Here is an 89,094-nt window from a genome sequence, read left to right as displayed (position 1 = left end):
CCGGGGTGCTGGCCGCCGCGGCCGCCGCGGCGCGGCGCCCGGGCCTCGCCGCCGTGGCCGGGGCCGCCTGGGCCGGGCTCACCGCCGACTTCGCCGCCCGGCGCATCGCGCCGGGGCCGGGTCCGGGCGAGGAGGGCTGGGGCCGGGAGTGGGCCACCATGGCGGCCACCTCCGCCGTCATCCCGTGGGCCGCCGTCGCCCACCACCTCCGGGGCACGGCTCACTATCGCGGCGCCCCGGCGTGGCCGCCGCCGGTGCGGGCGGTGCTGTTCGACCGGGACGGCACCCTGGTCCACGACGAGCCCTACAACGGCGACCCGGCCAAGGTGCGGCCGGTGGACGGCGCCGCCGCGGCGCTGCGCCGGCTGCGGGCGGCCGGGCTGGCCGTCGGGCTGGTCACCAACCAGTCCGGCGTCGCCCGGGGCCTGCTCACCCCGGCGCAGGTGTCGGCGGTCAACGACCGAGCGGCGGACCTGCTCGGCGGCTTCGACACCGTCCAGGCGTGCCCGCACGGGCCCGGGGACCGGTGCGGCTGCCGCAAGCCCGCGCCCGGGATGGTGCTGCGCGCCGCCGCGGCGCTGGGGGTGGCGCCGTGGGAGTGCGTGGTGGTCGGCGACATCGGCGCCGACGTCGGGGCCGCGCTGGCCGCCGGGGCGCGGGCGGTGCTCGTGCCCACGCCGGTGACCCGCCGCGAGGAGGTCGCCGCCGCCCCGGTGGTGGCCGCCGACCTGGCCGAGGCCGCCGAGCTCGTGCTGGCCCTGGCCGCCCCGGAGGGCGCGAGACGTCAAGAAGCGCGCAATGGCGCGAGACGTCAACACGGGCGCAATGGCGCGAGACGTCAAAAAGGGCGCGAGACGTCAAGAAGGGCGCGGGTGGGCAGCCCCGCTGCCGCTCCTGAAACCGCCGCGGGCGAGCCGGACCTGCGCCACCATGCGCCCACCCCCGCCGAGGAGGTGCCGGCATGACCCGCGTGCTCGCGGTGCGCCTGGACAGCGACGGCGACGTGCTGCTCACCGGCCCGGCGCTGCGCGCGCTGGCCGCCACCGCCGACCGGCTGGACCTGCTCGTCTCCCCCGCCGGCCGGGCCGCCGGCGAGCTGCTGCCCGGCGTGGCCGAGGTGGTCGTGTTCGACGCGCCCTGGAGCGGGTACGCCCCGCCGCCGGTCGACGCCGCGGCGGTCCGCGCGCTGGTGGCCGACCTGGCCGCCCGCCGCTACGACCGGGCGGTGGTCTTCACGTCCTTCCACCAGAGCCCGCTGCCGATGGCGCTGCTGGCCCGGCTCGCGGGCGTCCCGTTCGTCGCCGCCACCAGCGTCGACTACCCGGGCTCCCTGCTCGACGTGCGCCACCACCGGCCCGAAGGCCATGAGGCCGAGGCCGCCCTCGACCTGGCCCGCGCCGCTGGGGGCGTCCTGCCCGCCGGCGACGACGGGCGGCTGGCCGTGCGCGGCCCGCTGCCCGACGTGGCCCACCTCGTGCCGGCCGGCCCGTACGTGGTGCTCCACCCCGGCGCCTCCGTGCCGGCGCGGGCGCTCGCCCCGGACCACGCCGGACGCATCGCCGCCGCCCTGCGCGCCGCCGGCTGGCCGGTGGTGCTCACCGGCGGGCCCGGCGAGCGCGACCTCGCCGCGGCCGTCGCCCGCGCCGCCGACGACCCGGCGCCCGCGGTGGGCCCGGGCGCCTCCCGAGCGGACGCCGCGCTGCACGACCTCGCCGGGCGCACCAGCCTGGCCGAGCTCGCCGCCGTCCTGGTCGGCGCGGCGTGCGTCGTCGTCGGCAACACCGGCCCGGCCCACCTCGCCGCCGCGGTCGGCACCCCGGTAGTTTCCCTCTTCTCCCCCGTGGTCCCGGCCGAGCGGTGGGCCCCCTACGGCGTCGAGGTGGCGCTGCTGGGCGACCAGGCGGCGCCGTGCCGGGGCAGCCGCGCCCGCGAGTGCCCCGTGCCGGGCCACCCGTGCCTGACCGGGGTGGCGCCGTCCGCCGTCGTCGACGCCGTGGCCGCCCTGGCGCCGCACGCGATGGGGGTGCCGGCATGAGGATCCTCATCTGGCACGTGCACGGGTCGTGGGCGACGGCGTTCCTCCAGGGCGGCGAGGACTACCTCCTGCCCGTCGTCCCCGGCCGCGGCCCGGACGGGCGCGGGCGCGCGGACACGTGGACCTGGCCCGAGCGGGCCCGCGAGGTCACCCCCGCCCAGCTGCGCGAGGAGGGCTGCGACGTCGTCGTGCTCCAGCGCCCGCACGAGTTCGCGCTGCTGGAGGAGTGGACGGGGCTGCGCGCGGGGGTGGACGTGCCGGCGGTGTACGTCGAGCACAACGCCCCGCCCGAGAAGGCCGCCGCCACGGTGCACCCGCTGGCCGGGCGCGGCGACATCCCGGTCGTGCACGTCACCGCCTTCAACGCCCTCATGTGGGACTGCGGCGCGGCGCCCACCACCGTCATCGAGCACGGCGTGCCCGACCCGGGCTACCGCTACACCGGCGAGCGCGAGCGCCTCGGCGTCGTCGTCAACGAGCCGGTGCGCCGGTGGCGGGTGGCCGGCACCGACGTCCTGCTCCGCCTCGCCGAATCCGTGCCCGTGGAGGTGTACGGCATGGGCATGGCCGCGCTGGCGGAGCGGGCGCCGGCGCTGTCGGGCTTCCTGCACGACGACGTCCCCCAGGCGGCCATGCACGACGCGCTCGCGCGGCACCGCGCCTACTTCCACCCCTACCGATGGACCTCGCTGGGCCTGTCCCTCATCGAGGCGATGCTGCTCGGCCTGCCGGTGCTGACCCTGGCCACCACCGCCGCGCCGGAGTCGGTGCCCGCCGCGGCCGGGGTGGTCAGCTCCGACCCGGAGGCGCTGGCCGGCGCCGCCCGGCGGTGGCTGGCCGACCCGGACGAGGCCCGCGAACGGGGCCTGGCGGCCCGCACGCACGCGGCTGACCGGTTCGCCCTGGAGCGCTTCCTGTCCGACTGGCAGAGGTTGCTGAAGGAGGTGGTCTGATGAGGATCGCGATGGTCTCGGAGCACGCGAGCCCCCTCGCCGCGCTGGGCGGGGTGGACGCCGGCGGGCAGAACGTGCACGTGGCGGCGCTCGCCTCGGAGCTGGCGCGCGCCGGGCACGAGGTGGCCGTGTACACCCGGCGCGACGACCCGGCGCAGCCGGTGCGCGTGGAGATGCTGCCCGGGGTGCAGGTGGTGCACGTCCCGGCCGGCCCGCCCACGGCCCTGCCCAAGGACGAGCTGCTGCCCTTCATGCCCGCCTTCGGCCGGTGGATGGGGCGCGAGTGGGCCGCCGGGCGCGCCCCCGACGTCGTCCACTCCCACTTCTGGATGTCCGGGCTGGCGGCCGTGGAGGCGACCCGGGCGGTGCCCGTGCCGCTGGTGCACACCTACCACGCGCTCGGCTCGGTCAAGCGCCGCCACCAGGGCGCCGCGGACACCTCCCCGCCGGGCCGGGTGCGCCTGGAGTCCGACCTCGGCCGCCGCGTCGAGCTGGTCGTCGCCACCTGCTCGGACGAGGTGCGCGAGCTCGGCCGCCTCGGGGTGCCCGCGCGCCGGGTGCGCGTGGTGCCCTGCGGCGTCGACGTCCAGCACTTCTCCCCCGCCGACGGCGCCCCGGGCCGGTTCACCCCGGCCGGCGTCCCGCCGCGGCGCCTGCCGCACCGGCTGCTGTGCATCGGCCGGCTGGTCGAGCGCAAGGGCGTGGCCACCGTCGTCGAGGCCCTCGCGGCGCTGCCGACGGCGGAGCTGGTCGTGGCCGGCGGGCCGGCCGCCGAGCGCCTCGGCGACGACCCCGAGGCCCGGCGCCTGCGGGCGCTGGCCGAGCGGCTCGGCGTGGCCGACCGGGTCCGGCTGCTCGGCGCCGTCGCCCACTCCGCCATGCCGGCCCTGATCCGGTCCGCCGACGTCGTCGTCGCCACCCCCTGGTACGAGCCGTTCGGGATCGTCCCGCTCGAGGCCGCCGCCTGCGGGCGGCCGCTGGTGGGCAGCGCGGTGGGCGGCCTGCTCGACACCGTGCGCGACGGCGTCACGGGCCTGCTCGTCCCGCCGCGCGACCCCGCCGCGCTCGCCGCCGCCCTGGGCCCGCTGCTCGCCGACCCGGTGCGGCGCCAGCAGTACGGCGCCGCGGCCCGCCGCCGGGCGGTGGAGCTGTACGGGTGGGACCAGGTGGCCGCGCGCACGGAGGCCGCCTACGAGACCGTGGCACTGCCCGCCGTGAAGGAGGCGACCGCATGACCGCCGAGGTGTGGATCGACGAGCACGAGCGCGAGCTGCGCCAGGCCCTGGCGAGCCTGCGGGCCGACGCGGCCACCGTGGAGGCCTGGGGCCGGCACCTCGCGCACCGGCTGCGCGACGGCGCCCGGCTGCTCGCCGCGGGCAACGGGGGCAGCGCCGCCGAGGCGCAGCACCTGACCTCCGAGCTGGTCGGCCGGTTCCTCGCCGAGCGCCGCCCGTTCTCGGCGATCTCGCTGTGCGCGGAGAGCTCGAGCGTCACCGCCCTGGTCAACGACTACGGGGTGGAGGAGATGTTCGCCCGGCAGGTCGAGGGGCACGGCCGCGCGGGCGACGTGCTCGTGCTGCTGTCCACCTCCGGGCGCAGCCCCAACGTGCTCCGGGCCGCCGAGCGCGGCCGCGAGCTGGGGCTGCACGTGTGGGGGCTGACCGGCCCGGCGCCCAACCCCCTCGCCACGCTGTGCGACGAGGCGCTGTGCGTGGACGCGCCCTCGACGGCGGCCATCCAGGCCGCCCACCTGGTGGCCATCCACGCCCTGTGCGCCGCGGTGGACGAGCACCTGGCCGTCGCCCCGGCGCGGCCCGTGCGGCGCGAGGGGCCGCGGCGGGCCGTGCGCCCGCCGCTGCGCGAGGCGATCGCGTGAGCCGCATCCCCGCCCGCGCGCACGTGGTGGTGGTCGGCGACGTCGTCCTCGACGCCGACGTCGACGGCCGGGTCGAGCGGCTCAGCCCCGACGCGCCGGTGCCGGTGGTCGACGTCACCGGACGGCGCGAGAGCCCCGGCGGGGCCGGGCTGGCGGCGCTGCTGTGCGCCGCGGGCGCCCAGGTCACGCTGGTCGCGCCGGTGGCCGACGACGCCGCCGGCGCCCGGCTGGCCGCCCAGCTCGAGCGGCACCTGACCCTGGTGCGCCTGCCGCACCAGGGCGGCACCCGGACGAAGACCCGGATCCGCAGCGGCGGGCAGTCCCTCGTGCGGGTGGACGACGGCGGCCCCGGCGCGCCGGGCGACCTGGACGCCGAGGCCCGCGAGGCGGTGCGGGAGGTGCTGGCGGCGGCCGACGCCGTGCTCGTCTCCGACTACGGCGCCGGCGTCACCCGCGACCCGGCGCTGCGCGACCTGCTCGCCACCGCGGCATGCCGGCGGCCGGTGGTGTGGGACCCGCACCCGCGGGGTGGGGAGCCGGTCGTCGGCGCCACGCTGGCCACCCCGAACCTCGCCGAGGCGCGGGGGGCGTGCGGGGAGGACGCCCCGCCCGACGTCCTCGCCGCCCGGCTCGCGGCGGGGTGGGGCGTGCGCGCGGTGTGCGTCACCGCCGGCGCGACGGGGGCGTTCCTGGCCGCCGCCGGCACCGAGGCGGTGTTCGTGCCCGCCGTGAGCGCCGCGGGCGGGGACCCGTGCGGGGCCGGGGACCAGTTCGCCGCCACGGTGACCGTGGCGCTCGCCGGCGGGGCGCTGCCCTCGGAGGCGGTGGAGCGGGCCGTGGTCGACGCCTCGGCGTGGGTGGCCGCCGGCGGGGCCGAGGGCTACCGCGCCCGCCTCGCCGCGGCCGCCCCCGCGCCGAACCGCGCCGTGGCCGGCCGCACCGAGGCGCAGCCAGAATGGCATTCTGGTCGCTCGGAAGCGCAGCCAGAACGGCAGGTTGGTCGCGCGGGAGGGCGGCCCGGCCGCACGCTGGAGGAGCTCGCCGCCCGGCTGCGCGCCGCCGGCGGCACCCTCGTGGCCACCGGCGGGTGCTTCGACATCGTCCACGCCGGCCACGTCGCCACCCTCCAGGCCGCCCGGCGCCTGGGCGACCACCTCGTCGTGCTCATGAACTCCGACGCCTCGGTCGCCCGGCTCAAGGGCCCGGGCCGGCCGGTGGTCGGCGCCGCGGACCGGGCCCGCGTGCTCGAGGCCCTCGACTGCGTCGACGCCGTCGTCGTCTTCGACGAGGACGACCCCCGCGAGGCCCTGCGCCGCCTGCGCCCCGACGTGTGGGCCAAGGGCGGGGACTACGGCGGCGCCCAGCTGCCCGAGGCGGACGTCGTCCGCGCGGGCGGCGGCCGCGTCGTGCTCCTGCCCTACCTGGGCGGGCTGTCCACCACCACGATCATCGAGCGCTCGGCCGCCTCGGTCGGGCGCGCGTCCTGACGAAGGAGAACCGCGTGACCCAGCAGAGCACCCGTCCGGCCGCCGACCTCACCCCGCGGGAGATCGGCACCGTCTACGTCACCGGCGGCTCCAGCGGCCTCGGGGCCGCCGTCGTCGAGGCGGTGCGGCGGGCGGGCGGCACCCCGGCGGTGCTGGACCGGGTGCCGCCGGCGGACGGCGTCGCCTTCGCCGAGGTGGACCTGTCCGACTCGGCCGCGGCCGCCGCGGCGGTGGCGGACCTCGCCGAGCGGGTGGGGCCGCCGTCGGCGGTGGTGACCGCCGCGGGCACCGACGCGTGCGGGCCGCTGGCCGAGATCGACCCGGAGGCGTGGGAGCGGGTGGTGCGGGTCAACCTCTTCGGCACGGTCGCCGTCGTGCGCGCGTGCCTGCCCTACCTGGAGCAGAGCCGCGGGACGGTCGTGACGGTCTCCTCCACGCTGGGCCTCCGCGGGGCCGACGCCGCCACCGCCTACTCGGCGTCGAAGTTCGCCGTCCGGGGCTTCTCCCAGGCGCTGGCCGCGGAGTACGCCGGCCGCGTGGGCGTGACCTGCCTCGTGCCCGGCGGGATGCGCACGGCGTTCTTCGACGGCCGCGAGGAGCGGTTCCGCCCGGCGCCGGACCAGGACCTCAACGACCCGGCGCACACGGCCGCCACCGTCATCACCGCGCTGCGCCAGCCCGTGGGCAGCGAGATCCGCGAGATGCTCGTCATGGCGTCCGGGGAGACCTCCTGGCCGTGACGGCGGCGCCCGGCAGCGTCGGGCCCGACGACGCCGCCCGCTTCCCCGACGGGGACGTCCTCGTCCTGCGCGCCCTGGGGCTGGGCGACGCCCTCACCGGGATCGCGCCGCTGCGCGGGGTGCGGCGGGCCTGGCCGCGCCGCCGGATCGTGCTGGCCGCCCCGGCCGGCGTGGGCGGCTGGCTGCGCTCCCTCGGCGTGGTCGACGCCGTGCTGCCGACCGCTGCCGTCGACAGCCTGGACGGCGTCCGGCTCGACCCCGCGGGCCTGCGCCCCGGGCACGTCGCGGTGAACCTGCACGGCCGCGGACCGCAGAGCCACCGGGTCCTGGCCGAAACCGGTCCGGCGCGCCTGGTCGCCTTCGCCAACGCCGACGCCGGGCACGACGGACCGCCCTGGCGGGCCGGGGAGCACGAGGTGGCGCGCTGGTGCCGCCTGGTCAGCTGGGCCGGCGGGCCCTGCGACGCCGCGGACCTGCGCCTGCCCACCCCGGGCGGCCCACGCACCGCGGTGGTGCTCCACCCCGGGGCGGCGTCGCCGGCGCGGCGCTGGCCGGTCCGGCGGTGGTCCGCCCTCGCCCGGCGGCTCGTCGAGGCGGGGCACCGGGTGCTCCTCACCGGATCGGCCGCCGAGGCCGGCCTGTGCACGCAGGTCATCGCCGGCGCGGCGAGCGCGGGCGCCACGAGCGGCGCCTCCATGGACCCGCCCGGCGCCGACGCCCCGGCCGTCAGCTCCCTCGCGGGCAGGCTCGACCTGCCGGGCCTGGCCGACGTCGTCGGCCGCGCCCGCCTCCTGGTCTGCGGGGACACCGGCGTGGCCCACCTCGCCACCGCGCTCGGCACGCCGTCGGTCCTGCTGTTCGGGCCGGTCTCGCCCGCGGCCTGGGGCCCGGCCGTGGACCCGCACCTGCACACCGTCCTGTGGCACGGCGACGGCGCCGGCGACCCGCACGCCCATGCCGTGGACCCGGCCCTCGAGGCGATCGGCACCGACGAGGCGTGGGACGCCGTCGAGCGGGCCCTGGCCGCCGTGGCGGCCTGACGACGTCAGCTCTTCGTGCCCGGCTCGTTCCGACGGGTCTCGAACTCGCTGTGCCCGTTGGGGCACTTGGGGATCGGGCGCCCGGCCGGCCTCTCAGGCGGTCTCGCTCAGCGCCCGGGCGAACCACTCCACGGTCCGGCCCAGGCCCTGCTCCCACGGCACCCGCGGACGCCACCCGAGGACCTCCTGGGCCCGGGTGGTGTCCGGCCGACGCACCTCCGGGTCGTCCACCGGGCGCGGGACGAAGTCGATCCGGGACGCCGAGCCGGTGGCGGCGATGACGTCCTCGGCGATCTCGCGCACCGACCGCTCGTGCGGGTTGCCGATGTTGATCGGGCCCGGGTGGTCGCTCGCGGCCATCGCGAGCACCCCCGCGACCAGGTCGTCGACGTAGCACACCGACCGGGTCTGGCTGCCGTCGCCGGCCACCGTCAGCGGCTCCCCGGCGAGCGCCTGGCGGATGAAGGTCGGGATCGCCCGGCCGTCGTGGGGACGCATCCGCGGGCCGTAGGTGTTGAAGATCCGCACGATGCCGGTGTCGACGCCGTGGGTGGACCGGTAGGCCGTCACCAGCGCCTCGCCGTAGCGCTTGGCCTCGTCGTACACCCCGCGCGGGCCGATCGGGTTGACGTGGCCCCAGTAGTCCTCGGCCTGCGGGTGCACCTGCGGGTCGCCGTACACCTCCGACGTCGAGGCCAGCACGAACCGCGCGCCCTTGTCCCAGGCCAGCCGCAGCGCCCGCTCGGTGCCGACGGACCCCACGCGCAGCGTCTCGATGGGCAGCTCGAGGTAGTCCACCGGGGAGGCCGGCGAGGCGAAGTGCAGCACCAGGTCGACGTCGCCGCGCACGTGGGTGTTCTCGGTGACGTCGCAGTGCACCAGCTCGAAGCCCGGGTGGCCCATCAGGCCCGCGACGTTCTGCGGGGTCCCGGTGAGGAAGTTGTCCAGGCAGACCACCTCCCACCCCCGCGCCAGGAGCGTCTCGCACAGGTGGCTGCCGAGGAACCCGGCGCCCCCGGTCACCACCGCGCGGCCCGGCGCCGCGGCCGGTCTGTGTACCACCTGCAGCACTCTCATCGTCGTCCTCCTTCGGACATCGGTTCGGGCACCGGCCCGGCCGGCGCGGCCCGCTCCAGCAGGTCCAGCTGTTCGAGCACGTGGGCGGGGGTGCGGTGGCGGGCGCGCCGGGCGGCGGGCAGCTCACGCAGCGCGTCGCGGAGCCCCGCGCGCGCGGGCGCTCCCGCCCGCGCCGCCCGCCAGCCGCGGGCGACGGCGCGCCGCCACGGCAGCCGCATGGCGCCGGTAAGCACCGAGGCGCGGGTGATCGCGCGCACCCGCTCGTCCGGGGCGTGCCGCCGCGGGGAGGGGTGATGGTGGACGACGACGTCGTCCAGGTACGTCATGGCCCAGCCCAGGCGGGCGAGGTCCAGCGCGACCCGCTCCTCCTCGCCCGGGAACCGCACCACGGGGTCGAAGCCGCCGGCGGTGAGGAAGGCGTCGGTGCGCACCATGGCGGCGCAGGCGACGAAGCCGAGCAGGGGCGCGCCCGGCACCCCGTCGGGACGCGGCAGCGGCGAGGCCGCCATCTCGGCGCACACCGGGTCCAGCCGCTCCTCCGGCCCGACGAGGATGCGGGCGTTGACCACGGCGAGGCGGGGGTGGGCCGCCAGCACCGATGCCGCCGCAGCGAGAGCCCCGGGGGCCCACCAGGAGTCGTCGTCGGCGAACGCGACGAAGTCGGTGCCGGCACGGGCGGCGCCGAGGGTGCGGGCGAAGGCGCCCATGTTGCGCCGCAGCCGGACCACCGTGACGTCCGGATAGGCCACGCGCACCGCCTCGGCGCTGCCGTCGGTGGAGGCGTTGTCGACGAAGACCACCGGGGCCCGGTGCCGGGCGAGGCTGGCAAGCAGCTCCTCGCGGCGGTTGCGGCTGGCCACGACGACCGTCACCCGGGGGTCCTCGACCGGGCGGCTCTCGGCACCGTGCGCGGCGGTCGTCACGCCGGCCCCGCCGCGCGGGCGTGGGCCACGGCCGCCTCGACGCCGTCCGTCCACGGCTCCCCGTGCCCTGGCAGCACCACCTGCGCGCCGGTGGCGGCCAGCGCGTCCAGGGAGCGCAACGCCATGGCGGAGTCCGCCGTCGCGGCGCCGGCGATGATCCGCGGGCCGGTGCGGGCGGTGTAGGGGTCGAGGGTGACCAGCGCGTCACCGCTCACGAGCACCCCGCGCGGCAGGCTCAGGGCGCAGTGGCCGAAGGTGTGCCCGGGCGTGAAGATCACCTGCGGGCGGCCCGGGACGTCCAGCGTCGTGCCGGGCTCGAGCGGCCGGGTATCGCGCACGCCGCGCACCCACAGGGCGCCGGCACGGGCCATGGCCGCGAGCAGCTTGATGTCGTGGGGGTAGCGCAGCGGGTATATCGCCCGGACGTTCTCGTGCGCGTACCGGTAGGGGTGGGCCGCGAGGTAGTGCTCGCGCTCGTGCGCCCACACCGGCACCCCGAGCCGCCGTTGCAGGCGGCGGGCCACGCCGACGTGGTCGAAGTGGGCGTGGGTGAGCACCAGGGCCCGCACGTCCCGGGGGCGGTGCCCCAGCTCGCGCAGCGCGCGGCCGAGCAGCGGCCAGAAGGCCGGCAGGCCCGCGTCGACGACGGTGACGCCGTCGTCGTCCTCGATCAGGTAGCAGTTCACGTAGGCGTGCTCGAGGCGGTGAACCCCCTCGGCCACGTTGCGGTGCAGCATCGCCCTCCCTCGCAGACGGCGGCGACCGGCCCGGGCGTCGGCCCGGTCTGGAGTAGGCGCCACCGTGGCACGGGCCCCACACGCCCGCATCCCGAGCCCGGCGGCGCCCACCGGCCCTGATCGAGGGCACGCCGCCGGGGCAGATCGGGGGGGACTCCGGCCCGGGAACCCCGCACCCGAATGCGCCGGTCATTCCCTGGTTTCCGCAGGTCGGTGGTGCCACACTGGGGATGTCGCGACGGGTGGTGCCTGCATGGCGCGCGCTTTGCCGCGACCGGTTTTCTCATCGGGGGAAAGGGAACCGGGATGCCCGACGGGGTCGAGTTCGACGTGCTCTCGCGGGCCGAGTGCCTGCGGCTGCTGCCGGTCGCCGGCCTGGGCTGGGTGAGCTACGCCCGGTCGGACGCCCCGCGGATGGTGCCGGTGCGCTTCCTCGTCCACGAGCACGAGGTGGTCTTTCGCACCGGGTACGGCGAACGGCTGGCGGCGGCGGTGCACGAGCCCGTGATGACGCTCGGCGTCCAGGCGCTCGACCCGGCGACGGGCACCGGCTGGTACGTCACCGTGACGGGCCGGGCGCGCCTCGTCGGCGACCCCCTCGTCAACGAGGGCCTGGCGGCGCCGTGGGCCGGCGGGCAGCTCCTCGTGGGCATCCCCGTCCAGGAGGTCGCCGGACGGCGGATCCTCCCCGAGGCCGCGGCGTCCCCGTCGGTGCGTCCGCTGCACCGGGTGCGCAGCGACGCCCGGCTGCAGATCGCCTGACGCCGGCGCCGGTCGGGCACCGGCGCAGCGCCGGGGTGCCCGGCGCGAGCGATCCCGGTACGCCCTGCGCCGCGCGCCCGTCGAGTTGCCGACCGGTCCGGCCCGGCAGACCCTTGGGGCCGAGCCACCCCGGCCCCCCTCGGCCCTCGCGGCCCCCGCGCCGTGGCCTCAGGAGGACCGGGCACCGACGCCGGCGCCGCCCGGCACTTCCCCGAGGAGACGCCATGGCCACGACCCGTCAGGCCCCGCACGAGGAGCACCCGGCGAAGCCGGACTCCCCCACGGAGATCCGCAAGCCGTCGTGGAAGTACGTCACCAAGCGGAGCTTCCGCGAGTTCATGGACGACAACTGCACCGACCTCGCGGCGGGCCTGACGTACTACGCGGTGCTGTCGCTGTTCCCCGCGATCATCGCGCTCGTCTCCATCCTCAGCCTCGTCGGCCAGGCGGAGTCCACGACCACCACCCTCAAGGGCATGCTCTCCGATGTCGTACCCGACACGACGATGCAAACCCTCGGCCCAGTGATCGACGCCCTCACCAACGTCCCGGCGCCCGGCGCCGGACTCGTCATCGGTCTCCTCGTCGCCCTGTGGAGCGCGTCGAACTACGTCAACGCCTTCGGGCGGGCCATGAACCGCATGTACGAGGTGCCCGAGGGCCGGCCGATCTGGAAGCTGCGGCCCTTCATGTACGCCCTCACCGCCGTGCTGCTCGTCCTCGTGGCGATCGCCGCGGTGCTGCTCGTGGTCAGCGGCCCCATCGCCCGCGCCATCGGCGACGTCATCGGGCTCGGCGACGTCGCGCTGACCGTGTGGAACATCGCGAAGTGGCCCGCGTTGCTGCTGGTGACCGTCGTCGTCGTCGCCCTGCTCTACCACTTCACACCCAACGTCAAGCAGCCGAAGTTCCGCTGGATCAGCCTGGGCGCCGTCATCGCCATCGTCACGGCGGCCCTGGCCGTGCTCGCCTTCGGCTTCTACGCCTCGCAGTTCGGCAGCTACAGCAAGACCTACGGCGCCCTCGCCGGCGTCATCATCTTCCTGCTGCTGCTGTGGATCACCAACCTCGCCCTGCTGTTCGGGGCGGAGTTCGACGCCGAGCTCGAGCGCGGCCGCGAGCTTCAGGGCGGCATCGAGGCGGAGGAGACGCTCCAGCTGCCCCCAAAGGACACCCGCGCCAGCGACAAGAAGGCCAAGAAGGCCGAGGAGGACGTCGAGCGCGGGCGCGAGCTGCGCGAGCGGTTCGAGCAGGAGGACGAGCCCGCGTCCCAGCGCGACGGGCGCCCCTGAGGCGCGGCTCGGCCACCGGATGCGGCCACCCGGGGCCGGTGCCACGGTGGATCCATGAGCGAGAACACCGGCATGAAGCCGTCCGAGGAGCCCTACGACCCGGACCAGGACCCCGACGCCGACCCGGAGTCCCTAACCTCCCACGAGGCGGCCCACCAGCCCTCCCAGGCCGAGGGCGAGGACGACGAGGAGGAGTCCGAGGGCCACGCCTGACGGACCCATCCAGCACCACGCCGCCCGCAGTCCCGCGACCGTGGGCGGCTCCACCGACGACGGGAGACCATGTGCGCGCACTGACCTGGCAGGGCAAGGAGGACGTCCGCGTCGAGGACGTCCCGGACCCCGAGATCAGCGAACCGACCGACGCCATCGTCAAGATCACCTCGACCGCCATCTGCGGCTCGGACCTCCACCTCTACAGCGTGCTCGGGGCGTTCATCGACCCCGGCGACGTCCTCGGCCACGAGCCGATGGGCGTCGTCCAGGAGGTCGGCCCCGAGGTCACGCACATCAAGCCCGGCGACCGGGTCGTCATCCCCTTCAACGTCTCCTGCGGCAGCTGCTGGATGTGCGCCCACGGGCTGCAGAGCCAGTGCGAGACCACCCAGGTGCGCGACCAGGACAAGGGCGCGGCGCTGTTCGGCTACACCAAGCTCTACGGCCAGGTCCCCGGCGGCCAGGCGGAGTACCTCCGCGTGCCCCAGGCCCACTACGGCCCGATCCCCGTGCCCGACGACGGCGAGCCGGACGAGCGCTACCTCTACCTCTCCGACGTCCTGCCCACCGCGTGGCAGGCGGTGGAGTACGCCAACATCCCCGACGGCGGCTCCGTCGTCGTCCTCGGGCTCGGCCCCATCGGGCAGATGTCCGCCCGCATCGCCCGCCACCGCGGCGCCGCCCAGGTCATCGGCGTCGACCTCGTACCCGAGCGGCTCGCCATGGCCCGCCGCCACGGCATCGACACCCTCGACCTGCGCGACGTCGACGACCTGCCCGACACGGTCCGCGGCCTGACGGCCGGACGCGGCCCGGACAGCGTCATCGACGCGGTCGGGATGGAGGCCCACGGCTCGCTCGGCTCGAGCGTCGCCGAGGTGATGCAGAAGGGCGCCGGCCTGCTGCCCGACGCGCTCGCCCGCCCGATGATCAAGAACCTCGGCGTGGACCGCCTCGGCGCCCTGCACCTGGCCATCTCCACCGTGCGGCGCGGCGGGACGATCTCCCTCTCCGGCGTCTACGGCGGCGCGGTGGACCCCATGCCGATGATGGAGCTGTTCGACAAGCAGCTGAACGTCCGGATGGGGCAGGCCAACGTGCGCCGCTGGATCGACGACCTCATGCCGCTGGTGAGCGACTCGGCGGACCCGCTCGGCGTGCTGGACCTGCGCACCCACCGGCTCTCCCTGGAGGACGCCCCGGGGGCGTACGAGACGTTCCAGAAGAAGCAGGACGGCGCGATCAAGATCGTCCTCGACCCCACCATCCCGGCCTCCCGCGCGCTGCACACGCCGGCCACGGACGCCGAGATCGCCGCGAACACGGCCGCCGACGTGGCGCCCGGGGCCCCCGAGGGGGCCGGCCCGGCGGTGGACCGGCCATGAGGGTCGCCGTCGTCGGGGCCAGCGGCAACGTCGGTACGGCGGTGCTGCGGGCCCTGGCGGCCGAGCCGGCGGTGACGTCGGTGGTGGGGATCGCCCGCCGGCCCCCGGACCGGCGGGCGGCCCCGTACGACGCCGCGGAGTGGGTCAGCGTCGACGTCGGCGCCCTGGCGATGAACGACGCCGCCGAGGAGGCGGTGGTCGCCCGCCTCGCGCGGGCCTTCACCGGGGCCGACGCCGTCATCCACCTGGCCTGGGTGCTGCAGCCGAACCACGACCGCGACGAGCTGCGGCGGATCAACGTCGACGGCACCCGCCGGGTCGCCGCGGCGTGCGCCCGGGCCGGCGTCGGCCAGCTCGTCGCCGCCTGCTCGGTGGCGTCCTACTCCCCGGTGGACGACGACGTGCCGCGGGAGGAGTCCTGGCCCGCCGGCGGCATCCGCTCCTCGCACTACAGCGTGGACAAGGCCGCCGAGGAACGGATCTTCGACGCGTTCGAGGCCGAGCACCCCGAGATCGTCGTCACCCGCCTGCGCACCGCCCTGGTCTTCCAGGCGGCGGCCGGCGCCCAGATCGCCCGCTACTTCCTCGGCCCGTGGGTGCCGGCGGGGCTGCTGCGCCCGGGCGCGCTGCCGGTGCTGCCGCTGCCGGCCGGCCTGCGCCTGCAGGTGGTCCACGCCGACGATGCCGCGCAGGCCTACCTGCAGGCGGTGCTGCGCCGGGCTCGTGGGGCGTTCAACGTGGCGACCGACCCGGTGCTGCGCGCCGCGGACCTCGCCCGCGTCCTCGACCACGGCCGACTGGTGGAGGTGCCCCCGCGGCTCATCCGCCCCGTCGTCGACCTGGCGTGGCGCTCCCGGCTGCTGGCCTCCGACGCCGGCTGGCTCGACATGGCCATGGGGGTGCCGGTCATGGACACCGCCCGGGCCCGGGCCGAGCTCGGCTGGGCGCCGCGGCGCGACGCCGAGGCGACCCTGCGCGAGATGCTCGAGGGCATCGCCGACCGCGCCGGCACGCCCAGCCCCACCATGCGCCCGCACGACCGGCAGTTCCGCGACGCCGGAGAGACCGGCGGGCGCCACCGCGAGAGCCCGACCCCTGGAGACGTCATGGCCGCCCACGTGCCCCCGCACATCGACGCCCACCTGCTGGGCCTGTACCTGTCGGACCACCTCACCGGGGCCACCGGCGGGAGCGACCGGATCCAGCGGATGGCCCGGGCGTACGCGGACACCGCCATGGGGCCCGAGCTGGCCGCTCTGGCCGACGAGATCACCGCCGCCCGGGAGGCGCTGCACGCGATCATCGATGCGCTCGACCTGCGCCAGCGGCCCTACCGCCAGGCGGCGGCATGGGTGGCCGAGCGCGCCGGCCGGCTCAAGCTCAACGGCCGGGTCCTGACCCGCTCCCCGCTCAGCCCGTTGCTCGAGCTCGAGATCATGCGCGGGGCCGTCAACGGCCAGGCCGGGCTGTGGGAGACGCTCGCCGAGCTCGCCCCCGACCTGGGGCTGCCGCGGGAACGCTTCGACGAGCTCGTCGAACGGTCTCACGCCTTCTCCCCACGCCTCGAGCGGCTGCACCAGATGGTCCGCGGGGAGGCGTTGCGCACCGGCGCCGAGGTGGGCGCACAGCAGCTGGCGTAGCAACGCCGGCTGGCTCGCCCTGACGCCGGCTGTCCGGCCTCAGCCCGGGTTCTCGCCGGGCTCGGACCGCAGCAGGTCCGCCGCCTCCTCCTCCGGCCGCGGCGGCACCGTCTCGTCCTCCTCGAGCAGCACCGGCTCGTCGAAGTGCTCATCGTGGCCGGGCTGCGCGTCGTCGCCCTTCGGGACGCGCGGGGGCTCCGGTTCGGCACCCATGGCGACCTCCTCGCCGTCGCGATCTCGTCCCTCCCAGCGTAGGTCAGGGCGATCGACGGTCTAGGCCGCTCGCCCGGCCCCCGGCATAACGAGCCCCAGGGCCCGGCACAGTTCCACCTCCCTAGGTGGCTCACATGACATAAGGGCCATCTGCGCCTACTCACGTTGAAGCCGAGCTGGCGCCGTGAGCTTGGTGCGACCCTGCCGTCGCACCTGTCCAGCCTGTCCGGCGTGCGGGGTCCCGGCCGACGGCGCAAGCCGCTGATCCGCCCATGCCGTCCGGAGTCACCTCGACCGCCAACCGTAGGACTAAGGCCACGAGGCGAGACCGGTACTACACAAAGCCCAGGGGTCGGATATTGCCACGTCTCTGTCCGTAAAGCGGGTCGCTACCGCTACCGTTTGAACCATCGCCACAGAGAAGGGGCATTGTCATCCCGTACGTCAACGAGTCGCGCAATGACAACTTCTCTGCAAGCACTTCAATCCGTGCGTCCTGGACCGACGAAAAGTGCCAACCGAGCAGGCGGGAAGCCGCCGACCTGGTGATGCGGCAAGCGGAACACCTGGCTGTAGAAGTTGCTACACCACTAACGACTGAGGACGAATGACTGTGCACACGCCAACCGATGACCTGGCGCTCACGCCCACTGACAATTCGGCACCCAGGCCTACCCATGACCCCGTGGCCGTCGCCGCCGATCTTGCAGCGAAACTGGCCACCCGGTCCCGGCATGTGTGTCTTCTACTGGGGGCTGGCACCTCGTGCGCCGCTGGCCTGCCCGACGTCAACGTTCTGCTTTCCCGAGTGCTCGAGAGCCTCGATGGTGCAGGCCGTCAGCTTGCGGAGGACCTCTACAGAGATAGGAATCTCGAAGAAGGCCTTACCAGGCTGCGACGCATCCGTGCGCTCCTCAGCCCCGGCGAGGAGTTCGCAGGATTTACTCCAGAGACCGCACTAGATCTGGAGATGAAGATTACGGCCAGCATCATCGACAACCTGCAGGCGCCCGCCCCGGACCTAGCAGCCGTGACCGCCTTCGCCTCTTGGGCAGCGGGCGAGTTCTATCTCAAGCCCATTGAGGTGTTCACGGTCAACTATGACTTGCTGATCGAGACTGGCCTCGAGTTGGTCGGCGCCTCTTACTTCGATGGATTCGTCGGATCCCTCCGTGCACACTTTCGCCCGGATCTCGTGGAGCCCCGCGACACCGCAGTCGATCAACTACCTAACTCCTTCGTTCGGCTGTGGAAGTTGCACGGGTCGTTGAACTGGCTCGCAGCCGAGAACGGCACCGTTGTACGCACCGGCAGCGCTGTGGCTCAGCAAGATATGGCGGCGATCTACCCGTCAGACGAGAAGTACGACCAGTCCCGACGGGTCCCATTCGTGGTGCTTCATGATCGGCTGCGCCGTGCCCTTGCAGAGCCAGAGACGTTCACACTGGTCTCCGGCTATTCATTTGGCGACGCCCACCTCAATGAGGTGCTGTTCGACGCGGCTAGGCGTTACCCCCGATCTGAGATCGCTGTCTTCTGCTACAGCAGCATTCCCGACGAACTTGTAACTAATATCCAGCCCAACATCACAGTGGTCGCCGCTAGCGAGGCGATCATTTCCGGCGAGCGCCGGGACTGGGGGAAACCAGAAGCTTCCATGACCCCTGAGGTGTGGAACGGCAGCAGTTGCCAACTTGGCGATTTCACCTCGTTGAGCCGATTCTTGGCGAAGGCACGGCGCATACCAGGCAACGGGCTGGAATCGGTGCCGGTTGAAGGGACAATCGGTGACGCAAACTGACCCGACCTGCATCGGACGTGTCAGCCACGTCGTGGGCGCAACCGTCACCGTTCGCTTGGATCCGGAACTGGCAGGGGTCGCTCCGCTGTGGCGCGGCCGACTCCAGCCGATCGGGCAGGTCGGATCGCTGGTAACCCTGCCGCAGGGTCCGGTGCGGCTACTGGCTTCCGTAACGCTCGTTGGCATCTCGGAACTTGCAGGCGCGCTGCCGCCGGTAGATGTCGTGCAGACAGGAGACCGGTGGCTTCGACTGCAACTGTTGGGCGAAGTGGATGCCGTCGGTCGGTTCCAACGAGGAGTGACATCGTATCCCGGCCTGGACGATCCAGTTCATTTTGCTGAGCCGGAGCTTTTCGCACGGGTCTACCCACCCCACTCAACCTCCCACGTTCGAATTGGTCGACTGGCGGCAAACCCTGACGTACCGCTCGCGTTGGAAGCTCGACGGCTGGTCACTCGGCACAGCGTTGTCGTGGGCTCGACGGGTGCGGGCAAGACCAGCACTGTGGCGAGCCTGTTACAGAAGTTTGTGCGGGAGGGGTGGGAGTCAGCAAACATCGTCGTCATCGACCCTCACGGCGAGTACATATCAGCCGTTCGCGACCTCGCGTCTGTTCGCTCAGTCACAGGCGACGGAGCCAACGCCCTGCGGGTCCCATACTGGGCGCTTCCCGCCACGGACATTCTCACGGCACTTACCGGGGGCGCCTCGACGAACGCGACTCTGGTTAACCGTTTCATCGAACTCGTCGCGGAGCAGCGAAGACAATACGCTGACGCTTGCGGGTGGCTCTCGGACTCGAGCACGGTCACCGCCGATACGCCCATCCCGTTCGACTTGCACGAGGTGTGGCACAAACTCGACTACGACAACAACGCCACGGTGACGAAGAAGTCGGGCGGAACAGATTGCGTCATCGATTCAGGGGATCCACGCAGCCTCAAACCAGCTAAGTTCACGCCGCACGGTCCCGGTGGTACCCCGCCGATGCAAGGGCCGTTGTACGGCAGGTTCGGCACTGTGCCGGGGCACATTCGATGGCGTATGCGCGACCCGAGATTCGCGTTCTTCCTCAAGCCTGATTCACAGACGCTAGACCACGATCCGTTCATCGAAGTTCTCGACGAGTGGCTCGGCGGCGAAAAGCCGCTATCGGTCCTGGATTTCTCGGGTGTCCCCAGCGAAGCCGCTGATCTCGCTATCGGCGTCGTGCTACGGCTCCTCTTCGAGCTGTGTCTCCGCTCCACCCCAGAAGTGGGAGTGGGCCGGCACCGGCCGGTGCTCGTGGTGATGGAGGAAGCACACAGATTCCTTGCGGAGGGTTCGACAGTTCGAGTCGCGCGCGACTCGGTCAACCGGATCGCGCGTGAAGGTAGGAAGTACGGGATCGGGATGATGCTGGTGAGCCAGCGCCCGTCGGAACTACCCGAGACTGCGTTCTCTCAAGCCGGGACCGTAATCGCGATGAGACTCACGAACAGCGCTGACCAGTCGCGCGTCCGCAGCGGGCTACCAGACACGCTGGTCGGTCTCGCCGAAGCGCTACCCTCCCTCAGAACGGGGGAAGCCCTGATTGCGGGAGAGGCTATTGCGCTCCCCTCGCGCGTGATGATCGACGCCCCCCACCCCGCTCCGCATGCGGCCGATCCAGGCCTAGAAGGGTGGAGAGGTGCGCCTTCCATAGAGGGACTGCAGAACGCACTCGCCAAGTGGCGGGGGCTGGAAACAGAGGAATGAACGGCATGGTCGAGTGGATTTCGGTAAGTGACTCAACGCGCGTGGTGGCTGTGGCTTACGACGCTGAGAATGAAACGATTTGCGTGCGGTTCCCCAACGATGTCGAGTGGTGTTACGAAGCATGCCCACCACACGTCTGGGAAGACTTCATGGCGCCCGGCGTAAGCAAGGGGAAGTTCATTCACGATGTGTTGAACCACCAGACGCATCACCGTTACGAGCAACCACCCGCTTCTTAAGTCCGTGCCGTAGAAGCGCGAATCCGGTTGACGACCTCGCGACACATTACGACAAACGAGCATTCCAAGAGTGGACCACCCAACGCCCGTAGTACGCATTCGACTGTAAATCCGCGCCGACATGGCCGCCGTGAGCGTGGGCTCTAGCGAAGCTCGGGGGTAACTCTCGCCTGCTCCGCCGAGAAAGATCTCCGTATTGAACGCCGAGGGACACATTGGGGCGCGGCCACACCGCGAAACATTAAATGACTGTACGAGGTGGCCCGAGCCGCCTGGCTAGGCCGCTTCGCACCTGCGAACGGAGCGGACATGATCGAGGTCGACCTGTCCGACGGGCCGGGCAGCGCGCTGGTGCGCGGCTTCGCCGCCTGCCTGTCCGCCGCCACCGAGGTGCCCCTGGCCGAGCTCCCGCCCATGGCCGGCGAGCCGCTGCCGCACGCGCTCGGGGCATGGAAGAGCTGGCTGGCGGGCCGTTGCGCCGGCCTGGTGCCCATCGCCGACCTTGATCGCCGCGGAGGTCGTCGAGGACCTGACCGCCCGGGACGCCGCGCTGGACTTCCTGAGCACCCGGCGCTACATCCTCGCCCGCGGCATCGACGTCAACGCCCTCGTCGGCCGCGACTTCCGCATTGGCGACGTCCGCTGCCGCGGGCTCCGGCTCGCCGAGCCGTGCACCCACCTCGAGCGGCTGGCCGGGCCGGGGCTTTTGCGCCCGCTCATCCACCGCCGCGGCTTGCGCGTCGACATCCTCACCGACGTCGAGATCCGGCCCGGCTCCCCGATCACGGCCTCGAGCGGGTTCGCCCCCGCCCGCGCCCGGATCCCCCGCCCGCTCTAGGCTCGGACCCGTGCGTGCGACGACGATCTACGGCCCCCAGGACGTCCGGCTCGAAGAGGTCCCCGACCCGCGGCTGGTCCGGCCCACCGACGCGATCGTCAAGGTGGTCGCCGCCTGTGTGTGCGGCTCGGACCTGTGGCGCTACCGCGGCGTGGTGCCCGTGAAGCCGGGCAGCCGGATCGGGCACGAGTTCGTCGGCGTCGTCCAGGAGGTCGGCGACGAGGTCCGCACGCTCGCCCCGGGCGACTTCGTCGTCGCCCCGTTCTCCTACAGCTGCGGCGTGTGCGTGAACTGCCGGAACGGCATCCAGACCTCCTGCGTGCGCGGCGGCTTCTGGGGCGGGCCGGACCGGGACGGGGACCTGGTCGACGGCGGGCAGGGCGAGTACGTGCGGGCCCCGCTGGCCGACGGCACCCTCGTCAAGGTGCCCGAGGCCCCGGCCGAGGACCTGCTCGCCTCCGTCCTCACCCTCACCGACGTCCTGGGCACCGGCCACCACGCCGCCGTCCGCGGGGGCGCGGGCCCGGGCAAGGTCGTCGCCGTCGTGGGCGACGGCGCCGTGGGGCTGTGCGCGACCCTCGCCGCCAAGCGGCTGGGCGCCGAGCGCGTCATCACCTTCTCGCGGCACGCCGACCGGCAGGCCGTCGCCCGCTCCTTCGGCGCGGACGACATCATCGCCGAGCGCGGCGAGGAGGGCGCCGCGGCGCTGCGCGACCTCACCTCCGGCCCCGGCGCCGACGTCGTCATCGAGGCGGTGGGCAACCAGGCCTCGATGGAGCAGGCCATCGCCAGCGCCCGGCCCGGCGGCAACGTCGGGTACGTCGGCGTGCCCAACGGCGTCTCGCAGCTGCCGATCAAGGTCCTGTTCGGCTCCAACGTCAACCTGCTCGGCGGGGTCGCGCCGGTGCGCGCCTACATCGAGGAGCTGCTGCCCGACGTCCTGGCCCGCCGCATCGAGCCCGGCCGGGTCTTCGACCGCACGGTGCCCCTCGACGACGTCGCCAAGGCCTACGCGGCCATGGACCGGCGCGAGGCCATCAAGGTCATGCTGCGGCCCTGAGGCCGGCCGGGTGCCGCCCGCGAGGTGAACCGGGCTCAGTCGAGCAGCGTCAGGAGGTGGTCGGCGAAGCGCCCGGCCGCGCCCGGGGCGTAGGCGAGGAACAGGTCCGGCTCGATGAGCTCGAGCTCCATGAGCGCCGGGGTCCCGTCGAGGTCCACGAGGTCCACCCGGGCGTAGGCGACCTCGCCGGGCCCCGCGGCGAGGGCCCGGGCCGCCACGGCGAGCTCGGCCGGCGTCGGCTCGACCGCCCGGGTCTGCCCGCCGTGGTAACCCTGGACCCGGTAGTCGCCCGCCGCGGGCAGCTTGCTCACGGCGTGGCTGTACGCCCCGCCGAAGAACACCAGCGAGGTCTCGCCGCGATCGAGGACGGCGGGCACGAACGGCTGGACCAGCGCGTCGCCCGCGGCGGTCAGCCCGGTCAGGTGCTCCACGGCACCGGGGGCGTCGGCGGAAGCCCGGAGCACGCCGACCGCGCCGGCGGAGACGGCCGGCTTGAGGACCACCTCGCCGTCGAACCGCCCCAGCACGGCGCCGAGCTCCGCGGTGCCGGCGGGGACGTGCATCGTCGGGACGACGGGCACGCCGGCGGCGGCGAGCCGGGCGAGGTAGCCCTTGTGGGCGTTCCACCCGAGCACCTCGACCGGGTTGACGAGCGTGGATACCTCGGCGGCCTCCCTCGCCCAGGCGAGGAACTCGGCGCAGCGGGAGATGTAGTCCCAGGGGCTGCGCACCACCGTCAGCGGCGCGGCCGCCCAGTCGGTGCCGGCGCCCCACGGCCGGACCTGCGCGCGCACCCCCCGGGCGGCGAGCTCGTCGACGAGCAGCGGGGCCTCCGGGTCGTGCTCGGCATGCCCGGTGACCAGGACGACGTCAGCCGGGCCGTCGTCGGTGGCGTCGGGCGGCGGCACGGTGAGGGGAAAACGGTCGGAGGCGTTCGGCATGGGAGGACCCCACCACACCGCCACCGTCGGGCGCCAGCCCCCGTCCCGGGCGGCGCGCGTGCCGGGGTAGACCCCGGGGCGGCGCTGCCGGCGGCCGGGCCTCGGGCGGTGTGGCGAGCCGGCGGCCGGGCCTCGGGCGGTGTGGCGAGCCGGCGGCCGGGCCTCGGGCGGTGTGGCGTGCCGCCGTCAGGCCTCGGGCGGCGTGGTGTGCCGGCGTCAGGCGGGGGGCCGGCTCCGCAGCCGCTTGCCCACGTCGCGGACCAGGACGACGGCGGCGGCCAGCGCGCTCTCCATGGGCTCGGCGGCGGTGTCGAGGCCGGCGAGGATGGCGTGCGCGCGGGCGGCGAACCCCTCGGGGGCCCCGGGCAGGCGGTCGGCGGCGGCGATGGCGCCGCGCTCGTCCACCAGCCAGCGCCCCGCCCGGCCGTGGATGGCGTGGGCGCACATGAGCAGGGCCCGGGCCAGGCAGGCCGCGACGTAGGTGGTGTCGTGGCGGGGCACGCCCCGGTGCGCCACCTCGACCAGGAGGTTCGCCTCCCACAGCGAGGCCACGAGCGCGTCGGCCAGCGCCTCGGGGTAGTCCTGGAACCGCTCGTGCCACACCGCCAGCTCGCCGGTGGGGTCGGCCAGCACGACGCCGAGCGCCAGCTCGCCGACGTAGGCGAAGTCCGGCACCCCCAGCGGATGGCCCACCGCGTGGTGGAAGCCGAAGGTGCCGTCCCGGGCGTCGTCCCAGGCGCGCAGCACCCGGGCGAGGTCGCGGTAGCTCCAGTCGACGACGACGCCGCCCACGTGCAGCCAGGCGCCGCCGTCGGCCCACCGCCCCCACTCCCCCGGCGCGGTGACGGTCGCGGTGGGCCGGTCGACCTCGCGGGCGATCGTGCCGAGCGCCGCGATGTCGAGCGGGGGCCGGTAGTACAGGGCCAGCTCGACGTCGGCACCGGGGTGGTGCTCGTCCCGGGCCCGGCTGCCGCCGAGGACCGCGCCGACGACCCCCTCGACCCCGGCAAGCCGCTGCGCGAGGCCCTCGAGCGCCTCGCGGCCGAAGGCGGGGCCGCTCGTCACGGCTCGATTGTGCGCGCGCCGCCACGGCGGGGCGAGCCGGTTCCGGCTCATCCGCCGAAACGGCGCCCGGCTCATCCGCCGTAGCCGAGTGCCGAGCGGGCCAGCCTGCCCCAGACTGTGCACGTGCGCACCGTGGGGGTCGAGGAGGAGCTCTTCCTCGTGGAGGTCGGCAGCGGGCGTGCGCTGGGGGCGGCCGGTCGGGTCCTCGCCCAGGCGGAGGCTTCGGGCACGGTCCGGCTGCCGGGCGACGGGCCCGGCGGCGAGCTCGTCCACGAGATGTCCGAGCAGCAGGTGGAGGCCGACACCCGGCCCCACACGAGCATGGCGGCGCTCGAGGCGGAGCTGCGCGCCTGGCGGGCGACGACGGCCGAGGCGGCGCGGGCCGTGGGCGTCGCGGTGGCCGCGCTGGGGACCTACCCCGCGGCGGTGGAGCCGCAGGTGGTCCGCTCGCCCCGCTACGTCGCCATGATCGAGCGGTTCGGGATGGTCGGTCGCCAGCACCTCAGCTCCGGCTGCCACGTGCACGTCTCGGTCACCGACGCCGAGGAGGCCGTGGCGGCGCTCGACCGGGTCCGGGTCTGGCTACCGGTCCTGCTCGCGCTCACCGGCAACTCCCCCTTCTGGCAGGGCGAGGACACCGGGTTCGCGAGCTACCGCAACCTCGTCATGCACCGGTGGCCCTCCACCGGGCCCATCGAGACGCAGGGCTCGGCCGCCGCCTACGAGTCGCTGGTCGCCCAGATGGTCGCCACCGGCGTGCTCCTCGACCGCGGGATGATCTACTTCGACGCCCGCGCCTCGCACCGCTTCCCGACCGTGGAGATCCGCATCGCCGACGTGTGCCTGCACGCCGCCGACGGCGCCATGGTGGCGGCGCTGTGCCGCGCGCTGGTGGAGACCGCGGCCCAGGAGTGGGCCGCCGGGGAGCCGCCGCCGCCGATGCCCGGCGTGGTGCTGCGCCTCGCCACCTGGCAGGCGGCGCGCGAGGGGCTCGACGGCGTGCTCCTCGACCCCCTCACCGCGTTGCCGCGGCCCGCCACCGAGGTGGTCACCGCCCTCCTCGAGCACGTCCGCCCCGCGCTGCGCGGCCTGGGCGACGAGGCCCTGGTCGAGGCGCGGATGGCCACGGTGCTGCGGCGGGGCACCGGCGCCCGGCGCCAGCGGGAGGTCCTGCGGCGCACCGGGAACCTCGCCGCCGTCATCGACGACGCCGTCCAGGTCACCGCGGGCGCCACGGACTGAGCGTGTCGCGGCTCAGGCCGCGCGGTCGGCGCCCTCCGCACGGCGCCACGTCAGCGCCGCACCGTCACGCTGCAGCCGCAGCTCGTCGCCCTCGATCGTGACCTGGTGCTCGGCGCCCAGGCGCTCCGTCAGCGCGGCGGCGGGCAGGTCGAAGGTGAGGGTGCCGGCGCCCTCGTCGAGGCGGACGGGGCCGGCGGACGCCAGCGGCGCGGCGGCGTCGGTGTCGGCCAGCTGGACGGCGGCGTACCCGTCCGGGGTGACGAGCAGCAGCCCCTCGGCGCCGTCGTCCGGCCCCACCAAGGTCCAGGTCCCGACGAGCTGGTCACCCAGGCTCAGCGGGAGCCGGTCGCTGCGATCGCGCACCGGGTTGCTCACTTCGGACATGTCCGTCCCCCTCCATGGACAAGCGGTGCGGCCGCACCCGGAGTTCGGGCGTGCCGCGCAAGAGCCCCGGCGGTAGCCGGGCCCTGCGCATCTTCGCACCTCACGGGCCCGGCCGCCGCGCCGTCCCGGAGCGCGGCGGGTCTCACACCACCCCCGTTGCGCGCTGGCCGTCCGATTCTTCGGGCGGTTCGCGGCTCATGAGGGGCGCGCCCCGGCAAGATGACCAGTACCGCCGACGACGGCGCGCGGCGCCCCACGCCGTCGCCAGCGGCGGCGCCAGCCGGAGGACCGGGACCGAGGGAGCCGCGATGGACGAGGAGTGGTTCGAGCGTCTGTTCCGCGCGCACGCCCCGCGCGTGCACCGCTACCTCCTGCGCCGTGCGCCGTCGGACGCTGAGGACCTGGCCGCCGAGGTCATGGCCATCGCCTGGCGACGTCGTGCGGACGTGCCGACCGGCGCGGAGCTGCCCTGGCTGTACCGCACGGCCGGACACGTGCTGGCCAACCACCGCCGCCGCCGGCACGCCACGCCCAGCGGCCAGCCCCCGCCGGAGGCCCACGACGTCGACCCCGCCGAGCTGGTCATCGCGGACCAGGCCGTGCGCGCCGTCCTCGCCGCGCTCTCCCCACGAGACCGCCAGGTCCTGCTGCTGCACGCCTGGGAGGGGCTGACCGCGGAGGACCTCGCGGCGGTGCTCGGCATCAGCCGTGGCGGCGCCGACGCCGCCCTGTCCCGGGCGCGGGCCCGGCTGGCGGCCGCTTGGGACGCCTGAGGAAGCCGGGCCGGCCCACATACGGAAGACGCCGGTGCAAGATTCGCGGGTCACGGCACATATGCGGGGTAGACGGTCCGGCGCCTGCCGGGCGCGACCCGCAGGAGGCCGACGTGACCCACCGCGAGAACACCGACGACCCGCTCGCCAGACTGCGCGCGGCCGACCCGGCCGCGAGCGCCCCGACGGACCTGGCGCGCCTCCGCGAGGCGGTCGACGCCCGCCTCGGCGGCGACCGCCAGGCCGGCGCCCCTCCCGGCGCCGTCGTGCCCCTGCCCGCCGCCCGCACGCGCCGTGCGGGATGGGTCCGGCTGGCCGCCGCGGTGGCCGGCGCGGCCGTCGTGGGAGCCGGCGGCTTCCTGCTCGGGCGGTCGGAGCCCGCGGCGCCGCCGATCGCGCTGCCGGCGATCGGCTCGTCCTCGGCAGGGCCCGCCCACGAGCGGGGCGCCGCCGCGGACGCCGCGACGATGCTGTGGCCGCCGGCGACCGGCCGCACGGTGTTCCGCGGCGAGGGCCTGCCGACCGCGGACGGGCGCGCGGCGGCCTGGGCCTTCGACGCCCCGGCGGTGCTCACCGCCGAGCGGGTGGGAGCGGTCGCGGCCGCGCTCGGCGTGACCGGCGACCCGCAGGTGCGCGACGGGGTGTGGCAGGTCGGGCCCACGGACGGCACGGGCGCCTCCCTCAGCGTCTTCCCCGACGGGCAGGCCGGACTGAGCTACCACGACCCGGCGGCGGACCCGTACCGGTGCCCGGGCGGGACGGAGCCCGCCATGCCCGTCCCCGGCGGGACGGAGCCCGCGCCGGCGGACGGCGGGGCGGGACCCGCGCCGGCCGACGGCGCGGGCACCTCCGGCTCGGTCGGCGGCTGCCGGACGGAGACGGAAGCCGGTCCGGACGCCGCGGCCGCCACCGCCCGGGCGCGCGACCTGCTCGCCGCGATGGACCTCGACCCCGACGGGTTCGAGTACGAGGTGCCGGGCGCCACCGAGCCGGTCACGACCGTGCTGGCGCACCAGGTGGTGGCCGGTCAGCGGACCGGCGTCCAGTGGCACCTGGGGCTCAGCGGCGCCGGGGTGGTGTCCGCCTCGGGGTCGCTCGCACCCCTCGTGGGCCTCGGCGACTACCCCGTGGTCGCCCCGGCGGCGGCGGTGGAGCGGCTCATGGACCCGCGCTTCGGTCCCCTCGGCGGCATCTCGATGCTGCCGGCCGGCGCGGCGGTGGAACCGCAACGCGCCCCGGACTCCCCCGTCGGCTCCGCGTCGGCCCCGGACACCCTCGTCGGCCCCTCGTCGGCCCCGCCCCCGGCGACCGCCCGGCCCGGCGCGCCGGTGGCCTGGCCGGTGCGCGAGGTGACCGTGACCGGAGCGCGCCTCGGGCTCACCGCGTACACCGACCCCGACGGCACCGCCCTGCTCGTGCCGGCCTACGAGCTGACGTCCGACGACGGGACCTGGTCCGTGCTGGCGGTGGCCGAGGAGGCGCTGGACCTGGCGCCCTGATCGTCGGCGGGCAGCAGCACGGTGGTGAGCAGCCGCCGGGTGCGCCCCGCGCCCGGACGGTTCTCCTGCAGCGGGCGGACCGCGTCGCGGACCGCGGTGAGCAGGGCGACGACCTCCTCGTCCGTGGCGTAGAAGCCCGCGTGGCGGTAGCCGACCTGGTCCCGTCCGAGGTCGACGTCCCCGCGGGCCAGGTAGCGGTCGAAGTCCCCCAGCAGCCCGGCGACGAAGGTCGTGAAGGCCGCCCGGTGCTCGTCCGGGCCGAGCCGAGCCGCCTCCTCCGGGCCCACCGCGGCCCGCTCCGGCCGCAGCCGGTAGGTCCGCTCGACGGCCCCGCGCACCCGGCGCTCCGCCGCCACCTCCAGCACCCCGCCCGCCGCGAGCGCCGCCACCTGGCGGTACAGCGTGGCCGGCGAGACGTCGGTGAGCCGGGCCCGCAGGTCCGCCGTGGTCAGCTCCCCCTCGCCGAGGAACGCCTGGACGATGCGCAGACGCACCGGGTGCAGCAACAGCTCAGCGCTTCCCATGTGGACTCCCTCCGCCCTCAACCCTCTCATGCTTGACACCATTCTCACTTCTGGGAATGATGGCGTCAACAGCCCGACCATGGAGGCCCCGATGCGCGAGACCACCCTGACCTTCCCCTCCGGCGACCTCACCCTCGCCGGGACCGTGGCAGTGCCCGAGGGCGCGGGCCCGTGGCCCGCCGCGCTCCTGGTCAGCGGCAGCGGCCCGATCGACCGGGACGGCAACCACAAGCGCCTGCGCCTGGACATCCAGCGCCAGCTCGCCGCCGCGCTGGCCGACGCCGGCGCCGCGACCCTGCGCTACGACAAGCGCGGCGCGGGCCAGAGCGGCGGGTCGTTCCTGGCCACCGGGTTCTGGGACAACGTCGACGACGCCGCAGCGGCCCTCGCGGCGCTGCGGAGCCAGGCCGGCGTCGACGCCGACCGGGTCCTCGTCGTCGGGCACAGCGAGGGCGCGCTCGTGGCCACGGCCCTCGCCGGCCGCGGCACACCGCTCGCCGGGCTCGTGCTGCTCTCCCCCGCCGCCCGGCCGGGCGAGGAGACCCTGCGCTGGCAGGCGCACGCCCTCGAACCGAGCCTGCCGGCCGTGCTGCGGGGCGTCTTCCGGCTCATGCGCACCGACTTCGTCGCCCAGGTGAGCAAGAACCACCGCAAGATCAAGGCCACCCGCACCGACGTGGCCTGGGTCGGTGGCCAGCGGCTCAACGCCCGCTGGTTCCGCGAGTTCCTCGCCTACGACCCGCGCGCCGACCTCGCCACGATCACCGCCCCGGTGCTGGCCGCCACCGGCGACCACGACGTCCAGGTCCCGCCCGAGGACCTCGAGACTCTCGCGGCCCTGGTCCCCGGCGACGTCGAGACCGTCCTCGTGCCGGACCTCAACCACATCCTGCGGCACCAGACCGGAACCCCCACCCTGAAGACCTACAAGACGGACGTGCGCCATCCGGTGGACCCGCGGGTGAACGAGCTGCTGACGTCCTGGGTCACTCGCCGGGTTGCCTCGCCCGCCTGAGTCGTGGTCGTGGCCCGGTGCCCGGTGCGCGGCCGCCGATCTGCGCCGCCCCCGCCGGGACATCGGCCCGCTCACGTCCCGATGCACGCATGCGGGCCGCTCCCTAGCCTGGGAGCGACCCGCATGCTCAAGGAGGACAGCATCGGTGGGCCGCCGAGGACGACGGCGCCGGGTACCGCCCGCGGGGGCCCGCCAGTCGCACGGCGGGCGCGTCCCGCCCGCCGAGGTCGGTCAACCGGAGGTCCTGATGTCCACCAACCCCTCGCTCGCCGGTCAGCCCACCCGCACCGCCGTCCAGACCGCGGCACTCGTCTTCGGGATCGTCTTCCTCGTGGTCGGCATCCTCGGCTTCATCCCCGGGATCACCACCCACTACAGCCTCCTCGCCATCGCGGGGCAGGAGTCCTCGGCCCTGCTGCTCGGGGTCTTCCAGGTCTCGATCCTGCACAACATCGTCCACCTGCTGTTCGGCATCGTCGGCATCGCCCTGTCGCGCTCGGCCCCCGCCGCGCGCGGCTACCTCATCTGGGGCGGCGTGATCTACCTGGTGCTGTGGCTCTACGGGCTCGTCATCGACCAGGCGACCGCGGCCAACTTCGTGCCGGTCAACACCGCCGACAACTGGCTGCACTTCGTGCTCGGCGTCGTGATGATCGTCCTCGGCGTCTCGCTCACCCGCCGCAAGGCCGCCCCGGGCGCCGCCGGCTACGTGCCGTGAGGCGAGCCGTCGCGGCGTGAGACGCCGTCCTGTGGCGCGTCCGGGGCCGAGGTGTCCTCCCCCGCGCGGGACGGGACGCCGTCGTCGTCGTCGTGGTGGAACCAGCCGTGGGACTCGCGGAGGCTGCGCGAGCGCGCCTCGTCGGCCTCGCGCCGGCGCGCGGAGCGCTCGATGGCGCGGGCGTCGCGCACCGGCACGCGCACGCCCCGGTCGGCGTGGATGCCGGACCGCAGCTGGCGGCCGCGCTCAATCTCGGCGTCGAGCTCGGCCCCGAGCAGCAGGGACATGTTGATGATCCACAGCCAGACGAAGAAGACGACGACGCCGGCCAGCGCGCGCCCGTAGGTGATGCTCAGCCGCCCGAAGGTCTCGATGTAGAAGTTGAACGCGTAGGACGCCGCCGCGCCGAGGCCGAGGGCAAGCACGGCCCCCGGGGAGATCCACCGGAAGCGGGGGTGGCGCACGTTCGGCGTGGCGAAGTAGAGCAGGGCCACCACGAGGATCGCCGCGACGAGCAGCGCCGGCCACCGGGCGACCTCCCAGACGACGAGGGTGATCTCCTGCAGGCCGAGCACCTGCCCGACGGCCCGGGCCACGGGGCCGGAGACGAAGAGCAGGACGGCGACCAGCGCGGCGAAGGCCACGAGGATGACCGTGGTGACCAGGTGCCACAGGGTCAGCTTCCACAGCGGCCGGCCCTCGGCCACCCCGTAGATCTGGTTCATCGCCCGGCCGAAGGAACCGACGTAGCCCGACGCCATCCACAGCGCGGTGGCGAGCCCGATGACCAGCGACCAGCCCGCCCCCGGGTGGCGCAGGACGGCGAGCACGGGCTCGCTGACGGTGGCGAGGGCCTGGTCGTCGGGCACGAGGATGCGCAGGACGTCGAGGATCGCCTCGGTGCTCGCGCCCTGGCCGAGGACGGCGAGCACGGAGGCGAGGGCGACGGCCAGTGGCGGGAGGGACAGGACGCCGAAGTACGTCAGGCCGGCCGCGCGGTCCCAGCAGTCGTGGGAGAAGAAGTCGCGCACGGCCTTGCCGAGCATGAAGCGGGGCGAGGGGCGCCGGCCGGGCACGGCGGGCTCCACCCGGCGCAGCGGCGGGCCCGGGTAGCCGACGTCCTGCGGCATCTCGCCCTCCTCCTCAGGCGGTGGCGCGGCCGGCCGTGCGGCGACGCCGCCGGTGCCCAGACAAGCACGGCTGGCGGGACGCCGCGCGCCGGACCGACCCGGCGGCCGGCCCGGGGAGGGGGCCGATAGCCTGGGCCCATGAGGTGGAAGCCCTGGCGGCGCCGGCCCGTCCGCCCCGAGGTGGTCGGCCTCGTGCTCAGCGGCGGCGGGTCGCGGTCGGACTTCCAGATCGGCGCGCTGCGCTACCTCTACGACCGCGCCGGCATCACCCCCCAGGTCATCGCGGGCACGTCGGCCGGCGCGATCCTCGGCTCGGTGCTGGCCCAGTCGGGCGAGCACGACGGCCAGCGCCGGGCCCTGGACCACCTCGAGCGCATCTGGCGCGCCATGCGCGAGGACGCCGACATGTTCACCGAGCAGGAGTGGTACCGCCGGCTGGGCGAGCGCGGCCCGGAGTGGGTCAAGGCCTTCTCCCGGCAGCAGCGCCGGCAGGGCTCCCTCGGGCGGACCTTCTCGCGGGTGGCGAACCGCGCCACCCACTACGCCGGGCCGCCCTTCCGCCGCGGCGCGGCGGCCGCGGTCGTCCCGGACGGCGCGGCAGCAGCCATCCCGGACGGCGCGGCGCCCACCTCCCCCGGCGCGGCCCTGCCCTCGGCCCTCACCCCCGACAGCCCAGCGAGCCCGTCGGCGCCGAGCCCGGCCACGGCGACGTCGCCCGCGCACGCCCTCGCCGCCGGCGCCGCCCGGGAGGCGGTCGAGGCCGACCGGCCGACGGCGGGGAGCAGCTGGAACCCCATCAACGTCGTCGAGATCCTCACCGCCCTGCGCGAGGCCGGCCGGGCGCGCCCGGACCTCGAGGTCATCGTCCGCGGGGCCCGCCGCGAGCGGTCGATGTACCGCCCCGGCCCGATCGTCGAGCGGCTCCTCGACCCCGAGGTGTTCCATCCACAGCGGGTGGCGACCTCGGGAGTGAAGCTGCGCGTCGCCGTCGTCGCGCTGGAGTCCGGCGAGCTGCGCTACGTCACCGAGACGGGGCGGCTGGTGGACCGGTCCGACGCGCCCGTGCCCGGCGTGGAGCCCCTGCCGCTCGTCGACGGAATCGTCGCCTCGTGCGCCATCCCCGCGGTCTTCCCGCCGGTGCGCCTGGGCGAGGAGCACTACGTCGACGGCGGGGTGCGCGAGTCGCTGCCGGCGGAGATCGCGCTCGAGCACCTCGGGGTGACCCGGTGCTACGCCGTCGTCTCCTCCCCGCCCGGGGTGCCGCGCCAGGAGAGCTACGCCGAGAAGGACATGCTCTCGATCGTGCTGCGCAGCACCGCCGGCATCATGTCCGACGAGGCGCTGCGCGACGAGGTGGCCTACGCCCGGGCGGGCGGCTGCGTCGTCGTCGCGCCCGAGCTCGACGTCCACGACGCGCTGACCATCGACCCGGGCCTGGTGGCGATCGCCATCGACTACGGCTACCTGCGGGCGGCGGAGGTGTGCGAGGGCGCGACCGCCGAGCAGGCGCAGCTGGTCCGCGACATCGTGGCGCTGCGCCGGCAGATCTGGCACCACGAGGCCGAGCTGCTCGCGCCGGTGGTGCAGGCCTCCGGCGACGGGGCGGTGCGCGCGGGCCGGCACGAGGATCGCGAGCGAAGCGGCGCGGGGCGGGACCGGACCGACGCCGACGCCGACGCCGACGCGGACGCACCGGACCTCACCGAGCTCGTGGCCCTCAAGCACCGGCTGCGGGCGCTGGTGGACCAGGCGCCCCAGGACTGGCTGCCGCCCGGCGCGCACGACTGGTGGCGCACCTTCGAGGCCCACCCCTGGGAGCCGGCGGTCCCCGCGGCCTGGGCCTGAGCCGCTCCGATGACGGCGTCGCCCCCTGGCCGGTGACGGCTCCCCCCAGCACGGCCCGCTGGGCTACGCGTCGGGTGCCTCGTAACAGCCCGCACACCGAGACCGGGACGGCGCAGTGGTGGTGCGGACAACGGGTTGCCGCTAGGCTTCCAAAAGTTTCGGCTAGCCGAAACTCTTATTTCGTTGCACCGCAGAAAGGGCTGTGATGTCGAGATCCGTCAGACCTTGGGCCGGAAGGATCGCACTGGCGACGGCCGCCCTCGCACTGGCGGGGTGCAGCCAGTCCCCGGCCTCGGAGGCACTCGACGGCGAGGACACCCCCGTCGTGCTGACCACGTTCACGGTGCTGGCGGACATCGCCCGCAACGTCGCCGGCGAGCACGCGAGCGTGGAGTCGATCACGAAGGTCGGGGCGGAGATTCACCACTACGAGCCCACCCCGGGCGACATCGCCAAGGCCTCGGACGCGGACCTGATCCTCGACAACGGGCTGAACCTTGAATCGTGGTTCGAGAAGTTCGTCGAGGAGGTCGACATCCCGCACGTCGTCGTCTCCGAGGGGGTCGAGGCGATGGACATCACCGAGGACGCCTACGCCGGCAAGCCGAACCCGCACGCCTGGATGAGCCCGCTCAACGTCCAGGTCTACGTCGACAACATCGCCGCGGCGCTGAGCGACCTCGCCCCCGCGCACGCCGCGGACTTCACCGCCAACGCCCAGGCGTACAAGGCCGAGCTCCAGGAGGTTCACGACGAGCTGGTCGCCGAGCTGTCGGCGCTGCCGGAGAACGAGCGGGCGCTGGTCACCTGCGAGGGCGCCTTCTCCTACCTCGCCCGCGACACCGGGCTGACCGAGCGCTACATCTGGGCGGTCAACGCCGAGCAGCAGGCCACCCCGCAGCAGATCGCCGCGGCGATCGAGTTCGTGCGGGCGAACGACGTGCCCGCGGTTTTCTGCGAGTCCACGGTGTCCGACAAGCCGATGCGCCAGGTCGTCGAGGCCACCGACGCCGTCTTCGGCGGGACCCTCTACGTCGACTCCCTCTCCGAGGCCAGCGGCCCGGTCCCGACCTACCTGGACCTGATCCGCTACGACGCGCGCGCCATCATCGACGGCCTCACGGGGCGGGCATCGTGACCGCCGCCATCCAGGTGCGCGACGTCGTCGTCCGCTACGGGGAGGTCCTCGCCCTGGGCGGCGTCACCCTCGACGTCGCACCGGGCCGCGTGACCGGGCTGATCGGCATGAACGGCTCGGGCAAGTCCACCCTGTTCAAGACGGTCATGGGCCTGGTGCGCCCCGACCGCGGCCGGGTCCTGCTCGAGGGGGCGGACCCCGCAACCGCCCGCCGGCGCGGCCTGGTCGGGTACGTGCCCCAGAGCGAGGACGTCGACTGGGACTTCCCCGTCTCCGTGCGCGACGTGGTCATGATGGGCCGCTACGGACGCCAGGGCCTGACCCGGCGCGCCCGTCCCGCCGACCAAGCCGCCGTCGACCAGGCGCTGGAGCGGGTGGAGCTGACCGACTACGCGAACCGGCAGATCGGTCAGCTCTCCGGTGGCCAGCGCAAGCGGGCCTTCCTAGCCCGCGCCATCGCCCAGGGCGCCCAGATCCTCCTGCTGGACGAGCCCTTCGCCGGCGTCGACAAGCGCTCCGAGGCCACCCTCGTCCGGCTCCTGCGCGAGCTGGCGGCCGACGGGCGGACCGTCCTGGTCTCCACCCACGACCTCCAGGCCCTCCCGCAGCTCGCGGACGAGGCCGTCCTCCTGCTGCGCCGCGTCCTCTTCCACGGCCCCGTGGGCGAGGCCCTGCGCCCGGACCATCTCGCCCTCACCTTCGGGCTCGACGTCCTCGACCAGGCGCACATCGCATGAACGCCCTCGACCTCCTCCTCGAACCCCTGCAGTACGACTTCATGGTCCGCGCCCTGGCCACCACGATCATCGCCGCGATCGTCTGCGCCGTGCTGTCGTGCTGGCTCGTCCTGGTCGGCTGGTCCCTCATGGGCGACGCCGTCTCCCACGCCGTCCTGCCCGGGGTCGCCATCGCCTACGTCCTCGGCGCGCCGTTCGCCCTCGGCGCGCTCGTGTCCGGCCTGCTCGCCGTCGCCCTCATCGGCGCGATCCGCGGCACCAGCCGGGTCAAGGAGGACGCCGCGATCGGGATCGTGTTCACCACGTTCTTCGCCGCCGGGCTCGTGCTCATCTCCGTCACGCCCAGCCAGACCGACCTGGTCCACATCATCTTCGGCAACATCCTCGGCGTCTCCCGCGCCGACATGCTCCAGATCACCATCCTCGCCGCCGTCGCCTTCGCCGTCCTGATGCTCAAGCGCCGCGACCTCACCCTCTACGCCTTCGACCCCAGCCACGCCCACGCGATCGGCCTCAGCCCCCGCCTCCTCGGCGCCCTGCTCCTCGGGCTCCTCGCCCTGGTCGCCACCGCCGCGCTCCAGGTCGTCGGCGTCATCCTGGTCGTCGCCATGCTCATCATCCCCGGCGCCACCGCCCACCTGCTCACCAACCGCTTCGGCCGCATGCTCCTCATCGCCCCCGTCATCTCCGCCCTGTGCGCGGTGACCGGGATCTACCTCAGCTACTGGGTCGACGCCGCCTCCGGCCCGCTCGTCATCGTCGTCCAGGGCGCCATCTTCGCCCTCGTCTACCTGTTCAGCCCGCGCCACGGCCTCCTCGGACGGCGCCTCCCCGCCCGCCGGGAGCTGCCCGCCGCTCCGCGGTCCTGACCCCCGTCCCTCGCCAAGGGAGTCCTCGCGCAGGACGATCGGCGTGGCCGGTGGCGCAGGGGCGGGAGACCGCGGAAGTCCATGCCCGTTCCCGCACCCCGGCCCGACCGAGCCCCTCTCGGTCGGGTTGGTGGCGACCGGTCTCCGACAGGCGCGGCGAGGAGGGATGAGAATGACCGGCACCACCGCGGCCCACCGCGAGCTGGGGAACACCGGGTACGAGATCTTCGTCGGGGCGCTGTCGATCCTGTCGCTGGTCAACCTCGTGCTGGTGGTCCTGCTCCGGGATCGTGCGACCCAGACGGTCGTCGAAGCCATCGACCTGCTGCTCAGCATCGTCTTCCTGGTCGACTTCGCGGCCCGCCTGCGCCGAGCCCCCTCGCGCTCGGGATACTTCCTGCGCCAGTTCGGCTGGGCCGACCTCCTCGCGAGCCTGCCCTTCCCCCAGGTCAAGGTCCTGCGGGTGTTCCGGCTGGTCCGCGTGATCCGGCTGTTGCGCCGCTACGGAGCTGTCAACATCGGCCGCAGCCTGCTCTCCGACCGCGCCGGCAGCGCCCTGTTCACCGTGCTGTTCATCGGCGTCCTCGTGCTGGAGTTCGGCAGCCTGGGCATGCTGCGCCTGGAGCACGCCCAGCCCGCCGCCAACATCACCACGGCCTCGGATGCCCTGTGGTACACGATCGTCACGATGTCGACCGTCGGCTACGGCGACACGTATCCGGTCGGCAACTCGGCCCGGGCGCTCGGCGTCGGCATCATCGTGGTCGGCGTCGGCATCTTCGGCACCCTGACCGGCTGGCTGGCGAACTTCTTCCTGACCCCGCACCGAACGCAGCCCACGGCGGAGACGCCTGCGACGCTGCGCGAGGCGCAGCAGCGGATCGACCAGATGTCCCAGCTGCTCGACCAGCAGCGTGCCACGCTCGCCGAGCTGCAGGCCCTGCTCCGCAAGCGCGGCTGACCTAGCCCGCGCGGGCCAGGAGCTCGGCGAGCGCGGTGGCGGGGTGGCCGGTCAGCCGCGGGACGACGTCGGAGACGCCGGCCATCTCCCCCGCCGCGATGGCGGTGTAGGTGCTCACCCAGCCGTCCACCTCCCAGGCGGGGGCGCCGTAGCCCGCGCGGGAGGCGTAGGCCTCCTCCACGGTCTCGTCGTGGAAGCGGATCTCGCGGCCCAGGTGGGCGGAGAGGATGGCCGCGGCCTCGGTGAGGGTCAGCTCCTCGGGGCCGGTGAGGTCGTAGACCTGACCGTCGTGCGGGGCCGGGTCGCGCAGGACGGCGGCGGCGACGTCGGCGATGTCGTCCTGGGCGACGGCGGAGACGCGGCCGTCGCCGGCGGGGCCGCGGATGACGTCGTCGTCGCCCATGAGCGCGGGCATGAAGTCGAGGTAGAGGTTGTCGCGCAGGGCCACGAAGGCCAGGCCGGAGGCGCGCAGGTGCTGCTCGGTGGCCCAGTGCAGGCGGGCGTGGGTGAACGTCGCGTCCGGCGCGGCGCCGTAGAAGGAGATGTAGACGATCCGCTCGACCCCGGCGGCGGCCGCGGCGTCGATGAAGGTCTCGTGCTGGCGCAGCCGGTCGGGCGACTCGCTCGCGGAGACCAGGAGCACGGTCGGCACCCCGCGCAGGGCCGCCTCGACGGCCGGGCCGTCGTCGTAGCCGGCGACCGCCACGTCGGCGCCGGGCAGCCGCGGGGCCCGCGCGGGGTCGCGCACCAGCAGCCGCTGCGGCACCCCGGCGGCGGCGAGCCGGCGGGCGACCCGTCCGCCGAGCCGGCCGGTCGCGCCGGTGACGGCGATCGTGGGGCTCGGCACGGCTGCGTCCTCTCGGTCGTCCCGCCTCGGATGGGTCAGGAGGCGGGGATATCGTCCTGGTCGCCGTCCCGTTCGGCGTCGTCGGCGGGCGCGTCGTCGGCCGGCTTGCCGCGCTCGGCCTCCTCGATCACGTCGGGGTCCTCGCCCCCGATGCCGAAGCCGGGGGCGGCGTCGGGCGCGCCGGGGCCGAGGTCGGCGGCGGGGACGCCCTCGCGGTCGGGGTGCAGGTTCGGCTGGAACGGCTGTGCCTGGGACATGTCCCCTGCCTACCATCGCCCGCCGGGCCGCGCCCGGCGGGTCGGTGCGCCCGCGCCAGGCGCGGCGCCTCAGCTCTGCAGGATGCAGAACTCGTTGCCCTCGGGGTCGGCCATGACGGTCCACCGGGTGCCGTCGTCGTGGTCGCCCAGGCGGGTGGCGCCCAGTGCCACCAGGCGCTGGACCTCGGCCTCGCGGTCCTCGGCGTCGAGGTCGAGGTGCATGCGGTTCTTGGCGGTCTTGGCCTCGGGCACCTTGATGAACAGGTACGCGCCGTCGTCGACGACGGCGAAGTCGACCGTCCCGCCGTCGCGCACCGGCTTGCCGAGGGCGGCGGACCAGAACCGGGCGAGGCGCAGGGCGTCCTCGGCGTCGAAGGTGACGCAGTGCGGGGTGAGGCTCATGCCCGCACGGTACGGGCGGTGCGCTCAGGCCGGAAGCGACCCGCCGAGCAGGGCGGCGTAGCGGTCGAGGTCGACGTTGCCGCCGGTGACGATGACGCCCACGCGCTTGCCGGCCAGCTCGGGGGCGAGCTGGCGCAGCCCCGCCAGGCCGAGGGCGCCGGTGGGTTCGACGACGATCTTGAGCGTCGCGGCGAACGTGCGCATGCCCGCGACCAGCTCGGCGTCGGTGGCGGTCAGGACGGCGGTGACCTCGCGGCGCAGGATGGGGAAGGTCAGCTCGCCGAGGTGCTGCGTCTGCGCGCCGTCGGCGATCGTGCGCGGCGCGTCGATGTGGACGATGCGCCCCTCGGCCAGCGAGCGCCGGCCGTCGTCGCCGGCCGCCGGCTCCACCCCGTACACGCGGGCGCCCGGGCTCAGCGCCCGGGTGGCCAGCGCGGTGCCGGCGAGCAGCCCGCCGCCGCCGAGCGGGGCGACGACGGCGTCGAGCGCGCCGACCTCCTCGAGCAGCTCCTGGGCGGCGGTGCCCTGCCCGGCGATGACGTCGGGGTGGTCGTAGGGCGGGACGAGGGTCAGGCCTCGCTCGGCGGCCAGCACCCGGCCGATCTCCTCGCGGTCCTCGGTGTAGCGGTCGTAGGTGACCACCTCCGCGCCGTAGCCGCGGGTGGCGGCGAGCTTGCTCGCCGGGGAGTCCAGCGGCATGACGATCGTGGCCGGGACGTCGAGCAGCCGGGCGGCGAGGGCGACCGCCTGGGCGTGGTTGCCCGAGGAGTAGGCCACCACCCCGGCGCGGCGCTGCTCGGGGGTGAAGCACGAGAGCGCGTTGAACGCGCCGCGGAACTTGAAGGCGCCGACCCGCTGGAAGTTCTCGGCCTTGACGAACACCCGCAGCCCGAGCTCGGCGTCCAGCCGGCGGGAGGTGAGCACCGGGGTGCGGTGGGCATGGCCGCGCAGGCGGTCGGCGGCCGCGCGGACGTCGTCGTAGGTGGGCAGGTCGGCCATGCGAGGAGTCAACCACCGACGACGCCGGAAAATACGTTGCGGCCCGCGGCGGCCCCCTGGTGGGATGAGGTCATGTTCACCGACCACCTCGAGATCGTGTGCCGCACCGGCAGCGAGGTCGTCGGCTGCGCCGTCCGCGGGGTCGCCCCCGCCGGCATCGCGGGCAGCGCCCGCATGACGACCGCCTGACGCATCCGGCGGGGGACGCCTCCGCCGACGTCCCGCCACGCGGCCTCCACCGCACCCCCTCGATCACGCCCCGCACCCCCCGCGGGCCGCGACCGCGCGCGCATCGACGCGCCCCGCTCTCCCAGCGACCGCCCGGCGCTGGGTCCCACCGGAGGAAGGACACCCATGGATCCTCGCACCGCTCGCACCACCCGGCGGGGCGCGCCGGTGGCCAAGATGCCCACCCCGTACCGCGCTCCCGTGACCAAGCAGCAGTACATGAGACGGAGAAGCAGATGAACTGGCTGGAGCTGCACGACCTTCGGGCGCTCGACCTCATCCGCGAGGCAGAGGCGGCGCACCGGCGCCGTGGCGCCTCGCGCGAGCGACGCTCGACCATCTACTTGCGGCGTCACCGCAACGCCGGCCTGTGAGCCGGACCGACAGGACCGTCGACCCGCACGGGTCGGCGGTCCTGTCGCTTGCCCATGTGCCGGCGGCGGCACCGCTGTGCCGCTGAACCGGTCTCAGAGGAAGACGGCGCCCGGGCCCCGGGCGGCGACCTCGTCGTCGGGGTTGCTCAGCGCGCACCGGTCCAGGCTGAGGCAGCCGCACCCGATGCAGCCGTCGAGCTTGTCCCGCAGCCGCTCGAGCCGGGCGATCTGCGCGTCGATGCGGGGGCGCCAGGTGGCCGAGAGCCGGGCCCAGTCCGCCCGCGCCGGGGCGCGGCCCTCGGGCAGCCCGGCGAGCGCCTCGGCGATCTCCTCGAGGGAGAGCCCGACCCGCTGGGCGGTGCGGATGAAGGCCACCCGGCGCAGCATCGCCCGGGGGTAGCGGCGCTGGTTGCCGGCGGTGCGCTCGGAGGAGATGAGCCCGCGCGACTCGTAGTACCGCAGCGCCGACGGCGCGGCGCCGGACCGCGCGGCGAGCTCGCCGATGGTCAGCGTCGCGGTCGGGGGCACCGGCCCACCGTAGCGGGCGTGGCCCCGTCGTCGGTGCCGGCGACGGGTCGGCCCGGCGCGGGCCGCGCCGGCTTGACCTCAAGTCGACTTGAGCTTGCATCGTCCTCTCAGGTGCCGCCGCCGCGGCACGCCACCTGACCTGGGAGAACGACATGATGACCGACGACGCCGCCGGCCCGGCCGCGACCCTGACCCACCGCCGCGAGGGCGACTTCCACGCCCGGGTGGCCGAGCCGACGGCCGATCGTCCGCGACCGCGCCCGTTCGCGTCACGCGCGGGTGTTGCACCACACGCCCATGACGCGAACGGGCGCACTCGGCGCGACGACCCGCCCTCGGCGCCTGTGAGCCACCCTCGGCGCGACGACCAGCCCGCGGTGGCCGCGAACCGCGCCCGGCACCGCACCGCCCGCTGACCGGCCGGGCATCGACCCACATTCGAAGGAGAACGACATGGAGCACTGGCTCCGGCTGCACGAGTACCGCAGCGCCGAGCTCATCCGTGAGGCGCTCGACGCCGCCCGGGTCCGCCGCCTGGGCCGGCGACCGGAGGGGACGCGGTTCCTGCCTCGCGCGCGCCAGGGCGCTCGGGGGCGGTGACGGCGGCGGGACGGCGCCCGCGGCGAGCGAGAGCGACGTCCCGGTGTATCGGGGAGGTCAGCTGAGCGCGAGGGCGTAGCGCTCCTGCCCCCGGCAGGGGTCGGACTGCAGCTCCTGCACCTCCCCGGTGGACCGGAAGCCGAGGCGCTCGTAGAGCCGGCGGGCCGGCTCGTTGCCCTCGGCGATGAACAGGGTCAGCCGGGCGGCCCCTTCGGCCGCGGCCGCCCGGCGCACCGCCTCGACGAGAGCGGGCGCCACCCCGGTCCGGCGCGCCTCCGGCGTCACCCACATGCCGACCAGCTCGCGCTCGTCCTGGCGGCCGGGCTCGGCGTAGAAGGAGGCGATCCCCACGACGACGCCGTCGCGCCGGGCGAGGAAGGTCCGGCCGGCTGCGACGCGCTCACGCCACACGCCGTCGTCGAAGGCCAGCTCGCGGGCGAGGGTGGAGCCGAAGGCCCCCGGGTCGGCGGCGAGCGCGCGCAGGCGCACCTCCCTGACCGCGCGCCATTCGGCGACGTCGGCGGCGCTGACGGTCACGTCCATGGCGCCATGGTGCCAGGACGCCGGATCGCGGGGTGCGGGTCGGCCGACGCCGCGCCCGCGGAGTGCGGCTCGGCGGGCGCCGCCCCCGCAGCGCTCAGGTGACCGGCGTCTGCTGGTGCAGCGCGAGGCGCGGGACGCCGTCCCGCAGCACGTAGGTGCTCGCGAGCACGGCTCGGTAGGTCGTGCCGGACCGCACCCCCTCGAAGGTGTAGACGACGGCGGCCGCGCCGTCGCCCACGGGCACGAGGGTGGCGTCGGTGAAGTCGACCCGCTCCCACCCCGGGCTGGCGTCCATGGCCCGCGCGCACGCCTCGACGTCGAGCACCATGCCGGGGACGACGACGAGGGCGTCCTCGGTGAGGATCCGCCGGTAGGTGGCGCCGTCGCCGTGCGCGAGCTCCCGCTCGGAGGCCATCAGGGTCTCGAGGCTCAGCATGAGGAAAAACGTAGGGGCGCCGCGCCCGCGCCGCACGACAAGCCGGACGAACGACGTCGGCAATAAGCGCCCCGGGGCCCGCGCCGGCCGGGGAGCGGCCGCGGCGGCGGTGGGGCGATGATGGCGTCATGAGCATCGTCAAGATCAACGCCATCACCGTCCCGGCGGACAGCGGGGACGAGCTCGCCCGTCGCTTCGCGCACCGCGCCGGCGCGGTGGACGGCGTGGACGGCTTCGAGGGCTTCGAGCTGCTCCAGCCCACCGACGGGCGCACCACGTGGCTGGTAGTGACTCGCTGGCGCGACGAGGACGCCTACGACGCGTGGGTGCACTCGGAGAGCTTCGGCCACGGGCACGCGCACGGCGGGAGCGAGCACGCGCACGGCGGCGGCCACGCGCACGGCGGCGCGGAGCACCCCCGCCCGGTCGGCCTCGCCGCCGAGCTGTGGAGCTTCGTCCCGGCCGGCGGCAGCAGCGGCGGCGGCGCGAGCGCCTGACGGCGCGGCTCAGGCGTCCGAGGACAGGCCCATCTCGTTGTGGCCGAACTCCTCGAGGAAGCGCGGCCCGCGCGCGGCGAGCTCGGCGTCGAACCGTTCCCGCCAGGTCGCGAACGGCGCCCCGGCGAGGGCGTCGTTGGCGAAGCGGGGGTCGTCCGTGACCTCGGTGACGCAGAAGTCGGGGATCGCCAGGTCGGTCACGGGCCCGCCGCGCTCGCACTCGGCGACGACGAGCGGGGCGTTGGCACCGAGGAACTCGTCGAGCACCCATCCGTCGCTGCCCAGCCACACCGAGTGCCGGTACTTCACCACCCGCTGACCGCCGAGCCGGACCATCTGCAGGCCGACGTTGGGGTCGAGCTCGCGCTCGGCCTCGTAGCGCGTGCCACCGATGTACGGCCCCTTGGCCGTGAGCTCGCAGAAGCTCACCTTGCCGGCGAGCGCCGTGAGCAGCGCGTCGTCCGCCGCCGCGGCGGCGGCCCGGTCGAGCTCGCCGGCCGGCGCCTCGACCCGGATCCGCAGCGCGTACCCCTCGGCGGCGAGGAAGTAGCTCTGCACGATGAGGACGGGCTCGGGCTCGGTGTGCACCACCGCGGGGAGCTGGCGGACGAAGAACTTCCGCTCGAACTCGAAGTCGCCGTAACCGGTGTCGCTCATGGCACGAACGTACCCGCGCCCACCACCTCAGGGGGCCGGGCGCGCGGGCCGGGCGGGCGTCGCGCCCGCACGGCCACCGGCCACAGCATGCGCGTCAGGCTCAGACAAGCGCCCGCAGCGCGGCGTCGAGCCCGGTGACCATGCGCTCGAAGGTCCGCCCGACGTCGCGGGCCATGCGAAACCCGCCCCCGGCGTCCAGGGTGACGAAGCCGTGCAGGGCGCTGCGCACGATCCGCACGGCGTCGACGAGGTCGTCCCCCTTGAGGCCGTAAGCGGCCATCGCGCCGTTGATGACCTCGAGCAGGGCGCCGCCGGCGGCGGCGAGCTCGGGCTCGTCCGGCCCGGCCGCCCGGATCACGGCCGGGTACCGGCCCGGATGGGCGCGGGCGAACGCCAGGTACGCGTGCGCCAGCCCGGCCAGCCCCTCCCCGCGCTCGAGGGCGGGGACGAGGGCCACGCGCAGCTCGTCGAGGGTGCGCGCCGCGATCCGGTCGCGCAGGTCCTCGACGTTGGCGACGTGCTTGTACAGCGAGGGCAGCCGCACGCCGGCGCGCTGCGCCACCGCCGCGAGGGTCAGGCCGTCCCAGCCGACGTCGTCGGCCACCGCGCAGCCGAGCTCGACCACCCGCTCGGGGGTCAGCCCCGCCCTAGGCATCGGCGCGCAGCCCCAGCCGGGCGAGGAAGGCGGTGACGGCGGGGCCGACCGCCGTCGGGTCGTCGGTGTGGGGGTAGTGGCCGGAGGCGGGGCGCACGAGCACCTCGGCGCCGAGGGTCTCCCCCAGCCACGCCGCCTCGGCCGCGGGGTCCTTGAAGTCCGGGTCCTTCCCGCCCATGACCACCAGGGCCGGCGCGCGAACCTCGCCCAGGCGGGCCGCGACCGCGGCGTGGGTCAGCGTCGTGACGGTGGTCCGGAACGCGCGCCAGCGCGCGGGGTCGCGCAGCGAGGCCCGGATGCGGGCGCGGTGCGCGGCGTGGTCCGCCGGGGGCCGCCCGGCGAAGAGCGACTGCTGGTAGGCGGGCCAGACCGCGGGCCCCCACGGGCGGGTCAGGGCCGCGCGCATGAGCCAGGCCAGGACCGGGGACATCGGGACGTCGCGGACGACGGGGCCGAGGAGCACCAGGCCCGCGACGCGATCGGGCCGCTCGGCGGCCGCCCAGCACACGGCGGCGGCGCCCATGGAGTTGCCGACGAGCACCACCGGCGCCTCCGGCGAGAGGGCGTCGGCCAGCGCCAGCACGTCCCCGGCGGTGGGGACGTCGCCGTAGGCGTCGAAGCCCGCGTCGGAGTCGCCGTGGCCGCGCAGGTCGGTCGTGGCCACGCGGTATCCCGCGGCCAGGAGCTGCGGGCCGAGGTAGCGGTACTCCTGGCGCAGGTCTCCCATGCCCGGGACGAGGACGACGAGCGGACCGCTGCCCTCGACGTCGTAGGCGACGCGGCCGCCGGGCCGCTCGATCCACTGGGTGGTTCCCATCTTGATACCTCCGTCCTAGCGGCTAACCTCCTTAGCCGGTATGGCTAATATGATTAGCCATACCGGCGGCGGTGTCAAGAGCGAAGAGCAGGCCGTCTGTTTGTTCCCTGAACGGTCCGACAGGTTCCCGGCCCCTTCTCAGGTTCCCGCCGTTAAGTGGTCGCCACCCCCAGACGCCGGCACGGCAGCCCGCTGGTCGTCCACCCGGCTGGGCACCGCAAGCGCAGCGCCCGGGTGCCGTCCGAAGGAGCGGGACCGTGCGCGCTCATGTGCCCACGCGCGAGAGAACGAGGTGACGAGGATGCCCGTACGACCTGCGGTGCAACGACCTGAGGTGCATCACCGGGCGCTTCGGCCCCGGGGCCTCCCCCGGACGGAGGCGTGATGGGCGCCGCTCCCGGTGCCGCCGTCGCGGCGCCGGCCCGGACGACCGGTGCGCCGGGCAAGGCGCGGTTCCTCGGCGTCGACGTCACCCGCGGGGTGGCGCTGGTGGCGATGCTCGCCGCGAACGTCTGGGACCCGCTGGGGGACGACGGCGGACCCTCGCTGGCGGGCATGACCGTGATCGGCCGGTCCGCGACCTTGTTCGTCATGGTGGCGGGCATCAGCCTGGCCTTCATCAGCGGCGGCCGGCACCCCATGGAAGGGCGGGCCCGCCGCGCCGCCCGGGCCAACATCGCCGTGCGTGCGCTGCTGATCGGCGCCATCGGCCTGGCCCTCGGCTACGTCGCGACGATCTCGGTGATCCTGGCCTACTACGGCGCGTTCTTCCTCCTCGCCGTCCCGCTGATCGGCCTGCGCCCGCGCACGCTGGCCGCCATCGCCGGCGGCCTGGTCGTGGTCAGCCCGCTGGTGATACTCGGGTCGTACGCCCTGGGCTGGCACCCGGCGTTCGACCCGCTCACGCTCACCTCCCCCTTCACCGACCCGATCGGCTTCGTCCAGCAGCTGCTCGTCACCGGGGACTTCCCGGCCGTGACGAACATGGCCTACATCTGCGCCGGCATGGCCATCGGCCGGCTCAACCTGTCCTCCACCAAGGTGGCGGTCCGGCTGCTCGTCGGCGGCACGGCGATGGCGCTCGTCGCCTGGTTCGCGTCACGGCTGCTGCTGTTCGAGCTCGGCGGGGTGCAGCACCTCCTCGCCGCGGGAGCGGGGACGACGCCCGACCAGGTCGTCTGGGACCCCAACGACGTGTCGTCGTGGTGGTGGCTCGTGCCGCCCGAGCATCACTCCGGCACGCCGACCGACATGGTGCACACCCTGGGCTGCGCGATGGCCGTGCTCGGCGCGGTCCTGCTGGTGACCAGGCTGCCCGCCGCGCGGCGCCTGCTCTGGCCGATCGGGGTCGCCGGGGCGATGACCCTGACCATCTACTCCGCCCACACGCCCGTCGCGGCCTCCGACCTCATGGGCGACAACCTCGCCGCCCGCTACCTCCTCATCATCGGCGTGGCCCTGCCCTTCGCCGTCCTCTGGCACAAGTACTTCGGGCAGGGCCCGCTGGAGCGGTTCGTGGCCGCGGGGGCGAACCGCGCGCGGGCCGCGGTGCTGGCCGCTCCCGAGCGGACGGGCAGGAATCGACATGCAGGGGAGGCTGATCCCGCCGGAGAGCCTGATCCCGCCCCTGCGGCCCCGCCTCCGGGGTCGCCGCCGACGGCCGGGCAGCCGCCCGGCGGTCCCGCGAACGACCCGCGCCCGCCCGTGAGCGGCTGACAGGGCCGCGGCCCCGGGAGGACCGCCGTCCACGGCGGCCCCGCCCGGCGCGCGGCCAAGCCGCCGTACCTGTCGGGACGCGTCCCTTACGCTGGCGCCCAGCCGAGCACGAGGGAGCGCCGATGGACGCCGACGTCATCGTGGTGGGAGCCGGCCTGGCCGGGCTCGTCGCCACCGCCGAGCTGGCCGCGGCGGGCCGGCGCGTGCTCCTCCTGGACCAGGAGAACGCGGCCAATCTCGGCGGCCAGGCGTACTGGTCCTTCGGCGGCCTCTTCCTCGTGGACTCCCCCGAGCAGCGCCGCATGGGCGTGCGCGACAGCCTCGACCTCGCCCGGCAGGACTGGGCGGGCACCGCCGGGTTCGACCGGGAGCGGGAGGACCGGTGGCCGCGGGAGTGGGCGCGGGCGTACGTGGAGTTCGCCGCCGGGGAGAAGCGCGCCTGGCTGCGCCGGCTCGGCGTGCGGTTCTTCCCGGTGGTGGGCTGGGCGGAGCGCGGCGGCGAGGCGGCCGGGCCGGGCAACTCCGTCCCGCGTTTCCACATCACCTGGGGCACCGGGCCGGGGCTGCTCGAGCCGTTCGTCCGTCAGGTCCGCGCCGCCGTCGACGCCGGCCTCGTCCAGGTGGCCTTCCGGCACCGGGTGGACGGCCTGACGGTCACCGACGGCGTCGTCGACGGCGTGCACGGCACGGTGCTCGAGCCCAGCCCCGCCCCGCGCGGCGCGCCGTCCTCCCGCACCGCGGTGGGCCGGTTCGAGCGGCACGCCGGCGCCGTCGTCGTCACCTCCGGCGGCATCGGTGGCAACCCCGAGCTGGTGCGCCGCCACTGGCCCGCCCGGCTCGGCACGCCGCCGGAGCACCTGCTCACCGGGGTGCCGGCCTACGTCGACGGGCGCATGCTCGAGACCGCGGTGGCCACCGGCGCCAGCGCCGTCAACCGGGACCGGATGTGGCACTACACCGAGGGCATCACCAACTACGCGCCGGTCTGGCCCGGTCACGGCATCCGGATCCTGCCGGGGCCCTCGTCGCTGTGGCTCGACGCCACCGGGCGGCGGCTGCCCGTCCCGCTGTTCCCCGGCTTCGACACCCTCGGGACCCTGGCGCACCTGCGCCGCACCGGGCACGACCACAGCTGGTTCGTGCTCACCCAGCGCATCATCGAGAAGGAGTTCGCCCTCTCCGGCTCGGAGCAGAACCCCGACCTGACCGGCAAGGACCTGCGCCTGCTCGCCCAGCGGCTGCGCCCCGGCGCGCCCGGACCGGTCGAGGCGTTCAAGGAGCGCGGGGCCGACTTCGTCGTCGCCGGCACGCTCGCCGAGCTGGTCGCCGGGATGAACGCCCTGACGCCGGCGCCGCTGCTGGACCCGGCGCGGGTCGAGGGCGAGGTGGTGGCCCGGGACCGGGAGATGCTCAACCCGTTCACCAAGGACCTGCAGGTGGCCGCGCTGCGCCAGGCCCGCGCCTACCGCGGCGACCGGCTCATCCGGGTCGCCGCGCCGCACCGGCTGCTCGACCCGGCGGCCGGGCCGCTGATCGCCGTCAAGCTGCACGTGCTCACGCGCAAGACGCTCGGCGGGCTCGAGACCGACCTGGACGGGCGGGTGCTGCGCCCGGACGGCGCGCCGTTGCCCGGCCTGTACGCCGCCGGGGAGGTCGCCGGCTTCGGGGGCGGCGGGATGCACGGCTACCGCGCGCTGGAGGGCACGTTCCTCGGCGGGTGCCTGTTCTCCGGGCGGCGGGCCGGGCGGGCGGCGGCCGCGGCCGTGTGAGGGCCGCCCTCGCCGCAGCCAGGTCGAGGTTCTGGTCGTTGTGACAGCCATAATCTCGATCTCGTCGGGCCCTCGCCGCTGCTGCTCGCTCGTACTGGCGTCCGTCATCAACGAGGTGGAGCCGCGGCCTCCCGGTACAGGCGCGCCGCGACGAGCGAGACGCAGGCGGCGAGCAGGACGACGTCGGCGGCGAGCCGCACGCTCACCAGCCCCGGGCCGCGCCACCAGGCCAGCACGGCCAGGGGCACGGCGGTGGCCAGGCAGTAGGCGGCCCACCCGGGCGCGCCGGCGCGGGCGAACCGGCGGGCGAGGACCACCGCGGCGACGATCCCGGCGTTGAGCCCCACCGCCGTCGCGGCGGCGTGCGCGAGGCCGTGCCAGGTGGTCCCCGTCCCGGCGTCCTGGCGCGGGAACCCCAGCCCGCCCGGATCGGTGACGAACACGCCCGCGCCGACGAGCCCGCCGCCCAGCACGGCGAGCGCGACCGGCGCCGCCGTGGCCGCCGGGCCGGGGCGCAGGAGCCGGCGGACGCCGACGGCGAAGCCGCCCACGAGGACGCCGGCGACGACGAAGTTGGTCACCTGGACCCAGCCCGCGCCGCCCCGGCTGAGCAGGCTGAGGGGGTGGCGCAGCACGTCGAAGCCCTCGCGGGTGAGCATCTGGGCGGCCGTGACGGCCACGAACACCGGCCCGGCGGCGACGCCGGCCCCGAGCAGGCGCCGGGTGAGTCGATCCGCCATGCCTCCACCATGCCCCGCGACGGCATCTCCGGTATTGCGGACGTTACACAAGCGTTACCCTCGCGGGGGCAGGAACGGGCCGTGGCCGGACGGAGGCCGGGCGGTGGGCAGGGGATCCCAGCACCTCCCCGGTCCCGCGCAGAGCGAAGGAGCGGACACATGCGTGCACCGAGACTCCGCCGCCGCACGTGGGCGGAGGGGGCGGCGGTGGCCGTCGGCCTCGGGATCGGCCTCGGGACCGCCGCGGGCCTCTCGGCCGGGGGCACCGACGCGCACGCGCCGCGCACGGAGCTCGTCGGCGAGCCCGCGCCGGCGATGGACCCGACCGCCGTCCCCGCCGGCGCGCCCTCGCCCGCGGAGGCACCGGAAGCGCCGTCGCCGGTCGCGCCGTCGCCCGGCGCGCCGGTGCCCGAGTCGTCCCCCGAGCCGTCCGGCCAGCCGGCCCGCGAGCCCCGGCCGCTCCCGACCGCCACCCCGGCCGAGGCGCCGGCCGCCGGGCCCGCGGAGACGGCGACCCCCACGCCCGCCCCGGCCCCCGCACCCCGCCCCACCACCGCCGGCGCCGACAGGCCCGCCGGTCCCACGACCGCCGGCGAGGCCGGAGCGCAGGAGGACCCGACGGACGCTCCCAGCGGGCGGACCGGTGAGCGCGAGCGCGGCCGCTCGGGGCTCCCGCTGCTCCGGTGGCTCGGCGGCTGAGGGCCGGCCCTCGTCCTCCCGGCCCCTCGCCCTGCCATAGGGGCGCCGTATGGGGAGAATCCGGCGTGCGCTGGCGCGCGCCTACTGGGCCGTGAGCCGCTGGCGGTACCGGGCGGAGCCGCTGCCCGACGACGGCGCGGGCATCCTCATCGGGGCCCCGCACACGTCGAACTGGGACTTCGTCCTCATGCTGGCCATCGCGTGGCGTACCGGCATCTCGGTGCGCTTCCTCGGCAAGCACCAGCTCTTCCGCCCGCCGCTGGGCGTGCTCATGCGGGCGCTCGGCGGGATCCCGGTGGACCGGCGCCGTCCCGGCGGGCTGGTCGAGGAGCTGGTCGGGCGGGTGGCGGCCGGGGAGCGCTTCTACCTCGTCATCACGCCCGAGGGCACGCGCGGCGCCGGGTCGGTGTGGAAGTCCGGCTTCTACCGCATCGCCCGCGCGACGGACCTGCCGGTCACCCTCGGCTACGTCGACCGCACGACGATGACCGCCGGGCTGGGGCCGACGTTCCACCTCACGGGCGACGTCGCGGCGGACATGGACCGCATCCGGGCGTTCTACGCCGGCAAGACCGGGGTCAGGCCCGAGCTCGGCACCGAGCCGCGGCTGAGCGACGAGTCAGCCGACCCGCGCGACACCGCCGCGCACTGAGGGCTGCCCTGCCCCGGGGCGTGCCGACCGGGGCGCCGGCCTACCGGGCGAGCCGACCGAGCAGCGCGGCGGCGGCCGCGATGGCTGCCACCGCGGCGACCACGAGCACCCCGAGATCGAGCGGGAGGTGCGCCGGGGTGCCGATGAGCAGCCCCCGCAGGGCGTCGACCTCGTAGGAGAGCGGGTTGACCCGGCTGATCGCCTGCAGCCAGACGGGCATGATCGCCAGCGGGTACAGCGCGTTGGAGGCGAAGAACAGCGGCATGGTGATGGCCTGGCCGATGCCCATGAGGCGGTCCCGGCGCAGCACGACACCGGCGATGGTGATGGACAGGCAGGCGAAGAAGGCCGAGCCGAGCATGACCACGACGACCATGCCGAGCAGGTCGAGGGGGTTGTGGGACAGGGCCACCCCGAGGAGGGCCGCCAGCACGAGCACCACGACCGCCTGGGCGAGGGCGCGAACGCCGGCGGCGAAGGCCTTGCCCGTCACCAGGGCGGCTCGGGGCGTGGGGGTGACGAGCAGCTTGGCGAGCACGCCGGCGTCGCGGTCCCAGATGATCTGGATGCCGTAGAAGATGGCGACGAAGAGCGCGGACTGGGCGATGATGCCCGGCGCGAGGAAGTCGAGGTAGGGCACGTTCCCGGTCGGGATGGCGTGCAGGTGGGTGAAGGTCTGGCCGAACACGAGCAGCCACAGCGCCGGCTGGACCGCCCGGGTGAACAGCTCGGTGCGGTCGTGGCGGAGCTTCTCCAGCTCCACGAGGCAGAAGGTCACGACCCGGGAGGGCAGCACCTGCCATCCCGGCGGGCCGGGCGTCGCCTCAGCCGCGACCGCTGGCGGCGCGGCGCGTGCTGCGGATCGCACGGAAGTCCTCCCCGGTGTCGGTGGCCAGGTGCGTCCCGGCCCAGTGCCGGAACACGTCCTCGAGCGTGGCCCCCTCCCCCTCGGCGGCCCGCAGCTGGCCGGGCGTCCCGGCGGCCCGCAGCCGGCCCAGGTGCATGAGGGCGACACGGTCGCAGTGCTGCTCGGCCTCCTCCATGTAGTGGGTGGTCACCAGCACCGTGGTGCCCTCGGTGGCGACGAGCCCGCCGATGTGGTCCCAGACCTCGTCGCGGGCCACCGGGTCCAACCCGATGGTCGGTTCGTCGAGCACGAGCAGGCGCGGACGGTTGACCAGCGCCTGGGCGAGCTCGAGGCGGCGCACCATGCCGCCGGAGTAGGTGGCGACCAGACGGCGCGCCTGCGGGCCCAGCCCGACCTTGTCGAGCACCTCCGTCACCCGGCGGCGCCGCTCCCGGCGCGGGACGTCGTAGAGCCGCGCGAAGAGGGTGACGTTCTCCAGGCCGGTGAGGGCCGGGTCGGCGGAGAGCTGCTGGGGGACGTAGCCGAGCATGCGGCGGGCCCGCAGCGGGTCGCGGCGGACGTCGACGCCGAACACCCGGACGGCACCCTGCTGGACGGGCAGGAGGGTGACGATGAGCCGGATCGCGGTCGTCTTGCCGGCGCCGTTGGGCCCGAGCAGGCCGAAGACCTCCCCGGGGCGGACGGCGAGGGAGACGCCGTCGACGGCCCGGTGCTCGCCGAAGCGGTAGGTGAGGTCGACGCACTCGACCGCGGTGACGCCCTCGGTCACGCCTTCACGGTACGTCCGCCGACCGGGTCGAACCAGGGGGTGGCGGAGCCGGCCGGGGGCGCACGAAGGCCCCGGCACGCACGGTGCCGGGGCCTTCGATCAGGTGGAGGTCAGTCCACGCCCTGGATCAGAGCGGGCGGACGTTCTCGGCCTGCGGGCCCTTGGGGCCCTGCGTGATGTCGAACTCGACCTTCTGGTTCTCGTCGAGCGAGCGGTAGCCGCTCGAGTTGATGGCCGAGTAGTGCACGAACACGTCGGCGGAGTTGTCGTCGGGGGCGATGAAGCCGAACCCCTTCTCAGCGTTGAACCACTTCACGGTTCCGGTAGCCATGGTGTCTCCTTCAAAGAAGCTCAAACAGTGCCGGGGATTCGGCCCTGCTTGTCACGGTGTTCGTCGTCTGCTCCCTGAAGGAAGAGCAACCCAGCTGGATGCGGGGGCCGTACAAACTCTGAGTGCACTGTAACTGTGGCTTGGAGCCTACGGCATCGGGCCCGCGGGCGCTAATGGTTTTCCCCACGTTCCGCGGCCGGTCCCGGCCGGCGGACGGGGGGCCGCGCCGGGTCGCTCCTACGATGGAGGCCGTGCACATCGTCTCACCCCCGCCGCAGGACCCGGGACTGGCACGCCTGCTGGTGGCCGCGGTGGACGAGCTCAACGCCCGGTACCCCGAGGACCCGACCGACCACGTGCTCGACCCGCGCGCCCGGTTCCTCCTCGCCGACCTCGACGGCGAGCCGGCCGGTTGCGTCGCGCTGGTGCCCCTGGAGCCGGGCGTCGGGGAGATCAAGCGCATGTTCGTCGATCCCGCCCACCGCGGCCGGGGCGTCGCGACGCACCTGCTCGCCGCCCTGGAGGAGCGGGCTCGCGCCGCGGAGGTCCGCACGCTGGTGCTGGAGACGGGCGTGCGGCAGCCGGAGGCGGTCGCGCTGTACGAGAAGCTCGGCTTCCACCCGGTCGAGGCCTACGGCTCGCACGCGGGCAACCCGCTCAGCCTCTGCTACGCCAAGGCGCTCTGACCCGAGTTCTGCGGGCGGGGCCGCAGCCCTGGGCCCGGCCGCAGCCCGGAGGGCGCTCACGACTCTTGCCCGTAGATGACGGCGAGGTTGGCGAAGTCGGTGGCGTCCGGGATGGGGTTGGTGAGGTGGTCCGTGTGCGAGTTCATCACCGACGCGGGGTCGAGGCGGTGCACCAGCCCCAGGGCGTGGCCCATCTCGTGGACGACCGTCGCGAGGGCGCCGCGATCGGTGTTCCGGTCCAGCAGGGCGGTGTAGAGGGTGATCGTGCCGCCGTGCCGGTACCTCTTCCCGTCCTTCCCGCTGAACTCGCCGTCCGTGTCGCGCCCGTCGGCCTTCTGCTCGACCACGCGGACGCAGTTGTCGCCCGCGGCGCACCGGTCGGCGGCGACGGCCTCGACGCACGGCGACGCGGACCAGATCTCCGTGGCCCGGACCACCATCTGCCGGTAGCGGTCGGAGAGCGCGTGGGTCTCGAAGACCACCCGGACCTTGGCGTCACCGTGGCGTCGCCATGGCGTCTCGGGCGAGTCCTGGGGGTCCACGTCCGTCAGGGACGCGTCCCTGGGCGCGGCGCAGGCGGTCGGGGCCGTGTCCGTCCAGGGGCGCTCCGACGGCGACGGCGTGCAGCGGCACAGGGCCGCGGCGCCGAGGAGCACCACGGCGGCCAGCAGCCCGCGGCGGAGCATCAGGGTCGCCGGTCGTCCACCCGGACGGCCGTGCGGACGAGCGGGCGCGCCGGGTTGCCGCCGTAACGGGCACCTGCGGGCACCTCGGTGCCCTTCATGAGGAAGGAGTCGGGGGCCAGCATCGCCCCGCGCCCGACGGTCACGCCGTAGTGGACGAAGGCGCGCACGCCGAGCGTGGTGTCCGCCCCGATGGTGATGGCGTCGAGCTTGAAGGCGCCGTCCTCCATGGAGTGGCATTGGATGTCGCTGCCCGCGTTCAGCGTCGCCCGGTCGCCGATGGTGACCAGCGTCTTCTCGACGATGCCCGCGCCGTCGTCGAAGACCCGCCTGCCGACGTGGACGCCGAGGAGCCGCCACACCAGGGGCTTGAACGGTGTGCCGTTGAAGATGGCCGCGCTCTCGCCGAAGAACTTCCAGTGACGCTCGTGGCGCCAGAACCGCGGGTCGTAGATGGAGCAGAACAGCGGCTCGAGCGGCCGGAACCGGCGCGAGGCGTTCTCGAGCAGGATGGAGGACCCGACGGTGAACAGCGCGAGGCCGACGCCGGAGCCCACCAGCGCCAGCGGGCCGACGTCGTCGGCCGTGTTGATCCCGGCCACCACCACGACGAGCCCGACGAACACCCGCAGCCACTGGGCGAGCAGGTACAGGGCGAGCGTCACCGCGTTGTGGGCGTTCTTCCCGGGCAGGGCCGCCGCCAGCCCCTCCGCGGTGCGCCGGTCGTCGAAGGACCGGTCCCGCTCCACCGTGCGGGGGATCTCGAAGGGGGGCGAGCCGAGGAGGCCGACGCCCTCCCGGACCGGCCCGTCGACCGGGACCATGACCTTCGTCGCCAGCAGGCAGTTGTCCCCGGTCCGGGCGCCGGTGGGGAAGGTGATGTTGTTGCCCAGGAAGTTGCGGGCGCCGATGACGGTGGGGCTGCCCCGGAAGGAGGTGCTCGAGTAGTCGGTGTTCAGGACGGACAGCGCGTCCGAGACCATGGTCCCCGACCCGACGACGGTCAGGTGGGGGTTCTCGTGCTGGAGCGCGACCCCGAAGTTCGAGCCGGTCTGCACGAGCCCGGGCTGCCGGTAGCCCAGCAGCCGGAGGTAGTGGACGACCAGCGAGCTGTCGCCGGCGATCCGCATGAGGAGCCGGTTGTTCGACAGCCGCCACACCGCCCGGTGGAGGGCGTAGGGGAAGCCGTACAGCGGGTAGGTCCTGCCGGGGACCAGCACCGTGTTCAGGAGCCGGGGCACGACCACCGCCACGACCAGGAGCACCGCGAGGCCGCCGACGAACAGCACGACGGAGGCGAGCAGCAGCACGGCCCAGAGCCCCGCGCTGTCGGGGCGCAGGTGGCCGACGGCGAGGTAGGCGTAGTAGTCGGGCAGCACCAGCCCCAGCACGAGGAAGGCCAGTGGTGCGAGCAGCAGGAACCTGTTGGCCAGCACGGCCGCGCCGTAGAGAGCCCGCCGGCGGGTCGAGCAGGGGGCCGGCGGCACGACGTCGTAGTCGGTGTCGGTGCGCCGGGCCGGTGAGCCGTGCCAGTGCTCCCCGGCCGGCACCACCTGGCCGCGGTGCAGCGAGGAGCTGTGCCCGAGCTGGGAGTGGTCGCCCATCGCGGTGCCGATGTCGAGGACGGACTGCTCGCCCACGAGGACGTCGGCGCCCACGGTGACGGGGCCGGTCTGGATGCGCCCCGCCTCGGCCCGGTAGCACCGGAAGTCGGTGTCCTTGCGGATGACGGTGCGGTCGCCGATGGTCAGCAGGTCGGGACAGCCCACGGGCGTGGCGGACAGGATCGTCACCTGCCGGCCGATGTGGGCGCCGAGCGCGCGCAGGTACAGCGGATAGAGCGGCGTGGCGACGAAGAACCGCATGGGGTTGATCGTGAGCGTCACCCGGAGGAACCAGAGGCGGACGTAGGGCAGGCTCCAGACCGGGAACTCCCGCTCGGTCCAGCGCCCGACCAGCAGCCACTTCAGTGCCACGGGGACGAGGGCGGTCACGAGGAAGGTCGCCAGCCCGAACGCCGTCGACCGCAGCCAGGTGGCCACGAGGCCGGAGGCCCCGGCGGCCCAGAGCACCCCGGTGTACAGGACGACGGCGAGGAAGTACGCGTACGCGAGCGCGGCGACCACCTGCAACGCCCCGCACAGCACGAACGCCCCCGTGCTCACCTGCGCCACCGGCCGCTCCGGGGCGGGCGGGTCCTCCGCGGCGCCGGCGGCGTCCTGGGCGGCCGCGTCGCAGGTCCCGGCCAGCCGCCGCACGGAGGGGTGCTGGTAGAGGTCCTGGATGGCCAGCGGCGGGAGTGCGGTGTGCTGGCGGACCCGGGCCGCGAAGTGGGCCAGCACCAGGGAGTTCAGCCCCAGCTCCTCGAAGAAGTGCGCCTCGACCGAGACCCGCTCGAGGCCGAGGACGTCGGCAAGCTCGCGCGCGAGGGCCTCCTCGGTCGGGGTCGCCGGCGGCACGGCGTCGCCCTCCGGGGCGCCGCGCCGGGTCGGTGGCGGCAGGCTCTTGCGGTCCGCCTTGCCGCTGGGCAGCATCGGGATCGTCTCGAGCCGCTCGAGGTAGGCCGGCACCATGTAGCCGGGCAGCCGCTCGCGCAGTCGCCGCACCAGCTCGTCCTCCACGGCCGGGACGTCCCGGCGCGCCGTGTAGTACGCGGCCAGCTCCACCACGCCCGGCCGCGGCTCGTGGGTGGAGACCACCGCCTGGGCGACCCCGGGCGCCTGGAGCAGCACGGACTCGATCTCGGACAGCTCGATGCGGTAGCCCCGGACCTTCACCTGGGTGTCGATGCGGCCGTGGTACTCGATGCGTCCGCACTCGTCCAGGCGCCCCAGGTCGCCGGTGCGGTAGATCCGCCCCGTCGGGTTGTCGGGCATCCCGAGGAAGTCGGGGACGAAGGCCCGCCGGGTGAGGTCGTCGCGACCCACGTACCCGCGGGCCAGCCCCACCCCGGCGATGCCGATCTCCCCCATCTCCCCGGGCGGCAGGGCCCGGGCCTCCTCGGGGTGGAGGATGACCGCGGAGTAGGTGGGCAGCGGGACGCCGAGCGTGACCGGCTTGTCGGGGTGGACCTCGTCCCACGTCGCCGTCACGGTCGCCTCGGTCGGCCCGTAGACGTTGAGGAACCGCCGGCCGGGCCGGTGCCAGCGCGCGACGAGGTCCCGCGGGCACGCCTCGCCCGAGACCAGCAGGAACCGCAGGCCGGGCAGGTCCTCCTCGAGGGTGGCCAGCAGCGTCGGCACGCAGCACAGGGCCGTGATCTGCCGCGCCCGCAGGTAGGTGGCGAGCTCGAGGCCGAGCAGGCTCGCGCCACCGGGCCGGGGCACGAGCGTGGCGCCGACCATCCACGGCACCCAGATCTCCTCGACCGAGAAGTCGAACGCGATCGTCATGCCCTGGTAGACCCGGTCGGTCGGCTCGTAGCCGTAGACCTCGCCGGCCACCCGCAGGAAGTTGCAGATGCTCGCGTGCTCGACGGCGACGCCCTTGGGCCGCCCCGTGGACCCCGAGGTGTAGATGATGTAGGCGAGGTCCTCGTCCGCGCCGGCTCCCGGAGCGGGCTGGAGGCGGGAGTCCTCGGTGCCCGCGAGCGCGTCGCCCGCCTCGTCCAGGCACACGACCCGGGCCCCGGTCCGCGCCACGCGCCCGGCCAGGTGCGAGAGGGTGAGCACGGTCGTCGCGGCGGCGTCGTCGAGGATGTACTCGATCCGGTCGTCGGGGAACCCGGCGTCGAGCGGGACGTAGGCCGCCCGCAGCTTCAGCACCGCCAGCATGGCGGTGTAGGAGCTGACGGCGTGGTCGAGGAGGAGCGCCACCCGGTCCCCTGCCCGCGTGCCTCCGGCGAGCAGGTACCGGGCGAGGCCGTTGGCGCGCCGGTCGAGCTCGTCGTAGGTGAGCGACTCCGCCGGGGCGTCCACCGCCAGCGGGGTGGACCCGTCGGGGCGGCGCAGCCGGTCGCACGTCTCCTCGAACAGCGACTCCATCCGCTCCCCCGGGCGCCAGCGCACCGTGCGGTCCGCCCGCGGGACGAGCACCGGGCCGAGCAGGTCGGCCTGCGTGGACTGGACGGTCATGCGGTCTCCCCCGTCGGACCGGCGGCGGTCACGGCGTCGACGAGCACCCGGCAGGCCGCGGCGACGATGTCGGCGGTGACGTTCAGCGGCGGCAGGAGCCGCACCACGCACCCGTCCCGCCCGCCGGTCTCGACGATGACGCCGCCGCGCAGCGCCCTGGCCTGGACCGCCTCGGCGCGTGCGCCGTCGGGACGCCCCGTCGCCGGGTCGACCAGCTCGATGCCCCACATCAGGCCGCGGCCGCGGACCTCGCACACCCACTCGAGGGATTCCAGCGGCTTAAGCAGGGCCGCGACCTGCTCCCCGCGGGCGCGCACGTTCTCGAGCACCCGGTCCCGGCGCACGATGTCCACGGCGGCGGCGCCGGTGGCGAAGGCCACCTGGTTCCCGCGGAAGGTGCCGATGTGCGCCCCCGGCGCCCAGCGGTCCAGCGCCTTGTCGTACAGGATCACGGCCACCGGGGTGCCGATGCCGCTGAGGGCCTTGGACGCGACGATGACGTCGGGCTCGATGTCGTACTGCTCGAAGGCGAACCACGTCCCGGTGCGCCCGCACCCGGTCTGGACCTCGTCGACGATGAGCGGGATGCCCAGCTCGCGGGTCAGGGCCCGCACGCGCCGGGCGAACTCGCGGGTGGCGGGGATGACCCCGCCCTCCCCCTGGATCATCTCCATGATCACCGCGGCGGGCCGGGGGATGCCCCCGAGGGGGTCGGTGAGCGCGTTCTCCAGGTAGGTCGCGCACGCCGTGCCGGAGGACTCCGGGCTGAGCCCCAGCGGGCAGTGGGTGCAGGAGGAGTAGGGGAAGAAGTGCACGCCGGGCATGCCGTTCGTCACCGGCGCCTTCTGCTCGACGAGCCCGGTCACCGCCATCGCGGCCGTGGTGCTGCCGTGGAAGCCGCCGGCGAAGCTGACAACGTCGCCGCGGCCGGTCGCGGTCTTGCACAGCTTGATCGCCGCCTCGACGGCGTTCGCGCCGGTGGGGCCGCAGAAGTGGATCTTCATCCGGTCCCGCAGGGCGGCGGGCAGCATGGAGAGCTGGGCGGTGACGAAGTCGTCCTTGGCCGGGGTGGGCAGGTCCAGGCCGTGGGTGAAGGTCTCCAGCTGGCGGGCGGCCACGCGCACGAGCTCGGGGTGGTTGTGCCCGAGGGAGAGCACCCCGGCACCGGCGAGGAAGTCGATGAAGACGTTGCCGTCGACGTCGCGGACCAGCGAGCCGCGGGCGTCGGCCACGGCGATCGGCAGGTGGCGCGGGTACGTGCGCGCGTTGGACTCGCGCTGCGCCTGGCGCTCGAGCAGGGCGCGGGAGCGCGGACCGGGAAGGTCCCCGGAGACCGTCGGGCCGGTGAAGCCCTCCTCGGTCAGGGCCGGGGCCGACGTGGGGATGGGAAGAGTCAGGGGCTGGATTGCCACGCGGATCGACCTCCGTCGTCGAGGGGGCGGGATGCTCGGGCACCCGCCGGGGGGACACGCGCCGCCCGGGCGGAAAGGTGCTGGGTCACACGAGCGCGGGCACCTCCGCCCACGCCGCGGAGAAGGCCTCGCTGACCGCGTCCTCGGCGCGGGCCAGGGCGTCCGCCCGGACCACCACGGAGATGCGGAACTCGGACGCCGAGATCATCTCCACGTTCACGCCGGCCCGGCCCAGCGCCGCGAGCACGCGGGGGAAGACCTGGTGGCCCTGCCGCATGCCGAAGCCGCGCACCGACAGCAGGGCGACGTCCTCGTCATGGTCCACCTCGAGGAACCCGACCTGCCCGCGCGCCGCGCGCAGCCGCTCCACGACGGCGGGCACGTCCTCGGCGGGCACGGTGAAGGAGATGTCGGTGCGCCCCGACCCGACGGTGGCGGCGTTCTGCACGATCATCTCCACGCGGGCCCCGGCCCGGGCCACCAGCCGGAAGATCCGGGCCGCGGCACCGGCCGCGTCCGGCACGCCGGCGAGGGTGACCTTGGCCTGGTTCGCGTCGGCCGTCACGCCGGTGACGATGGGTCGCTCCAGCGGCGGGGGCTCCCCGGGACCGTTCGCGGGATCGGGCAGGACGAGGGTGCCCGGCTGCTGGGTGAAGGACGAGCGGACGTGCAGGACGACGCCGAACCGGCGGGCGTACTCCACGCACCGCGGGTGCAGCACCTTGGCCCCGGCGGCCGCCAGCTCGAGCATCTCCCCGCTCGTCAGGGACGGGATCTTCCGGGCGGCGGGCACGACCCGCGGGTCCGCGGTATAGACGCCCGCGACGTCCGTGTAGATCTCGCACTCGGCGGCACCCAGCGCCGCAGCGAGCGCGACCGCGGTGATGTCGGACCCGCCGCGCCCGAGCGTGGTGACCTCCTTCGTCGTCAGGCTCTGTCCCTGGAACCCGGCGACGACGGCGATCCCGTCCTGGCGCAGGAAGCTCCTGACACGGCGCGGGTTGACGTCCACGAGATGCGCCCGGCCGTGGGTGCCGTCGGTCACGAGGCCCGCCTCCGGACCGGTGAAGGCCCGCGCGGTCACCCCGAGGTCGGTCAGGGCCAGGGCGAGCAGGGCGGTGGAGATGCGCTCACCGGCGGAGAGCAGCACGTCGAGCTCGCGTGCGGACGGGAACGACGTCACCCCGTTCGCCAGGTCCAGCAGCTCGTCGGTGGTGTCGCCCATGGCGGAGACCACGACCACGACCCGGCGCCCCGCGGCGCGCGCCTCGAGGATCCTCTGCGCCACGCGCCGGATGCTGACGGGGTCGGCGACCGAGGACCCGCCGAACTTCTGGACGACGAGGGATTCCCGCGGGCGCCGCCGCACCGCCGCGTCGGGAATCCAGGTCTCCGTCCCGATGTCTGGCGCAAATCCTGGTGAGCGACCGTACACGGCCCCTCCTTTGCTCTCACGGAGTACGGGTGTGGTTGCCGGGTGGTTTGGGCTCGTGGTGCGGACACCGGCCCCCCGCCGCTGGAGGGCAGCGCACGTCCGGTGGTGAGAGTCCGGCGGCTCCTCGGTTGTTCGGCCTCGTGGCGATCGATCGATGAACTCTGAAACGCCTGGCTGAGTGAAACCTGAGGAATCTGAACAATTCGTCAGCAAGCGGACCTACCGGACGGCACCCCCGCCCGCGCCGAACGCGGGCACGGTGAGCGCCGTCGCCACGTACGCCCGCCCGCCACGGGTGGTGGTCCGCCAGCGGCCGGTCAGGCGGCGCCCGGCGACGCCGGCGAACACCGGTGGACGCACCCGCAGCTCCGCGGTGAAGGTGCCGTCCAGCCCCGGCCGGACGAGGCAGTCGCCGAAGTCCAGCCAGCGCCGGGTGAGCGGGAACCAGGCCTTGTACACGCTCTCCTTCGCGCTGAACACGAGCCGGTCCCAGGCCACGTCCGGCCGCGCGCCGGACAGCCGGGCCAGCGCGGCGCGTTCCTCGTCGAGCGTGACGAGGTCGCGGACGACGGCGGGGAGCGGCGCGTTCGGCTCGGCATCGATGCCGACGGCGGCGACCGTCGCCGATCGGGCGACGGCCGCCGCGTGGTAGCCGTCGCAGTGGGTCATGCTCCCCACCACGCCCGCGGGCCACCGCGGGGCGCGGTACGCCCAGGCCGGAGCGTCCGGGTCCAGGAGGATCGGTCCCGGCGCCACGCCCAGCTGCACCAGCGCGCGGCGCGCGCACGACCGCGCCGCGGCGAACGCGCGTCGCCGCTCCGGCGGGGCCGCGGCGACCAGGGCCGCCTCCTCGGGAAGGACGGCGGCGGCCGGGTCGCTCGTGAAGGTCTCGACCACGACCACGTCGGGCACCAGGCCACCGAGCAGCCGCGCGCCGTCGTCGATCTCGCTCACCGACCACCTCGCTGGGCCGCGGGCTCCTCCCGGCATTCTCCGCCCGGAAGCCCCCGCCCGCCGGGCACGCCGATCGGCCGGCGACGGATCAGAAGAGGGTGGCGTCCGCGCGCTCGAGGTCGAGCAGGTACCGCTTGCGCTCGACGCCCCCGGCGTAGCCGGTGAGGCTGCCGTCGGCGCCGACGACGCGGTGGCACGGCACGATGATGGAGACCGGGTTGCGGCCGTTCGCGCCGGCCACCGCCCGCACGGCCTGCGCGGTGAGGCCCAGCTCCGCCGTCAGCTCCCCGTAGGAGCAGGTGGTGCCGTACGGGATGCGGGTGAGCGCCTCCCAGACCCGTTGCTGGAACGGGCTGCCGGCCAGCCGCAGCGGGACGTCGAACGCGCGCCGCCGGCCGGCGAAGTACTCGCCCAGCTGTCCGGCGACGCCGGCGAGGGCGCCGTCGTCGCGGGGCCCGAAGACCGCGGCGTCCGGGACGTGCTTGCCGTGCTCCATGTACAGGCCGGTCACCGCCTCGCCGTCGGCCACGACGGTCAGGGTGCCGACGGGCGAGTCCACCAGTGCGTACGTCATGGCGCCTCCTTCGTGGTCACGACGGTAGACGCCGGCACCGACACGTTCGTGAGGCCGCGCCTGCCGGGACCGGCGAACCCGTAGGGTGCCGCCCGTGGATCCCGCGCCCCTGACCCCCGCCGACGAGGAGCTCGTCGCGCACGCCCGCCGCGTCGTCGACGCCCACTCCGACGGCGAGGTGCACACCGTGGCGGCGGCGGTGCGCGACGCCGACGGCCGCGTCTTCAGCGGCGTGAACGTCTACCACTTCACCGGCGGGCCGTGCGCCGAGCTGGTCGCCCTCGGGGCGGCGCGGGCGGCCGGGGCGCGCCGGCTCACCACCATCGTCGCGGTGGGCGACCGCGGGCGCGGGCCGCTCGCCCCGTGCGGCCGGGACCGGCAGGTGCTGCTCGACCTCCACCCGGGCATCCGGGTCGTCGTGCCCACCGCCGACGGGCCGCGCACGGTGCCGGTGGCGGACCTGCTGCCGCACGCGTTCGTCCGCGCCGACCAGGAGCCGCCGGCCTGACGGCCCGCGCACCACTTGACGTCTCGCGCACCACGTGACGCCTCGCGCACCAAGTGACGTCTCGCGCACCACTTGACGCCTCACGCCCATCCTGCAGCACCCGGCCCCCCGGCCCGCCGCCGGGGCCCCGGCGGGTGCTCTCCCAGGGGATCGCCCCGGCGGGGGATGATGGCGCCAGGACGTCGGAAGGAGCCGGGTTGGACGGGCACGCGGGCCACGCACACGGATACGGGCCCGAGGACACGGGCCAGCGCCGCCTCGCCGTGGCCTTCGGCATCACCGCGACGGTCCTGGTGGCGGAGATCGTCGGCGCGGTGTGGACCGGCAGCCTGGCGCTGCTCGTCGACGCCGCGCACATGCTCACCGACGCCGCGGGCCTCCTGCTCGCGCTGGTCGCCGCGTCCCTCACGCTCCGTCCGCCCACGCCCCGCCGCACCTGGGGGTTCCGCCGGGCTGAGGTGCTCGCCGCCGCCGCGCAGGCGGCCGTGCTGCTCGCCGTCGGCGTCTACGCCCTCGTCGAGGGCGTCCGGCGGCTCATGGCGCCGCCGGAGATCCCCGCCGACGGGCTGCTCGTCTTCGGCATCATCGGCCTCGCCGCCAACCTCGTCGCCATCGCGGTGCTCGCCGGGGGCCGCTCGTCCACGCTCAACCTGCGCGCGGCCTTCCTCGAGGTCGTCAACGACGCGCTGGGCTCGGCCGCCGTCATCGTCTCCGCCATCGTCATCGCCACGACCGGGTGGGCCCGGGCCGACGCCGTCGCCGGCATGGTCATCAGCGCGCTCATCGTGCCGCGCACGATCATGCTGCTGCGCGAGACCGGCAGCGTGCTGCTCGAGTCCACCCCGCGTGGGCTCGACCTCGACGACGTCCGCGCCCACCTCCTGGAGCTGCCGCACGTCCGCGAGGTGCACGACCTGCACGCCTCCCAGATCGCCTCCGGCCTGCCGGTGCTCTCTGCGCACGTGGTGGTCGACGACTCCTGCTTCCACGACGGGCGCGCCCCCGGCCTGCTCGCCGCGCTGCAGCAGTGCGTGGCGGACCACTTCCCGGTCAGCGTCGCCCACTCCACCTTCCAGCTCGAGCCGGTCACGCACCGGCCGCAGGAGGGACCGGTCCACCCCTGAGCCCGCGCCCCGGGGCGGGAAGGCCCCGGGGAGTCGTGGTGCCGAAGCCGCTGACGCGTGGTGCGCCGTCGACCATGCTGGGCAGCACCGAGGGGAAGGGAAGCGGCCATGCCGGAGAAGGAGCAGACCCGGACGACGGCGGAGCGGCTGGCCATCGCCCCGGGGAGCACCCTGTGGTGCTCCGACGCCGAGCACCTCGCGGTGCTCGGCCCGCTGCCGGAGGGCGTGCGCACCGTGCGCGGCATCGAGGACGCCAGGACGGCGCTGCTCTTCGCCGACAGCGGCGCCGCCGCCCGGGCGCTGCTCGACGAGCACGGCGCGGAGCTCACCGCCCCGGCCGCGGTGTGGGTCGCCTACCCCTCGGGCAACGAGGCGGACATCAACCGCGACACCCTGTGGCCCATGCTGACCACCTTCGGGCTGCGCCCGGCCCTGCACGTCGACCTGGACGAGACGTGGTCGGCGCTGCTCTTCCGGCCGCTGCGCGACGGCGGAAGGCCCGGCCCGGGCTGATCGCCGCCGCGAGATGTGGCCAGCCCCTCGTGCGCGGCGCACGCCTGGGCGCGTCGCGGACGATAGCCTCAGGCAGTGAGGATCTTCGACGGGGACGCCGGCAAGGTGGCCATCATCTTCCCCGGCAGCGGTTACACGCCCGACCGACCATTGCTCCACTACGCGCGCATGATCGTCCGCGACGACGGCTGGTCCGGCCGCGACGTGTGGTGGCCCGAGCTGCCGCCGGACGGCACCGACGCACTGGGCACGATGGTGCGCGACATCGCCTGGCGCGAGCTGCACTCCGACGCCGGGGCGACCCAGCGGCTGGTCATCGGCAAGTCGATGGGCAGCCTCATCGCGCCCCTGGCCGCCGACATGCGTGTCCCGGGTATCTGGCTGACGCCGCTCATGCGCAACCCCGACGTCCTGGCGGGCCTGGGCCGTCAGGAGGCCCCCAGCCTGCTCATCGGCGGCACCGCGGACCCGCTGTGGGACGGCGACGCCGCCCGCGGCACCGGCCACCAGGTCCTGGAGATCGAGGGCGCGAACCACAGCCTGGAGTTCCCCGGCGACCCGCGCCGCTCGGTCGCCGCGCTGGCCAACGTCGTCGCCGCGATGTCGGACTTCGTCGCCGGCCTCGACGGGCACTGAGCCTCCCGGCGCCGCCCTCGCCCCGCGCAACGCCGGGCGGCGTCCGTACGATGGGGCCCCCGACCTGCGAGGGAGCCCCATGCCGAAGACCGTCACCGTCGAGCTGGACCACGCGCTCGAGCCGTTCGTGCTCGCCCTGGACGTCGGGTCGACGGCGTCGCGCGGCGGCCTGTACGACGCCGCGGGCCGGCCGGTGCGCGGCCTGCGCCACAAGGTGCCCCACCAGTTCCGCACCGCCGCGGACGGCACCTCCGAGATCGACCCCGACGCCGTCGTCGCCGAGATCGCCGAGATCCTCACCGAGGTCACGGACCACCTGCCGGGCCGGCGCCGGGTCGCCGGCGTCGCCCTGGACACCTTCGCCTCCTCGCTCGTGGGCGTCGACGCCGACGGCGCCGCACTCACCCCCTGCTACACCTACGCCGACTCCCGCTGCGCCCCGCAGCTGCGGCAGCTGCGGGGCGAGCTCGACGAGGCGGCCGTCCAGCAGCGCACCGGCACCCGGCTGCACACGAGCTACCTGCCCCCGCGCCTGCGCTGGCTGCGCGAGACCGCGCCGGACACCGTCGCCCGGACGGCGCGCTGGCTGTCCCTGGGTGAGTACGTGCACCTGCGGCTGCTGGGCGCCACCGCGGTGGGCACGTCGACGGCGGCGTGGACCGGGATGCTCGACCGGCGCACCGGCGCCTGGGACGCCGAGATGCTCGCCGCCGCCGGCATCGACGCCGGGAACCTCTCGGAGATCCGCGACCCCGACCGCCCGCTGCGCGACGACGGGCGCACCGGGCGCCGCTGGCCGGCGCTGGCCGGCGCCGCCTGGTTCCCGGTGATCACCGACGGCTTCGCCAGCAACATCGGCGCCGGGGCCGCCGACGAGTCCGCCATCGCGGCGGCCGCCGCCACCAGCGGGGCGATGCGGGTAGTGCTGCACGAGCACCCGGAGACCATCCCGCCGGGGCTGTGGTGCTACCGGGTCGACGCCGCGCGGACCCTGCTCGGCGGGGCGCTCAACGACGTCGGCCGGGTGGTCACCTGGCTCGAGGACACCCTCCGGCTGGACGGCGACGGCCTCCCCGTCGACCGCGAGGCCGCCCTGCTCGCCGCGCCGGACGAGGGCGCCCCGGTGGTCCTGCCCTACCTCACCGGCGAGCGCAGCACCGGCTGGGCGGGCGGCGCCCGGGCACTGTTCGCCGACGTCACGGCCGCCACGACGCCGACCCTGCTCTACCGCGGGGCGCTGGAAGGCGTGGCGCTGACCTACGCCCGGGTGGCCGAGCAGCTCCAGCAGGCCGCCGGACGCGCCCACCGCATCGCCGCCAGCGGCCGGGTGACGGCCGACCACCCGGGGTGGCTGCAGGTGCTCGCCGACGCGCTCGACGCCCCCGTGGAGCACGTGACGATGAAGCGCACGACCCTGCACGGCACGGCGCTCATCGCGCTCGAGGTGCTCGCCCCGGACGTGCCACGCGCGCCGGTCGAGACGGGCCGGACCTACGAGCCGGTCGCCGGGCGCGCGGAGTACTACGCCGCCCGGCGGGCGCGATACCAGCAGCTGTACGAGGCGGTCGTGGCGCCGACGGGGTGAGCCCGGGTCACGGCCGCCCGGCAGCCGGCTGGCAGCAGGTCACAGGTAGTCCCACCAGTCCTTGAACCTCGGCTCGTGGCCGTGGCCGGTGTCGAGCGGGTTCTTCTTCGGGTGGTCGGTGCTGTCGCGGCTCGGGCTGTCCGCCGGGCGCTGAGCGGAGGCGGCGGCCGGCGGCGCGGCCGGCGCGGCCGAGGCCGCGGGGGCGAGCGCGCCGCACACGGCGCCCAGCGCCGCCACGCCCAGGCCGACGGCGGCCAGGCCACGGACGATCCGGCGGTACATAGGACGCTCTCTTCCGCATCGGGCTATGAGCCACATGGTGAGACCTGCGGCTGACAAGCGCCTGAGTGCTCCTGACGGACGGTTCAGGAAGACAAGCCCGTGGCGGGAGCCAGGACGATGTCGAAGCGGGTGCCGGCCCAGGCCCGGCCGGCCAGGTCCGGTATCCGCCGCCGTGGCCACGACACAGCAGTCGGGCCCGGCACGGCGATCTTGGTCCAGATCCGGCAACGCCCCGTGTCGGGACGGCGTAGGGGTGCGCGAGATCCCTGCGATCGGGCACCCTCGGCAGATGACCTCTGCGGATGCCGCCGGCAGCCAGGACCCCGGCCCCTTCTACCACGGCACGAAGGCCGACCTGCGGCCCGGAGACCTCCTGGAGCCCGGCTACAGCTCCAACTTCGGCGAGCGGAGGACGGCGAACTTCGTCTACCTCACCGCCACCCTGGACGCGGCCACCTGGGGCGCCGAGCTGGCCGTGGGCGCGGAGCCCGGCAGGATCTACGTGGTCGAGCCCACCGGCCCCATCGAGGACGACCCGAACCTCACCGACAAGAAGTTCCCGGGCAACCCGACGAGGTCCTACCGCACCCGCGAGCCCATCAGGGTTCTGAGCGAGGTGCGGGACTGGGAGGGCCATCCTCCGCACGTCCTCCAGGCCATGCGCGACCACCTCGACGAGCTCCGGCGGCTCGGCGTCGAGGCGATCAACGACTGAGTCCTCCGCCGGCACCCGGCGTTCCTCCCGGCACGTCGAGCCGGCCCATGACGCTCCGCCGCAGACGTTTCCCGACGCGCCACCCCCCGTGGGGCCGCCGTTCGCCAGTCGGTCACCGGGCGCTCCTACGTTCGCAAGCACCACCCCACGAACGATGGAGACAGTGATGCGCAAGCACGTCCTCACCGGCACGGCCACGGCCGCGCTCCTGGTCGCCCTGGCCTCGCAGGCCGCCGCCGCCGACGGCCCGATGAGCTTCGACCCGATCCCGGGCTCGGCGTACGGCCAGCAGAGCGACAGCTGGGAGGAGCCGCTGCTCGCCCCGGCCGGGTTCACGCAGTCCCTCGTGGCCGACGAGACCGTGCTCAACATCTACGGCGGCTCGACCGACGACCTGACCGACATGAACACCGTCAACGAGACCGGCCCGCACGCCGGCCGCTACCTCCTCCGCACGCACGAGGTCGGCGCCAACGGCGCGGTCTCCGTGGTGGACCTCAAGACGGGCGAGGCACGCGTCGTCGCGCAGGACCCGAGCTTCAGCCGCCTCGACGGGATCGAGTGGACCCCGTGGGGCACCGTTCTCTTCGCCGAGGAGACCGCCGGCGGCCGCCTCTTCGAGGCGCGCTTCGACGCCAAGAACCCCTTCGCCCCGCTCGACGTCCAGCAGCGCCCCGAGGTGGGGATCCTGCGCCACGAGGGCATCGGTGCGGCGGCCGACGGCTCCGTGTACGTCATCGACGAGCTCAACGGCGGGTCGATCTACCGCTTCGTGCCCACGGTGCGCGGCGACCTCTCGGACGGGCAGCTCTACGCCCTCAAGCTCACCGGCCTGAGCGACGCGCAGCAGAAGTGGAGCCAGGCCTCCTACCAGGAGAAGGTCGGCGCCTTCGAGTGGGTCGCCCTCGACATGGACCAGGTCGTCGTCGACGCCGACGCCGCCGCGGACGCCGTCGGTGCCACCGAGTTCGGCCGCCCCGAGGACGTCGAGCTCATCGGGCAGACCCTCTACGTCGCCAACACCTCCGAGGACCGCGTCGTCGCCATCGACCTCAAGGCCCTCGAGCTCAGCAGCTTCGTCGAGGCGGGCGTCAACGTCCCGGTGGAGAACGCCCGCGCCGGTGTCACCGGCTTCAACAGCCCCGACAACCTCGCCGCGGGCCCGGACGGGCGCCTGTGGGTCGTCGAGGACAACTCCCCCTCGGACATCTTCGTCGCAGGCAAGGACAACGACCACGACGGCGCCGCCGACACGGTCGAGCACTTCGCCTCGCTGAAGGACTCGGGCGCCGAGATCAGCGGCATCTACTTCGGCAAGGACCCCAAGACGCTGTTCTTCAACGTCCAGCACCCGGACAAGGCCCTGGCCGACGGGACCTGGACGATCACCCGGCGCTGACGGCGGCGAGCCGGCCGGGTGGCGGAGGCGGCCTCCGTCACCCGGCCGGGACGGCGTCATCGCCCCGGACGGCGCACCCGCCGCCCGGGGCCGCTCACGTCGTCTCGAAGACGTACCCCATCCCCGGCTGGGTGAGGATGTGCCGGGGGTGGGCGGGGTCGGGCTCCAGCTTGCGGCGCAGCTGGGCGGTGTAGACCCGCAGGTACCCGGTCTCGGTGCCGTACGCCGGCCCCCACACCTCCTGCAGCAGCTGGCGCCGCCCGACGAGCCTGCCCCGGTTGCGCACGAGGACCTCCACGATGGCCCACTCGGTGGGCGTCAGGCGTACCTCCGCGCCGGCGCGCAGCACCCGCCGCCGGGCCAGGTCGATGGTCAGGTCGCCAGCCTGGACCACCGCCTCGGAGCCGTCCGACGGCGCCGCCCGGCGCACCGCCGCCCGCAGCCGTGCGAGCAGCTCGTTCATCGCGAACGGCTTGGTCACGTAGTCGTCGGCGCCGGCGTCGAGGGCCTCGACCTTGTCCTCGCCGTGCTGGCGGGCGGAGAGGACGACGATCGGCATCCGGCTCCAGCCGCGGATGCCCGCGAGGACCTCCATGCCGCTGACGTCGGGCAGGCCCAGGTCGAGCAGGACGACGTCGGGGTGCCAGCTCGCCGCGAGGTCGAGGGCGTGCCGCCCGTCCAGGGCGGTGGCGACCTCCCAGTCGTGCGCGCGCAGGTTGATCGCGAGGGCGTGGACGAGGCCGGGTTCGTCATCCACGACGAGCACGCGCGGGCCGGTCATGGCTCCTCCCGGGCCAGCGGGACCGTCAGCACCATGGTCAGTCCACCACCGGGGGTGTCCTCGGCGCGGACCTGGGCGCCGACTGCGGTGGCCAGGCCCTCCGCGACGGCGAGGCCGAGCCCGAGCCCGTCGCTCGAGGTGTCACCGAGGCGCTGGAACGGCTGGAACATGCGGGCCTTGCGGTCTGCGCTCAGCCCGGGGCCGTGGTCGACCACCCGCAGCTCCATCCGCCCGTCGGCGGGTGCGGCGGTGACGGCCACCGGTGCGCCGCCGCCGTGCCTGACGGCGTTGGAGACGACGTTGGCGATCACCCGCTCGAGCAGGCCTGGGTCGGTGCGCACCAGCGGGAGCGTGTCGGGCATGTCGGTGCGCACCGCGTCGAACCCCTCGGTGGCCAGCGGCACGATCTCGTCGAGGCTGGTGGGACGCAGGACCGGCCGGACGCTGCCGGTCTGCAGCCGGGAGAGGTCCAGGAGGTTGTCGATGAGCCGCTCGAGGCGGGCGGTGGCCGCGGCCACGGTGGCCACCAGCGCGTCGGTGTCCGCGGGGGCGAGGCGGACCTCGTGGGAGACCAGCCCGTCCAGGGCGGCGCGGATCGTGGCCAGCGGCGTGCGCAGGTCGTGGGAGACCGCGGCGAGCAGGGCGGTCCGGGTCGCCTCGGCCTGCTCGAGCAGCCGGGCCTGCTCGGCCTGCTCGCGCAGCCGGCGGTGCTCCAGCACCCCGCCGGCCTGGGCGGCGAAGGCCTCGAGCACCCGGCGGTCACGGGCCAGGACCCGCCCCGTCAGGGCGAGGACCCGGTCGTCGTCGACACCGAGCACGGTGTCGGCCGCCTCCGGGTCGCCGACGGCGGCGCCGGCCGCCGCCAGGGTGAGCCAGCGCCCGTCCCGCGTCTCGAGCAGCGCGACGCCGGCGAGGCCGAAGGTCTCGCGCAGCCGGCTCACCAGCGCCGCCGCGGCGTCCTCACCGAGCGCCGCGCGCGCGAGCTCGGCGAGGGCGGCGGCCTCCGCGCCGGCACGGGTGGCTTGGAGGCTGCGCCGTGCCGCCAGGTCGACGACGAGGGCCACGGCCACCGCCACCGCGACGAACACGGCGAGGGCCAGGAGGTTCGCGCCGTCGGCGACGAGCAGCTGCCCGGTGGGCGGGGTGAAGAAGTAGTTGAGTGTGAGAAAGCCGAGCAGCGCGCTCACCACGGCCGGCACCAGGCCGCCAACGATGGCCACCGCCACGGTGAGGGCGAGGAAGAGGAGCATCTCGCTCGGCAGCCCCGCGCCGGCGTGGACCAGGCGCAGCGCCGCGATGAGCACGACGGGGCCGAGCACGGCCAGGAGCCAGCCGGCGGCCGTGCGCGCCGGCGAGATCGGGCGCTCCCGGCCCACGCGGCGCCGACTGGCGTGGCGCGGGAGCGGGACGAGCACGACGTCGAAGCCCGCCGCTCGTCGCGCCAGCGCCAGCCCGGTGGCCGGTGCGACGGCCTGCCGCAGCCGGCCGGTCGGCAGCCCGACGACGACGACCCCGGCCCCCACCGCGGTGGCGAAGTCGGCCACCGCGGTGACGACGTCGGCCCCGAGCACGGTGTGGAAGCTGCCGCCGAGCCGCTCCACCTCGCGCCGGAGCGTGGCGAGCGCGGCTGCCGGCGCCCCCGGCCGGCCATCCTGCGCGAGCACGTGCACCACCTGCATGCTCGCGGGGGCGCCGGCCAGCTGCGCCCCCCGGCGGACGAGGGCCACGCTGTCCGGGTCACCGGCGACCGCGACGACGACGCGCGCCTGCACGACGCCATTGTCGCGCGTCGGCGCGGATCCCGGGGCCGTCACCGGGCCGGACCCCACCGCCCTGCCCGGGGCCGTCACCGGGCCGGACCCCACCGCCCTGCCCGGGCCCGGCGCACCGCCGTCCCTCATCGCGCGGCCCGGCGCGGGAGCGGGGGGCGCGCCAGCCGGTCGGGGTGGTCCGCCTCGTGCAGCTGGAACGGCACCGACGCCATGATCACCCCGGGGGTGAACAGCAGTCGAGCCTTCAGGCGCAGGGCGCTCTGGTTGTGCAGCAGCTGCTCCCACCAGTGACTGACGACGTACTCGGGCACGAAGACGACGACCAGGTCGCGTGGGGACTCCCACCGCACGGCCCGGACGTGGTTGACCACCGGCCGGGTGATCTCCCGGAAGGGCGAGTCGAGGACGGTCAGCGGCACCGGGATCTCGAACTCCTGCCAGGCGCGGCGCAGGGCGGCGGTGTCGTCGTCGTCGATGTTCACGGTCACGGCCTCGAGCGTCGTCGGCCGCGTGGCACGGGCGTAGGCGATGGCGCGCATGGCCGGCTCGTGCAGCTTCGAGACGAGGACGATGCCGTGCACCCGCGGCGGCAGGGCGCGGGAGGCGGACGGGTCGAGGACCGTGATGTCGCGGGCCACGGTGTCGTAGTGCCGGGCGATGCCCCGCATGCCGAGGAACACCAGGCCCATGAGGAGGACGGTGATCCACGCGCCGTGGGTGAACTTGGTGGCGAGCACGATGCCGAGCACGACAGCGGTGAGGACGGCGCCGAAGGCGTTGATCGCGCGGGCGCGGCGCATGCGCATCCGGACGCGACGGTCCTGCTCGTCGGGCAGGAGCCGGCCCCAGTGCCGCACCATCCCGAGCTGGCTGAGGGTGAAGGTGACGAAGACGCCGACGATGTAGAGCTGGATGAGCCGGGTGACCTCGGCGCCGAAGGCGACGATGAAGGCGCAGGCGACGGCGGCCAGCAGGACGATGCCGTTGGAGAAGGCCAGGCGGTCGCCCCGGGTGTGCATCTGCCGCGGCAGGTAGCCGTCGCGGGCGAGCACCGAGCCCAGGCTGGGGAAGCCGTTGAAGGCGGTGTTGGCGGCCAGGACGAGGATGAACCCGGTCGTGACGGTGACCAGGACGAACAGCGCCGGCGCACCGCGGAAGACGGTGGCGGCGATCTGGCTGATCACCGGGTCCTGCGCGTAGCCCGGGCCCACCGGCCGACCGTGGTCGAGCAGCTGGGTGGCCGGGTCCTGAGCGATCCGCAGCCCCGTCGCCCCGGCCAGCAGCAGGATCGACATGAACATCGTCACGGCGATGAGGCCGAGCAGGAGCAGCGTCGTCGCCGCGTTGCGGGCCTTGGGACGGCGGAAGGCCGGCACGCCGTTGCTCACGGCCTCGATGCCGGTCAGGGCGGCCGACCCGGACGAGAACGCGCGCAGCACGAGGAAGCCGCCGGCCAGCCCGGTGAGTCCCTGGGTGAACGCCGGGTCGGGGACGAGCGTGAGCCCGGCGGAGGCCGCGGGCTCGAGCCGGCCGGTGAGCACCTGCCAGAGCCCGACGAGGATCATCAGGCCGATCGCCCCGATGAAGGCGTAGGTGGGGATGGCGAAGGCGGTGCCGGACTCGCGCACCCCCCGGAGGTTGAGCACCATCAGCACCGCGACGATCGCCACGGCGAGGACCACCTCGTGGCCGCGGGCGGCCGGGAGGGCCGCGGCCAGGTACTGCGCGCCCGAGGAGACCGAGACGGCGACGGTGAGCACGTAGTCGACGAGCAGCGCGCTCGCCACCACCATGCCCGCCCGGTGCCCCAGGTTCTCCCGGACGACGGCGTACCCGCCGCCGCCCGAGGGGTAGGCGTGCACCGTCTGACGGTAGGAGGCCACCACCGCCATCATCACCACGACGACGGCGAGGCCCACCCACGGGGCGAGGGTCACCGCGGCCATGCCCGCCAGGGACAGGGTCAGCAGGATCTCGTCGGGGGCGTACGCGACGGACGAGAGGGCGTCGGAGGCGAACACCGGCAGGGCGATGCGCTTGGGCAGCAGCGTGGCCGCCATGCTCTCGCTGCGCACGGGCCGCCCGACCAGGGCCCGCTTGAGGAGGTCTGGGACGCTCGGTGCGCTCATGACGGTGTGCCCCGTTCGCCGGCCCCGCAGCCGGCATCACGATCCATGCTCGCCGCTGACCGCCCGCGCGGAGGCGAGGCTCACGCCGTCTTAGCGTGGCGACCGGGGATCTTGACGGATCCCTGACGCCCGTCGCTCCGGCGACCGGCCGCGCCCTCGCGCCGGGGCGGTCCCCAGGGCGGGCGCGTAGAGTCCGGCGCGCACGCCGCCCACCCGGACGGCCCTGACCCGCGGAGCGATCGATGCAGGCGGTGGCCGCGCACATGCTCGACCTGCCGGGGTGGGTGGCCCTCGCCGTGGTGTTCCTCGTCCCGGCGCTGGAGGCCTCGGCGTTCGTCGGGTTCGTCTTCCCGGGCGAGGTGGCGCTCATCCTCGGCGGGGTGCTCGCGTACGAGCAGCGGGTCAGCCTCCCCGCGGTGCTCGTCGCCGGGGTGCTCGGCGCGGTCATCGGGGACAGCGTCGGCTACGCGATCGGGCGCCGCTGGGGACGCCGGCTGCTCACCGGCACGGTGGGCCGGTGGGTCCGGCACGACCACCTCGACCGCGCCGAGCACTTCCTCGCCGAGCGCGGGGGCAAGGCGGTGTTCGTCGGGCGGTTCACCGCCGCCCTGCGGGTGCTCATCCCGGGCCTGGCCGGGATGGCGCGCCTGCCCTACGGCACCTTCGCGGCCTACAACATCGCCGGCGGCACGCTGTGGGCCGTCGCCGCCGTCCTCCTGGGCTACCTCGGCGGCCGCAGCTGGCAGCACGTCGAGCACATCGCCTCCCGGGTCGGCCTGGGGATCCTCGTCCTCGTCGTGCTGGCCCTCGTCCTCGGCCGGGTGCTGCGCCCCGAGGGGCGCGAGCGGCTCGCGGACCGTGTCCGCTCGAGCCCGCGGCTGCAGCGGCCGCGCCGGCGCTTCCCCCGGCAGGCGGCGTGGCTGGGCCGCCGGGTGGCCCGGCAGCCCACCGGGCTGCCGATGACGCTGGCCGTGGCGGTCGGCGCCGGGGCGGTGTGGCTCTTCGTGGGCACCACGCAGGACGTCGTGGCGCACGAGGAGTTCGCCCTGCTCGACCCGGTGGTGCGGACCTGGGTGGAGGCCCACCAGTACCCCTGGCTGACCGCGCCCGCCGAGGTACTCGCCTGGCTGGGCAGCTCGGTGGTGCTCGTCCCGGTGCTCCTCGTGACCGGCGCCCTGGTCCGGTGGCGCACCGGGCGGTGGGCGCCGGCCGTGGAGCCGCTGGCCGTGTACCTGGGCGCGGTCGCGGTGCGCGACCTCGTGGCCGCGCTCGTCAACCAGCCCTCCCCCGGCGGCGGCCCGGTCCCGGCGCTGTCCACCTACCCCGCGGCCCACACCGTCCAGGCCCTGGTGGCGGCGGCGGCCCTGGTCCACGTCCTGCTGCGTCACGTGCCCGCCGCCGCGCCGGCCCGGCTGGTGCCGGCCGCCGCGGTCCTCGTGGCCGCCGTGGCCGCGACGGACCTGTACCTGGGCACCCACTGGCTCACCGACGTCACCGGCGGCCTCGCCCTGGGTGCGGCCTGGCTCGCCGCGTGGGCGGTGGCCCACCTGGCGCTGGAGGGGCGGCGGGACCTGCCGCGCCGCTGGGGCACCGCGCCCGGTGCGGCGGGCCGGCCGCGCTGAGCGGACCGAAGCATCCAGCCGTCTCCCTGCCGTCCGGGTGGCGGCGTCGAGGTTCGGCGCGCACCATCGCCGCCGTGGGTGCCTCGACGCGGCGCATGGCGGGCGAGCCCTGGCGGGCGCGAGCCGGCCCGGCCGTGGCCCGGGCGTGGCACGATGCTCGCCGCACCGCCCGCGCGGCCGTGCAGCTGGTGCTCTCGAGCGACCTGGCGCTCGGCTACGCGGCCGTGGTCGCCGCCGTGACGATCGTGCTCCAGCTCGTCCCCGCCGAGGTGCGCGCCGACGTCGTGGCCCGCTGCAGCACCAACATCGCCAACCTGCGGGACCGACCCGTGTTCGTGCTCGTGGTCAGCGCCTTCGTGGTGCCCAACCTCGCGGGCCTGCTCCAGCTGCCGGTGCTCATGCTCGTCTACGCCACGGGGCAGCGCTGGGTCGGCCGCGCCGGCACGGTGCTGGCGGCCGGGTTCGGGCACGTCGGAGCCACCCTGCTCGTCGCCACGCTCATCGCCTCGGGCATCACCCACGGCCGCCTGGCCGAGAGCGTCGCGCAGGCATCCGACGTCGGCGTGAGCTACGGCGTCGCCTGCCTGGCGGGCTTCGTCGTCTCGCGGGTGCCGCCGCGTTGGCGCGGGGTGTACGTCGCCGCGCTGGCGGGCTTTTACGCGGGACCGCTGCTGCGCCACCAGACCTTCACCGACGTCGGGCACGTGACCGCGCTCCTGCTCGGGCTGGCCCTGGCGCTCCTCGCCGCGCGGGTGGCGCGGGCCGCCCTGGCCACCGGGCCCCATGACCAGGTCTGACACCGCGCTCAGGCCGGCCCCTCCCAGCCGGCGGCGCGACCCACCGGTCGCGGCGCTGGTGGCCACGGTGGCCGCCGCCGTCCGCCTCCTGCCCGTGCTCGCCGGCGGCGGGCTGCGGGGGGCGGGAGGCTACGACGACGGCGTCTACTTCACCGCGGCGACGGCGCTGGTGCACGGCCGGATGCCCTACGCCGCCTTCGTCCTCCTCCACCCGCCCGGGATCGCCCTCGTGCTCGCCCCGTTCGCCGCGCTGACGCGGTGGGTGCCCGACAGCGTCGCGTTCGCCCTCGCGCGCGTGGCCTTCGTGGCCCTGGGGACCCTCACCGCCGTCCTCGTCGCCCGGCTGGGGAGCCTGGCCGGCGGCCGGGCGGCGGCGCTGACGGCGGGGCTGGCGTACGCCGTCGCCCCGGCGGCGGCCTACGCCGAGCGGACGACGATGCTCGAGGGCCCGGCCAACCTCTGCCTCGCCGCCGCGCTGGTCGTGCTGCTCGCCCGGCCCGTCCTCACCGCGCGGCCGGCGCTGGCGGCGGGCGCGCTCCTCGGGCTGGGGACGGGCGTGAAGATCTGGGGCGTCGTCCCGCTCGCCGTGGTCGCCGGGTGGGTGGGGGCGCGGGCCGGGCCGCGCCGGCTCGGGGAGCTGCTGACCGGTGCCGCGGCGGCTCTGACGGCGCTGTGCCTGCCCTTCTTCCTCGCCGCCCCCGACCAGATGACGCGCTATGTCGTGCTCGCCCAGCTCGGCCGCGTCCGCATGGCGGTCGGCTGGACCGAGCGGCTGGCCGGGGTGGTGGGCCCGGCCCTCGGCCCCGCGGCGGCGCCGACGCCCGCGGAGGTGGCGCTGGTGGCGGGCGGCTGCGCGGCGGTGGCCCTGGCCGCGTGGTCGCTGCGCAGCGACCGGCCGGCCCGCCTGTTCCTCGCGCTCACGGCCGCGGCCGTGCTGACGCTGCTCGCCAGCCCCACGACCTTCCGCCACTACGGCGCGCTGGCGGCCGTGCCCGTCAGCGTCGTGCTGGGCCTGGCGGTGCAGCGGGTGCGCGACGGCCCCGTGCGTCACCGGCGCGCCGGGCAGGCGCTGGTCGCGGGCGGCGCGGCGGTGGTGGTCGCCGGGGCCGTGATGTCGCTGGGGCCCGTGAACGGCCCGTTCCCGCGGGTCCTCGCCGCCGCCGCGCGGCGCGTGGACGGGTGCGTCACCGCCGACGACCCCACCGCGCTGGTGCTCATGGACACCCTCGCCCGGGACCTGGCCCGCGGGTGCCGGGTCTGGGTCGACGTCTCCGGTCTCACGTACGACCCGGCGCGCCCCACCCACGGCACCCCGCGGCGCCAGGACCGGCCGTGGCAGCACGAGGTGCTCGAATACCTCGCCTCGGGGGCGGCGACGCTGGTGCACCGCGACGCCACCGGCCTGGACGCGGCGTCGCGGGAGACCGTGGCGGGCTGGCCGGTGCTCGCCCAGGCCGACGGGTACCGGCTCCGCGCGCCGGGTCCGTGACCCGCAGCGGTCAGCCTCTGAGGCCGGCGAGGAGGTTGACGGTAGCGGCGATGGCGACCACGCCGATCACGTAGGAGAAGAGGGCGTGCTCGAGCACGGCGCGGCGCATGGCGGTGGTCTTCAGCTGAGTGTCGCTGACCTGGAACGTCATGCCGATCGTGAAGGCCAGGTAGGCGAAGTCCGTGTACGACGGCTGCGTGACGTCACCGAAGTCCACGACCGGGACCGGGCTGGTGTAGTACAGGTGGGCGTAGCGGGTGGTGAACGCGGTGTGGACGGTCACCCACGCCAGCGCCACGCTCGCGACGCTCAGCACGGCCCTCCCCACCTCCGCGGCGGCCCCGCCCGAGCGGCCCACGAGCAGCAGCGCCACCGCCCCGAGGCTGACCAGCGCCGCGCCGTTGACGAGGAGGTGCACCGGGCGCCGACCGGGGTCCTCGCGGGCGGCGTGGGTGGCCGTCGCGACCCCGTCCATGTGCGCGACCGTCACCCACAACCAGCCCACGTAGACGCCGGCGGCGACGATCCAGCCGAGCAGCAGCCCGACCGGCCAGTCGACGACCGTGCCGGCGGCGACGCCGCTCGCCGCCCCGAGCACCCCGGAGACCACGAGCCGGGTGGTGGCGCCCGGGCCCAGCTCGGCGTCCGCCCCGCGCCGGTCCGGCGTCATGACAGCCCCACCCCGTGCGCCGGCCCCGTGGCGGGGTGCGGGGCGTCGGCCGGGCCCAGCGCCAGCACCGCACAGCCCGCCACGGCGGGCAGCACCGCCGCCACGGCCACTCCCGCCCAGCCCGGCCGCACGCCGTCGCCGAGCAGCGCGACCCCGACGACGGCCGGCACGACCACCTCCACCGTCCACATCACGGCCGTGGCGGGACCGACGGCCCCGCGCTCGAGCGAGCGGGCGTAGGCCAGCAGCCCGAGGAGCCCGAAGACCGGGATGACCCACAGCAGCGGGTCGGTGAGCAGGTCCACCACCACCCGGGTGGCCGGCGTGCCCGCCGCCGGCACGCGGACGACGCGGGCGCTCAGCGCCGCCCCGGAGAACGCCGCCCCGGCCACCACCGCGAGCGCCGCCGACCGGCCCCGGGGGTACAGGGCGAGCAGGGCCAGCGCGCACAGCGCGAGGCCGCCGAGGACCGCGGCGGTGAACGGGCTCGGCGGGCGGTGGGCCGCCTGCTCCCCGGCGGAGGCGGCGACCGCGACGAGCGCGACGGTGACCACCCCGATCGCGGCGACGTCGCGGCGGCGCAGCCGGGCGTCGAGGAACACCCGCCCCAGCACGGCGGTGACCACGAGGGAGCCGGCGAGCAGGGCCTGGACGGCGAAGAGGGGCAGGTGGCGCAGGGCGACGAGGGAGGCCAGCCAGGCGACCAGGTCGCAGCCCAGCCCGGCGAGGTAGAGGGGATGGCGCAGGGCGGCGGGGCCGCTGGCGCGGGAGGTGGCGGCGGCCTGGAGGACCGAGCCGGCGCCGTACCCGACGGTGCCGACCAGGGCGGCGAGCAGGGCGAGCGTCACGACCCGCTCCGGGCGACCAGGCGCCCGATGACCGGCACGTCGGTCACCCCCTCGGCGCCGGCGATGGCCACGCCCTGGGCGGCCAGGACGTCCACGGTGCCGACCGCGGCGTAGCGGGGCACCCAGCGCGGGGCGTACTTGGCGTTGAACCGCCACAGCGACTCGATCTGCGCGCTGGCCGAGGCGCGGCGCAGCACCCGGCGTGCCAGTCGCCCGCCGGCCGTGGCGTCCTGCTCGCCGGCGACGATGCGGCGCCACACGGCGAAGTTCAGGCCCAGCGCCGTCCCGCCGAGCTCGCGCACGTGCCGGATGGTCTCGACGATGAGGAAGTCGATCACCCCGTTGGGCATCTGGGCGGTGCCGCGGCGCATGACGTCGAGGGACCAGCCGGGCAGCCGGGGCGCGGGCACCCACTGGATGAACGCCGCCGGGCGGCCCATCGGGTCGCGGGCCACCGCGACGAGCACCCCGGCGTCGGCCGGGTCGAACAGCCGGGACAGGGTCATGGAGAAGCCGCGCTCCTCCCCGCCGCGCCGGCCCTGCTCGGACAGGGCGAGCAGGGCCTGCCGGGTGGCGTCGTCGAGGTGGGCGGGGTCGTGGAAGGTGACGGTGTAGCCGGCGGCGCCGACACGGCGGTGCGCCCGGCGCACGCTCTGCATCTCGTGCCCGTTGAGGGTGAACGTCTGGCAGTCCACCACGCCCTCGTCCCCGAGGTAGACGCTGCGCAGCCCGCTGGCCTCGTAGAGGGGCAGCCAGTCCGGGGCGGCGCCCACCACCGCCACGGACCAGCCGCAGCTCTCGGCGTAGGCCATGAACTCCGCCCACACGTCCTCGCGCTCCTCCGCCGGGCCGATGGGGTCCGGCGAGACGAGGCAGACGGTGCCGCGCACGGCGTGGGCCACCACGCTGCGCCCGGTGAAGAACCACTGCTTGTCGTCGCGCAGGGCGAAGAAGTCGAGGGTGTCCCCGCCGTAGCGGGTCACGACCGCCCGGGCCCGCTCCCGCTCGCGCCGGTGCGCCTCCCCCACCAGCGGCTCGGGCTGCCGGGGGCTGAGCAGCAGCCAGGCCACGCTGGCCAGCAGCGCCGCCCCGGCGGCGGCGAGGACGGTGCCGGTGAAGTGCAGGTGCAGCACCGTCATCGGCGGCCCCTGCCCGGTGAGGTCCCGGACGACGACGCCGACGAGGTCGTCCAGCTCCCGCACGCCGCCGCGGCGGGCCTGGGCGGCGAGGGCCAGGGACACGCCCAGCACGACGACGGCCCCACCGGCGGCCGCGACCGCGGCCCTCCTCGCGGCGACCCGCGTGGGCAGCACCGGGAAGGCGCGGTGCTGGGTGGCCAGCCACACCGCGCCGGCCGCGGCCAGGAGCGCCTCCTCGACGTCCAGGCCCTTGGTGAGGTGGAGCACCACGGAGGCGACCATCAGGCCCTCGGCCGCCATCCACGCGAGGCGGTGCCCGCGGCGCAGCCCGCGGGCGGTGAGCACCAGCGCGACGGAGACGAACACGAGCGTGAGCACCGCCGTCCGGGGCACGACGATCGGCATGAGCTCCAGCAGCGCCGCCACCCGGCCGCGCAGCGGCCGCGACAGCGCGGAGAGCAGGCCGACGATCCCGAGGCCGGCCGCCACGTACGCCGCCCACCGGCGCGCGCGCTCCCGCCGCGCCCACGCGCCCGCCTGGCCGGCGGCCGCGCGCGGGCGGGTCTCGACCGCCGTCACCCGGACGCGCCGGAGAGGCGGGAGCCGGCGAAGGCCAGCCCGTACGGCAGGCCGGCGACCGTCTCGGTCCAGGTGTGGTGCTGGCCGGGCTCGACGCGCAGCTCGACCTGCTGGCCCCGGGCGGTCAGCTCGGCGGCCAGGGTCTGCACGTCGGTCACGTCGCGCCCGGTGGCCCCGCCGACGTCGAGGAAGACGCCGACCCGCTGGGGGAAGGCCATGGTGGGGATGTAGTGGCGCGGCGAGTTGGCCCGGAACCGGGCGACGTCGCCGCCGAGCAGGTGGCGGAGGTTGGCGGCCCCGGGGTCGCCGTAGGGCTCGAAGGCGAGGACGGTCCCGTACAGGCCGAGGTGGTGCAGCCCGACGTTGAGCGCGCCGAAGCCGCCCGAGGACATCCCGCCGATGACCCGGTGGGCCCGGTCGGGGACGGTGCGGTAGTGCGCGTCCACGTAGGGCAGGACCACCTGCGTGTAGTAGGTCTCCACCCGCGGGCCGCGGACGACGTCGAGGCTCTCGGTGTCCCCGGTGATCCCGGCGCAGGGGTTCATCGCCACGACGATGGCGGGCGGCATGGCGTGGGCCCGGACGAGCGACTCCACCAGCTGGTCGACGCGGCCGGTGCGGAACCAGTCGCTGGGGGTGCCCGGCGAGCCCGGGATGAGGTAGATGACGGGGTATCGGCGGGTGGGCGAGCGGTCGTAGCCGGCGGGCGTGTAGATGTACGTCCTGCCGCCGGTGACGCCCAGGTCCGGCGCGGTGATCCGGACGGCGGTGACCTGTCCCGGGTCGCCCGTGCGCGGCGGCCGGCTCACCCCGGCCGCGGCGACCGTGGAGAGCCCGGCCGCCTGCGCCAGCGCGTCGGGCGTGGGCAGGTAGCCGGCGTAGGCGTTGACGTAGGCGGCGGTGGCCAGCGCGACCACGCCCAGGACCGAGACCGTGCGGGCGGCGAAGCGGGCCCGGCCCATCCCGGCCGGTCCGCCGGCCCGGCGCACCCGGCGCAGGAGCAGCAGGGCCAGGACCGCGGCGACCACGGCGAGGACGGTGCCCACCAGGGGCGAGGTGAAGAGCCCGTGCTCGTGCGCGAGGCGCGCCAGCAGCTCGTGCGGTGCGACCGAGCTCGACGGCATGAGTCCCACTCGCATCTCTCCATTGAGCCGCACGGACCTGGGACGTTGCTGGGGCGCACCTGAGGCCGGGCTGAACGCTCCCGCTCCACGGGTGCTCGGGTCCATCCTTGTCCTGTGACCCCCGGGTGTCACCCGCTCGCGGCCCCGCCGCACCGTTGCGGGGGGCGCTGACGTGGCGCGCGCGACATCGACGCGGCCACGCCGGTCCGGCACCCGCGGGGCCCCCGAACCCGTCCGGGCCGAGCAGGGTCGGGCGCGGCCGCGACCCCCGGGCGGCGGCCCGGGCCTGGGCGGGCGGCTGGTGCGCGCACTGGCCGCGATCGCCGTCCTGGCGCTCGTCGTGCCCGTGGTCCTCGACGAACCACCCGTGACCGAGAACCCCCGCTTCGCCGGCGACGTCGTCGTGTTCTACCCCGAGCACCCCGACGACGAGACGCTCCTCGGGGCCAGCGCCATCCGCGCCGCCCTGGCCCAGAAGGGCGCCGGGAACGTCTACGTCGTCCTCGTCTCCCAGGGCCGGGGCGTGGCCCCGGCCCTGCCGGGCCCGTCCCTCGCCGGCATGACCCTGGCCGAGATCGGCGCCCGGCGCGTCTCCGAGCTCGGCGCGGCCATGCGCGCCCTCGGCGTGGAGGCGGGCCACGTCGTCGTCCTGCCCGACCTCCAGCCCGGGCCCGCCGACAACCTCGCCGAGATGCGGGCGACGGCGCTGCGGCTGGAGCGGTCCGAGGCGCGGGCCGGGCGATCGGTGACGCACGTGGCGCACTCCTACGTCGACGACCCCAACCCCTTGCACCGCGCGAACGGGCGGGTCCTCAAGGACCTGGCCGACGCGGGGCTCGTCCACGACGCGCTGTTCTGGGTGCGGCCGTACGAGAAGCTCGTCATCCCGCGCCCGGAGCTCCGGCGCTTCCAGGCGCTCACCCCTGCCGACGTGCGGGCGGTCCGGGCCGCGATCCGGGCGTACCGGCACGCCGACCCGGCGGCGGGGCTCGACGCGATCGGCTATCGCAGCACGCCCTGGTCCTTCGCGATGCTGAGCGCGGACGGGCACCTGACGTCCTACCTGCACACCGCCGCCGTCCCGGGCTGAACGGCCAGCCCGGGACGGCACACAGAAGGGCGGCCGGGGAGCCCCGGCCGCCCTGTCGTCGCACGGGCCATCAGACCCGGTCGTGGAACTTGTGGTGCATGACGTGGTGCCGCACGTGGTGACGCACGTGGTGCTTGAAGTGGTGCCGGTGGACCACGTGGTGCCGCACGTGGTGCCGGAACTCGTGGTGGGTGCCCTCGTGCGGGCCGGTGGCCGTGGTCGAGGCGAAGGCGGTGCCCGCGCCCCCGAGGGCGGTCACACCGACGACCGCCGCTGCCAGCGCGCTGAGGATCTTGCGACGCATATCAGGTCCTTTCCCTGAACTTCTGGCGGTACTGCTTCTGGCACGCCTCACGCTGCGAGCGGTCGCTGCAAGCACGCTGAGAAGACCTGGAGGCACGCTGGTAAACCTGACCGATCTGTCAGGTCCTGCCCTCCCAGCAGCCAGGACGCCATTCTGGCCGCAGCCGGGATGGCGTCCTGGGCGTGGGGTGGTCGGCGGCAAGCCCCGTCGGGGTCAGCTGCAGCCCGACGTCGACCCGCAGTTCTCGCAGACGTAGCAGCTGCCCGCCGGGCGCATCTTCGTCCCGCACGACATGCACAGCGGGGCATCGGCGGCCTGGCCCTGCTGCAGCTCGAGGAGCTCGGCGCTCGAGTGCGCCCGCGAGGGCAGCCGCGGCTCGTCGCCGGCGGTCTGGTTGAAGGTCTCCAGCTCGGCCTCGACGTCCTCGGCGTCCTCGGTGGCCTCCTCGTAGGAGCCGGTCTCGGCGTAGCGCTTGCGCTCGGCCGTGGTGTGGATGCCCATGCCGGCCCGGGTCTCGTAGGGCAGGTAGTCCAGGGCGAGGCGGCGGAAGATGTAGTCCACGATCGACTGCGCCATCCGGATGTCGGGGTCGTCGGTCATGCCGGCCGGCTCGAAGCGCAGGTTGGTGAACTTCTGGACGAACACCTCCAGGGGCACGCCGTGCTGCAGGCCGATCGAGACGGCGATGGAGAAGGCGTCCATGACCCCGGCCAGGGTCGAGCCCTGCTTGCCGAGCTTGAGGAAGACCTCGCCCAGGCCGTCGTCGGGGTAGGACCCGGCGGTCATGTACCCCTCCGCCCCGCCGACGCGGAACGACGTCGTCACCGAGGGCCGGGACTTGGGCAGCCGGCGGCGCACCGCGCGCGCCGGCTCGTTGCCGGCGGGCGCCTCGCTGCTCGCGGCCGCGGCCGGGGCGGAGGCGCCCCGCTTCTCGCTCTTGCCGTCGGACAGCGGCTGGCCCACCTTGCAGTTGTCGCGGTAGACCGCCAGCGCCTTGAGGCCGAGCTTCCAGCCGTCGAAGTAGACCCGCTCGATGTCCTCCACCGTCGCCGACTCGGGGAGGTTGACCGTCTTGGAGATGGCCCCGGAGAGGAACGGCTGGACGGCGGCCATCATCTTCACGTGCCCCATGGGGGCGATGGCGCGCCGGCCCATGGCGGTGTCGAAGACCTCGTAGTGCTCGGGCCGCAAGCCCGGGGCGTCGACGACGTGGCCGTTCGTGGCGATGTGCTCGACGATCGCCTCGACGGTCTCCTCCGGGTAGCCCAGGCGGCGCAGCGCGCGCGGCACGGTCTGGTTGACGATCTGCATGGAGCCGCCGCCGACGAGCTTCTTGAACTTCACCAGCGAGAAGTCCGGCTCGATGCCGGTGGTGTCGCAGTCCATCATGAAGCCGATCGTCCCGGTGGGGGCGAGCAGGGAGACCTGGGCGTTGCGCCACCCGGCCTCGCCGCCCAGCCGCAGCCCGCGCTGCCACTCGGCGGTCGCGGCCGCGTGGAGCGCGGCGTCCATGGCGTTGACGGTGCGCAGGTCGTCGTTGGCCGCGGCGTGCTTGCGCACCACCCGCTGGTGGGCGGCGGCGTCGCGGGCGTAGCCGTCGTAGGGGCCCAGGGCCGCGGCCAGCTCGGCCGAGCGGCGGTACGCCGTGGCGGTCATCAGGGAGGTGATCGCGGCGGCGAGGGCGCGCCCGCCGTCGGAGTCGTAGCCGTGGCCGGTGGCCATGAGCAGGGCGCCGAGGTTGGCGTAGCCGATGCCCAGCTGGCGGTAGGCGCGGGTGGTCGCGGCAATGGCCTCGGTGGGAAAGTCGGCGAAGGAGATGGAGATGTCCATCGCCGTGATGATCAGCTCGACGGCGGCGGTGAACCGCTCGGCGTCGAAGGTGTCGTCCTCGCGCAGGAACGTCAGGAGGTTGATCGAGGAGAGGTTGCACGAGGAGTTGTCCAGGTGCATGTACTCGCTGCACGGGTTGGACGCGGTGATCCGGCCGGCCTCGGGCGAGGTGTGCCAGTCGTTGATGGTGTCGTCGTACTGGATGCCGGGGTCGGCGCACTCCCAGGCGGCCTGGGCGATCTTGCGGAACAGCGCCTTGGCGTCGACGGTCTCGACGACGTGGCCGTCCTGGCGGGCCTTGAGGTCGAACGTGCCGCCGGTCTCGACGGCGCGCATGAACTCGTCGGTGACGCGCACGGAGTTGTTGGCGTTCTGGTACTGCACCGAGGTGATGTCCCGGCCGCCGAGGTCCATGTCGAACCCGGCCGCCCGCAGCGCGCGGATCTTGTCCTCCTCGCGCGCCTTGGTCTCCACGAACTCCTCGATGTCGGGGTGGTCGACGTCCAGGACGACCATCTTCGCCGCGCGGCGGGTGGCGCCGCCGGACTTGATGGTGCCGGCGGAGGCGTCCGCCCCGCGCATGAAGGACACCGGGCCGGAGGCGTTGCCGCCGGAGGAGAGCAGCTCCTTGGAGGAGCGGATGCGCGAGAGGTTCAGGCCCGCCCCGGACCCGCCCTTGAAGATCATCCCCTCCTCGCGGTACCAGTTGAGGATCGACTCCATGGTGTCGTCGACGGAGAGGATGAAGCAGGCGCTGACCTGCTGGGGCGCGGGCGTGCCGACGTTGAACCACACCGGCGAGTTGAACGCGAAGACCTGGTGCAGCAGCAGCCAGGTGAGCTCGTCGGAGAAGACCGCGGCGTCGTCGTCGGTGGCGAAGTACCCGTGCTCGCGGCCGGCGGCGGTGTAGGCGCCGACGACGCGGTCGATGATCTGGCGCAGGCTGTGCTCGCGCTCGGGAGAGCCCACGGCGCCGCGGAAGTACTTCGTCGCCACGATGGTCGAGGCGTTGACCGACCAGGACGCGGGGAACTCGGTGCCGCGCTGCTCGAAGATCGTCTCCCCGGTCTTCCAGTTCGTCTGGACGATGTCCCGGCGTTCCCACGTGACCTGGTCGTACGGGTGCGTGCCCGCCGTGGAGAACACGCGCGGGATCGTCAGGCCCTTGCGGCCGGAGGTGCGGGCCGACCGCTTGGGGGCGGGGGTCACGGACATGTCCTCTCCTTCGCGTCGCCCAGGACCCGAAATGGGCGTCTTCGCGCCCATTGTCCGCCTGTTCTGACGTCGTGTCACCACAAGATGTGGGGTTCGAGTGATTGCCGGAACACCATATGTTGTGGTTGGCGCGGGGTGTAGGACCTCGGTCGCGTGTCGTGCCGTGACGTCCGTGCCGGCGGCACCGGCGCGCGGACGTCACAGGCCTGGGAGGCGGATGCGTGCGCCCGGACATCGGGGCCGCTAACGTCGCGCCATGTCCGTCGAGCACCTCGCCGAGCGGTTCCGGGCGCTGCACCGTCCGGGGTCACCGCTGCTGCTGCCCAACGCCTGGGACGCCGGGTCGGCGAAGGTCCTCGAGGAGCTCGGGTTCGCGGCGGTCGCGACGACCAGCAGCGGCTTCGCCGCGACGCTGGGGCGCCGCGACGGCGAGGTCACCCGGGAGGAGGCGCTCACGAACGCGGCCCAGCTGGTGCACGCGGTCGGCGTGCCGGTGTCGGCCGACCTGGAGAACGGGTACGCCGATGCCCCGCGGGACGTCGCCGAGATCGTGACCACCGCGCGGGAGCTGGGGCTGGCCGGGTGCTCCATCGAGGACTACACGGGCCGCGACGACGACCCGATCTATGACGCCGGGCTGGCGCGGGAGCGCATCGAGGCCGCGGCCGGGGCGGCCGGCTCCCTGGTGCTCACGGCGCGGTGCGAGAACTACCTGCACGGCCGGCCGGACCTGCGCGCGACGCTCGCCCGGCTGCAGGCCTACCAGGAGGCCGGCGCCGGCGTCCTCTACGCGCCGGGGATGCGCGAGCTCGACGACATCCGCACGGTCTGCGCCGAGACCGACCGGCCGGTCAACGTGCTGCTCGTCAGGGGCGGGCCGACACCCGCCGCGCTGGCCGAGGCGGGCGTCGCCCGGATCTCGGTGGGCGGCACCTTCGCGTGGACCGCGCTCGCCGGGCTGGTCGAGGCGGCGCGGGAGCTGCTCGACGGCGGCACGGCGTTCCTCGACCGCGCCGGGGCCGCGCGCCCGGTCATCGACGCGGCGCTGGGCTGAGGGGCCGCGGGCGACCGACCTCCGCGTCCGGGGCGCCGCGTCAGCCCCGTGCCGCTGGGGCGAACGCCGCCCGGGCCGCGGCCCGGCGCAGGGTGGCGAGCACCGGACGCCCGAGCAGCAGCACGCCCAGCGCCGTCGTCACCGCCCGGCCGAGGTCCCACGCCAGCGACGTGGTGAGGGTGAAGAGCAGGAACCGGTGGAGGTTCGCCGCCACCGCGTCGCCGGCCACGAAGGACAGCTGCGTGCCCAGGCCCAGCTGGAACGGCCAGAACGACAGGTTCATCGCCAGCCCGAAGGCCAGCGCGGCGCCGACGGCGTAGCCGGCGAGCAGGGCGAGCTCGGCGGCCCCGCGCGGGCGGCGCGGCAGCAGCCCGGCGCCCAGACCGACCCAGGCGGCGCCGAGCATCTGGAACGGCAGCCAGGGGCCCACGCCGCCGGTGAGCAGGGCGGAGGCGAACAGGGTGATCGCGCCCAGGACGAAGCCGAAGCCCGGCCCGAAGACGCGCCCGGCGAGGACGAGCAGGAAGAAGACCGTCTCCACCCCGGCGGTGCCGGCGGCGAGGGGGCGCAGCACCGCGCCGACGGCCGCGAGCAGGCCGAGGACGGCGACGGCCTTGACGTCGAGGTCCCCGGCGCCGAGGCCGACGAAGAGCACCGCGAGCACCCCGGCGAGGACGAGCGCGAGCACGAGCGGCGCGTCCGTCCCGGCGAGCGGGGCGCCGGCGCCGACGAGCAACGGCCAGCCGAAGGCCAGCACGCCCACCGCCGAGGCGAGCACGAGGGCCACCACCGTGCGGCGGCTCAGCGGCACCGCGCTGACGGCGCGGTGCGGCGCGTCGCCCGCGGCCGGCGGTGAGGTCCCGGCCGGCGCGCGCGGGGGCCGCGGGGCGCTCATGACCGGCCCGCCCGGGCCAGCCGGGCGCGCACGTCGTCGACGGTGAGCAGCGGCAGCGGGCGCAGGATCTTCGCGACCTGGGGGGCGAACGCGGCCGAGCCGGCCAGGACGGCGCGGGCCGGGCCGTCGGCGATGACCTCGCCCTCGGCGAGGACCACCACCCGGTGGGCGCACCCGGCGGCGAACTCGACGTCGTGGGTGGCCAGCAGCACCGCCCGCCCCTCGGCGGCGAGCGCGCCGAGCGCCCGGGCCAGCGCCGCCTTGGCGGCGTAGTCCAGGCCGCGGGTGGGCTCGTCGAGCAGGACGACGGCCGGGTCGCCGGTGAGCTGGACGGCGAGGGCGAGCGCGAGGCGCTGCCCCTCGGACAGGTCGCGAGGGTGGCCCCCCGGCGCGACCCCGGGCGCGAGGGCCTCGAGCACGCCGGCCGCCGTGCCCGGTGCGGCGCCGGCCTGGGCGTCCGCGGCGGCGCACTCGGCCGCCACGGTCGGCAGGTAGAGCAGGTCCGACGGCGTCTGCGGCACCAGGACGACGTGCCGGCGGGCCTCGCCGGGGCTCAGCCGGGCGGGGTCCACCGGGCCCGGGTCCGAGCCGCGGTGCGCGGGGGCGTCGGGGCCCCGGGGCCCGGGGCCGGCGGCGGTGAGGGCCAGCCGCACCGTGCCGGCCGCGCGCGGGCCCTGCCCCTGCAGGGCCCACAGCAAGGAGGACTTCCCGGCGCCGTTGCGGCCCATGAGGGCGACCACCTCGCCCGCGCGCAGCTCCAGGTCCAGCCCGCGCACCGCGTGGACCGCGCCGTGGCGCACGTGCACGCCGGCCGCGCCCAGCAGCGTCCCGCCCGGCGCCGGCGCGGGGGCCGCTGCCGGGGTGCGGTCGTGCGCGGCGGCCTGGCCCGCCCCCGGGACC

89 protein-coding genes are annotated in these 89,094 nt (G+C 75.1%); 48 read left to right on the top strand and 41 right to left on the bottom strand.

Annotated features, from left to right (window positions below; all coding sequences use genetic code 11):
* The 8 genes from GD970_RS10790 to GD970_RS10755 all read left to right on the top strand — a co-directional run.
* Positions 1-965, top strand: a 965-nt coding sequence (locus GD970_RS10790; protein ID WP_152202893.1) for an HAD-IIIA family hydrolase, incomplete at its 5' end; no start/stop codon positions are given.
* The gene (locus GD970_RS10785; RefSeq protein WP_152202892.1) at positions 962-2,035 is read left to right on the top strand and encodes a glycosyltransferase family 9 protein; all 1,074 of its coding nucleotides are present in this window, start codon (positions 962-964) and stop codon (positions 2,033-2,035) included. The genes GD970_RS10790 and GD970_RS10785, both read left to right, overlap by 4 nt.
* Positions 2,032-2,988 carry a glycosyltransferase family 4 protein gene (locus GD970_RS10780; RefSeq protein WP_152202891.1) on the top strand — a complete coding sequence of 319 codons (957 nt, stop codon included), beginning with the start codon at positions 2,032-2,034 and terminating at the stop codon, positions 2,986-2,988. The genes GD970_RS10785 and GD970_RS10780 overlap by 4 nt, the downstream gene beginning before the upstream one ends.
* Positions 2,988-4,223, top strand: a complete 1,236-nt coding sequence (locus tag GD970_RS10775) for a glycosyltransferase (protein ID WP_152202890.1) — start codon at positions 2,988-2,990, stop codon at positions 4,221-4,223. The genes GD970_RS10780 and GD970_RS10775 overlap by 1 nt, the downstream gene beginning before the upstream one ends.
* Positions 4,220-4,864 carry a D-sedoheptulose-7-phosphate isomerase gene (locus GD970_RS10770; RefSeq protein WP_152202889.1) on the top strand — a complete coding sequence of 215 codons (645 nt, stop codon included), beginning with the start codon at positions 4,220-4,222 and terminating at the stop codon, positions 4,862-4,864. Before GD970_RS10775 ends, GD970_RS10770 begins: the two co-directional genes overlap by 4 nt.
* Positions 4,861-6,351, top strand: coding sequence for a PfkB family carbohydrate kinase (locus GD970_RS10765; protein ID WP_226925280.1), 1,491 nt, complete (start codon positions 4,861-4,863; stop codon positions 6,349-6,351). Before GD970_RS10770 ends, GD970_RS10765 begins: the two co-directional genes overlap by 4 nt.
* 14 nt (positions 6,352-6,365) lie before the next feature.
* A complete protein-coding gene (locus GD970_RS10760; protein WP_152202888.1) occupies positions 6,366-7,091 on the top strand; it encodes an SDR family oxidoreductase in 726 nt (241 codons plus the stop codon).
* Complete coding sequence (locus tag GD970_RS10755; protein WP_152202887.1) at positions 7,088-8,131, top strand: glycosyltransferase family 9 protein; 1,044 nt, start codon at positions 7,088-7,090, stop codon at positions 8,129-8,131. Before GD970_RS10760 ends, GD970_RS10755 begins: the two co-directional genes overlap by 4 nt.
* 93 nt (positions 8,132-8,224) lie before the next feature.
* Here the strand turns inward: GD970_RS10755 and GD970_RS10750 are convergent, their stop codons facing one another.
* Genes GD970_RS10750 through GD970_RS10740 form a run of 3 tightly spaced genes read right to left on the bottom strand, consistent with a single transcriptional unit; the run spans position 8,225 to position 10,868 of the window.
* Positions 8,225-9,208, bottom strand: coding sequence for a UDP-glucuronic acid decarboxylase family protein (locus GD970_RS10750; protein WP_152202886.1), 984 nt, complete (start codon positions 9,206-9,208; stop codon positions 8,225-8,227).
* A complete protein-coding gene (locus GD970_RS10745; protein WP_152202885.1) occupies positions 9,205-10,131 on the bottom strand; it encodes a glycosyltransferase family 2 protein in 927 nt (308 codons plus the stop codon). Before GD970_RS10745 ends, GD970_RS10750 begins: the two co-directional genes overlap by 4 nt.
* Positions 10,128-10,868, bottom strand: a complete 741-nt coding sequence (locus GD970_RS10740) for an MBL fold metallo-hydrolase (RefSeq protein WP_152202884.1) — start codon at positions 10,866-10,868, stop codon at positions 10,128-10,130. Before GD970_RS10740 ends, GD970_RS10745 begins: the two co-directional genes overlap by 4 nt.
* Positions 10,869-11,174: 306 nt before the next feature.
* Here GD970_RS10740 and GD970_RS10735 point away from each other — a divergent pair, with 306 nt between their 5' ends.
* From GD970_RS10735 to GD970_RS10720, 5 genes are all read left to right on the top strand, one after another.
* Entirely contained in the window at positions 11,175-11,630 is a 456-nt protein-coding gene (locus GD970_RS10735; protein ID WP_170297331.1) for a pyridoxamine 5'-phosphate oxidase family protein, read from the top strand.
* A 224-nt stretch (positions 11,631-11,854) separates the two neighbouring features.
* Positions 11,855-12,922, top strand: a complete 1,068-nt coding sequence (locus GD970_RS10730; RefSeq protein ID WP_152202882.1) for a YihY/virulence factor BrkB family protein — start codon at positions 11,855-11,857, stop codon at positions 12,920-12,922.
* 54 nt (positions 12,923-12,976) lie between these two features.
* Entirely contained in the window at positions 12,977-13,135 is a 159-nt protein-coding gene (locus GD970_RS21640; RefSeq protein ID WP_170297330.1) for a hypothetical protein, read from the top strand.
* 71 nt (positions 13,136-13,206) lie between these two features.
* A complete protein-coding gene (locus GD970_RS10725) occupies positions 13,207-14,523 on the top strand; it encodes a zinc-dependent alcohol dehydrogenase (protein ID WP_152202881.1) in 1,317 nt (438 codons plus the stop codon).
* Positions 14,520-16,163 carry an NAD-dependent epimerase/dehydratase family protein gene (locus GD970_RS10720; protein ID WP_152202880.1) on the top strand — a complete coding sequence of 548 codons (1,644 nt, stop codon included), beginning with the start codon at positions 14,520-14,522 and terminating at the stop codon, positions 16,161-16,163. Before GD970_RS10725 ends, GD970_RS10720 begins: the two co-directional genes overlap by 4 nt.
* Positions 16,164-16,202: 39 nt before the next feature.
* Here the strand turns inward: GD970_RS10720 and GD970_RS21635 are convergent, their stop codons facing one another.
* Complete coding sequence (locus tag GD970_RS21635; RefSeq protein ID WP_193314919.1) at positions 16,203-16,376, bottom strand: hypothetical protein; 174 nt, start codon at positions 16,374-16,376, stop codon at positions 16,203-16,205.
* A gap of 685 nt (positions 16,377-17,061) precedes the next feature.
* Here GD970_RS21635 and GD970_RS10715 point away from each other — a divergent pair.
* From GD970_RS10715 to GD970_RS10695, 5 genes are all read left to right on the top strand, one after another.
* The gene (locus GD970_RS10715) at positions 17,062-18,177 is read left to right on the top strand and encodes an SIR2 family protein (protein WP_211489946.1); all 1,116 of its coding nucleotides are present in this window, start codon (positions 17,062-17,064) and stop codon (positions 18,175-18,177) included.
* Complete coding sequence (locus tag GD970_RS10710; protein ID WP_211489947.1) at positions 18,164-19,915, top strand: ATP-binding protein; 1,752 nt, start codon at positions 18,164-18,166, stop codon at positions 19,913-19,915. Before GD970_RS10715 ends, GD970_RS10710 begins: the two co-directional genes overlap by 14 nt.
* Positions 19,912-20,154: a KTSC domain-containing protein gene (locus GD970_RS22675; protein ID WP_211489948.1), complete on the top strand. Its 243-nt coding sequence runs from the start codon at positions 19,912-19,914 to the stop codon at positions 20,152-20,154. Before GD970_RS10710 ends, GD970_RS22675 begins: the two co-directional genes overlap by 4 nt.
* Positions 20,155-20,656: 502 nt before the next feature.
* Positions 20,657-20,992, top strand: coding sequence for a hypothetical protein (locus GD970_RS10700; RefSeq protein ID WP_152202877.1), 336 nt, complete (start codon positions 20,657-20,659; stop codon positions 20,990-20,992).
* A gap of 10 nt (positions 20,993-21,002) precedes the next feature.
* Complete coding sequence (locus GD970_RS10695; RefSeq protein WP_152202876.1) at positions 21,003-22,052, top strand: zinc-dependent alcohol dehydrogenase family protein; 1,050 nt, start codon at positions 21,003-21,005, stop codon at positions 22,050-22,052.
* Between the two features lie 35 nt (positions 22,053-22,087).
* Here GD970_RS10695 and GD970_RS10690 read toward each other — a convergent pair whose 3' ends face one another.
* Complete coding sequence (locus tag GD970_RS10690; RefSeq protein ID WP_152202875.1) at positions 22,088-22,993, bottom strand: ATP-grasp domain-containing protein; 906 nt, start codon at positions 22,991-22,993, stop codon at positions 22,088-22,090.
* Positions 22,994-23,209: 216 nt separating this feature from the next.
* A complete protein-coding gene (locus GD970_RS10685) occupies positions 23,210-24,058 on the bottom strand; it encodes a nucleotidyltransferase family protein (protein WP_152202874.1) in 849 nt (282 codons plus the stop codon).
* A gap of 123 nt (positions 24,059-24,181) precedes the next feature.
* Here GD970_RS10685 and GD970_RS10680 point away from each other — a divergent pair, with 123 nt between their 5' ends.
* Complete coding sequence (locus tag GD970_RS10680; RefSeq protein WP_152202873.1) at positions 24,182-25,300, top strand: glutamate--cysteine ligase; 1,119 nt, start codon at positions 24,182-24,184, stop codon at positions 25,298-25,300.
* 12 nt (positions 25,301-25,312) lie between these two features.
* Here the strand turns inward: GD970_RS10680 and GD970_RS10675 are convergent, their stop codons facing one another.
* A complete protein-coding gene (locus GD970_RS10675) occupies positions 25,313-25,684 on the bottom strand; it encodes a lipocalin-like domain-containing protein (RefSeq protein WP_152202872.1) in 372 nt (123 codons plus the stop codon).
* Between the two features lie 308 nt (positions 25,685-25,992).
* On the opposite strand from GD970_RS10675, the gene GD970_RS10670 reads away from it, so the two are divergent.
* Together GD970_RS10670 and GD970_RS10665 are read left to right on the top strand one after the other, a co-directional pair.
* Positions 25,993-26,457 (top strand): RNA polymerase sigma factor, encoded by a 465-nt coding sequence (locus tag GD970_RS10670; protein ID WP_152202871.1) that lies wholly within the window; start codon positions 25,993-25,995, stop codon positions 26,455-26,457.
* 113 nt (positions 26,458-26,570) lie between these two features.
* Complete coding sequence (locus GD970_RS10665; protein WP_152202870.1) at positions 26,571-27,956, top strand: hypothetical protein; 1,386 nt, start codon at positions 26,571-26,573, stop codon at positions 27,954-27,956.
* On the opposite strand, the gene GD970_RS10660 is transcribed toward GD970_RS10665, so the two are convergent.
* On the bottom strand, positions 27,881-28,480 hold the full coding sequence (locus GD970_RS10660) for a helix-turn-helix domain-containing protein (RefSeq protein WP_152202869.1): 600 nt from the start codon (positions 28,478-28,480) through the stop codon (positions 27,881-27,883). The two genes, GD970_RS10665 and GD970_RS10660, sit on opposite strands and share 76 nt — an antisense overlap.
* A gap of 91 nt (positions 28,481-28,571) precedes the next feature.
* Between GD970_RS10660 and GD970_RS10655 the strand changes: the two genes are divergently transcribed.
* Together GD970_RS10655 and GD970_RS10650 are read left to right on the top strand one after the other, a co-directional pair.
* Complete coding sequence (locus GD970_RS10655; RefSeq protein ID WP_152202868.1) at positions 28,572-29,495, top strand: alpha/beta hydrolase; 924 nt, start codon at positions 28,572-28,574, stop codon at positions 29,493-29,495.
* 247 nt (positions 29,496-29,742) lie between these two features.
* Entirely contained in the window at positions 29,743-30,213 is a 471-nt protein-coding gene (locus tag GD970_RS10650) for a DUF4383 domain-containing protein (protein WP_152202867.1), read from the top strand.
* Here GD970_RS10650 and GD970_RS10645 read toward each other — a convergent pair.
* Positions 30,201-31,343, bottom strand: a complete 1,143-nt coding sequence (locus GD970_RS10645; protein ID WP_152202866.1) for a YihY/virulence factor BrkB family protein — start codon at positions 31,341-31,343, stop codon at positions 30,201-30,203. The genes GD970_RS10650 and GD970_RS10645 overlap by 13 nt on opposite strands.
* A gap of 138 nt (positions 31,344-31,481) precedes the next feature.
* Here GD970_RS10645 and GD970_RS10640 point away from each other — a divergent pair, with 138 nt between their 5' ends.
* From GD970_RS10640 to GD970_RS10620, 5 genes are all read left to right on the top strand, one after another.
* Positions 31,482-33,188, top strand: a complete 1,707-nt coding sequence (locus GD970_RS10640; RefSeq protein WP_152202865.1) for a patatin-like phospholipase family protein — start codon at positions 31,482-31,484, stop codon at positions 33,186-33,188.
* Between the two features lie 205 nt (positions 33,189-33,393).
* A complete protein-coding gene (locus GD970_RS10635) occupies positions 33,394-34,326 on the top strand; it encodes a metal ABC transporter substrate-binding protein (protein WP_152202864.1) in 933 nt (310 codons plus the stop codon).
* Positions 34,323-35,063, top strand: coding sequence for a metal ABC transporter ATP-binding protein (locus GD970_RS10630; protein WP_152202863.1), 741 nt, complete (start codon positions 34,323-34,325; stop codon positions 35,061-35,063). Before GD970_RS10635 ends, GD970_RS10630 begins: the two co-directional genes overlap by 4 nt.
* Complete coding sequence (locus tag GD970_RS10625) at positions 35,060-35,932, top strand: metal ABC transporter permease (protein WP_152202862.1); 873 nt, start codon at positions 35,060-35,062, stop codon at positions 35,930-35,932. Before GD970_RS10630 ends, GD970_RS10625 begins: the two co-directional genes overlap by 4 nt.
* Before the next feature lie 172 nt (positions 35,933-36,104).
* Positions 36,105-36,893 (top strand): ion transporter, encoded by a 789-nt coding sequence (locus GD970_RS10620; protein ID WP_152202861.1) that lies wholly within the window; start codon positions 36,105-36,107, stop codon positions 36,891-36,893.
* Between the two features lies 1 nt (position 36,894).
* On the opposite strand, the gene GD970_RS10615 is transcribed toward GD970_RS10620, so the two are convergent.
* The 4 genes from GD970_RS10615 to GD970_RS10600 form a co-directional block, all read right to left on the bottom strand.
* The gene (locus GD970_RS10615; RefSeq protein WP_152202860.1) at positions 36,895-37,740 is read right to left on the bottom strand and encodes an SDR family oxidoreductase; all 846 of its coding nucleotides are present in this window, start codon (positions 37,738-37,740) and stop codon (positions 36,895-36,897) included.
* A 35-nt stretch (positions 37,741-37,775) separates the two neighbouring features.
* Positions 37,776-37,997 (bottom strand): hypothetical protein, encoded by a 222-nt coding sequence (locus GD970_RS10610; protein WP_152202859.1) that lies wholly within the window; start codon positions 37,995-37,997, stop codon positions 37,776-37,778.
* A 69-nt stretch (positions 37,998-38,066) separates the two neighbouring features.
* Positions 38,067-38,399, bottom strand: coding sequence for a VOC family protein (locus GD970_RS10605; RefSeq protein WP_152202858.1), 333 nt, complete (start codon positions 38,397-38,399; stop codon positions 38,067-38,069).
* 24 nt (positions 38,400-38,423) lie between these two features.
* Positions 38,424-39,398, bottom strand: a complete 975-nt coding sequence (locus tag GD970_RS10600; protein ID WP_152202857.1) for a threo-3-hydroxy-L-aspartate ammonia-lyase — start codon at positions 39,396-39,398, stop codon at positions 38,424-38,426.
* A 464-nt stretch (positions 39,399-39,862) separates the two neighbouring features.
* Here GD970_RS10600 and GD970_RS21630 point away from each other — a divergent pair, with 464 nt between their 5' ends.
* Complete coding sequence (locus GD970_RS21630) at positions 39,863-40,000, top strand: hypothetical protein (protein WP_155524126.1); 138 nt, start codon at positions 39,863-39,865, stop codon at positions 39,998-40,000.
* A gap of 93 nt (positions 40,001-40,093) precedes the next feature.
* Here GD970_RS21630 and soxR read toward each other — a convergent pair whose 3' ends face one another.
* A complete protein-coding gene (gene soxR / locus GD970_RS10595; protein ID WP_152202856.1) occupies positions 40,094-40,528 on the bottom strand; it encodes a redox-sensitive transcriptional activator SoxR in 435 nt (144 codons plus the stop codon).
* A gap of 453 nt (positions 40,529-40,981) precedes the next feature.
* Here soxR and GD970_RS21625 point away from each other — a divergent pair, with 453 nt between their 5' ends.
* Positions 40,982-41,128 carry a hypothetical protein gene (locus tag GD970_RS21625; RefSeq protein WP_155524127.1) on the top strand — a complete coding sequence of 49 codons (147 nt, stop codon included), beginning with the start codon at positions 40,982-40,984 and terminating at the stop codon, positions 41,126-41,128.
* 57 nt (positions 41,129-41,185) lie between these two features.
* On the opposite strand, the gene GD970_RS10590 is transcribed toward GD970_RS21625, so the two are convergent.
* Both GD970_RS10590 and GD970_RS10585 read right to left on the bottom strand, forming a co-directional pair.
* Entirely contained in the window at positions 41,186-41,671 is a 486-nt protein-coding gene (locus GD970_RS10590) for a GNAT family N-acetyltransferase (RefSeq protein ID WP_152202855.1), read from the bottom strand.
* 94 nt (positions 41,672-41,765) lie between these two features.
* Positions 41,766-42,107 (bottom strand): nuclear transport factor 2 family protein, encoded by a 342-nt coding sequence (locus GD970_RS10585; RefSeq protein WP_152202854.1) that lies wholly within the window; start codon positions 42,105-42,107, stop codon positions 41,766-41,768.
* A gap of 128 nt (positions 42,108-42,235) precedes the next feature.
* On the opposite strand from GD970_RS10585, the gene GD970_RS10580 reads away from it, so the two are divergent.
* Complete coding sequence (locus GD970_RS10580; protein WP_152202853.1) at positions 42,236-42,604, top strand: antibiotic biosynthesis monooxygenase family protein; 369 nt, start codon at positions 42,236-42,238, stop codon at positions 42,602-42,604.
* Between the two features lie 9 nt (positions 42,605-42,613).
* Here the strand turns inward: GD970_RS10580 and GD970_RS10575 are convergent, their stop codons facing one another.
* From GD970_RS10575 to GD970_RS10565, 3 genes are all read right to left on the bottom strand, one after another.
* On the bottom strand, positions 42,614-43,261 hold the full coding sequence (locus GD970_RS10575; RefSeq protein WP_152202852.1) for a CYTH domain-containing protein: 648 nt from the start codon (positions 43,259-43,261) through the stop codon (positions 42,614-42,616).
* A gap of 100 nt (positions 43,262-43,361) precedes the next feature.
* On the bottom strand, positions 43,362-43,916 hold the full coding sequence (locus GD970_RS10570) for a TetR/AcrR family transcriptional regulator (RefSeq protein ID WP_152202851.1): 555 nt from the start codon (positions 43,914-43,916) through the stop codon (positions 43,362-43,364).
* Positions 43,909-44,733 carry an alpha/beta fold hydrolase gene (locus tag GD970_RS10565; protein WP_152202850.1) on the bottom strand — a complete coding sequence of 275 codons (825 nt, stop codon included), beginning with the start codon at positions 44,731-44,733 and terminating at the stop codon, positions 43,909-43,911. The genes GD970_RS10570 and GD970_RS10565 overlap by 8 nt, the downstream gene beginning before the upstream one ends.
* A gap of 384 nt (positions 44,734-45,117) precedes the next feature.
* On the opposite strand from GD970_RS10565, the gene GD970_RS10560 reads away from it, so the two are divergent.
* The gene (locus tag GD970_RS10560) at positions 45,118-46,449 is read left to right on the top strand and encodes a heparan-alpha-glucosaminide N-acetyltransferase domain-containing protein (RefSeq protein ID WP_152202849.1); all 1,332 of its coding nucleotides are present in this window, start codon (positions 45,118-45,120) and stop codon (positions 46,447-46,449) included.
* Positions 46,450-46,571: 122 nt separating this feature from the next.
* A complete protein-coding gene (locus GD970_RS10555; RefSeq protein ID WP_152202848.1) occupies positions 46,572-48,218 on the top strand; it encodes an FAD-binding dehydrogenase in 1,647 nt (548 codons plus the stop codon).
* A 107-nt stretch (positions 48,219-48,325) separates the two neighbouring features.
* Here the strand turns inward: GD970_RS10555 and GD970_RS10550 are convergent, their stop codons facing one another.
* Positions 48,326-48,958 (bottom strand): DUF998 domain-containing protein, encoded by a 633-nt coding sequence (locus tag GD970_RS10550; protein WP_152202847.1) that lies wholly within the window; start codon positions 48,956-48,958, stop codon positions 48,326-48,328.
* Between the two features lie 159 nt (positions 48,959-49,117).
* On the opposite strand from GD970_RS10550, the gene GD970_RS10545 reads away from it, so the two are divergent.
* Positions 49,118-49,657: a hypothetical protein gene (locus tag GD970_RS10545; protein ID WP_152202846.1), complete on the top strand. Its 540-nt coding sequence runs from the start codon at positions 49,118-49,120 to the stop codon at positions 49,655-49,657.
* 49 nt (positions 49,658-49,706) lie between these two features.
* Positions 49,707-50,309: a 1-acyl-sn-glycerol-3-phosphate acyltransferase gene (locus GD970_RS10540; protein WP_152202845.1), complete on the top strand. Its 603-nt coding sequence runs from the start codon at positions 49,707-49,709 to the stop codon at positions 50,307-50,309.
* A gap of 40 nt (positions 50,310-50,349) precedes the next feature.
* Here the strand turns inward: GD970_RS10540 and GD970_RS10535 are convergent, their stop codons facing one another.
* The 3 genes from GD970_RS10535 to GD970_RS10525 form a co-directional block, all read right to left on the bottom strand.
* Positions 50,350-51,177 carry an ABC transporter permease gene (locus GD970_RS10535; RefSeq protein WP_152202844.1) on the bottom strand — a complete coding sequence of 276 codons (828 nt, stop codon included), beginning with the start codon at positions 51,175-51,177 and terminating at the stop codon, positions 50,350-50,352.
* Positions 51,134-51,982, bottom strand: a complete 849-nt coding sequence (locus GD970_RS10530; RefSeq protein ID WP_152202898.1) for an ABC transporter ATP-binding protein — start codon at positions 51,980-51,982, stop codon at positions 51,134-51,136. The genes GD970_RS10535 and GD970_RS10530 overlap by 44 nt, the downstream gene beginning before the upstream one ends.
* Before the next feature lie 91 nt (positions 51,983-52,073).
* Positions 52,074-52,277 carry a cold-shock protein gene (locus tag GD970_RS10525; RefSeq protein ID WP_152202843.1) on the bottom strand — a complete coding sequence of 68 codons (204 nt, stop codon included), beginning with the start codon at positions 52,275-52,277 and terminating at the stop codon, positions 52,074-52,076.
* A 251-nt stretch (positions 52,278-52,528) separates the two neighbouring features.
* Here GD970_RS10525 and GD970_RS10520 point away from each other — a divergent pair, with 251 nt between their 5' ends.
* On the top strand, positions 52,529-52,963 hold the full coding sequence (locus GD970_RS10520) for a GNAT family N-acetyltransferase (RefSeq protein WP_170297293.1): 435 nt from the start codon (positions 52,529-52,531) through the stop codon (positions 52,961-52,963).
* A gap of 56 nt (positions 52,964-53,019) precedes the next feature.
* Here the strand turns inward: GD970_RS10520 and GD970_RS10515 are convergent, their stop codons facing one another.
* The 6 genes from GD970_RS10515 to GD970_RS10490 form a co-directional block, all read right to left on the bottom strand.
* On the bottom strand, positions 53,020-53,649 hold the full coding sequence (locus GD970_RS10515) for a matrixin family metalloprotease (RefSeq protein WP_152202841.1): 630 nt from the start codon (positions 53,647-53,649) through the stop codon (positions 53,020-53,022).
* Positions 53,649-57,719 (bottom strand): Pls/PosA family non-ribosomal peptide synthetase, encoded by a 4,071-nt coding sequence (locus tag GD970_RS10510; protein ID WP_226925277.1) that lies wholly within the window; start codon positions 57,717-57,719, stop codon positions 53,649-53,651. Before GD970_RS10510 ends, GD970_RS10515 begins: the two co-directional genes overlap by 1 nt.
* Positions 57,716-59,125: a diaminobutyrate--2-oxoglutarate transaminase family protein gene (locus GD970_RS10505; RefSeq protein ID WP_452179399.1), complete on the bottom strand. Its 1,410-nt coding sequence runs from the start codon at positions 59,123-59,125 to the stop codon at positions 57,716-57,718. The genes GD970_RS10510 and GD970_RS10505 overlap by 4 nt, the downstream gene beginning before the upstream one ends.
* A gap of 91 nt (positions 59,126-59,216) precedes the next feature.
* Positions 59,217-60,533 (bottom strand): aspartate kinase, encoded by a 1,317-nt coding sequence (locus GD970_RS10500; protein WP_152202895.1) that lies wholly within the window; start codon positions 60,531-60,533, stop codon positions 59,217-59,219.
* Between the two features lie 252 nt (positions 60,534-60,785).
* Entirely contained in the window at positions 60,786-61,520 is a 735-nt protein-coding gene (locus GD970_RS10495; RefSeq protein ID WP_211489876.1) for a 4'-phosphopantetheinyl transferase family protein, read from the bottom strand.
* A gap of 88 nt (positions 61,521-61,608) precedes the next feature.
* Entirely contained in the window at positions 61,609-62,094 is a 486-nt protein-coding gene (locus tag GD970_RS10490) for a methylated-DNA--[protein]-cysteine S-methyltransferase (protein ID WP_152202839.1), read from the bottom strand.
* 94 nt (positions 62,095-62,188) lie between these two features.
* On the opposite strand from GD970_RS10490, the gene GD970_RS10485 reads away from it, so the two are divergent.
* The 5 genes from GD970_RS10485 (at position 62,189) to GD970_RS10465 (ending at position 66,460) form a co-directional block, all read left to right on the top strand.
* Entirely contained in the window at positions 62,189-62,602 is a 414-nt protein-coding gene (locus tag GD970_RS10485; protein WP_226925275.1) for a cytidine deaminase family protein, read from the top strand.
* 197 nt (positions 62,603-62,799) lie between these two features.
* Positions 62,800-63,726 (top strand): cation diffusion facilitator family transporter, encoded by a 927-nt coding sequence (locus GD970_RS10480; protein WP_152202838.1) that lies wholly within the window; start codon positions 62,800-62,802, stop codon positions 63,724-63,726.
* Positions 63,727-63,834: 108 nt separating this feature from the next.
* Complete coding sequence (locus GD970_RS10475) at positions 63,835-64,239, top strand: hypothetical protein (RefSeq protein WP_152202837.1); 405 nt, start codon at positions 63,835-63,837, stop codon at positions 64,237-64,239.
* Between the two features lie 75 nt (positions 64,240-64,314).
* Complete coding sequence (locus GD970_RS10470; protein WP_152202836.1) at positions 64,315-64,875, top strand: alpha/beta fold hydrolase; 561 nt, start codon at positions 64,315-64,317, stop codon at positions 64,873-64,875.
* 79 nt (positions 64,876-64,954) lie between these two features.
* A complete protein-coding gene (locus GD970_RS10465; protein WP_152202835.1) occupies positions 64,955-66,460 on the top strand; it encodes a gluconokinase in 1,506 nt (501 codons plus the stop codon).
* Between the two features lie 39 nt (positions 66,461-66,499).
* Here GD970_RS10465 and GD970_RS10460 read toward each other — a convergent pair whose 3' ends face one another.
* A complete protein-coding gene (locus GD970_RS10460) occupies positions 66,500-66,742 on the bottom strand; it encodes a hypothetical protein (RefSeq protein ID WP_152202834.1) in 243 nt (80 codons plus the stop codon).
* A gap of 289 nt (positions 66,743-67,031) precedes the next feature.
* Between GD970_RS10460 and arr the strand changes: the two genes are divergently transcribed.
* Together arr and GD970_RS10450 are read left to right on the top strand one after the other, a co-directional pair.
* On the top strand, positions 67,032-67,457 hold the full coding sequence (gene arr / locus GD970_RS10455; RefSeq protein ID WP_152202833.1) for an NAD(+)--rifampin ADP-ribosyltransferase: 426 nt from the start codon (positions 67,032-67,034) through the stop codon (positions 67,455-67,457).
* A 166-nt stretch (positions 67,458-67,623) separates the two neighbouring features.
* On the top strand, positions 67,624-68,856 hold the full coding sequence (locus GD970_RS10450; RefSeq protein ID WP_152202832.1) for an alkaline phosphatase PhoX: 1,233 nt from the start codon (positions 67,624-67,626) through the stop codon (positions 68,854-68,856).
* 94 nt (positions 68,857-68,950) lie between these two features.
* Here the strand turns inward: GD970_RS10450 and GD970_RS10445 are convergent, their stop codons facing one another.
* From GD970_RS10445 to GD970_RS10435, 3 genes are all read right to left on the bottom strand, one after another.
* Positions 68,951-69,637 carry a response regulator gene (locus GD970_RS10445; protein ID WP_152202831.1) on the bottom strand — a complete coding sequence of 229 codons (687 nt, stop codon included), beginning with the start codon at positions 69,635-69,637 and terminating at the stop codon, positions 68,951-68,953.
* Positions 69,634-71,409, bottom strand: coding sequence for an ATP-binding protein (locus tag GD970_RS10440; protein ID WP_226925274.1), 1,776 nt, complete (start codon positions 71,407-71,409; stop codon positions 69,634-69,636). Before GD970_RS10440 ends, GD970_RS10445 begins: the two co-directional genes overlap by 4 nt.
* 125 nt (positions 71,410-71,534) lie before the next feature.
* The gene (locus tag GD970_RS10435) at positions 71,535-73,538 is read right to left on the bottom strand and encodes an APC family permease (RefSeq protein ID WP_152202829.1); all 2,004 of its coding nucleotides are present in this window, start codon (positions 73,536-73,538) and stop codon (positions 71,535-71,537) included.
* Positions 73,539-73,780: 242 nt separating this feature from the next.
* Here GD970_RS10435 and GD970_RS10430 point away from each other — a divergent pair, with 242 nt between their 5' ends.
* The 3 genes from GD970_RS10430 to GD970_RS10420 all read left to right on the top strand — a co-directional run bounded on the left by GD970_RS10430 (position 73,781) and on the right by GD970_RS10420 (position 77,446).
* Positions 73,781-75,160: a DedA family protein gene (locus GD970_RS10430; protein WP_152202828.1), complete on the top strand. Its 1,380-nt coding sequence runs from the start codon at positions 73,781-73,783 to the stop codon at positions 75,158-75,160.
* A gap of 74 nt (positions 75,161-75,234) precedes the next feature.
* Complete coding sequence (locus GD970_RS10425) at positions 75,235-75,957, top strand: rhomboid-like protein (RefSeq protein WP_152202827.1); 723 nt, start codon at positions 75,235-75,237, stop codon at positions 75,955-75,957.
* Complete coding sequence (locus GD970_RS10420) at positions 75,944-77,446, top strand: glycosyltransferase 87 family protein (RefSeq protein ID WP_152202826.1); 1,503 nt, start codon at positions 75,944-75,946, stop codon at positions 77,444-77,446. Before GD970_RS10425 ends, GD970_RS10420 begins: the two co-directional genes overlap by 14 nt.
* 10 nt (positions 77,447-77,456) lie before the next feature.
* On the opposite strand, the gene GD970_RS10415 is transcribed toward GD970_RS10420, so the two are convergent.
* Genes GD970_RS10415 through GD970_RS10400 form a run of 4 tightly spaced genes read right to left on the bottom strand, consistent with a single transcriptional unit; the run spans position 77,457 to position 81,821 of the window.
* Complete coding sequence (locus GD970_RS10415; RefSeq protein ID WP_152202825.1) at positions 77,457-78,116, bottom strand: DUF1345 domain-containing protein; 660 nt, start codon at positions 78,114-78,116, stop codon at positions 77,457-77,459.
* Positions 78,113-78,964: a hypothetical protein gene (locus GD970_RS10410; protein ID WP_193314916.1), complete on the bottom strand. Its 852-nt coding sequence runs from the start codon at positions 78,962-78,964 to the stop codon at positions 78,113-78,115. The genes GD970_RS10415 and GD970_RS10410 overlap by 4 nt, the downstream gene beginning before the upstream one ends.
* The gene (locus GD970_RS10405; RefSeq protein WP_152202824.1) at positions 78,961-80,682 is read right to left on the bottom strand and encodes a bifunctional lysylphosphatidylglycerol flippase/synthetase MprF; all 1,722 of its coding nucleotides are present in this window, start codon (positions 80,680-80,682) and stop codon (positions 78,961-78,963) included. The genes GD970_RS10410 and GD970_RS10405 overlap by 4 nt, the downstream gene beginning before the upstream one ends.
* The gene (locus GD970_RS10400; RefSeq protein WP_152202823.1) at positions 80,679-81,821 is read right to left on the bottom strand and encodes an alpha/beta hydrolase; all 1,143 of its coding nucleotides are present in this window, start codon (positions 81,819-81,821) and stop codon (positions 80,679-80,681) included. Before GD970_RS10400 ends, GD970_RS10405 begins: the two co-directional genes overlap by 4 nt.
* A 286-nt stretch (positions 81,822-82,107) precedes the next feature.
* Between GD970_RS10400 and GD970_RS10395 the strand changes: the two genes are divergently transcribed.
* Positions 82,108-82,896, top strand: coding sequence for a PIG-L deacetylase family protein (locus tag GD970_RS10395; RefSeq protein WP_170297306.1), 789 nt, complete (start codon positions 82,108-82,110; stop codon positions 82,894-82,896).
* 70 nt (positions 82,897-82,966) lie between these two features.
* On the opposite strand, the gene GD970_RS10390 is transcribed toward GD970_RS10395, so the two are convergent.
* Entirely contained in the window at positions 82,967-83,200 is a 234-nt protein-coding gene (locus tag GD970_RS10390; protein WP_152202821.1) for a hypothetical protein, read from the bottom strand.
* Positions 83,201-83,413: 213 nt separating this feature from the next.
* Entirely contained in the window at positions 83,414-86,245 is a 2,832-nt protein-coding gene (locus tag GD970_RS10385) for a vitamin B12-dependent ribonucleotide reductase (protein WP_152202820.1), read from the bottom strand.
* A 256-nt stretch (positions 86,246-86,501) separates the two neighbouring features.
* Here GD970_RS10385 and GD970_RS10380 point away from each other — a divergent pair, with 256 nt between their 5' ends.
* Positions 86,502-87,299 (top strand): isocitrate lyase/PEP mutase family protein, encoded by a 798-nt coding sequence (locus GD970_RS10380; RefSeq protein WP_152202819.1) that lies wholly within the window; start codon positions 86,502-86,504, stop codon positions 87,297-87,299.
* A gap of 40 nt (positions 87,300-87,339) precedes the next feature.
* Here the strand turns inward: GD970_RS10380 and GD970_RS10375 are convergent, their stop codons facing one another.
* Both GD970_RS10375 and GD970_RS10370 read right to left on the bottom strand, forming a co-directional pair.
* A complete protein-coding gene (locus tag GD970_RS10375; RefSeq protein ID WP_152202818.1) occupies positions 87,340-88,194 on the bottom strand; it encodes an ECF transporter S component in 855 nt (284 codons plus the stop codon).
* Positions 88,191-89,094, bottom strand: a 904-nt coding sequence (locus GD970_RS10370; protein WP_152202817.1) for an ATP-binding cassette domain-containing protein, incomplete at its 5' end; no start/stop codon positions are given. The genes GD970_RS10375 and GD970_RS10370, both read right to left, overlap by 4 nt.

The organism is Georgenia thermotolerans (genome assembly GCF_009193185.1).
GTDB classification, from domain to species: domain Bacteria; phylum Actinomycetota; class Actinomycetes; order Actinomycetales; family Actinomycetaceae; genus Georgenia; species Georgenia thermotolerans.
This window is presented reverse-complemented; position numbering and strand designations above follow the sequence as displayed.

What these genes read in the sequence shown, in the direction of transcription:
- GD970_RS10390 (WP_152202821.1), bottom strand. Translation starts at nt 83,200, where the DNA reads ATGCGTCGCAAGATCCTCAGCGCGCTGGCAGCGGCGGTCGTCGGTGTG.
- GD970_RS10465 (WP_152202835.1), top strand. Translation starts at nt 64,955, where the DNA reads ATGCCGAAGACCGTCACCGTCGAGCTGGACCACGCGCTCGAGCCGTTC.
- GD970_RS10420 (WP_152202826.1), top strand. Translation starts at nt 75,944, where the DNA reads ATGACCAGGTCTGACACCGCGCTCAGGCCGGCCCCTCCCAGCCGGCGG.
- GD970_RS10415 (WP_152202825.1), bottom strand. Translation starts at nt 78,116, where the DNA reads ATGACGCCGGACCGGCGCGGGGCGGACGCCGAGCTGGGCCCGGGCGCC.
- GD970_RS10430 (WP_152202828.1), top strand. Translation starts at nt 73,781, where the DNA reads ATGCAGGCGGTGGCCGCGCACATGCTCGACCTGCCGGGGTGGGTGGCC.
- GD970_RS10400 (WP_152202823.1), bottom strand. Translation starts at nt 81,821, where the DNA reads ATGCGAGTGGGACTCATGCCGTCGAGCTCGGTCGCACCGCACGAGCTG.
- GD970_RS10740 (WP_152202884.1), bottom strand. Translation starts at nt 10,868, where the DNA reads ATGCTGCACCGCAACGTGGCCGAGGGGGTTCACCGCCTCGAGCACGCC.
- GD970_RS10590 (WP_152202855.1), bottom strand. Translation starts at nt 41,671, where the DNA reads ATGGACGTGACCGTCAGCGCCGCCGACGTCGCCGAATGGCGCGCGGTC.
- GD970_RS10785 (WP_152202892.1), top strand. Translation starts at nt 962, where the DNA reads ATGACCCGCGTGCTCGCGGTGCGCCTGGACAGCGACGGCGACGTGCTG.
- GD970_RS10585 (WP_152202854.1), bottom strand. Translation starts at nt 42,107, where the DNA reads ATGCTGAGCCTCGAGACCCTGATGGCCTCCGAGCGGGAGCTCGCGCAC.
- GD970_RS10775 (WP_152202890.1), top strand. Translation starts at nt 2,988, where the DNA reads ATGAGGATCGCGATGGTCTCGGAGCACGCGAGCCCCCTCGCCGCGCTG.
- GD970_RS10735 (WP_170297331.1), top strand. Translation starts at nt 11,175, where the DNA reads ATGCCCGACGGGGTCGAGTTCGACGTGCTCTCGCGGGCCGAGTGCCTG.
- GD970_RS10635 (WP_152202864.1), top strand. Translation starts at nt 33,394, where the DNA reads ATGTCGAGATCCGTCAGACCTTGGGCCGGAAGGATCGCACTGGCGACG.
- GD970_RS10450 (WP_152202832.1), top strand. Translation starts at nt 67,624, where the DNA reads ATGCGCAAGCACGTCCTCACCGGCACGGCCACGGCCGCGCTCCTGGTC.
- GD970_RS10770 (WP_152202889.1), top strand. Translation starts at nt 4,220, where the DNA reads ATGACCGCCGAGGTGTGGATCGACGAGCACGAGCGCGAGCTGCGCCAG.
- GD970_RS10655 (WP_152202868.1), top strand. Translation starts at nt 28,572, where the DNA reads ATGCGCGAGACCACCCTGACCTTCCCCTCCGGCGACCTCACCCTCGCC.
- GD970_RS10435 (WP_152202829.1), bottom strand. Translation starts at nt 73,538, where the DNA reads ATGAGCGCACCGAGCGTCCCAGACCTCCTCAAGCGGGCCCTGGTCGGG.
- GD970_RS21625 (WP_155524127.1), top strand. Translation starts at nt 40,982, where the DNA reads ATGGAGCACTGGCTCCGGCTGCACGAGTACCGCAGCGCCGAGCTCATC.
- GD970_RS10730 (WP_152202882.1), top strand. Translation starts at nt 11,855, where the DNA reads ATGGCCACGACCCGTCAGGCCCCGCACGAGGAGCACCCGGCGAAGCCG.
- GD970_RS10580 (WP_152202853.1), top strand. Translation starts at nt 42,236, where the DNA reads ATGAGCATCGTCAAGATCAACGCCATCACCGTCCCGGCGGACAGCGGG.
- GD970_RS10525 (WP_152202843.1), bottom strand. Translation starts at nt 52,277, where the DNA reads ATGGCTACCGGAACCGTGAAGTGGTTCAACGCTGAGAAGGGGTTCGGC.
- GD970_RS10570 (WP_152202851.1), bottom strand. Translation starts at nt 43,916, where the DNA reads ATGCCTAGGGCGGGGCTGACCCCCGAGCGGGTGGTCGAGCTCGGCTGC.
- GD970_RS10560 (WP_152202849.1), top strand. Translation starts at nt 45,118, where the DNA reads ATGGGCGCCGCTCCCGGTGCCGCCGTCGCGGCGCCGGCCCGGACGACC.
- GD970_RS10690 (WP_152202875.1), bottom strand. Translation starts at nt 22,993, where the DNA reads ATGCCGAACGCCTCCGACCGTTTTCCCCTCACCGTGCCGCCGCCCGAC.
- GD970_RS10475 (WP_152202837.1), top strand. Translation starts at nt 63,835, where the DNA reads ATGCCGGAGAAGGAGCAGACCCGGACGACGGCGGAGCGGCTGGCCATC.
- GD970_RS22675 (WP_211489948.1), top strand. Translation starts at nt 19,912, where the DNA reads ATGAACGGCATGGTCGAGTGGATTTCGGTAAGTGACTCAACGCGCGTG.
- GD970_RS10645 (WP_152202866.1), bottom strand. Translation starts at nt 31,343, where the DNA reads ATGCCGCAGGACGTCGGCTACCCGGGCCCGCCGCTGCGCCGGGTGGAG.
- GD970_RS10780 (WP_152202891.1), top strand. Translation starts at nt 2,032, where the DNA reads ATGAGGATCCTCATCTGGCACGTGCACGGGTCGTGGGCGACGGCGTTC.
- GD970_RS10650 (WP_152202867.1), top strand. Translation starts at nt 29,743, where the DNA reads ATGTCCACCAACCCCTCGCTCGCCGGTCAGCCCACCCGCACCGCCGTC.
- GD970_RS10575 (WP_152202852.1), bottom strand. Translation starts at nt 43,261, where the DNA reads ATGAGCGACACCGGTTACGGCGACTTCGAGTTCGAGCGGAAGTTCTTC.
- GD970_RS10605 (WP_152202858.1), bottom strand. Translation starts at nt 38,399, where the DNA reads ATGAGCCTCACCCCGCACTGCGTCACCTTCGACGCCGAGGACGCCCTG.
- GD970_RS10380 (WP_152202819.1), top strand. Translation starts at nt 86,502, where the DNA reads ATGTCCGTCGAGCACCTCGCCGAGCGGTTCCGGGCGCTGCACCGTCCG.
- GD970_RS10460 (WP_152202834.1), bottom strand. Translation starts at nt 66,742, where the DNA reads ATGTACCGCCGGATCGTCCGTGGCCTGGCCGCCGTCGGCCTGGGCGTG.
- GD970_RS10375 (WP_152202818.1), bottom strand. Translation starts at nt 88,194, where the DNA reads ATGAGCGCCCCGCGGCCCCCGCGCGCGCCGGCCGGGACCTCACCGCCG.
- GD970_RS10660 (WP_152202869.1), bottom strand. Translation starts at nt 28,480, where the DNA reads ATGGGAAGCGCTGAGCTGTTGCTGCACCCGGTGCGTCTGCGCATCGTC.
- GD970_RS10385 (WP_152202820.1), bottom strand. Translation starts at nt 86,245, where the DNA reads ATGTCCGTGACCCCCGCCCCCAAGCGGTCGGCCCGCACCTCCGGCCGC.
- GD970_RS10490 (WP_152202839.1), bottom strand. Translation starts at nt 62,094, where the DNA reads ATGACGTACGCACTGGTGGACTCGCCCGTCGGCACCCTGACCGTCGTG.
- GD970_RS21635 (WP_193314919.1), bottom strand. Translation starts at nt 16,376, where the DNA reads ATGGGTGCCGAACCGGAGCCCCCGCGCGTCCCGAAGGGCGACGACGCG.
- GD970_RS10670 (WP_152202871.1), top strand. Translation starts at nt 25,993, where the DNA reads ATGGACGAGGAGTGGTTCGAGCGTCTGTTCCGCGCGCACGCCCCGCGC.
- GD970_RS10640 (WP_152202865.1), top strand. Translation starts at nt 31,482, where the DNA reads ATGAGGTGGAAGCCCTGGCGGCGCCGGCCCGTCCGCCCCGAGGTGGTC.
- GD970_RS10625 (WP_152202862.1), top strand. Translation starts at nt 35,060, where the DNA reads ATGAACGCCCTCGACCTCCTCCTCGAACCCCTGCAGTACGACTTCATG.
- GD970_RS10555 (WP_152202848.1), top strand. Translation starts at nt 46,572, where the DNA reads ATGGACGCCGACGTCATCGTGGTGGGAGCCGGCCTGGCCGGGCTCGTC.
- GD970_RS21640 (WP_170297330.1), top strand. Translation starts at nt 12,977, where the DNA reads ATGAGCGAGAACACCGGCATGAAGCCGTCCGAGGAGCCCTACGACCCG.
- GD970_RS10565 (WP_152202850.1), bottom strand. Translation starts at nt 44,733, where the DNA reads ATGGGAACCACCCAGTGGATCGAGCGGCCCGGCGGCCGCGTCGCCTAC.
- GD970_RS10445 (WP_152202831.1), bottom strand. Translation starts at nt 69,637, where the DNA reads ATGACCGGCCCGCGCGTGCTCGTCGTGGATGACGAACCCGGCCTCGTC.
- GD970_RS10620 (WP_152202861.1), top strand. Translation starts at nt 36,105, where the DNA reads ATGACCGGCACCACCGCGGCCCACCGCGAGCTGGGGAACACCGGGTAC.
- GD970_RS21630 (WP_155524126.1), top strand. Translation starts at nt 39,863, where the DNA reads ATGAACTGGCTGGAGCTGCACGACCTTCGGGCGCTCGACCTCATCCGC.
- GD970_RS10545 (WP_152202846.1), top strand. Translation starts at nt 49,118, where the DNA reads ATGCGTGCACCGAGACTCCGCCGCCGCACGTGGGCGGAGGGGGCGGCG.
- arr (WP_152202833.1), top strand. Translation starts at nt 67,032, where the DNA reads ATGACCTCTGCGGATGCCGCCGGCAGCCAGGACCCCGGCCCCTTCTAC.
- GD970_RS10750 (WP_152202886.1), bottom strand. Translation starts at nt 9,208, where the DNA reads ATGAGAGTGCTGCAGGTGGTACACAGACCGGCCGCGGCGCCGGGCCGC.
- GD970_RS10540 (WP_152202845.1), top strand. Translation starts at nt 49,707, where the DNA reads ATGGGGAGAATCCGGCGTGCGCTGGCGCGCGCCTACTGGGCCGTGAGC.
- GD970_RS10550 (WP_152202847.1), bottom strand. Translation starts at nt 48,958, where the DNA reads ATGGCGGATCGACTCACCCGGCGCCTGCTCGGGGCCGGCGTCGCCGCC.
- GD970_RS10515 (WP_152202841.1), bottom strand. Translation starts at nt 53,649, where the DNA reads ATGCTCCGCCGCGGGCTGCTGGCCGCCGTGGTGCTCCTCGGCGCCGCG.
- GD970_RS10600 (WP_152202857.1), bottom strand. Translation starts at nt 39,398, where the DNA reads ATGGCCGACCTGCCCACCTACGACGACGTCCGCGCGGCCGCCGACCGC.
- GD970_RS10510 (WP_226925277.1), bottom strand. Translation starts at nt 57,719, where the DNA reads ATGACCGTCCAGTCCACGCAGGCCGACCTGCTCGGCCCGGTGCTCGTC.
- GD970_RS10720 (WP_152202880.1), top strand. Translation starts at nt 14,520, where the DNA reads ATGAGGGTCGCCGTCGTCGGGGCCAGCGGCAACGTCGGTACGGCGGTG.
- GD970_RS10610 (WP_152202859.1), bottom strand. Translation starts at nt 37,997, where the DNA reads ATGTCCCAGGCACAGCCGTTCCAGCCGAACCTGCACCCCGACCGCGAG.
- GD970_RS10675 (WP_152202872.1), bottom strand. Translation starts at nt 25,684, where the DNA reads ATGTCCGAAGTGAGCAACCCGGTGCGCGATCGCAGCGACCGGCTCCCG.